At 61.6% G+C, this 115,343-nt stretch carries 99 protein-coding genes, 1 tRNA gene and 2 pseudogenes (1 of these 102 running past the window's edge); 44 read left to right on the forward strand and 58 right to left on the reverse strand.

The features are described 5' to 3' along the window. Positions 1-95 precede the first annotated feature (95 nt). The 7 genes from MLC70_RS03690 to MLC70_RS03720 all read right to left on the reverse strand — a co-directional run bounded on the left by MLC70_RS03690 (position 96) and on the right by MLC70_RS03720 (position 7,765). Positions 96-893: a slipin family protein gene (locus tag MLC70_RS03690; protein ID WP_248181729.1), complete on the reverse strand. Its 798-nt coding sequence runs from the start codon at positions 891-893 to the stop codon at positions 96-98. A 44-nt stretch (positions 894-937) separates the two neighbouring features. Next, positions 938-2,419: an NfeD family protein gene (locus MLC70_RS03695; protein ID WP_248181730.1), complete on the reverse strand. Its 1,482-nt coding sequence runs from the start codon at positions 2,417-2,419 to the stop codon at positions 938-940. A gap of 161 nt (positions 2,420-2,580) precedes the next feature. Beyond that, positions 2,581-3,636 carry a L,D-transpeptidase family protein gene (locus MLC70_RS03700; RefSeq protein WP_248181731.1) on the reverse strand — a complete coding sequence of 352 codons (1,056 nt, stop codon included), beginning with the start codon at positions 3,634-3,636 and terminating at the stop codon, positions 2,581-2,583. 44 nt (positions 3,637-3,680) lie between these two features. After that, positions 3,681-4,244 (reverse strand): TMEM165/GDT1 family protein, encoded by a 564-nt coding sequence (locus MLC70_RS03705; RefSeq protein WP_248181732.1) that lies wholly within the window; start codon positions 4,242-4,244, stop codon positions 3,681-3,683. Positions 4,245-4,475: 231 nt separating this feature from the next. Continuing rightward, positions 4,476-5,867, reverse strand: coding sequence for an MDR family MFS transporter (locus tag MLC70_RS03710; RefSeq protein WP_248181979.1), 1,392 nt, complete (start codon positions 5,865-5,867; stop codon positions 4,476-4,478). Between the two features lie 24 nt (positions 5,868-5,891). After that, entirely contained in the window at positions 5,892-6,317 is a 426-nt protein-coding gene (locus MLC70_RS03715) for a MarR family transcriptional regulator (protein ID WP_248181733.1), read from the reverse strand. A gap of 161 nt (positions 6,318-6,478) precedes the next feature. Further along, positions 6,479-7,765 (reverse strand): MFS transporter, encoded by a 1,287-nt coding sequence (locus MLC70_RS03720; protein ID WP_248181734.1) that lies wholly within the window; start codon positions 7,763-7,765, stop codon positions 6,479-6,481. A gap of 299 nt (positions 7,766-8,064) precedes the next feature. Here MLC70_RS03720 and MLC70_RS03725 point away from each other — a divergent pair, with 299 nt between their 5' ends. The 4 genes from MLC70_RS03725 to MLC70_RS03740 all read left to right on the forward strand — a co-directional run bounded on the left by MLC70_RS03725 (position 8,065) and on the right by MLC70_RS03740 (position 12,941). Next, a complete protein-coding gene (locus MLC70_RS03725) occupies positions 8,065-8,970 on the forward strand; it encodes a helix-turn-helix transcriptional regulator (protein ID WP_248181735.1) in 906 nt (301 codons plus the stop codon). Between the two features lie 9 nt (positions 8,971-8,979). After that, positions 8,980-10,752, forward strand: a complete 1,773-nt coding sequence (locus MLC70_RS03730; protein WP_248181736.1) for an ExeM/NucH family extracellular endonuclease — start codon at positions 8,980-8,982, stop codon at positions 10,750-10,752. Positions 10,753-10,860: 108 nt separating this feature from the next. Beyond that, entirely contained in the window at positions 10,861-11,748 is an 888-nt protein-coding gene (locus MLC70_RS03735) for an alpha/beta fold hydrolase (protein ID WP_248181737.1), read from the forward strand. Positions 11,749-11,870: 122 nt separating this feature from the next. Then, complete coding sequence (locus tag MLC70_RS03740; protein ID WP_248181738.1) at positions 11,871-12,941, forward strand: AraC family transcriptional regulator; 1,071 nt, start codon at positions 11,871-11,873, stop codon at positions 12,939-12,941. Between the two features lie 25 nt (positions 12,942-12,966). On the opposite strand, the gene queE is transcribed toward MLC70_RS03740, so the two are convergent. Together queE and queC are read right to left on the reverse strand one after the other, a co-directional pair. Then, positions 12,967-13,623 carry a 7-carboxy-7-deazaguanine synthase gene (gene queE, locus MLC70_RS03745; RefSeq protein WP_248181739.1) on the reverse strand — a complete coding sequence of 219 codons (657 nt, stop codon included), beginning with the start codon at positions 13,621-13,623 and terminating at the stop codon, positions 12,967-12,969. Beyond that, positions 13,623-14,288: a 7-cyano-7-deazaguanine synthase QueC gene (gene queC / locus MLC70_RS03750; RefSeq protein ID WP_248181740.1), complete on the reverse strand. Its 666-nt coding sequence runs from the start codon at positions 14,286-14,288 to the stop codon at positions 13,623-13,625. The genes queE and queC overlap by 1 nt, the downstream gene beginning before the upstream one ends. Before the next feature lie 173 nt (positions 14,289-14,461). Here queC and MLC70_RS03755 point away from each other — a divergent pair, with 173 nt between their 5' ends. Together MLC70_RS03755 and MLC70_RS03760 are read left to right on the forward strand one after the other, a co-directional pair. Then, positions 14,462-14,998, forward strand: coding sequence for a 3'-5' exonuclease (locus tag MLC70_RS03755; protein WP_248181741.1), 537 nt, complete (start codon positions 14,462-14,464; stop codon positions 14,996-14,998). A 522-nt stretch (positions 14,999-15,520) separates the two neighbouring features. Next, positions 15,521-15,793: a hypothetical protein gene (locus tag MLC70_RS03760; RefSeq protein ID WP_248181742.1), complete on the forward strand. Its 273-nt coding sequence runs from the start codon at positions 15,521-15,523 to the stop codon at positions 15,791-15,793. Between the two features lie 32 nt (positions 15,794-15,825). Here MLC70_RS03760 and MLC70_RS03765 read toward each other — a convergent pair whose 3' ends face one another. From MLC70_RS03765 to MLC70_RS03775, 3 genes are read right to left on the reverse strand one after another with little or no spacing between them, the layout of a single operon-like run. Further along, the gene (locus tag MLC70_RS03765; RefSeq protein ID WP_248181743.1) at positions 15,826-16,236 is read right to left on the reverse strand and encodes a response regulator; all 411 of its coding nucleotides are present in this window, start codon (positions 16,234-16,236) and stop codon (positions 15,826-15,828) included. A gap of 29 nt (positions 16,237-16,265) precedes the next feature. After that, positions 16,266-16,808, reverse strand: a complete 543-nt coding sequence (locus tag MLC70_RS03770; protein ID WP_248181744.1) for a hypothetical protein — start codon at positions 16,806-16,808, stop codon at positions 16,266-16,268. Positions 16,809-16,847: 39 nt separating this feature from the next. Further along, the gene (locus MLC70_RS03775) at positions 16,848-20,375 is read right to left on the reverse strand and encodes a response regulator (protein ID WP_248181745.1); all 3,528 of its coding nucleotides are present in this window, start codon (positions 20,373-20,375) and stop codon (positions 16,848-16,850) included. 134 nt (positions 20,376-20,509) lie between these two features. On the opposite strand from MLC70_RS03775, the gene MLC70_RS03780 reads away from it, so the two are divergent. Next, positions 20,510-21,511 carry a hypothetical protein gene (locus MLC70_RS03780; protein ID WP_248181746.1) on the forward strand — a complete coding sequence of 334 codons (1,002 nt, stop codon included), beginning with the start codon at positions 20,510-20,512 and terminating at the stop codon, positions 21,509-21,511. Here MLC70_RS03780 and MLC70_RS03785 read toward each other — a convergent pair. After that, positions 21,505-21,756, reverse strand: a complete 252-nt coding sequence (locus MLC70_RS03785) for a hypothetical protein (RefSeq protein ID WP_248181747.1) — start codon at positions 21,754-21,756, stop codon at positions 21,505-21,507. The two genes, MLC70_RS03780 and MLC70_RS03785, sit on opposite strands and share 7 nt — an antisense overlap. Before the next feature lie 198 nt (positions 21,757-21,954). Here MLC70_RS03785 and MLC70_RS03790 point away from each other — a divergent pair, with 198 nt between their 5' ends. Then, complete coding sequence (locus tag MLC70_RS03790) at positions 21,955-22,299, forward strand: hypothetical protein (RefSeq protein ID WP_248181748.1); 345 nt, start codon at positions 21,955-21,957, stop codon at positions 22,297-22,299. A 7-nt stretch (positions 22,300-22,306) separates the two neighbouring features. Here the strand turns inward: MLC70_RS03790 and MLC70_RS03795 are convergent, their stop codons facing one another. Beyond that, complete coding sequence (locus MLC70_RS03795) at positions 22,307-23,593, reverse strand: serine hydrolase domain-containing protein (protein WP_248181749.1); 1,287 nt, start codon at positions 23,591-23,593, stop codon at positions 22,307-22,309. Positions 23,594-23,704: 111 nt separating this feature from the next. Continuing rightward, positions 23,705-24,895 (reverse strand): GGDEF domain-containing protein, encoded by a 1,191-nt coding sequence (locus MLC70_RS03800; RefSeq protein ID WP_248181750.1) that lies wholly within the window; start codon positions 24,893-24,895, stop codon positions 23,705-23,707. 174 nt (positions 24,896-25,069) lie between these two features. On the opposite strand from MLC70_RS03800, the gene ybaK reads away from it, so the two are divergent. After that, positions 25,070-25,537 (forward strand): Cys-tRNA(Pro) deacylase, encoded by a 468-nt coding sequence (ybaK, locus tag MLC70_RS03805; protein ID WP_248181751.1) that lies wholly within the window; start codon positions 25,070-25,072, stop codon positions 25,535-25,537. A gap of 62 nt (positions 25,538-25,599) precedes the next feature. Here the strand turns inward: ybaK and MLC70_RS03810 are convergent, their stop codons facing one another. The 7 genes and pseudogenes from MLC70_RS03810 to MLC70_RS03840 form a co-directional block, all read right to left on the reverse strand. After that, positions 25,600-27,843: an NADP-dependent isocitrate dehydrogenase gene (locus MLC70_RS03810; RefSeq protein ID WP_248181752.1), complete on the reverse strand. Its 2,244-nt coding sequence runs from the start codon at positions 27,841-27,843 to the stop codon at positions 25,600-25,602. Positions 27,844-28,287: 444 nt separating this feature from the next. Then, positions 28,288-30,279: an acetoacetate--CoA ligase gene (locus MLC70_RS03815; RefSeq protein ID WP_248181753.1), complete on the reverse strand. Its 1,992-nt coding sequence runs from the start codon at positions 30,277-30,279 to the stop codon at positions 28,288-28,290. A gap of 16 nt (positions 30,280-30,295) precedes the next feature. Beyond that, positions 30,296-31,075: pseudogene (locus MLC70_RS03820) on the reverse strand (3-hydroxybutyrate dehydrogenase). Between the two features lie 13 nt (positions 31,076-31,088). Further along, positions 31,089-32,453: a TRAP transporter large permease gene (locus tag MLC70_RS03825; RefSeq protein ID WP_248181755.1), complete on the reverse strand. Its 1,365-nt coding sequence runs from the start codon at positions 32,451-32,453 to the stop codon at positions 31,089-31,091. Beyond that, a complete protein-coding gene (locus MLC70_RS03830) occupies positions 32,453-33,091 on the reverse strand; it encodes a TRAP transporter small permease subunit (RefSeq protein ID WP_248181756.1) in 639 nt (212 codons plus the stop codon). Before MLC70_RS03830 ends, MLC70_RS03825 begins: the two co-directional genes overlap by 1 nt. Before the next feature lie 115 nt (positions 33,092-33,206). After that, positions 33,207-34,259, reverse strand: a pseudogene (locus MLC70_RS03835) (TRAP transporter substrate-binding protein). A gap of 338 nt (positions 34,260-34,597) precedes the next feature. Then, complete coding sequence (locus tag MLC70_RS03840) at positions 34,598-36,043, reverse strand: sigma-54 interaction domain-containing protein (RefSeq protein ID WP_427902087.1); 1,446 nt, start codon at positions 36,041-36,043, stop codon at positions 34,598-34,600. Between the two features lie 137 nt (positions 36,044-36,180). On the opposite strand from MLC70_RS03840, the gene MLC70_RS03845 reads away from it, so the two are divergent. After that, positions 36,181-37,119 (forward strand): alpha/beta hydrolase, encoded by a 939-nt coding sequence (locus tag MLC70_RS03845; protein WP_248181981.1) that lies wholly within the window; start codon positions 36,181-36,183, stop codon positions 37,117-37,119. Here MLC70_RS03845 and MLC70_RS03850 read toward each other — a convergent pair. After that, a complete protein-coding gene (locus MLC70_RS03850; RefSeq protein ID WP_248181757.1) occupies positions 37,076-37,438 on the reverse strand; it encodes a DUF6164 family protein in 363 nt (120 codons plus the stop codon). The genes MLC70_RS03845 and MLC70_RS03850 overlap by 44 nt on opposite strands. Before the next feature lie 83 nt (positions 37,439-37,521). On the opposite strand from MLC70_RS03850, the gene MLC70_RS03855 reads away from it, so the two are divergent. Genes MLC70_RS03855 through MLC70_RS03875 form a run of 5 tightly spaced genes read left to right on the forward strand, consistent with a single transcriptional unit; the run spans position 37,522 to position 44,168 of the window. Then, positions 37,522-38,943: a DUF2868 domain-containing protein gene (locus MLC70_RS03855; protein ID WP_248181758.1), complete on the forward strand. Its 1,422-nt coding sequence runs from the start codon at positions 37,522-37,524 to the stop codon at positions 38,941-38,943. Then, complete coding sequence (locus MLC70_RS03860; RefSeq protein ID WP_248181759.1) at positions 38,936-40,366, forward strand: GTPase/DUF3482 domain-containing protein; 1,431 nt, start codon at positions 38,936-38,938, stop codon at positions 40,364-40,366. Before MLC70_RS03855 ends, MLC70_RS03860 begins: the two co-directional genes overlap by 8 nt. 50 nt (positions 40,367-40,416) lie before the next feature. Next, positions 40,417-40,812, forward strand: coding sequence for an ectoine synthase (locus tag MLC70_RS03865; RefSeq protein WP_248181760.1), 396 nt, complete (start codon positions 40,417-40,419; stop codon positions 40,810-40,812). A gap of 11 nt (positions 40,813-40,823) precedes the next feature. After that, a complete protein-coding gene (locus MLC70_RS03870; protein ID WP_248181761.1) occupies positions 40,824-42,047 on the forward strand; it encodes an MFS transporter in 1,224 nt (407 codons plus the stop codon). Positions 42,048-42,089: 42 nt separating this feature from the next. Beyond that, positions 42,090-44,168 (forward strand): site-specific recombinase, encoded by a 2,079-nt coding sequence (locus tag MLC70_RS03875; protein WP_248181762.1) that lies wholly within the window; start codon positions 42,090-42,092, stop codon positions 44,166-44,168. Here MLC70_RS03875 and MLC70_RS03880 read toward each other — a convergent pair. Continuing rightward, positions 44,131-45,306, reverse strand: coding sequence for a type III PLP-dependent enzyme (locus tag MLC70_RS03880; RefSeq protein WP_248181763.1), 1,176 nt, complete (start codon positions 45,304-45,306; stop codon positions 44,131-44,133). The two genes, MLC70_RS03875 and MLC70_RS03880, sit on opposite strands and share 38 nt — an antisense overlap. A gap of 283 nt (positions 45,307-45,589) precedes the next feature. On the opposite strand from MLC70_RS03880, the gene MLC70_RS03885 reads away from it, so the two are divergent. Continuing rightward, positions 45,590-47,389 carry a PAS domain S-box protein gene (locus MLC70_RS03885; RefSeq protein ID WP_248181764.1) on the forward strand — a complete coding sequence of 600 codons (1,800 nt, stop codon included), beginning with the start codon at positions 45,590-45,592 and terminating at the stop codon, positions 47,387-47,389. Between the two features lie 8 nt (positions 47,390-47,397). Here the strand turns inward: MLC70_RS03885 and MLC70_RS03890 are convergent, their stop codons facing one another. From MLC70_RS03890 to MLC70_RS03930, 9 genes are all read right to left on the reverse strand, one after another. After that, a complete protein-coding gene (locus MLC70_RS03890) occupies positions 47,398-47,601 on the reverse strand; it encodes a DUF3185 family protein (RefSeq protein WP_248181765.1) in 204 nt (67 codons plus the stop codon). Positions 47,602-47,675: 74 nt separating this feature from the next. Continuing rightward, complete coding sequence (locus MLC70_RS03895; RefSeq protein WP_248181766.1) at positions 47,676-48,494, reverse strand: ATP-grasp domain-containing protein; 819 nt, start codon at positions 48,492-48,494, stop codon at positions 47,676-47,678. Positions 48,495-48,668: 174 nt separating this feature from the next. Further along, positions 48,669-51,149 (reverse strand): ATP-dependent helicase HrpB, encoded by a 2,481-nt coding sequence (hrpB, locus tag MLC70_RS03900; protein WP_248181767.1) that lies wholly within the window; start codon positions 51,147-51,149, stop codon positions 48,669-48,671. Between the two features lie 146 nt (positions 51,150-51,295). Then, on the reverse strand, positions 51,296-52,489 hold the full coding sequence (locus MLC70_RS03905; RefSeq protein ID WP_248181768.1) for a YbfB/YjiJ family MFS transporter: 1,194 nt from the start codon (positions 52,487-52,489) through the stop codon (positions 51,296-51,298). A gap of 81 nt (positions 52,490-52,570) precedes the next feature. Beyond that, on the reverse strand, positions 52,571-53,233 hold the full coding sequence (locus MLC70_RS03910; protein ID WP_248181769.1) for an SCO family protein: 663 nt from the start codon (positions 53,231-53,233) through the stop codon (positions 52,571-52,573). A 22-nt stretch (positions 53,234-53,255) separates the two neighbouring features. After that, positions 53,256-54,176 (reverse strand): heme o synthase, encoded by a 921-nt coding sequence (gene cyoE / locus MLC70_RS03915; protein ID WP_248181770.1) that lies wholly within the window; start codon positions 54,174-54,176, stop codon positions 53,256-53,258. Continuing rightward, positions 54,173-55,273, reverse strand: a complete 1,101-nt coding sequence (locus tag MLC70_RS03920) for a COX15/CtaA family protein (protein ID WP_282448293.1) — start codon at positions 55,271-55,273, stop codon at positions 54,173-54,175. The genes cyoE and MLC70_RS03920 overlap by 4 nt, the downstream gene beginning before the upstream one ends. A gap of 24 nt (positions 55,274-55,297) precedes the next feature. Then, positions 55,298-55,945, reverse strand: a complete 648-nt coding sequence (locus MLC70_RS03925) for a hypothetical protein (RefSeq protein WP_248181771.1) — start codon at positions 55,943-55,945, stop codon at positions 55,298-55,300. Continuing rightward, positions 55,926-56,651 (reverse strand): SURF1 family protein, encoded by a 726-nt coding sequence (locus MLC70_RS03930; protein ID WP_248181772.1) that lies wholly within the window; start codon positions 56,649-56,651, stop codon positions 55,926-55,928. The genes MLC70_RS03925 and MLC70_RS03930 overlap by 20 nt, the downstream gene beginning before the upstream one ends. 65 nt (positions 56,652-56,716) lie before the next feature. On the opposite strand from MLC70_RS03930, the gene MLC70_RS03935 reads away from it, so the two are divergent. Continuing rightward, the gene (locus MLC70_RS03935; RefSeq protein ID WP_248181773.1) at positions 56,717-56,920 is read left to right on the forward strand and encodes a twin transmembrane helix small protein; all 204 of its coding nucleotides are present in this window, start codon (positions 56,717-56,719) and stop codon (positions 56,918-56,920) included. A 7-nt stretch (positions 56,921-56,927) separates the two neighbouring features. On the opposite strand, the gene MLC70_RS03940 is transcribed toward MLC70_RS03935, so the two are convergent. From MLC70_RS03940 to coxB, 4 genes are read right to left on the reverse strand one after another with little or no spacing between them, the layout of a single operon-like run. Beyond that, complete coding sequence (locus MLC70_RS03940; RefSeq protein ID WP_248181774.1) at positions 56,928-57,815, reverse strand: cytochrome c oxidase subunit 3; 888 nt, start codon at positions 57,813-57,815, stop codon at positions 56,928-56,930. Between the two features lie 16 nt (positions 57,816-57,831). Beyond that, positions 57,832-58,434, reverse strand: a complete 603-nt coding sequence (locus MLC70_RS03945; protein ID WP_248181775.1) for a cytochrome c oxidase assembly protein — start codon at positions 58,432-58,434, stop codon at positions 57,832-57,834. A 15-nt stretch (positions 58,435-58,449) separates the two neighbouring features. Further along, the gene (ctaD, locus tag MLC70_RS03950) at positions 58,450-60,036 is read right to left on the reverse strand and encodes a cytochrome c oxidase subunit I (RefSeq protein ID WP_248181776.1); all 1,587 of its coding nucleotides are present in this window, start codon (positions 60,034-60,036) and stop codon (positions 58,450-58,452) included. A gap of 52 nt (positions 60,037-60,088) precedes the next feature. Further along, on the reverse strand, positions 60,089-61,213 hold the full coding sequence (gene coxB / locus MLC70_RS03955; RefSeq protein ID WP_248181777.1) for a cytochrome c oxidase subunit II: 1,125 nt from the start codon (positions 61,211-61,213) through the stop codon (positions 60,089-60,091). Positions 61,214-61,473: 260 nt separating this feature from the next. Here coxB and MLC70_RS03960 point away from each other — a divergent pair, with 260 nt between their 5' ends. From MLC70_RS03960 to MLC70_RS03980, 5 genes are all read left to right on the forward strand, one after another. After that, positions 61,474-62,745: an MATE family efflux transporter gene (locus tag MLC70_RS03960; RefSeq protein WP_248181983.1), complete on the forward strand. Its 1,272-nt coding sequence runs from the start codon at positions 61,474-61,476 to the stop codon at positions 62,743-62,745. Between the two features lie 161 nt (positions 62,746-62,906). Further along, complete coding sequence (locus tag MLC70_RS03965) at positions 62,907-63,554, forward strand: hypothetical protein (protein ID WP_248181778.1); 648 nt, start codon at positions 62,907-62,909, stop codon at positions 63,552-63,554. Positions 63,555-63,614: 60 nt separating this feature from the next. After that, positions 63,615-64,001, forward strand: a complete 387-nt coding sequence (locus tag MLC70_RS03970) for a DoxX family protein (protein ID WP_248181779.1) — start codon at positions 63,615-63,617, stop codon at positions 63,999-64,001. Between the two features lie 232 nt (positions 64,002-64,233). Then, positions 64,234-64,464, forward strand: a complete 231-nt coding sequence (locus MLC70_RS03975; RefSeq protein WP_248181780.1) for a DUF1653 domain-containing protein — start codon at positions 64,234-64,236, stop codon at positions 64,462-64,464. A gap of 112 nt (positions 64,465-64,576) precedes the next feature. Further along, positions 64,577-65,899, forward strand: coding sequence for a Na+/H+ antiporter family protein (locus tag MLC70_RS03980; RefSeq protein ID WP_248181781.1), 1,323 nt, complete (start codon positions 64,577-64,579; stop codon positions 65,897-65,899). Between the two features lie 225 nt (positions 65,900-66,124). Here MLC70_RS03980 and MLC70_RS03985 read toward each other — a convergent pair whose 3' ends face one another. Together MLC70_RS03985 and prlC are read right to left on the reverse strand one after the other, a co-directional pair. Then, positions 66,125-66,376, reverse strand: coding sequence for a YheV family putative zinc ribbon protein (locus MLC70_RS03985; protein ID WP_248181782.1), 252 nt, complete (start codon positions 66,374-66,376; stop codon positions 66,125-66,127). Between the two features lies 1 nt (position 66,377). Then, a complete protein-coding gene (prlC, locus tag MLC70_RS03990) occupies positions 66,378-68,423 on the reverse strand; it encodes an oligopeptidase A (protein ID WP_248181783.1) in 2,046 nt (681 codons plus the stop codon). A gap of 115 nt (positions 68,424-68,538) precedes the next feature. Between prlC and MLC70_RS03995 the strand changes: the two genes are divergently transcribed. The 5 genes from MLC70_RS03995 (at position 68,539) to MLC70_RS04015 (ending at position 74,720) form a co-directional block, all read left to right on the forward strand. Continuing rightward, complete coding sequence (locus tag MLC70_RS03995) at positions 68,539-69,075, forward strand: gamma carbonic anhydrase family protein (protein WP_248181784.1); 537 nt, start codon at positions 68,539-68,541, stop codon at positions 69,073-69,075. Between the two features lie 118 nt (positions 69,076-69,193). Next, complete coding sequence (locus MLC70_RS04000) at positions 69,194-69,448, forward strand: hypothetical protein (protein ID WP_248181785.1); 255 nt, start codon at positions 69,194-69,196, stop codon at positions 69,446-69,448. Continuing rightward, positions 69,438-71,585, forward strand: a complete 2,148-nt coding sequence (mdoH, locus tag MLC70_RS04005) for a glucans biosynthesis glucosyltransferase MdoH (protein ID WP_248181786.1) — start codon at positions 69,438-69,440, stop codon at positions 71,583-71,585. The genes MLC70_RS04000 and mdoH overlap by 11 nt, the downstream gene beginning before the upstream one ends. After that, positions 71,564-73,144, forward strand: a complete 1,581-nt coding sequence (locus MLC70_RS04010; RefSeq protein ID WP_427902088.1) for an OpgD/OpgG family glucan biosynthesis protein — start codon at positions 71,564-71,566, stop codon at positions 73,142-73,144. Before mdoH ends, MLC70_RS04010 begins: the two co-directional genes overlap by 22 nt. Positions 73,145-73,157: 13 nt before the next feature. Continuing rightward, positions 73,158-74,720, forward strand: a complete 1,563-nt coding sequence (locus tag MLC70_RS04015) for a sulfatase-like hydrolase/transferase (protein WP_248181787.1) — start codon at positions 73,158-73,160, stop codon at positions 74,718-74,720. A 24-nt stretch (positions 74,721-74,744) separates the two neighbouring features. Here the strand turns inward: MLC70_RS04015 and MLC70_RS04020 are convergent, their stop codons facing one another. The 8 genes from MLC70_RS04020 to MLC70_RS04055 form a co-directional block, all read right to left on the reverse strand. Further along, positions 74,745-75,062: a PA4642 family protein gene (locus tag MLC70_RS04020; RefSeq protein WP_248181788.1), complete on the reverse strand. Its 318-nt coding sequence runs from the start codon at positions 75,060-75,062 to the stop codon at positions 74,745-74,747. A 117-nt stretch (positions 75,063-75,179) separates the two neighbouring features. Next, a complete protein-coding gene (locus MLC70_RS04025) occupies positions 75,180-76,019 on the reverse strand; it encodes a flagellar motor protein MotB (RefSeq protein ID WP_248181789.1) in 840 nt (279 codons plus the stop codon). A gap of 4 nt (positions 76,020-76,023) precedes the next feature. Further along, positions 76,024-76,797 (reverse strand): motility protein A, encoded by a 774-nt coding sequence (locus tag MLC70_RS04030; RefSeq protein WP_345799533.1) that lies wholly within the window; start codon positions 76,795-76,797, stop codon positions 76,024-76,026. Between the two features lie 55 nt (positions 76,798-76,852). Beyond that, positions 76,853-77,680, reverse strand: coding sequence for a shikimate dehydrogenase (gene aroE / locus MLC70_RS04035; RefSeq protein ID WP_248181791.1), 828 nt, complete (start codon positions 77,678-77,680; stop codon positions 76,853-76,855). Next, entirely contained in the window at positions 77,670-78,599 is a 930-nt protein-coding gene (gene hemF / locus MLC70_RS04040; protein WP_248181792.1) for an oxygen-dependent coproporphyrinogen oxidase, read from the reverse strand. Before hemF ends, aroE begins: the two co-directional genes overlap by 11 nt. A 10-nt stretch (positions 78,600-78,609) precedes the next feature. After that, positions 78,610-79,149: an L-threonylcarbamoyladenylate synthase type 1 TsaC gene (tsaC, locus tag MLC70_RS04045; protein ID WP_248181985.1), complete on the reverse strand. Its 540-nt coding sequence runs from the start codon at positions 79,147-79,149 to the stop codon at positions 78,610-78,612. 111 nt (positions 79,150-79,260) lie between these two features. Then, on the reverse strand, positions 79,261-80,433 hold the full coding sequence (gene dprA, locus MLC70_RS04050) for a DNA-processing protein DprA (RefSeq protein WP_427902089.1): 1,173 nt from the start codon (positions 80,431-80,433) through the stop codon (positions 79,261-79,263). 150 nt (positions 80,434-80,583) lie between these two features. Next, complete coding sequence (locus tag MLC70_RS04055; protein ID WP_248181793.1) at positions 80,584-81,600, reverse strand: LysM peptidoglycan-binding domain-containing protein; 1,017 nt, start codon at positions 81,598-81,600, stop codon at positions 80,584-80,586. A 351-nt stretch (positions 81,601-81,951) separates the two neighbouring features. Here MLC70_RS04055 and def point away from each other — a divergent pair, with 351 nt between their 5' ends. From def to MLC70_RS04110, 11 genes are all read left to right on the forward strand, one after another. Continuing rightward, the gene (gene def / locus MLC70_RS04060; protein ID WP_248181794.1) at positions 81,952-82,455 is read left to right on the forward strand and encodes a peptide deformylase; all 504 of its coding nucleotides are present in this window, start codon (positions 81,952-81,954) and stop codon (positions 82,453-82,455) included. 115 nt (positions 82,456-82,570) lie between these two features. Then, the gene (gene fmt, locus MLC70_RS04065) at positions 82,571-83,506 is read left to right on the forward strand and encodes a methionyl-tRNA formyltransferase (RefSeq protein WP_248181987.1); all 936 of its coding nucleotides are present in this window, start codon (positions 82,571-82,573) and stop codon (positions 83,504-83,506) included. Then, positions 83,507-84,808 (forward strand): 16S rRNA (cytosine(967)-C(5))-methyltransferase RsmB, encoded by a 1,302-nt coding sequence (gene rsmB / locus MLC70_RS04070; RefSeq protein WP_248181795.1) that lies wholly within the window; start codon positions 83,507-83,509, stop codon positions 84,806-84,808. Beyond that, positions 84,805-86,208 (forward strand): Trk system potassium transporter TrkA, encoded by a 1,404-nt coding sequence (gene trkA, locus MLC70_RS04075; RefSeq protein ID WP_248181796.1) that lies wholly within the window; start codon positions 84,805-84,807, stop codon positions 86,206-86,208. The genes rsmB and trkA overlap by 4 nt, the downstream gene beginning before the upstream one ends. Positions 86,209-86,350: 142 nt before the next feature. Continuing rightward, positions 86,351-87,358 (forward strand): glycine--tRNA ligase subunit alpha, encoded by a 1,008-nt coding sequence (gene glyQ, locus MLC70_RS04080; protein ID WP_248181988.1) that lies wholly within the window; start codon positions 86,351-86,353, stop codon positions 87,356-87,358. 2 nt (positions 87,359-87,360) lie between these two features. Next, positions 87,361-89,442: a glycine--tRNA ligase subunit beta gene (gene glyS / locus MLC70_RS04085; protein WP_248181797.1), complete on the forward strand. Its 2,082-nt coding sequence runs from the start codon at positions 87,361-87,363 to the stop codon at positions 89,440-89,442. A gap of 24 nt (positions 89,443-89,466) precedes the next feature. Further along, positions 89,467-90,024, forward strand: a complete 558-nt coding sequence (gene gmhB / locus MLC70_RS04090; RefSeq protein ID WP_248181798.1) for a D-glycero-beta-D-manno-heptose 1,7-bisphosphate 7-phosphatase — start codon at positions 89,467-89,469, stop codon at positions 90,022-90,024. A gap of 35 nt (positions 90,025-90,059) precedes the next feature. Further along, positions 90,060-90,136 (forward strand) — tRNA-Pro (locus MLC70_RS04095). 224 nt (positions 90,137-90,360) lie between these two features. Next, entirely contained in the window at positions 90,361-92,727 is a 2,367-nt protein-coding gene (locus MLC70_RS04100) for a sensor domain-containing phosphodiesterase (protein WP_248181799.1), read from the forward strand. Between the two features lie 54 nt (positions 92,728-92,781). Next, positions 92,782-93,153: a VOC family protein gene (locus MLC70_RS04105; protein ID WP_248181800.1), complete on the forward strand. Its 372-nt coding sequence runs from the start codon at positions 92,782-92,784 to the stop codon at positions 93,151-93,153. A gap of 128 nt (positions 93,154-93,281) precedes the next feature. Beyond that, positions 93,282-94,004 (forward strand): Crp/Fnr family transcriptional regulator, encoded by a 723-nt coding sequence (locus tag MLC70_RS04110; protein ID WP_248181801.1) that lies wholly within the window; start codon positions 93,282-93,284, stop codon positions 94,002-94,004. On the opposite strand, the gene MLC70_RS04115 is transcribed toward MLC70_RS04110, so the two are convergent. From MLC70_RS04115 to MLC70_RS04145, 7 genes are all read right to left on the reverse strand, one after another. Next, positions 94,001-95,368 (reverse strand): diguanylate cyclase domain-containing protein, encoded by a 1,368-nt coding sequence (locus MLC70_RS04115; RefSeq protein WP_248181802.1) that lies wholly within the window; start codon positions 95,366-95,368, stop codon positions 94,001-94,003. The two genes, MLC70_RS04110 and MLC70_RS04115, sit on opposite strands and share 4 nt — an antisense overlap. 3 nt (positions 95,369-95,371) lie before the next feature. After that, positions 95,372-96,238, reverse strand: a complete 867-nt coding sequence (locus MLC70_RS04120; RefSeq protein WP_248181803.1) for an OmpA family protein — start codon at positions 96,236-96,238, stop codon at positions 95,372-95,374. Further along, positions 96,235-96,636 (reverse strand): DUF4398 domain-containing protein, encoded by a 402-nt coding sequence (locus MLC70_RS04125; protein WP_248181804.1) that lies wholly within the window; start codon positions 96,634-96,636, stop codon positions 96,235-96,237. Before MLC70_RS04125 ends, MLC70_RS04120 begins: the two co-directional genes overlap by 4 nt. A 63-nt stretch (positions 96,637-96,699) precedes the next feature. Further along, entirely contained in the window at positions 96,700-97,143 is a 444-nt protein-coding gene (locus MLC70_RS04130; protein ID WP_248181805.1) for a helix-turn-helix domain-containing protein, read from the reverse strand. Continuing rightward, complete coding sequence (locus tag MLC70_RS04135; RefSeq protein ID WP_248181806.1) at positions 97,130-98,986, reverse strand: site-specific integrase; 1,857 nt, start codon at positions 98,984-98,986, stop codon at positions 97,130-97,132. Before MLC70_RS04135 ends, MLC70_RS04130 begins: the two co-directional genes overlap by 14 nt. Further along, entirely contained in the window at positions 98,983-100,599 is a 1,617-nt protein-coding gene (locus tag MLC70_RS04140; RefSeq protein ID WP_248181807.1) for a hypothetical protein, read from the reverse strand. Before MLC70_RS04140 ends, MLC70_RS04135 begins: the two co-directional genes overlap by 4 nt. After that, entirely contained in the window at positions 100,592-101,749 is a 1,158-nt protein-coding gene (locus MLC70_RS04145) for a tyrosine-type recombinase/integrase (protein ID WP_248181808.1), read from the reverse strand. The genes MLC70_RS04140 and MLC70_RS04145 overlap by 8 nt, the downstream gene beginning before the upstream one ends. Positions 101,750-102,077: 328 nt before the next feature. Between MLC70_RS04145 and MLC70_RS04150 the strand changes: the two genes are divergently transcribed. Further along, a complete protein-coding gene (locus MLC70_RS04150) occupies positions 102,078-102,695 on the forward strand; it encodes a PAS domain S-box protein (protein WP_248181809.1) in 618 nt (205 codons plus the stop codon). Next, a complete protein-coding gene (locus MLC70_RS04155) occupies positions 102,695-105,217 on the forward strand; it encodes a chemotaxis protein CheB (RefSeq protein ID WP_248181810.1) in 2,523 nt (840 codons plus the stop codon). The genes MLC70_RS04150 and MLC70_RS04155 overlap by 1 nt, the downstream gene beginning before the upstream one ends. Here MLC70_RS04155 and MLC70_RS04160 read toward each other — a convergent pair. Together MLC70_RS04160 and MLC70_RS04165 are read right to left on the reverse strand one after the other, a co-directional pair. Beyond that, positions 105,191-107,512 (reverse strand): ATP-dependent DNA helicase, encoded by a 2,322-nt coding sequence (locus MLC70_RS04160; protein WP_248181811.1) that lies wholly within the window; start codon positions 107,510-107,512, stop codon positions 105,191-105,193. The two genes, MLC70_RS04155 and MLC70_RS04160, sit on opposite strands and share 27 nt — an antisense overlap. Beyond that, on the reverse strand, positions 107,509-109,182 hold the full coding sequence (locus MLC70_RS04165; protein ID WP_345799532.1) for a VRR-NUC domain-containing protein: 1,674 nt from the start codon (positions 109,180-109,182) through the stop codon (positions 107,509-107,511). Before MLC70_RS04165 ends, MLC70_RS04160 begins: the two co-directional genes overlap by 4 nt. Before the next feature lie 218 nt (positions 109,183-109,400). Between MLC70_RS04165 and folM the strand changes: the two genes are divergently transcribed. Continuing rightward, positions 109,401-110,108 carry a dihydromonapterin reductase gene (folM, locus tag MLC70_RS04170; protein ID WP_248181813.1) on the forward strand — a complete coding sequence of 236 codons (708 nt, stop codon included), beginning with the start codon at positions 109,401-109,403 and terminating at the stop codon, positions 110,106-110,108. Positions 110,109-110,122: 14 nt separating this feature from the next. Here folM and MLC70_RS04175 read toward each other — a convergent pair whose 3' ends face one another. Further along, complete coding sequence (locus MLC70_RS04175) at positions 110,123-110,563, reverse strand: DUF4864 domain-containing protein (protein WP_248181814.1); 441 nt, start codon at positions 110,561-110,563, stop codon at positions 110,123-110,125. Between the two features lie 85 nt (positions 110,564-110,648). Continuing rightward, the gene (locus tag MLC70_RS04180) at positions 110,649-111,080 is read right to left on the reverse strand and encodes a hypothetical protein (RefSeq protein ID WP_248181815.1); all 432 of its coding nucleotides are present in this window, start codon (positions 111,078-111,080) and stop codon (positions 110,649-110,651) included. 77 nt (positions 111,081-111,157) lie between these two features. On the opposite strand from MLC70_RS04180, the gene MLC70_RS04185 reads away from it, so the two are divergent. The 3 genes from MLC70_RS04185 to recB all read left to right on the forward strand — a co-directional run. After that, on the forward strand, positions 111,158-111,448 hold the full coding sequence (locus tag MLC70_RS04185) for a DUF6482 family protein (protein ID WP_248181816.1): 291 nt from the start codon (positions 111,158-111,160) through the stop codon (positions 111,446-111,448). A gap of 185 nt (positions 111,449-111,633) precedes the next feature. Further along, positions 111,634-115,242 carry an exodeoxyribonuclease V subunit gamma gene (gene recC / locus MLC70_RS04190; RefSeq protein ID WP_248181817.1) on the forward strand — a complete coding sequence of 1,203 codons (3,609 nt, stop codon included), beginning with the start codon at positions 111,634-111,636 and terminating at the stop codon, positions 115,240-115,242. Continuing rightward, positions 115,239-115,343: the beginning of an exodeoxyribonuclease V subunit beta gene (gene recB / locus MLC70_RS04195; RefSeq protein WP_248181818.1), read on the forward strand. The gene runs 3,621 nt beyond the window's last position; 105 of the gene's 3,726 nt are visible here — the first part of the coding sequence; its start codon is at positions 115,239-115,241; its stop codon lies off the right edge, out of view. The genes recC and recB overlap by 4 nt, the downstream gene beginning before the upstream one ends.

Raw genomic sequence — 115,343 nt, forward strand, 5'->3', positions numbered from 1 at the left:
GTTTTGGCGAACTCAAAACTAACCGGTTTTACCGCCGTCTCCTACTTTTTCACGCTAACCCGCGATGAACCTTTTTTATGCCTGCAATGCTTCCGTCAGTCCGGCGCATCCTTACGTTCGGATGAGTCCAGGCCCTGCCGCTGTTTTTCCATGAACGATTTCAACATTTCCATGGGCAACGGGAACACAATGGTCGACGAATTGTTATTGCTCATATCGGCCAGCGTTTGCAGATAGCGCAGTTGCATGGCGCCGGAGTTCGTTGACATCACATCCGCGGCTTCCACCAGCTTCTTCGATGCCTGCAGTTCACCCTCCGCATGAATGACTTTCGCCCGACGCTCGCGCTCGGCCTCAGCCTGACGGGCAATGGCCCTTATCATCGACTCGTTCAGGTCCACGTGCTTGATCTCGACATTGGCGACCTTGATACCCCACTCTTCGGTCTGGGCATCGATGATTTCCTGGATATCGATATTGAGCTTGTCTCGCTCTGACAACATTTCATCAAGATCGTGCTTACCCAGTACCGATCTCAGGGTGGTCTGCGCCAGTTGACTGGTGGCGGCACCGAAATCCTCCACCCGGATGATCGCCCGCTCCGGATCCACCACGCGGAAATACAACACGGCGTTGACCCGCACCGTCACGTTGTCTTTGGAGATGACGTCCTGACTCGGCACATCCAGGGTGATCACCCGCAGGTCCACTCTGACGATCTGCTGGATGCCGGGAATCACGATGATCAGGCCGGGGCCCTTTACGCCCTGGAAACGACCCAGAAAAAACACCACGCCGCGCTCGTATTCCGGCAGAATCTTGATGGCTGACCCGAGGATCAGCAGCAGCACCACAATGGGTGCGAGATAGGGAATCAGATCTCCTGTGAACATACTGTCTCCTTCGCTGGTTGCTCTTTCTGTGTGAATGTCTCCGGTCAGCCGACGGGCTCTGTCAGGGTCACTCGTACCGTCAACCCGTTAATTTCAACGACGCGCACATGCTGACCCTGCCTCACCGGCTCGGTACTGACCGAGTTCCAGCGTTCTCCGCTCATGCGCACATGGCCACGGTAGCCGTCCTCGAACGGGGCGAAGTCGTCCACCGCCACCACCTGCTCATGAGGCATCTGCTCCGTGCCACTGACCGGATCCCGTTTGCGCAGGCCGATGAAGCGGGTCACCGTCCACAGGATGAACCCGCCGGCAACGGCGGCGGTGCCACCGACCATCGGCAGGGAAATATCGCGATGGCTGCCATCCATCAGGATCACCGACCCGGTGATGAAAGCGATAATCCCCCCGATGCCCAATATCCCGAAACTGGGCATGAAGGCCTCCCCGACAATGAAGGCCAGGCCGAGCAATATGAGCGCCAGCCCGGCATAGTTCACCGACAGCACCTGGAACGCGAACAGGGCAAGAATGAGACTGATGGCGCCGATCACTCCGGGGAAGATGGCGCCGGGGTTGGACAGCTCAAAGATGATGCCGTAAAAGCCGATGATCATCAGGAAATAGGCCACATTAGGATCGGTGATCACCGACAGCAGGCGGGTACGCCAGTCCGGGTCGGCCCGCACCAGCTTCAGGCCGGCGGTCTGCAAGGTGCGCTCGCCGTCGGCCATCCGCACGGTGCGGCCATCAATCTGGGCCAACAGGTCAGAGAGGTTAGCCGCCACTACATCAACCACCTGTTTATCCTGTGCTTCCTCAGCACCCAGATTGACCGCTTCACGCACCGCCTCTTCGGCCCAATCGGCGTTGCGGCCGTGGCGCTGTGCCAGACCGCGGATGTAACTGACCGCGTCTTCCAGCACCTTGCGCTCCATGGCAGTCTCGCCGCGCCGTTTGCGGTCGGTGGCCTCGCCTTCTGGCTGTTTCCGGGATCCTTCAGTTGTCGTGTCTTCGGGGACGGATTGCGGCGGATCCTCCGGCGCCTCGTCCATGCCGGGCATGCCACCCATCTGCACCGGCGTAGCGGACCCGAGATTGGTCGCCGGGGCCATGGCGGCAATGTGGCTGGCGTAAAGAATATAAGTACCGGCGCTGGCGGCGCGCGCGCCTTCCGGCGACACGTAGGTCACCACTGGCACCGTTGAGGCCAGAATTTCCTTGATTATGCCGCGCATGGAGTCCATCAGCCCGCCGGGGGTATCCATCTCAATGATGACCAGAGCGGCGTCTTCCGATTCGGCCCGCTGGAAGCCACGCACCAGGTAGTCCATGGTTGCCGGCCCGATGGCACCTTCCACCGACAGAACCAGTGCCGTGCCGCCCTCTTTTTGCTGGGCATAAACGGAATGGGCGAGGGAGGCCAGCGCCAGCACAGCACCCACAAGAAACACCGTCAGTGAACGGGCGAAGGGTTTGGAGAAGTGTTTGGAGACGGTCGTTTTTCCCGGATGATTCGCGCCCATCGTGACTCCCCGCACAGGGTAATGAATAGCGAATGGGCCACCCGACGGGTGACCCCCACTGTCAGTATAGTGGGCAATCCGGATCCGGGTTACAAATCGCCACACTCACGCAGAAGAGCGTACGTTCGGTCCCGGGGCAGAGCGTGCGCTGCCGGGTGGGTTCAGAACCAGAGTTGTTGCTTGTCCTCGTCCTCGTCGGTGGCGGCCGGTGCCGGCTTGTCACGCCCGGGCTCTTCCGCGGCCACCTGGCGCACCCGCTCGCCGACCATTGTGGGCAGGCCGTCGGCCTGGTCGACGGCCAGCTCGATCGCGCTGCGCTGGATTTCCACGTCGGGACGGCGCTGAACGAAAGCATCAACGGTTTTATTGACCTCCTGCCACAACCACTCGCGATCCTTGTCGCTGTAGTCCTCGTGAGGGCGATGCACTTCCAGCCAGACCTCGCCACCGGATGTGCCGATTTTGACCGGCTCCTTGATCACCCGCACCGGTGTGCCTTTGCTGACCTGATAGACAAACCGCGAGATGTCTTCGTTGTACATGCGGAAACAGCCGTGGCTGACCTGCATGCCCACCCCGAACAGCTTGTTGGTGCCGTGAATCAGATAGCCCTTTTCACTCAGCATCAGCGCGTGCGTGCCTAACGGGTTGTCCGGACCGGGCGGGATCATGCGCGGCAGGTAGTCACCGGAGGCTTCGTACTCGGCACGGATGCTGGCGGGAGGATACCAGGCCGGCGACTCCAGCGGCATGGTGACTTCGGCGTCCGTGAGCGGCGACGGGTTGTCGTCGGTACCCACACCCACGGGGTAGACCTGCACACCCTCGTCAGTGAAGTAATACAGGCGGTATTCCGCCAGATTGATCACGATGCCCTTACGTTCCACATCCGGCAAAACGTATTGGCGGGGCAGGGTAATGCGGGTGCCGTCGCCTGGCAGCCATGGATCAATGCCGGGGTTGGCCTTGACCAGCTCCAGATACCCCAGGCTGATGTCGTTTCCGATGGCCGCAAAGGTGTCTTCATAGCGGGTGGTCATCACACCGAGTCGCCCCGCCAGATCTTCGTTGATGGCGAAGGTGGGTACCCGCGGCTCGCGGTCGGGCTCGGCGTCCGCGTCGATGATGCGGGTCTTATCCTGCTCGGCCCCATAGGCCGCACCCCCGGAAAGCACCAGCCCGACGGTTACCAGCACCAGGAGTCGTTTAAACCACATAGCGTGTCTTCCACCCAACAAATTCGATTGATCGGCACCCTGCTTCACCGCAGTGCCGCCCATACGGTCACAATCGCCAGAACCACGAACAACATACTGGCGCCAACGCGCGCTGTTGCCAGCGGCAGGCGATCCATCAGCCATCTGCCGGCCATGATAACCGGTATGTTGGCCAGGAGCATCCCGACGGTTGTGCCCATGATAACCCAGAACGTTTCGGTATACCTTGCAGCCAGCACCACAGTAGCCACCTGGGTCTTGTCACCGATTTCCGCCACAAAGAACATCACGGTGGTGGCCATGAACGCGCCCATACCCAGAAAACGGGAGTTTTCGCTGTCGTCCTTATCGGGAATCAGCAGCCACAACGCAATGGCCACGAAACTGACAGCCAGAATCCAGGGCAACCACGCCGCAGGTATCCACTCAGCGACCCAGGCGCCCAGCAGTGCCGACAGCGCATGGTTGAGAAGGGTGGCGACAAAAATACCCAGAATGATGGGGAGCCGCTGCGCGTAACGGGCAACCAGAAAGAGAGACAGCAGCTGGGTCTTGTCACCGATTTCGGCAATCGCGACGGCAACCGTTGAAGCGAGAAATGCGTCCATGAAAAGCTCCGGGGCGGATGTTCAGACATGAGACAGCCCACCTTCCGCCCTCTGGAGGTGACACTGCCTCAGGTCTTGCCAATTTCACCCTTGTTGCGGTGAAACATGGTAGCCATGGAGATTGAGCTCCAAGTATGTTGACTACCATCTGCCCGGAACACAGCTGTCCGGAACAGAGGCTACTCCCCTGAAGAGAGCGGCCATAATAATGGATTGCAGGATCACGGGCAACTAGGCCCGCATTTTCCAGACCGGTATCGCCGCCATGGCCACAAACACCGCCACCAGCCACCAGGCAGCGTGAAATGCCGTGATGGTGGGCTCACCGCCACTGTGTTCGCCGAACTCGATGGTCAGGGCCACCAGGTTGACGCCGAAAGCCCCCCCCAGTTGCCGGGTAAAATTGATGGTACTGGAGCCGGCCCCCAGCTCCTCGGGCTTCAGCGGATTCAGCGCGCCGGTGGAGAGCGCTGGTAACATAAAGCCGATACCCACCCGGCCGATCACCGTCCACAGGGCCAGCCAACCGAACGCCAGCTCCAGGTCCGACAGGGCAAACAACACCGCCGACAGGGCAAACACCGCGATACCGAACACCACCAGGGAACGCGCGCTTTTGCGGTCCGCCAGACGACCGGCGAGGGGAAAGGTGATGCCCAACACGATTCCCGCCGGCAACATCAGCAGCCCCGCCTCGGTGGCAGAGAAACCCAGCGCGGTCTGCACGAACAGCGGCACCAGGTAGGTCGACCCGAACAGCGCCAGCCCGAGCGCCATGGCCCCGAGATTGGCAAACAGAAACGCCGGCTTGCGCAGCAGCCCGACGTTGACCAGGGGGTGCCGGGCCTTGCGCTCACGGACCACGAACAGCCCCAGCGCCAGAGCGGCCGCCGCTGCCTCGAGGGCAATCAGTGCGCCCTGGCCGGCGACCATCTGCAGACGATTAAGGGCGTCCAGTGCCAGCCCGATGGTGGTCCCCAGCAGGATGAGCCCGGGCAGATCAAAACGGTAGGGAGCCGGGCGAGACACCGGCAGTGGCAGAAACCGCCAGGCCATCAGTACCCCGATCAGGGTCACCGGGGCCGGCGCAAACATCACGTAACGCCAGTCCAGCTGGTCCACCAGAAAACCACCCAGTACCGGGCCCAGAGCAGGGGCCAGAATGACCCCCATGCCATAGATCCCCATGGCGTGGCCGCGTCGCTCCCGCGGGAATACGCGGAACAGCAGATACATACCCATGGGCTGCATCAGACCGGCCATGGCGCCCTGACCGATGCGGGCGACGATCAGTTGTTCCGGCGAGGTGGCAAAGCCACCGGCAATGGAAATGGCGCTGAACAGCGCCATGGCCACACCGAGGGTCTTGCGCACGCCAAAATGGTCCAGCAGCCAGCTGGAGGCGAGCATGGTGGTGGTCATGGCGGCGATGAATCCGGTGGCCAGCCAGTGCACCTGGCCCTGACGGATGCCGAATTCCAGCATGATGTCATGCAGGGCGACGTTCACCACCGTGGCGCTCAGTACCGTGGCCATGGTGCCCAGCATCACGGTGAACACCGCCAGCCAGCGCCAGCGTTCGCCATACCGGGCACGCAACCCTTCAACCGTGTTGTCGCTCAGGGCAAAGGCTCCTTCGGGGACGGATTACTTCTGCTTTTCGGCGTTTTCCATGATCTTGTGGAAAACCGTGATGGCACTTCCGATGTCTTCGTCACTGATGCCGTCGAGCATTTCTTCCCGCAGTTTCGCGGCGCGTTCGGTGAGGTCGTCCATGAATGCCCGGCCATTGTCGGTCAGGTGCAGCCGGCGCGCCCGGCGGTCATTGGGGCAGGGCCGTCGCTCAATCAGGTTCTGCTGCTCAAGACTGTCCAGCAAGCGCACCAGGGTGGGGTTCTCGATGGCCATCAGGCTGGCCAGCTCGCGCTGGGTCAGACCCTCTCCGCCCTGCTGCAGGTAGACCATGGTGGTCCAGCGGGCCTGGGTGACACCCAGATCCTTCAGGCGGTCGTCCAGCAGCTTGCGCCAGCGACGGGTCACCCGGGCAACGGCAAAGGGAAACTGATCTCTCATGATCGGGACTCCGGTAAACGACTAATCAACTGATAAAGTTACCAATAGTAAGCTAACCATTGAGATAAAAACAGATTTGGATACAGAAACAACATGGGGGAAAACCGAGAGGCGGACGCGCGACGGGCCAGCAAGGCCCGTCGGCACTGGGGTTGGCGGAATCAGCCGGCTTGACGCAATTCTTCCTCGTGCATCTCCACGACTTCCGGCGACTCGTGGAATGATTCGTTGCGGGGGTCCATTTCCGTCAGCACCGCAGACGATTCGGGCATGGTCGGCACGAAGTGCTCCTGATCTTCGACCGCGACATCGTCGGTGTGGCTGATGCGATAACTGGTGATCACCGCCAGCAATACCAGAAACCCGGCGTTGCCGAGGAACAGTCCACGGGGGCCCAACTGGCTGACCAGCTCGGCCATTACGATCGGACCAATCACACTGCCGATGCCGTAACTCAGTAACAGCGTGGCACTGGCAGCAACGATGCGATTGCTCTCCATGCGATCGTTGGTAATGGCCACCGCCACCGGATAAAGCGCAGCCGAGAGTCCGGTGAACAACCCCACCAGAATGGTCAACAGCCACAGCGTCTCGGCCCCGAGCACACCCACCAGGCCAGCAGACGTAGCCGCGGCGAGGGCAATCCAGAACATCACCCGCCTTCGGTCAAAGCGGTCGCACAGGCGGCCAAGGGGCCAGGCCACGATCATGGCCGCGACAATGGCGCTGGCCATAAACGTGGACGTGCGGGCCACGTCGAGGCCGACCATAGTGGCGTAGACCGGGCCGAGGGCGTAGAAGGAGCCGATCAGAACACCACAGATCAACGCGCCGGATACGCCGGTGAACGACTCCCGCGCCAGCGTGAAAAACGACAGGCGTTCCGCCTGCTCTATCAGCGGTGCCTCCATCCGGGTGAGCGACAGGGGGATCAGTGCCAGCACCAGCAGCATGGCGGCAATGGAAAACGGCATGAAATTGGACGGATCACCGATATTGACCACCAGCTGTCCGCCGGCGGCCGACAGGTAGAATACGATCTGGTACACCGCAAACAGCGCCCCCCGGTTGGCATTGGTGGCGCGACTGCTGAACCAGCTTTCGATCACCACCAGCACGCCGGCGATACTGAAACCGGACACTGCCCGTAAAAACGCCCAGAAGACCATCGACACCGCCATCGGATACATCAGCGACGCGACCGCAGCAACCGCAGCAAAGACCGCAAAGGCGCGAATATGCCCGACCCGGGTAATAATTTTCTGCACGTACAGGGTACCCAGCACGAAACCGATGGAGTAGCACACCAGCACCCAACCGATGACATCCGGTGGCACAGACTCAATGCTCAGGCGGATCCCCAGCAGGGTCATCAGGAACGCGTTGCCACTGACCAGCAAAACAATACTAAGAATTAACGCAGAAAGGGATGTGACCATGCGGGTCATTGCTGGGCTCCGGACTTGAACTGAAAGGGTTCAATAATTGGGACAAAATGGGTTTTGACAAAACATAGCAGCAGGAGCCGGAGTTTGCCGACCGCGCATTAAATCAGCCCTTTGCGGAGCACACCACTACGCACTTCCCGCAGTCGTTCGCGGGACTGAAAATCGCGTCGTGTCATCGCGCTGGCGCGCCCGGCATGACCGGATTTAACAGTTTTTCACATTAAGGTGACGTAACAGACGGGTCCGGAAGGAGCGGTTAACATTATTGAAGTTATTCATTAAACCCGTGAGCGCCTGTTATGAAAAAGACGGACTGGCCCATCCGGTGGGATCTGTTGCTTCGCTACCGCCTGATCGAAATTATTGCCCTGTGGGAAGGCCGGCTGACAACCAACCACATTTGCCACAGTTTTGGCATCGGTCGGCAGCAAGCCTCCAAGGACATCAACACCTATCTGCGGGAGCTTGCGCCCGACAACCTGGTGTACAACCGGCACCTGAAAGGCTATGTGCCGGCAACCAACTTCCGCCCCGTGGTGACCCGCGGTCAGGCAAGCGAGTATCTGGATCTGCTTGCCCGCCAGAAACACCTGAGCGATACGTTCGAGTCACTGAACATCAGCCTGCCCGACAGCACCGTTGTGCAGGGGCCACACCGCGTGGTGGAACCGGATGTGATGCGGGCGGTGGTCACCGCCACACGCCACGGCCGACAATTGCGTACCGGTTACGCATCGCTGGCACAACCGGCCACCACCCAACGGGTGCTGGAACCGCATACACTGGTGTGCGTGGGCCGCAACTGGCACCTGCGTGCCTGGTGTGACACCACCGGCACCTTCAGCGATTTTGCCCTGAGCCGATTCCGCGGCAAACCGGAGGCGGTGCGTCAGCGCGCCCGCCACAGCGTTCACCTGGACGACGACTGGAATCAGGAAGTGACGCTGGTGCTGACCCCGGACAGCCGGCTGAGCCGTGAATGCCGGGACATCATCGCCACCGATTACGGCATGACAGACCACCGGCTTGAAATCCGGACCCGGGCTGCGTTGGCGCCATACCTGCTGTCCCGACTCGGTATCGCCGTCGACACCCCCCACCCGGACCCGCTGGTTCAGCAGCTGGAACTGGCCAACCCGGAACAGGTGCAGCTCAGCAATCCCCACCTCCAGAAATCGGTAAAAGCCGTTGCGGGATTTTGCTAGACTCAGCGAGTGATCAATAACACCCCACCACTGACCCCTGTAATCGTCGCCATCGTGCTGGCCGGGATGACAATCCCGGCCAGCACGATGGCTGACGACTGCGGCGCGCCGGCCACCGCTATCCACCAGGTCCAGGGCAGTGGCGACCGCTCCCATCTGGCGGGTGAGCAGGTGACTGTCGAGGGCATACTCACGCTCGATTCACGCCACAAGGGCGGGTTTCGCGGGTTTTATCTGCAACAGGCCGACGGCGATACCGACAACAACCCATTAACTTCCGAGGCCCTGTTCATCCATACCGGTCACCGTGCCGGCCAACCCGGACATCGGATCCGGGTACGCGGACGGGTCAAGGAGTTCCACAGCCTCACCGAGCTAACCGATGTCGACTACCTGCAGGACTGCGGTCCATCCCGGCTGCCCGAACCGGTATCGGTGGAGCTGCCGTGGCCGGACGGACCGTCATCTCCCGAAGCGCTCGAAAACATGCGTGTACGGATCCTTCAGCCCCTGACCGTCATCGACAGCTATCACCTGGCCCGCTATGGCGAGCTGACGCTCGCGGCGGCGCCCCAGCCCGTGCCTACCGAGGTTCTGCCACCCGGCCCTGAGGCTTATCGGCTGGAGCAGCAGCAACAGCAACAGCGCCTGGTACTGGATGACAACCACGGTGTACGTCATCCCGTTCCAGTGCCCTGGCCCGCCCCGGCCCTGTCGATGGCCAACACCGTCAGAACCGGCGACACCGTGAGCGGACTGGAGGGTGTTCTTGATTTCCGTTTCGGTGCCTGGCGACTGCAACCCGCGGTCACCCCGGAATTCCACAGCACGCACCCTCGCCCGACGGTGCCTTCCCGTGATCCTGACGTCACCTTGCGGGTGATCACCCTCAACCTTGAAAACTATTTCAATGGCGATGGCCGTGGCGGCGACTTCCCGACCGCCAGAGGCGCCGCCACGGTCGCCCAGTTCCAGCGCCAGACCCGCCGGCTGGTTGCCGCCCTGAGCGCGCCGGACCCTGACGTCATTGCTGTGGCCGAAGTGGAGAATGATGGCGACGGCGAGCACAGCGCCGTCGCCAGCCTGGCACGCGCCCTGGGGCCGGAGTGGCGCCATGTGCGCGGAGGCGAATCCGCCGGCAACGATGCCATCCGCACGGCACTGCTCTATCGGCGTGACCGGGTGGCAACGGTCGGCGCCCCATCACGGCTGACCTCCAGCGTCTTCGCACGGCAGGGACGACCACCTCTGGCCCAGATTCTGCGACCACTGGATCGCCCTCAGGGCGTGAGAATCATCGTGCCGCATCTGAAGTCCAAAGCCTGCCGTGGCGCCATCGGACCGGATCGCGACCAACAGGATGGGCAAGGCTGCTTCAGCCACAGCCGCGAGCGCGCGGCGCGCGCACTCGTCGACTGGGCCCGCTCGTTTTCCGACACCAGCACGGTAGCCGGCACGTTGATTACCGGCGACCTCAACAGCTACGCCCGGGAAGCCCCGGTCGACGTGCTGCGGGAGGCTGGCTTCCGCAGCCTGATTCACCGGTTTTATCCCTGCTCGGCTGACCACTGCCCCCAGACCACCTTCCGCTATAAAGGACGAAAGGGCAGCCTGGATTATGCGCTGGCATCAGACACCCTTGTGCCGCGGGTCGTTCATGCCCAGGCATGGGCGATCAACGCAGAGGAACCCGCCGCGCTGGACTACCGCCAACGAACCACCGCTTCCGAGCCCTGGCGTGCCTCTGACCACAACCCGCTGATCATCGATTTCGCACTCTGACCGCCCTCGATCTGTTGCTCGGATGCCGCCATTCGCTGGCGGCAAAGCCATCGCCCACGTTCGGCATAACGGTACACTGGTACCACTCTATGACTGCGGACACATCCCATGAAGGTACCCACCCCGAATTTATGGCCCCTGGCACGAACTGGACAGCGCTGGTTAGTGCAGGCGAAAAGAAAGGAAGTACAGATCGACGGCCATCGCATGGTGTACCTGGAGCGGGGCAAACCGTCGTCGTCGACTCCCACCGTGGTGCTGATTCATGGCTTTGCCGCCATGAAAGAGAACTGGGCTTTCTGGTTGCAGAAGCTGCCCCGCCACTGGCACCTCCTGGTGCCTGACGTTCCCGGCCTCGGTGAGAGCGAGTATCATCCCGGCGCCAGCTATCGTTACGAGGCGCAGGCCCTGCGGCTGCGGGATTGGCTCGACACCTTCCCCACAGACAACATCCACCTGGCCGGCAGTTCCATGGGCGGTGCCATCGCGGCGGTACTCGCCCATCGCATGGAGCCGGCACCGCGCTCGGTCACCCTGCTGAACAGTGCCGGGATTCCAGAGCATGATGGTGTGGATATCGATGCACCGTTCGAGTCCGACCGCGACGACATTCTGATTCCCCGTGACTGGTCTGGCGTGTACCGGATGTTCAACAGCGTCGGCAATGGCAAGCCCACGGTCATGGGGCTGGCGATGACCGGCCTGCTGGGTCCGGATCTGCTGCAGCGTAGTCAGGCCCTGCGCCACATATTCGATGACATGGTGGCGGATGCGCTGGCGCCCGCCCGTTATCTCGGTGACAGCACACCACCGCTGCAGGTGCAGTGGGGCGACCGCGACGTGATCACGCCCACCCGTTGTGTTGACTGGTTCCGCACCGCCACGCCAGACGCCGACATTCACGTATTCCGCGGCGTTGGCCACCTGCCGATGCTGGAAAACCCCGGCCGTTCGGCGGCCACTCTCGCCGGTTTTATTCAACGTCATCAGCAGTGATTGGCCCCCATGGCCTCTTGACCCGTCAGCGAAGTCATGGGGCCAGACCGCGGGAGCGGTCATAATCTGGTCAAGAAGTGACTCCCTTACATAACAAGAACAGAATATAACGAGGAAAAACCATGCGCGCCTCAGTATCGACCGTTCAAGATCTGGGCATGCCGGCCATATACCTGCATTTGCTGGCGGAACTGCTGAACACCATTGGGGTGGACGAGCGGGCACTGCTGCTGCGGGTGGGTCTTGATCCGGCTCGCCTGAAATCCACCGACCTGCGCGTCAGCCAGGCCCAGGCCAGCGAATTTGTGACCCGCGCCATCATTGAAAGTGGCGAACCGGGGCTCGGCGTCATGCTGGCCAGGGAATTGAAACTGCCTCTGCACGGCGCCCTCGGCACCGCGGTGATGAGCAGCCGTTCGCTGGACGAAGCGCTGGAACTGATGACCCGCTACCTCACCCTTCGTGCCCCGCACCTGAAAGTCAGCCGGCGGCAAGAGGGCGACAACTTACTGTTCAATGTCGCCTGCGGCGTGGATCTCGGGCCCCTGCAGGGCTTCATCATGGATGCCATGCTGTTCGGCTGCGTGTCCATGGGGGCGCAGCTGACCGGCACACCGGTGCCCGGCTCCGCCATACTTCGGCGCGGCGCTGAACCGGCCTACTTTCAGCGTTTCCGCCAGCACATTCCAATTCCGGTGCGCTATGACTCCGCGGAAGATGCACTGGTCATTCCGCGGACCCAACTGTCACTTCCCGTTCGCTTCAGCGATGCCCAACTGGCCGCCTCGTCACGGGCAAAATGCGAAGAAGCGCTGAAACAGCTGACCGAAGACGCCGGCTTTGCCTGCCGGGTGCGCCGGGTGATCGAGACCAGCCACCCGTTCCCGCCCAAACTGGCACGGGTGGCCGCTACCCTGTTTGTTTCTGAACGCACGCTGAAACGGCGTCTGCAGGAAGAGAGCGCCAGTTTCCAGAATCTGGTGGACCACGTGAGACTGCAACGGGCAGGGGAATTGCTGAAAAATACCGGCATGAACCTGAGCCAGATTGCCGACGCGCTGGGTTACGCCGACGCCGCCAACTTCACCCGGGCGTTCAAACGTTGGACCGGTACCAGCCCGAGCCATTATCGCAGCCAGTCGCTGCAACCCGCGCTGAAATCCCGGCTGCATTCCGTGCGCGCGAGCGCCTGAGGCGAAGGCAGAGACTCGAGACAGCTCAGTCGATGCCGATGATTTTGTGCATTTGCAGGGTCAGCCGCCAGCGCGGATTGGCCAGGCAGTAGTTCGTCGCCTTACGGGTATTGCTCTGCTTCACCGCGTCCGAACCGCTCTCAGGAGCCGACGGCGAGGCCATTGGCGACAGGAAATAATGGCTGGCGCAGAGATTCTGAAAACGCTCCGGCATCGCCTTGGGCTGGGGATAGACCAGCTTCAGCTCATCACAGCGCTCGATCACCACCGGTGCATCGGCCTTCGGGCTGACGCACAGCCAGTCGATGCCCCGGGGGGCCGGCAAGGTTCCGTTGGTCTCCACCCCCACTTCAAAACCGCGGCTATGAAACGCATCGATCAGCGGCTCGTCCAGCTGTAACAGCGGCTCACCCCCAGTGCACACCACGTAAGGGCGCCCGGGCGCATCCGGCCAGAGACTCCGGATATGGTCCGCCAGCGCATCGGCAGTCTCAAAGCGCCCACCATTCTGGCCATCGGTACCAACAAAGTCGGTGTCGCAGAAATCACACACCGCCTGCGCCCGGTCCTTTTCCCGCCCGGTCCACAGATTGCACTTGCTGAAGCGGCAGAACACGGCGGCCCGGCCAGCCTGTGCACCTTCGCCCTGCAGGGTGTAGAACGCCTCCTTGACCCGGTACATCAACCGCACTCCTCGTAGGGCAGTGGATCGGTCAGGCCATGGGCCGCGAAAGCCTCTTGCCGTTCCACGCAGGAGCCGCAAAGGCCACAGGCCCGTTCACGGCCGTTGTAGCAGGTCCAGGTCTGGCTGTAATCCAGGTTCAGCTTGAGGCCCTCGGCGAGGATGGCCGACTTGTCCATGGCCATGAACGGTGCCTCGATCGCCACCGGCTGATAATTGGCGACACGGCAGACCGCATCCATTTTCTCAACAAATTCCGGCCGGCAATCGGGATAGATGGCGTGGTCGCCGCCGTGGGCGCCGTACCAGACCGCATTGGCACCGGTGGTGACCGCGTAACCGGTGGCCAGCGACAACAGAATCATATTACGGTTGGGCACCACCGTCGCCTTCATGGAATCCTCGGCGTAGTGGCCTTCCGGTACGTCCACCTCCGAGGTCAGGGCCGACCCGGCCATCACCGTGTTTAACGTCCGGATGTCCAGCACCTGATGGGGGATGTTCGCCTGCGCACAGACGTCGCGGGCGCACTCAAGCTCACGGACGTGACGCTGGCCGTAGTCAAATGACAGGGCGTGAACCTGATAGCCACGGGCACGGGCAAGGTGCAACAGCGTGAACGAGTCCATTCCCCCGGAATAGATAACAACTACGGTTTCAGACATCGGCTTTTCCATATTTCCCATTTTTTCAGAAAGGCACCCGGCAAGCGTCTCGTTGTCATCGGGTTTTTATATTCGATGAGCATATTGTAACAGTGGAATCACACGATGGGTTCGCGTCGGGACAGCGGGGCGGGTAAACTTGGCGTTCGATACATCAATAAAAACCGGGACGAATGAATTCTGACCTCAATCCAGCCTTCATTGATTTCGAGGCCTCCAGCCTTGATCTCATTGCCAGTTACCCGATCGAGGTAGGTATCTGCCTGCCTGACGGACAGCTGCACAGCTGGTTGATCCGCCCCCACGTGCTCTGGCAGGACTGGTCAGACAGCGCCGAGCAGATTCACGGCATCGACCGCAGCACGCTCGAAACCGAAGGCACCCACATTTCCGACGTGGCCCGGCAATTGAATGAACTGCTACCGGATCAGGTGTTCTGTGACGCCTGGACTTTTGACAGCTTCTGGCTGCACCGATTGTTCCGGGTGTCCGGTATTGTGCCAACGTTCCAGCTTGAGTCCATTTCCATGCTGCTGAACCCGGTTCAGGTCCGTCACTGGTCCGCCCTGCGTCAGGAGGTGATTCGCGAACTGGGGTTACCCGTGCATCGCGCCGCCAATGACGCACTGATCCTGCACCACACCTGGCAGCAGATCAATCTGAACGCGGACCGTCTGGACTCACCCCCCGGCCACAGTCGCCAGGCCTGACCGGCAATCAGAACCATCTCAACCAAAACATGTGAACGGAATTTCCTGCGGGCCAAAAAAAACGCAGGCTGCGTCGAAAGGAGAGATCCATGGGATGTCCGGAAAAAGAGGTCACAGACACCCTGGATTGCACAACGTAAAAACACGTGACAAATACTATTATCTCGGCTTTTCACAACCCGGTCTGTACGGGTTTGCCGAAGCGCTTTCGCCCTTGCAAACCGCCCTGCACCCGATACACTGTTAACCGTACCGAAACCCATAACCCGGCCTGAACGTGCCATCGGCACCGCCGGCAAAGAGCCAGACACCATGCAACAGATTATCCGACATGCTTTTGTTCACACCGGCGCGGGCCCTCTCGCACGCCAGTGTGTTCTCGTCATGGTGAAAGACAGCTAACGGCTTTCGGTCAGTCCCGGGAGCCATTCGAGCGACCGGGCCAGCCTCTCCGTCAGACCCCGGTTGCTCCAGCACCGGGGTTTTTTGTTTTTGCAGCCGCAAAACGACAAGGAGAACATCATGAGAAGACATCCACCGACACGTGCAGCACACAAGCCAGCCGGCACTCAGCATGGCCCCATCAGGCGCCCCGAGAAGCTGCCGCTGCTGGATGCCATCTGCAAAAAACTGAATCAGCGGGTCAATCTCGATGACGAACAGCGGGTGCTCGGTCTGTATGAGCGGGGCTGGATATTCAATGGCGTGCTGTCCCGGCTGGAAGGTGCGGAAGCACGCTATGTACGGGCGCTGGCCGCCCGCTATGACTCTTGGATTGCCCGTCAGGTCGCCTGATCGGATCGGCCGCTATACCGGGCCTGTACCGTTCAATGGGGACGGTTCAGGCCCTGCATCGCCAGATCGCCACTGTGGACCATGGCGTAGTTGTTCACCACATCGTGGATCTTTTCCTGGGAATAGGGTTTCACCACATAACCGTTGGCACCGGCACTGATGGCCTTCTGAATGCTGTCAATGGAGTCGTCGGCCGTCACCAGCACAATGTGCTGACTTTCCTTGAGGCGCTTGAATTCCAGCATCAGGTCATGGCCGTTTCCATCCGGCAGGCCGATATCCAGCAGCACAATCTGGAACTCGTTGGCATCATAGGCCGCCCGCGCACCCGCCGCATCCTTTGCCGATTCCACACCCGTGGCACCGGCCATGAATAACATCTGCACCAGGTTCTCACGCATCACCGGCTCGTCTTCAACCACCAACACCCTGAGATCGTTCATCGATTCTCTCCTGTTCTTTGCGTATTCAGTCAGACCGTGTCACCGCCAGAGCGGCGCGGAATCGCCAGGGGCTCGTTCCGTACCGGTGCATGATCGCCGTCACCACCATGAAGGCCGCGCGCAGCTTCTCCGCTCATGCCCTGGCGCGTCAAAATGTTGCTGATGCTGACTGCTGTGGTGTAAAGCGAGATGGCAATGATCAGCAGAACCGGCTGCACAAACGCCACGAACCCCGGCACGTCGTCGCTACCAACAATACTGAGCATCAGGATGATGGCAGGGCCCAGTACCACGAACAGGGTCAGCGCAATGAAAAACACAATGCGTTCCTTGTAGCGCCCCAGGTCCCGGTTGGTCACCAGCCCCAGTACAAACTTACCAATGGCCAGCCCGGCCAGAATGGCGGCGGCGATGCTGAGATCCGGGCGCATCAGTATGTCCGCCAGATTCCCGTCCCAGAGCCGTTGCATGGTCATCACCAGAAACGGAAAAAGAACGAACAGAATGTCGGCGTAGGTCCCGTACATCATGCTCAGTGAGTATTGTTCGCCGTGCTGCTGATTGTCACTCATCGTACGTTATCCCGTGGTTCTGTCGTGTCCGCTGTCGGATCATCTGCGCTCTTCCGGGCTTGCCAGGGCGCGGCCAATCATCGCATCGAGCCCGGCCAGGTCGCTGCGAATCCGTTCCCAGTCCGGATCACCGGTTTTAAGATTGGCCTCAAGTACCCCGGCCTGCCGGGTCATCGCCGGGTAACCCATGGCCCCGGCCGTGCCTTTGATCTGGTGGGCCTCACCCCGAAGGCTGGCCACATCGTGCGCCCTCAGTGCCTGGTGCATGGCGTGCTGTCGCCCCGGCAGGCCCGACAGGAACTGATTTACCAGCTTCCGCAGGCCGTCATCCGGATTCGAATCGGTTGTCCCGGAGGCACCATCATGGCGGCCCAGCGTCCGCTCCAGCAAGGCCAGCAGATGGTCGGTGTCCATCGGCTTGTTGAGCACGGCGTCGCACCCGGCCGCCTGCAATGCCTCGATCTCCCGCTGATCGCCCGCGGTAAACGCCACGATGGGGCGTCTGAACCCGGTCTGCCGCAGCAGTCGGGTCGCCTCGACTCCGTCCAGCCCGGGCATATGGCGATCCATCAGTACCAGATCCACCGACTCCGACAGCGCCGCCCGCACGGCCTCATCACCGCTGGTCACGGCGACCACCTCCAGCCCGCGACGGCGCAACATCCGCTCCACCAGTTGCCGGTTGTCGTCGTTATCTTCTGCCACCAGGGCTGTGCCATGGTACCGGCGGTTAGCCCCGACGCCCTGATCCGGCTGGACTCTCAGGTACCGGGCCAGCACTTCATAGAATCGCTGCTTGTCAATGGGCTTGGCCAGGTGCTCATTGCAGCCGGCCAGGCGATAGTCGGCAATGTCCTCGGTCATCACGTTCGCGGTCAGCGCGATCACCGGGGTGTTGATGCCCGCTTCCCGCAGCGCGGCGGTGGCATCGCGGCCGTTCATGACCGGCATCTGGATATCCATCAGAATCAGATCGAAGGGCTCGCGAATGGCTGCTTCCAGAGCCTCCGCCCCGTTACCCACATGGACGATATCAGCGCCCGTTCGACTCACCAGCAGCGATACCAGCCGCCGGTTCACTTCGTTGTCTTCGGCGCACAGGATCCGACCGGCCAGTTGCGGCGCCACCACCATGGGCAGTGTGCGTCGACGCTGGCTCAGTTCCGACGCATCCCGCAGGAAATGCACGCCATCGAGGGCACCGGTGTTGATCCTCAGTTCGAATTCACTGCCCTCACCGTAAGTGCTGCTAACGGCAATGTCGCCGCCCAGCAGTTCCGCCAGCCGTCGGGAAATGCTCAGCCCCAGGCCGGTGCCACCGTACTGGCGGGCTATCGCCGCACTGCCCTGGGCAAAAGGATCGAACAGCCGGCCCAGTTGCTCCGGCTTCATGCCAATACCGGTATCCACCACCCGGGCCACCAGTTGCTCGCGCGTCTGATCACACCTGACCTCCAGGGAAATCGAGCCTTTTTCGGTGAATTTCAGCGCATTTCCACACAGGTTGATGATGATCTGTCTGAAGCGGGTCGGATCGGTGCGCAGCGTCTCCGGTAGCGGGTAATCGCAGCGAATGGCGAATTCGAGGCCTTTCTCCCTCGCCCGGGGGGCGAAGAAGGCGCGAATTTCGTCCAGCAGTTCCGGCAGATTGACGGTCACGATGTCCACATCCAGCTTGTTGGCGTCGATCTTGGAGTGATCCAGGATGTCGTTCACCAGATCCAGCAGGTGACGCCCGCTGCGTACCACGGTTTCCGCACTGCTGCGCTTCTCCTGTTCGCTCAGATCGGGCTCCAGCAGGGTCTCGCCGTAACCGATGACGGCGGCCAGCGGAGTGCGGATTTCGTGGCTCATGTTGGCCAGGAACTGGCTTTTGGCTTCTGCCGAATTGCGGGCCAACTCTTTCTCCAGGCGCTCCTGCTCCCGTTCACGCTCGATGTGCTGGCGCTGATGGCGCTCGGTGGCATCAATGCAGGTGCCTTCCAGGTGGGTGGGCACACCATCATTGTCATACACTGTGTGCAGCGAGATGGTGGCCCAACGCTCGTCACCGGCATGTGTCCGGTAGCGGGCCTCGATACCTTTTACCGTGCCCCGGGTTTCCAGCTGTTCCACCACACGCCGGCGTACACGCTCATCCGCAAAGCAGGTATCCAGCACATCGGGATTCTCATCCAGCAGTTCGCGGCTGCTGTGATAGCCCATCAACTGGGCCATGGCCGGGTTTGCGGTGACAAACCGCCGGTCCAGAGACATCTGGAAAACCCCCTCGATGGCGTTGTCGAACAACGACTGGTAGCGGCGCAGGTTAGCCAGCGCACGCTGGCTCCAGCCCAGGGCTTCACCCTGCACCTGCTTGATACGATCAGCGAGCGCGAAGGAAAACAGGATAATCTGCGCAGTCAGGCCGAATTGCGGCGAATAGGAGGTGAACATGTTCACCGGCAAATACCCCATTACCGTCAGGGCGTAGATGCCAAAACCCACCAACGCCAGGGTCCAGGCAAAGAAATAGGAACGTGCCGCCGGGTTGTAATAACGCCACGACAGGTAGCTGACCAGAATCATCAGTGCACTGAGCACAATGGAGCCCAGCACGATCCACTCCATGGCCACATGGTAAGGCAGGAAAAGTGACAGCACGAAGGTCAGTACCACGGAGTACAGACACAGGCGGATGACCTGGTCCAGATCCGGCGCACGCTGACGGGTTTCCAGCAACGAGCGCGCCATCAGCAGGCCCCAGAACCAGGTCGTCATGATCTGGAAATGGAGATATTCCTTGTTCAGGAACGCGGGCCGCTCGTCAAACAGCTGAGTGCCGTGGACCTGCTCGGTGGCAATAAAGACAACGGCGGAGATCAGATACAGCACATAGTAGATGTTGCTGCGTTCCCGTACCGACACCGCGACGAACAGATTGTAGGCGAAGATCGCCAGAATGCTGCCGAGAAGAATGCCCCGCATGACCTCGTCAACGGACACCTTCTCGATGTAACTGTCCGGGTGCCAGAGCGTGATCGGCAGGCGGAACGTATTGGTGTTGGTGATGCGCAGATAGATACGAACCGGCGCGCCGGTTTCCAGCGACAGGCGGAAGGTCGGATTAGGCACGGCAAGGTCGCGGGAAGACCAGTCGCCCTCGTAGCCGGCCCGGCGCTGTTCCAGCAATTCGCCATCCTGCACCACGTACAGCACCACCTCATCCACCAGCGGCAGGGCCAGTTCGAGGATCCAGTCCGACAAGGCCGCACCGGCACCCACACGCAGATCGAATCGCGCCCAGTAGGCGGATTGAGTGTAACCGAAGTTGAGAACCCCGCCGTTGTGACGGGTAAAGCCGTGGTCGGCTTCCCCCACGACATCGTTGAAGCCCAGGCTGTGATCAGGGTCCTCGAGGTACCAGATGCAACTGCCCAGATCGCGGACACTGGTGGTGGCGCTGTTCAACACGATATGCCCGTCGTGGCACTGTTTGCTGGCTGATGCCAGCCCCGGCAGGGTCAATGCCAGCAGCACCAGGATGGCCAGAGCGCTCCGGCGACTCAGGGATTGCCATTGCTGCAAAATGTGATCTCCGCGAGGGTAGACGCCTGCCTTATGCTTTATTGTCAGCAGTCAGTCCGGCGCGGAATGTTTCCGCACCGCAGTCCGTCACTTTAGCCGTTACACACGATTTTCGCATCCCGGGGCCTTCCTTAATGAGACATTCCTGCCTATTCGCCGCCATCTCCATGACCGGTTTCATTCTCGCAGGGTGTGGCCCGGACAGCTCCAGCGACAGTGGCTACCTGAACCCGGCTACCGACGTCGACCTGCCACTGGAAACCTTCCGACTGCAGGACACCGAAGGGCTGGCGTCCACCCTGCAACGCACCGCCTTTCGGGATTTCTACCGTGGCATCGAACCGGTCGATGAAGGCGCGGATAACGGCAGCGCCATGGCGTTACGCGCACACCTGGATGCCTTTCTGGGCACCATCCCGAACGAGGACAGCAGCGACTACACCGCCGTACGCAACCCGCTGGATCTGATCAACGAGGTGATTGCCGCCGGCGCGGTGGATAACTTCAACGAGGGTCGGCGGCTGATGCGGGACAGCATCGAAGACGATGAAGCCGCCAGCTACAACACGCCTGCCAATGAGGCCCTGGTCCGCTTTACCGAAACCGGCCCGGACACCACAGCCTCCGCGGCCGATAGCACCTGGATCTACGTCATGCTGGACTGGACCTACAACCCCACATTGAAAAAAGTGTTTCGCGCCACCCAGTTTGTGGCCCGCCCACCGGCTGACGGCGAAACCGACCCCGCGGAAGTGGCCAGCGCCTCCTGGAGTGGTCGCTACGACACCCGCACGTTCGGCACCAGCGGTTTCAATCAGCCGGAGTTCTCGGCCACCAGTTACACCGGTCGCACTCTGGGCAATGCGGAGTTTCTTCAGGAATTTATCGGCACGCAGCGGGATACATTGACGTTGACCGCTGCAGAAGAACTGGTGATCAATGGTGAAGAGCCGGATTGTGTCAAAGCGGTGCTGACCTACGGCGAGGCGACGGTCAGGATATTCACCTCAACCGACGAACCACCCACGATCGAGGAGGACGGTGGGCGCACGGCGAATCCGCAGCATTGTGGTAACCAGCAAAATGGTGAGGAGGCCGTCCGCTACAACACGGTGGCCATTGCAGGGCGTCAGTAACCGCTGTCGCGTAAATCCCAGTTCTGCAGGAAACCTCGCTTGCGGTCCAGCACCCGTTGATAGGCGGAGATCATAATCGCAGCGTGGGGGGCCCGGGTCAGGCGGAGGGTTTCGATACGACGCTCCAGGCGCTCAACTTCCGAGCTCACCTGCTCCCGCACGTGGGAGCGCACGCTGTCATGGTGGTCAAGGTTGACCGCGCGCTGACGATCCGGATCGGTCGCCGTGTGTGAGTGCTTGTCCATCACGCTTCTCTTCCGTTGAGTGTGGTATGTCCGTGATACGCTCCGGAATTCTGCATGACTGTCTGACAGAACTCAATAAAAATGAATAGAGTTTCATATTTTTGTAAGCACACCGTGGCCCCGGCAGAAACAGCGCAAACATCTCCTGCTATAGTTGCTCTCACTACGCACCGACATTTCAAATGGACGAGCAACCCCATGAGCCAGACTTCTGTTGCCGACACACTGCGGGAATACCTTTCACTACTTGAACTGCTTGATGACGCTTACTGGGAAGCCAGCAGTATTGAGCACAAGGACATGCTGTATGACATCATCAGCATCTTCAGCCAGGAAGTGGCGGAAATGAACAAGCTCAGCGTGATGGACCACCACTATCCCTACGAGGTGATCACCGAGGGAATCCGCCGTGTCGTGCCCAAGCTGGAACGGCTTGATGAGAGCCGGGAAGATGTCATCCAGCGTACCCAGACCCTGACGGATTTCCGCGACATCCTGTCTTCGGTGCTGGGCATACTGGAAGACCAGCTGCGCACGCTCTGAAGGCGCTTCAGGCGGCGATCAGCGGCCGCTGGCTTTCCGGGATCAGCGGCAAACGGTCGCACACGGTGTAGACAAACTTCGCCAGCGCCGGCAGATGGTGGCCCACAATCGGGATACCAGTGTTCAACAGACTGACGGAAATGTCCCGCGCGGGATCGGCCCAGCACAGCTTGTTGATCAGACCGATGTGACCAAAGGCGTAGCGGCTCTGTTGACCCCACAAGCCGAAGGGGTTGCCCCCCAGCATCATCCCGGCACTGAAACGCATGGGCACCATCATGGTGCGGTCAATCTGCAAGGAGCCGAATTGCTGGATGGACCGGCGCACCGTCAGCTCACTGCAGATGCGCTTGCCGTTCCAGACCCCGCCGTTGAGCATCATCTGGAAAAAGCGGCCGATTTCCTCGGCGGTACCGCACAGATTGCCCGCAGGAATGACCGCTTCCTGGAACCGCGAATCGTTCACCACCTGCTCCACGGTACGAATGTCGCCGCCCAGCGCGCGGTTTACAATCCAGGATACCGGGAATCGTGGGGTAGGCCCCGAGGCGTAGTTACTGGCCAGTTCGTTGAGCTGATCCGTCGCAATACCGTAGGTGAACCAGCGCATGCCCATGGGCTGGCGCAGGTGGATATCGAGGAAGTTCTCAATGGTATCGCCGGTGACTTTTTCCAGCACCCGCTGCAATACAAAACCACCGGTGATGGCGTGATACGCCACCTTGGCGCCATCCACTTCGACCGGTTTGGCGGCACACAACACCCGCCAGATTTCGTCACGGTCCCAGAGCACATCAATGGGGGTTTCCCGGGGAATCCCCGGAATGCCGCCGCGATGGGACAGAATCTGATGAATGGTGATGGTGCGCTTGCCGGCTGCGGCGAATTCCGGGCAATAGTAGGACACCGGATCACTCAGATTGATCAGCCCCTGCTCCGCCAGTATGTGCATCAGCAGTGCGGTGACCGCCTTGGATGCCGAGAAGTAGCAGATCGGGGTGTCTGTGGTCATTGGCACCTTGACCGCGTTGGGCGGATCGTGGGGGCCGTTGCCACTGGCATGTCCGATGGCACGGTGCAGAATCTGCTCGCCCCGGTGTCGCACCGACAGCTGGATACCCGGGTGCACACCGGTGCGGTACAGCCTCTCCACGCCCTGCCAGATCGCGTCCGTGGCCTGGGTGGAAACCCCTGCCGCCTCGGGGTTTTCACCGGCGGCATCGCGATAGGTAATGGCAGACAGGTCTTTCGGTACCGGGCAGGTATGCAGTGCACGACGGGCAATTCGATTCATCGGTAACCTTTGGTTCGGGTTGCGGTTTTTATTTTATGATCGCCGTAGGCCAGGGCCGGATCATTGGCCGGAGGGCGGTGGCGACGCTGTCAGTCTTTCCAACGGCTGCGATCAGGCATTATGAGCCCGTTCCGGCGACGGTGCCATGATCACGCAGTTGCGACCGGCTTCCTTGGCCCGATACATGGCCTTGTCCGCCACGGCGCACAAGGCGCCGGGGCTGTGGCCGTGGATTGGAAACACCGCCACGCCAACACTGATGGTCAGCATCGCGGAGGCCCCGCTATCCAGCGGCACCGGCCGGTCACTGACCAGCTGGCGCAGACGCTCAGCGGTTTCCAGCGCTTCCTGCTCCCCCATTTCGGGCAGCAGGATAACAAATTCCTCGCCCCCAAAACGACCGATTGCATCCACACTGCGTATGCCGCTGCGCATCCGATCGCTGACGTTCTTGAGTACCGCGTCACCGGCGGCGTGGCCAAACGAATCGTTGATGGCCTTGAAGTGATCAAAATCGATCCAGAGTAATGCCATTGTGTGGTCGTAACGGGCAGCCCGGGTCATTTCCTCATCCAGCAGCCGGGTCATTTCCCGCCGGTTATACAGCCCGGTGAGCGGGTCACGGGTGGCCAGCTCCGCCAGCTCGTTTTCCAGTGCTTTGCGGCCGGAGATGTCCAGCACAATACCCTCCAGCAACATCCCACCGTCGCTCTCATCCTCCACACCGCGGCCCCGCTCCCACACCCAGATCTGGCTGCCATCCTTGCGGGCAAGGGTGTACTCCACTGCAAACGGCTCGCCCCGATCCACCGCCTGCCGAACCGCCTCGGTTAAACCGTCGCTGCACTCCTCGTCAATCAGGCTGGCGTAGCTGGTGAGACGGTTTTCAATCAGTTCCTCAGGCTCATAACCGGTCAGGTCGCGGCACCCGCTGGACACGAACAGCATGGTCCAGTGCTCGTCAAAACGGCAGCAATATGCCATCCCCGGCAGGTTGTCCATCAGGACGGTGAGCTGCCGCTCTCGCCGTCGCAACGCCTCCCGCTGGCGATGCTGGAGCTGCAGCAGCCGTCGGTCCTTCTGCAGCTGACGCAGCAGCACCACGAAAAGCACGGCCGTTGTAAACAACACAAACAGCGGACCTTTCCAGGTCTCCACCTGAGTCAGGGTTGTCGGATCAGTAAACCAGGCGCGGGCCGCGGCGTCCGAGAAGGTGATCCACAACCACCCTGCACAGAGATAGAGGAGCACCACCCACAGGGCTCGCAGCAAGGGAGTGTGCTGGTTTTTGAGGGTGTTCATTCAGCCACAGTCCGGATACTGGTCATGGGGAGTAGAGAAGACTCATAATGGGGAAAGGGACATCACTGTATGAAAAGTAGTCACTCCCCACGGGTTCGTCGAGGGCAGGTTGCAATTGATAACAAATGCGGCAAATCTTCAGGCATGCACGGATCACACTAACGGGAACTCACCATGACACCGGCTATCAACGCAGCCCGGAATGCCAGCATCGACTACACCCTGCACGAATACCCGCACGATCCCGGCAGCGCATCGTATGGTCATGAAGCGGCGGACAAGTTAGGCGTTGCCCCAGACCGGGTATTCAAAACGCTGGTCGTGGCGATCGACGGTCGGGAACTGGCGGTTGGCGTGGTGCCGGTCAGCGCCATGCTCAATCTGAAACAGATCGCACGGGCGGCGCATGGCAAAAAAGCCGCCATGGCCGACAAGCAGCATGTGCAGCGCAGCACCGGCTATGTTCTGGGCGGTGTCAGCCCCTTGGGCCAGAAAAAACCGCTGAAGACGTTTATTGACCACTCGGCGGAGCAATTCGACACCGTTTTCGTCAGTGCCGGGCGCCGCGGCCTGGAGATCGAGCTATCGCCGCGGGACCTGGCAAGGCTGACCGGCGCCGGCTTTGCCCCACTGCAGGCCTGAAACCGGGCACAAAAAAACCGGACAGCCTCGCGGCTGCCCGGCTCTCGATAGCCGTCTGACGATTACTTCACTGACGCACGGGCGTCCGCCAGGATCCGGTTCAGGGTTTCGCTCGACTGCATGATGGCGCACACCTTGTCCGCGGGCGGGTGGTAATAACCGCCAATGTCCGCCGGATGGCCCTGGATCACACTCATTTCTTCAAGGATCTGGTCCTTGTTCTCCTCCAGCTGCTTGGACAGCTTGCCGAAGAATGCCTTCAGCTCCTGGTCACTGTCCTGCTTCGACAGCTCTTCCGCCCAATAGCGGGACAGATGGAAATGGGAACCGCGGTTATCCAGCTCGCCGGTCACCCGTGACGGCGACTGGTTGTTCTCGAGCAGGCGTTCGGTGGCCTTGTCCAGGGTCTGGCCCAGCAGACGGGCGCGGTCGTTACCGTGTTTTTCGCCCAGCTCGTCCAGCGACACCGCAATGGCGAGAAACTCACCGAGGGAATCCCAGCGCAGGTGGTTTTCTTCCAGCAGCTGCTGCACATGCTTGGGCGCAGAGCCACCGGCGCCGGTCTCGTACAGGCCACCGCCATTCAGCAGCGGCACGATGGACAGCATCTTGGCGCTGGTGCCCAGCTCCAGAATCGGGAACAGGTCGGTGAGGTAGTCACGCAGTACGTTACCGGTCACGGAGATGGTATCGAGGCCGCGAATCAGGCGCTCCATGGTCCAACGGATGGCGCGCACCGGCGACTTGATCATGATCTCGAGACCGTCGGTGTCGTGCTCTTTCAGGTAGGTGTTGACCTTCTTGATCAGCTCGGCATCGTGGGGACGCTCGTCGTCCAGCCAGAACAGCGCCGGCATGCCGGTAGCACGTGCCCGGTTGACCGCCAGCTTGACCCAGTCACGGATCGGCAGGTCCTTGGTCTGGCAGGCGCGCCAGATGTCACCCTGCTCGACCTTGTGCTCGGTCAGCACGGTGCCGTCTTCAGCGATCACGCGTACCAGGCCGTCTTCCTTGATTTCAAAGGTCTTGTCGTGGGAGCCGTACTCCTCCGCTTTCTGTGCCATCAGACCGACGTTCGGCACCGTGCCCATGGTGGTGGGATCAAAGGCGCCGTGGGTCTTACAGAAGTTGATCACTTCCTGGTAAATGGTGGCGTAAGTGGACTCCGGCATCACCGCCTTGGTGTCCTTGAGCTTGCCGTCGCGGGCCCACATCTTGCCGGAGTTACGGATCATCGCCGGCATGGAGGCGTCCACAATCACGTCGCTGGGGACGTGCAGGTTGGTGATGCCCTTGACCGAATCCACCATGGCGATTTCCGGACGGTGCTCGTAGCACGCGTGCAGGTCTTCCTGGATCTGTTCCTGCTTGGATTCCGGCAGCTGCTTGATCTTCTCGATCACCGACGACAGGCCGTTGTTGGGGTTCACACCGATTTCGTTGAACAGGTCACCATACTTGTCGAACAGCTCCCGGTAGAAAACCTTCACCGCGTGGCCGAAAACAATCGGGTGGGAGATTTTCATCATGGTGGCTTTGACGTGCAGGGAGAACATGACACCGGTCTTCTCGCAGTCAGCGAGAGCGTCCTCGAAGAACTTGATCAGCGCCTTCTTGCTCATGAACATGCCGTCGACTACTTCGCCTTCCAGCAGCGGCAGTTCCGCTTTCAGCACCGTCTGTTTGCCCTTGGCGTTTTCGAACACGATACGGGCGTTGGTGGCCTTGTCGAGGGTGACGGACTGCTCGTTGGAGTAGAAATCGCCGCCGCGCATGTGCGCCACGTGGGTGCGGGAAGCCGGGCTCCACTCACCCATGGAATGGGGGTATTTGCGGGCAAACGCCTTGACCGCGGCCGGGGCACGACGATCAGAATTGCCTTCACGCAGCACCGGATTGACGGCGCTGCCGAGAACTTTGGAGTAGCGGGCCTGGGCTTCTTTTTCTTCGTCGGTCTCAGGGTGTTCCTTGTACTCGGGAAGCTTGTAACCCTGGCTGTTCAGCTCCTTGATGGCCGCCCGCAGCTGCGGGATGGAGGCTGAGATGTTCGGCAGCTTGATGATGTTGGCGTCCGGGTCTTTGGTGTATTCGCCCAGCTCTGCCAGAGCGTCCGGCACCCGTTGGTCTTCTTCCAGATAGTCGGGAAACCCGGCCAGAATACGTGCCGCCAGTGAGATATCACTGGTTTCAAATTCGATGCCGGCCGGCTTGGCGTAGGTTTCAAGGATGGGAAGAAGGGACCGTGTCGCGAGGGCGGGAGCCTCGTCGGTCAGGGTGTAGATAATCTTGACTTTGGATGTTGTCATTTTCGTCCTCAGGCTAATGTGTGAGTTCAGGACGGCCATGGCAGGGTCAGGGGTCTTGTGAACGCCCGACCTGAGCAATGACTGATACGGGAACTTTTGATAGGCCTAGTAAGATACCATTTTTTCGCGGATTCTGGGTACGATCTTAGTATAAGAACGGACTAAAAATGCGCTAAAACCTGTTACAGGATGGTGAACTGCCGGGAATTTACGAAACTTTCGGACTTTTGCGACGGGGGCCTCTCCGGCGGGCTCGGAGTGGGTGGCTCGGAACGGGTGGCTCGGAGTGTGGGCGGAGGGAACACCCAAAACGGAAAGCGGGGCTTTCCTGACTGTTTTGGGAATTCCCCCCGCCCGCACTCCTTGAGAGACCCGGGAGGGGGCGCCGTCCTGACATCGTGGGTCGGATTAGCCATAGGCGTAATCCGACGAAGCGCCCTCCGATTATGTCTTCGGCAACAAACCTGCCTCCGCCAGGCTCTGGCGAATCTGATCCAGCGCTTCCGGGTTGGCCATGGCATCGCGGTTGTCGCTGCGGGCGGAGCCGTTGATCAACCGCGCGACCGCCAGTTCCACCTTCTTGCCACTGCGGGTGTAGGGGACGTCTGGCACGGTAATCACATGCCGGGGCACGTGTCTCGGGCTGGCGCCCTCGCGGATGCGGGTTTTCAGTCGCTTGACCAGGTCCTCACCGAGGGTCTCGCCGTCAGCCGGAACCACCAGCAGCACGACTTCCACGTCGCCGTCGATCTGGCGGCCAACAACCAGGCTGTCTTTCACTGCGGCTTCGGTTTCCACCTGACGGTAGATTTCTGCGGTGCCAATTCTGACGCCACCCGGGTTGAGGGTGGCGTCAGAGCGTCCATAGATAATGGCACCGCCATGTTCGGTGAATTCAATGTAGTCGCCGTGGGCCCAGACACCGGGGAAGGTGTTGAAGTAGGCGTCGCGGTAGCGCTCGTCGTCCGGGTCCTGCCAGAAGCTCACCGGCATGGACGGTAGCGGCTGGCGACAGACCAGTTCACCCCGGCCTTTGCTGACTGGTTGACCACTCTCATCATAGGCTACGGCGTCAACGCCGAGGAAGCGGCACTGGATTTCACCGCGGCGCACCGGTAGTAGCGGGGTGGCGCCCACGAAGCAGCCGCAGATGTCGGTACCGCCAGCGATTGACCCCAGCAGTGCGTTGGGGGCACCGTCGCGGTAGACCCAGTCGTAGTCTTCCGGCAACAGCGGTGAGCCGGTGGAGAACACCACGCGCAGGGCGCTGAGGTCGAGGGTGCGCGCCGGTGCCAGTTCCGCCTTGCGACAACCGGCAATAAAGCGGGCGCTGGTGCCGTAATGGGTGACCTTCTCGTCGGCCACCAGCTGCCATAAATAGTTCAGGTCCGGGTAGCCGGGGGAGCCGTCCACGGTGATCACCGCCGCGCCGGTCAGCAACGCAGAAGCCTGCCAGTTCCACATCATCCAGCCGCAGGTGGTGAAATAGAGGAAGCGGTCCTCGGGGCCCACATCGCCATGAAGCATCAGTTCCTTGGCGTGGTTGACCAGCAGGCCGGCAGCACCGTGCACGATGCACTTGGGTTTACCGGTGGTGCCGGAGGAATACAGGATGTAGACCGGGTGATCAGGCGGCAACGGCGTGAACGATGGCGCCGAACCGGCACCGAAGGTGAGGGCCTCTTCCCAGGGTGTCACCAGCGCATCCGGGATGGGCGCTTGCTCCGGCAGCTGCTGGACACTGACCACGCACTTCAATGTTGGCAGCCCGGCGATCAGCTCGGCGAACTCGGTCTGGCGGGCAAACACCTTGCCGCCGTAGCCGTAACCGTTGACCACAATCAGTGCCGATGGCTCGATCTGACCGAAGCGGTCGAGAATCGCGCCGACGCCGAAATCCGGAGAGGCGGAGCTCCAAATGGCACCGAGGCTGGTCGCCGCCAGCATGCCGACCAGGGCTTCGTAGCCGTTGGTGACCACACCGGCCACGCGATCGCCCTGTTCAATGCCTTTGGCCCGCAGGAAGGCTTCCAGCGCGCCGGCGTCCGCTTTCAGCTCGGCGTAGCTGCGGCGCAGCACAGGGCGGGTTTCGCAATAGGCAACCACCGCTTCACGGTCGGCGTGTTCGCCGTCCGCCAGGCGCAACAGATTGGCGGCAAAGTTCACTTTCATGCCCGGGAACCACTGGGCACCGGGCAGCCCACGGCTGCCCAACACCTGATCCGCCGGGGTATCGCTGACCAGGCCGCAATACTGCCAGACTTTCGCCCAGAAGGTCTCCAACTCGTCGATGGACCACTGATGCAGGGCATGGTAATCGGCAAAAGGCCCGAAGCCCTGGCCTTCCAGCCAGCTGCGGAATCGCGCCATCCGGCAGTGGCTCAGGGTGTCTTGCGAGGGGGACCAGACCACCGGGGACTGTTCTGTGTTGCTCATCCGTCTCTCCTGATGATTACTGCATGTGCCAGCCGTGGCTGACCACGATGGATTGGCCGGTCAGCGCCGCAGACGGGAAGGCAGCCAGGTGCACCGCCAGTTCCGCTACATCTTCCAGAGTCGTGAATTCCCCGTCCACTGTATTTTTAAGCATCACCTTGCTGATGACCTCGTCCTCGGAAATGCCCAGTTCCCGTGCCTGCTCGGGGATCTGCTTGTCCACCAGCGGGGTACGCACAAAGCCGGGGCAGATGATATTGCTGCGCACGCCATGCTCGGCGCCTTCCTTCGCCACGGCCCGACAAAGGCCCAGCATGCCGTGCTTGGCCGCCACGTAGGGCGCCTTCAATGGCGAGGCTTCCAGGGAGTGAACCGACCCCATATACAGCATGGTGCCACCACCACCGGCGTACATCTGCTTGAGCGCAGCCCTTGTCACCAGAAACGCACCGTCCAGGTGGACACTCATCACCTTGCTCCAGTCGGCAAACGCCAGTTTGTGCAGCGGATCGATGTGCTGGACGCCGGCGTTGGCCAGGGCAATGTCGAGGCCGCCCCAGCGGTCCACAATGGCGGCAACGCCCGCCTCCACCGCGTGCTCATCGGTAACGTCCATGGCCAGCGCCATGGCGGTGCCACCCGCCTGCTCGATGGTATCGACGGCTTGCCGGGCACTCTCCAGGGTGAGGTCGGCCACCGCCACCCGCGCGCCTTCGCGACCTTACCGCTCGGCAATGGCGCGGCCGATCCCGCGACCTGCCCCGGTGATCAGGGCTATCCGGTTGTGTAAACGCATGATTGTACTCTCCTTAGTCGTAAGCCACGCTGGGCAGCCAGGTCGCAATCTCGGGCACCAGGAAAACAATGGCCAGGGCAACCAACTGGATGATGATGAAAGGAACGACCCCCCTGTAGATGTCCATCACGTCGATTTCCGGCGGCGCCACACCCTTGATGTAAAACAGGGCAAAGCCCACCGGAGGGGTCAGGAATGAAGTCTGCAGGCACATGGCAAACAGGATGGTGAACCACACCAGGTCGAATCCGAGGGCCTGCACCACCGGAGCCACCAGCGGCAGTATGATCAGCGTGATTTCCACCCAGTCCAGGAAGAAGCCCAGCAGGAACACCGCAAACAGAATGGTCAGTACCACACCGTAAGGTCCGAACGGCAACCCCAGCAAAGCATTCTCGATCACCTGGTCACCACCCAGACCCCGCAGCACCACCGAGAACGCCGTAGCGCCCAGAAAGATGGCAAAAATGAACGCAGCGGTGCGAGTGGTCTGCTGCATCGAGGAGTTGAGCACTTTCAGGCTCAGGCGACCGGACATAAGCGCCAGCAGCAGGGCACCCAGCGCGCCCACGCCGGAGGCCTCCGTGGGTGTCGCCACACCGGCAAAAATCGACCCTAACACCCCCAGAATCAGCGCCGCGGTGGGCACTACGGCCTTGGCCACTTCCCAGACAATGCGCCAGGACACTTTCTGAGTGCCCTCAGGCACCGGCGCAATGTGGGGCTGAAACAGCGGGCGGATCATCACATAGGCTACATACATGGCACCCAGCAGCAGGCCGGGCAGAAACGCCCCCATAAACAGATCACCTACGGACGCTTCGGGCACCGCCAGCCGGTCGGCCATCAGCACCAGCATGATGGACGGCGGGATCAGGATGCCCAGAGTGCCGGTGGCGCACGCCGTGCCCACGGCAAAGCCCTTGTCGTACTTGTGCTCCATCATTACCGGCAGCGACAGCATGCCCAGCAGCACCACGGAGGCGCCGATGATGCCGGTGGTGGCCGCCAGCAAGACACCGATCACCACCACCGTGACGGCGTAACCACCGCGTACCGCCCCGAACAGCTTGACCATGCTGTTCATCAGTCGCTCGGCCACGCCGGACTGATCGAGCATGATGCCCATGAAAATGAACATCGGCAGGGCAACCAGGGTTTCACTATTTACCACGTCCCAAATGCGCTCGGGTACGAGCCCCATGGAGGACGGGTAATCAAACCAGAGATTGGCACCGAAGTTTTCAACCGCGACCACACCAACCAGGGTCCAGATAACGGCCGTTCCACCCAACACCCAGGCCACCGGATAACCGGTCATCAGCAGTGCCCCGAAAGTCAGGAACATGCCGATCACAAACAGGGTTTCTAACTCCATCAGGACACATCCTCGTTCTTATTATGCCCGGACCCGGTCCGGATCGGCTTCGGAAAGCCAAAAAGCAGGGCAGTCACTTTCAGCAGGCGAGACAGCGCTCCCAGCGCAAGAAGCATGAACGCCACAGCCAGCACGGCCTTGAGGATCCAGCGGTAGGGCAGCCCCGCCGGTGCCTGGCTGGTTTCGCCCTGCTGCCAGGAGCTGTAGGCGTAAGGCACCATCTCGTAGATCGCCAGCCCCAGAAACGGCAACAGCAGGAACAACAGCCCCAACAGTTCCACCCAGCCCTGGCCTCTGAGAGACAGACGCTCATGAATCACATCCACCCTGACGTGGTCGTCCACCACCAGCGTGTAGGCCAGTCCCAGCAGCCAGCCGGCACCCGCCAGATGCCACTGCACTTCCTCCAGCGTCACCGAGCCCAGACCAAAGGCATAGCGGCCAACCACGGCATAGATAATCACACCGGTCACCACCAGCCAGAGCCAGGAAGCACTCTTGCCGATGGCCGCAATCATCCGGTCCATGCCCTGGCTGAGCCGGGTGGTTGGCAGCTCCGTGTGATGGTGAAGGAATTCGTCGGTGGCGGACATGGATGGCCGCGCCGGCTGCGGTGAGTCGTTACCAGACACCGTCATAAACCCGTTCCTCGCTCAGAAAGCCGATGATGAAACAAGGATGGCCCCGAAGGGCCATCCAGACTTGATCAGAGAGCACCGGACCCGATCCGGTGTCTCGGGCGCGGCCCCGACCTTACAGGTCCGAAGGCACGTAGGCGCGGGTATCCCAGACCTCGTAGGTTTCCAGGAACTCGTTCTGACTTTCGTAGACACGCTTGAAATCGGCATCCCTGGACGCTTCTTCTTTCAGCACTTCCTCGGTAACCGCTTGCAGCTCTTTGAGAACGTCACGGGGGATCTGATCCGCCTGAACGCCTTTTTCCTGGAACTCGGCCAGGACCTTGCCGTTCTTGTATTCGCCCTCGGCCAGACCAAGCGTTGTTGCCGCCGTACAGGAGGCCTCAACCAGCGCTTTCTGTGCGTCGGTGGTCTTGTCCCACTGATCCTTGTTGATCAGCATGTACTGGGCGGTGAACTGCTGGTGCCAACCCGGGAACAGGTTGTACTTGACCACCTGGTTGAAGCCAAGGATCTGGTCGATGGCGGGCATGGAGAATTCGGTGGCATCGATGGTGCCTTTTTCCAGTGCCTAGTAAAGCTCACCGCCGGGCATCATGGTGACCGAGGCGCCCAGCTTTTCCAGCACCTTGCCACCCAGGCCCGCAAAGCGAATTTTCAGGCCTTTATAGTCTTCCAGTGTCTTGATGGGCTCGGCATACCAGCCCGCGGTCTCCGGTCCGATAATACCGCACAGCTGCGCATGCACATCAAAACCCTTGTTGGCGTAGACTTCCTGCAGCATGTCGTGGCCGCCACCGTAGTAATACCAGGCAGTGTAGGCCCAGGGCTTCATACCGAAAGGGACGGCGGCGAACAGGGGAATGGCCGGCACCTTGCCCTGGTCGTAACCGATCCAGGTGTAGCCTGCCTCTACCTTGCCGTCCGATACGGCCTGAAGAATGTCGAACGGTGGCACCAGCTTGCCGGGCTCATACACACGAACCTGAATGCTGCCATCAGAGGCGGTGGTGAGATTGTCTGCAACCCAGGCGGCAGGCGAACCCAGGCCGGGAAGATTGGTGGCAAAGGCAACGGGCATTTTCCAGCGAAGGTCATCCGCGAATGCCGATCCGGTGGACAGGGCAATCGCACCGGTGATTCCGGCGAGCGCCTTGAAGAGTGTCATTGGCATGTCTCCTAACATTGTTGTTTTTTCCGGCCGCCAGTTCGGGACTGAAGGTCCTGGTCTGAGTGTAGTCAGACATCGCAGAAAACGAGACAGACAGACAGACAGACAGACAAATTGTGGGTCCAACGTTGAGCGCCAGTCTTGTTAACTGCGTTGTTCTGACGTCCTGCACAGGGGAATTAGCAGGCGTCATGCCAGCCGGAGAAAAATACGTAAAATCAGCATATTAGGAGAGTCATGCAAGTCCGGATGATGACCGAACCGTTCGGAATTCCGGACACAGTAAGACCTAGGTCGTAGGTGATTGTCCTGATCCCGGAACAGGTGTCCGGAATTCAGGACATTCTGGAGAGCTTTTCGTACAACACCGAACGGGAAATGCCCAGCAGCTTCGCGGCGCGGGTACGATTGCCCCGGGACGCCACCAGCGCGGATTCGATCGCCTGGCCCTCGGCCTCGGCCATGACCCGGGCCAGTGGCCGCACTGGCCGTGACGACAGGCCGGGTTGGGGGCGGGATCCGGTGCGTGGCAGCACCTTGAAGATGGCGTCCGCGTCCAGCAGGCCGCTTTCCTCGCCCATGGTCAGCGCACGCTCCAGCACATTCCTGAGCTCGCGGATATTACCCGGCCAGTCATAGCTGCCCAGCGCAGAAACCGCGGCGTCGGTGATCTCGCCGCGGATGTCCACGCCATTGCAGATATCCTCCAACAGCGCCTCACACAGCACACCCAGATCCGCCAGCCGCTCCCGCAGGGGCGGAATCGGGATCTCCAGCACGTTGAGCCGGTAATACAGATCGGAACGAAAGCTGCCCTCGGCCATCATCGCTTCCAGATTGCGACTGGTCGCAGCAATGACCCGGACATCCACGGCTATCACCTTGTTGGAGCCGAGTGGCTCGATCTCACCTTCCTGCAAAGCCCGTAGCAGTTTGGCCTGCAACGGCAACGGCATATCACCCACTTCATCCAGGAACAGCGTGCCGCCATTGGCGAGCTGGAACTTGCCCTCACGGCTGCGGCGGTCTGCGCCGGTGTAGGCACCGGGGGCCACGCCAAAGAATTCGGCTTCCAGCAGATTGTCGGGAATGGCCGCCACATTCACCCCCACAAAGGGCCTGTCGGCCCGCGCCGACACGGTGTGAATGGCCTGTGCCAATACCTCCTTGCCGGTGCCGGTTTCACCCAACAGCAGCACCGGCATGTCACGACCGGCGGCCAGGCGGGCACGGCGCTTGACCTCCAGCGCCGCCGCACTGGCGCCGACGAAGTCTCCCAGGCTGTAGCGGGTACCCCGGACTTTTTTGGCCAGTGCCTTGCGCGCGGCAGCGAGATCCTGGTGCAGGCGTCGGTATTTGCTGACCAGGGGCGTCAGCGGTTGCAGATCGTCATACAGCACAAACGCCACCGCACCGAGAATTTCACCGGCATCGTCAAAAAACGGCAGGCGGGTCACCACCAGCTGCTGTTGCTGGTGCTCCATGATATCCAGCAGCAGCGGCTTGCCGGTCTCCACCACCTCGGGCATGCGGGTGTGCGGAATCACATCCCGCACGTAGCGGCCGATGACCGCCGGCGGCTCATCGAGGCCCAGCAGGCCGGCATAACTGGCGTTGATCCAGGTAATCCGGCAGTCACGATCCACCGCAATGGCGCCGGCGCTGGCCTCCTCGAACATCGGGAACAGGGCCTCGATCAGATCCAGGGTCAAACTATTCTTGTTGTTGTGACTGAAGAGCTGCTTCATGGTCCGGTTACCGCAATCGAGAGTATCCTGCATGGTACAAAACCCTGCAGCGATTGTCCTGAATCCGGGACACTTCCACCGTTTCCGCAGCAAACAGGCATCCGCCGCACCCGTTTTCACGTACAGATACACGTTAACCACTGCTGCCGAGGATCGATGCCTTGATAAGGATGTTCCCGAAAACCCCGTTGATGATCCTGATGGCTCTCGTTGGACTGTCCGGGTGTGCCTCTCACCATGGCGCGCCGGATAAAGCCGCACCGGCCTGGCCGGACACCGGTTATGATGTGACCAGAAACCTGACCTACACACCAGACCACTGGCCGGAAAAGCTGAACGCGGATCTTTATCGACCCTCGCAAACCCGGGCCGGTGGCAACCCGACGGTGCTTCTGGTGCACGGCGGTGGCTGGGAGCGACGCTCCCGGGAAGACATGAGCGGCATCGCCGAAGATCTCGCCAGCCGCGGCTTTGCCGTACTGAACATTGATTACCGCTTCGCACCGGAACACACCTTCCCAGCGCAACTTCATGATCTGCAGCTGGCCATGCACTGGCTCCACGACCAGGCTGGCCAGTACAACCTGGACACTGGCCGCATCAGCGCCTTTGGCTTTTCATCCGGCGCGCATCTGGTGGCGCTGATGGCTTTGGTGGCCAGTTCCGACAGCGAACTCAACGCGCCTCACGGCGGGCCGGACACGCGACCGATCGCGGTCGTGGCAGGCGGCATTCCCGCCGATCTGCGGGCTTTTGGCTCCGGCAAACTGATCCGCCAGTTCCTGGGCGGCGAGCAACCGGACATGCCGGAGGTCTACAACCAGGCGTCACCCATTACCCATGTGACCGACAACGCGCCCCCTTTCTTCCTGTTTCACGGCGCCATGGACATGCTGGTGCCCGCCAAACAGGCGCGCTGGCTGAGAGACGAGCTGGACAACCACGGTATTGAAAACGAGTTTTATGAGATGCACCTGCGGGGCCACCTCACCAGCTTTCTGACCTCCGGGAACGCCGTGGACCGCGCCACCGATTTCCTGTTACGACATTCCGCCAGGGCAATGACTAGCCAATCCGCACAAACGGCAGCAGGCTCAACGCCGCAATAACCACAATGGCCAGGCAGGCCGCCAGCGTTGTGACCGGCTTTTCCCGCAGCCGGAACCAGAAGCCGCCGGTTCTGCCCTCGGCCAGACGCTGCTCGTACTCCTGCCGCTGCCGTGCCAGCCGGCGTTGCTGATACTCCGTCAGCAACGCCCGGGCGCGGCTGGCCTCGTCGTTATCGTGCACCCAGAACCCGCCCATGCTGATACCCCAGCGACTGGGCGGCGTCTCGTAATAGCGCACACCGTGGGTTTCGAACAACTCGCGGATTTCATCGGCTTCGTCATCGGGTACATGGCGAAGATTCATCAGGTGATGGGGCATGGTATGTCTGGTATCGGCAGCGGGAATCCCTATATCCTAGCATTCACAGGGACAATCGACCGAACTTGCCACCGGGATGTTGAATGACCGAAAGCCCCATCCGCCTGTTAATGGACTTTGACGCCAGGGTACGCCGGGATCAGGACCAGCCGCCGGCGTTCCTGCACCGTCGTGATCGCAAATTTGCCCTGACCTGCCACCAGGACGGCCTCGAACCCGGTCCCCGCCAATGGCTGGCTTATCTGGATCGGTTCAATGACGCGGGCGGCCCGACGGTGGGCAACCAGCTTGTACGGCGCTGGCGGCGCATCACCCTGGGTTTCATGGGTGTCGGCGCGGTGATGGGGCTTCTTGCCATGCTCGGCCTGCTGTTCTACGACGGTGGTCAGCGCATCAATATCACCGTCATTCTGGGATTCGTGCTGCTGCAGGGCCTGCTGGCCGTGCTCACCAGCGTCCAGTCCCTGGCCGGCTGGCAACCCTGGCGCCCGCTGCTGAGGCGATTGTCAGATTCACGCCACGCCCAACCGTCTGGTGCCCTGCGTAAACTTCAACCCCAGTTGATGGCCCGTGCTGCCCATTGCGGCGGCCTCGCTTTCGGCGTCAGCGGACTGTTCACGCTGCTGGTAATGGTCGTTCTGCAAGATCTGGCGTTTGGCTGGAGTACCACACTGAACACTGAAAACGCGGGTTTTCTTGCGCTGGTGCAGACCATCGCCGCGCCATGGCAGGGGCTTTGGCCAGCGGCATTCCCGGATGCGGCCCTGGTTGAGGCCACCCGCTTTTTTCGCGCCAGCGGCGGAGCGGGAGAGGTCAATCCCGCAACGCTCGGCGCCTGGTGGCCTTTCGTTGCGATGGTCTGGCTGTATTATGCGATTCTGCTGCGCCTGGCCCTGGTCGCCATCACCCAGCTCCAACTCCTTCAGCGCGCGCGCCGGCTGTTGCGCCAGCACCCGGGGCAGACTGCCCTGCGGTACCGCATGGAAACACCGACACTGGAAACCGGCAACGCCCACAACGATGCCGAACACCAGCCGGATACTGCCACCGACAATCAACTCCGGCCGTTGCCAGAAAGTGACACCGTGATTTGCTGGGCCGGTGCCGGCGAGCCGGAGTTGCCAGACGCCCTCCGGGGCCCGGATACGCTGGTGCTCAGGGCCGGCGGTCGCGCCTCGCTCAGTGACGACGCCCACGCGTTGGCAACGGTGGCGACGCATCTGCAGCAAATTTCACGACCCGCGGTGATTCTGGTCACCCGCAGCTGGGAGCCACCCACCGGTGAACTCCAGGATTTTCTTCAGCAGGCGCAGGAGCACTGGCCGGCCGCCAGCCACGTGGCCATTGTGCCCCTGGCCGCCTCCGGTGTGGGCGAGCCACCCGCGCATCAGATACAGCAATGGCTGCGGTTTGCCGAACGGCTGGGTCACGGGTTTGTCGGTATCAGCCAGCCGCAACTGACACAACGCAACCCCTACGGCCGGGAAGACCAGAACCATGGATAACGCCCCGGTCTTTGCGGTGGTTGGCCACCCCAACAAGGGCAAATCCAGCGTGGTGGCCACCCTGTCACAGAACGACGCCATTGCCATTGCGCTCGAGCCCGGCACCACGCGACAGCGCCAGAACTACCCGCTGACGGTGGATGGACAAACGCTCTACACCCTGGTGGACACACCCGGTTTCCAGCGGCCGCGCCGGGTGCTGGCCTGGCTGGAGGCCCACAGCGTGTCGGCCTCGGACCGGGCGGAAACCGTGGCCGCCTTTGTCACCCAGCACCGGGACAATCCCCGCTTCAACGACGAGTGCGAATTGCTGGCACCGCTGATCAAGGGTGCCGGTATTATCTATGTGGTGGACGGCTCGGTACCCTACAGCGCCGAGCATGAAGCGGAAATGACCATCCTGCGCTGGACCGGTCGTCCGAGCCTGGCGCTGATCAACAGCATCGGGCCTGACGACTACAGTGACACCTGGCAGGCAGCGCTGGGCCAGTTCTTCCAGGTTGTGCGCAAGTTCAATGCCGTTCGTGCACCGTTCGACCAACATCTCGGCCTGTTACGGGCCTTTGGCCAGCTGGAACCGGCCTGGGAGCGGCCGCTGGAGCAGGCCACCCGGTTTCTGGCCCAGCAGCGCGATCAGCGCAAACGCCAGGCTGCAGCGCTGATCGCGCGGGCACTGGAAGACCTGATGAGCTTCCAGGAGAAACGCACCCTGACCCTCAACCAGGTGGCCGGCACCAGCGACGAGAACCTGGCAGACGGGTTACGGCGGCGCTGGTACCAGCGGCAGCGGCAGCGGGAACAAACCCTGCGGGTGTCCGTCGAGCATCTCTATCAGCACAACCGGATCCAGCGCCAGGAAGCGGAGCTGGAATGGCACAACGAGCATGACCTGTTCAGCGAAGACAGCCGCAAGGTGTGGGCCGTCAACAAACGCTACCTGGCCACCGCCGGCTTCGGTGCCGGTGCCGCTGGCGGCGCCGGCATTGATGCGCTGACCCTGGGCCACTCGTTGGGCGCGGGCGCGCTGGTAGGCGGCCTGATTGGCGCGGCGGGCAGTTATTTCTACGGCGACCGCCTGGCACTGCCGGCGCTGAACATCGGCGCGCTGCAAAACGGCCTGAAGACCGCCAGCTTCGGCCCGGTGCAGGACAGCCAGTTCGGCTACGTGGTGCTCGGGCGCGCGGTGGACCACTGGTGGCATATCAGCCACCGCAATCACGCCGGCCGCGATCCGCTGGACCTGGAACCGTCCGACAGCCACTGGCTGGAAACCCTGGACCGCAAGAGCCGGCAGGACATACAACGAGTCTTCGAACGGCGCCGCAAACAGCGTGCGCCGGACGACCGGCTGCGGGCGGATTTCATCGCGGCGATCGAGCAGGCGATGACCATCTACGACGATTGGCGGTTGAATCGGATGTAACGGAGATGTTTATACTGTAAAGCTATTCCATCACCCAATGAGGAATGCGGATGAAAATCGTACGAGTGCAAGACATCATCGGTACCGAACGCGAAGTCACCGGCCCCGGCTGGACCAGCCGCCGCATGCTGCTGAAAAAAGATGGCATGGGTTTCTCTTTCCACGAAACCATTATCCCTGCCGGCGCTGAACTCAATCTCTGGTACAAGCATCACCTGGAAGCGGTGTATTGCGTTGCCGGCAACGGTAGTATCACGGACAAAGCCACCGGCGAAACCCACGAGATTTCCGACGGCACGCTGTACGCGCTCGACAAGCATGACCAGCACACCCTGCGCGGCGGCACCGAGGACATGCGCCTGATCTGCTCCTTCAACCCGCCGGTGACGGGTCGCGAAGTGCATGACGAAGATGGCGCCTATCTGCCCGACACCAGCGAAGACTGATTCGCGGCCCTGTGGCTGAACGCCAGGCCGCAACCCTACCGCCACCGCCAGCCAGCCTGCTGCCGGTGGCGGTACTGCTTTGGCTTGCCGGAGTCTACCTACGCATACCCGTGCTGGTCGCGCCCCCGCTGGCCCCGTTCATCGGTAACGAACTGGCACTGTCACAGGCGCTGACGGGCGCCCTCACGACTCTGCCGATCCTGATGCTGGCTGTCGGCGCCATGCCCGGTTCCCTGGCCATTTCCCGCCTGGGTCCCCGCAATACCCTCGCGCTGGCCATGGTGATCATGGTGATCGGTTCCGCCGGCCGTGGCCTGGTTCCCGACGCCACCACCCTGATGCTCGCCAGTGCCGTGATGGGGCTCGGCGTTGCGATGATGCAGCCCGCCTTGCCAGCCTTGTTACCGCGCTGGCTCGAACCCCATCACCTGGCCGTGGGCTCCGCCATTTACATGAACGGCATGCTGATGGGCGAGTTTATTGGCGCCGGCATTACCCTGCCCGTTCTGATGCCATTACTGGACAACAGCTGGCGCGCCACCCTGATCGCCTGGTCGTTGCCCGCGCTGGTGGTGGCCGCGTTGCTGTTCCTGCCCAGACGGGATCGCGCCCGACCGGTACGCAAGGTGGCCTGGCTACCGGACTGGAAGAACCCGTTGACCCTGAAAGTGGGGCTGTTACTGGGGCTGTCCGGCTCCATGTTCTTCGGTCTCAATGCCTACATGGGCGCCCTGCTGGAGCAGCGGGGGCAGGGTGACCGGCTGGCGGAATCGCTGTTCTGGTTCAACCTGGCCCAGGTGGCCGCTTCGCTGGTGATGCTGAAGATGGCGCGCGCCTGGGTTGGCCGCCGAAGCCTGATTCTGATCATGGCGGTGATCAGCATCGCCGGCACCACCGGCACGCTGCTGCTGCCCGGCTGGTGGGCCATTGCCAGCGCCACCCTGATGAGTTTCGTAGCGGGTATCCTGCTGATTCTGCTGGTGGCATTGCCACCCCTGCTGGTCAGCTCGGAGCAAACCGGTCAGCTGTCTGCCGGCAATTTCCTGGTGGGTTATACCCTGGCGTTCGCGGTGCCGATGGCCGGTGGCCTGATTGCCGACTGGACCGGAAACGTCAGCCACGCCGTTGTGACCATGGTGGTGTACAGTATTCTGGTGCTGCCGCTGATTTTTACCCTGGATCTGACCCGAAAAGCCTCACCACCGACAACCGGAACACCAGACCCCGGCGTATGATTGAACCGATTCCCTCACCCATCCAACCGCAAGGACGTCGCCGTGTCACTGGCAGCCCTGATCAACCAACTGGCCGATGAAGACACCAGCGCACTGAAAACCCTGTCGCTGGTGATTGACTGGGTGCGCCCCCGCCCACGGGAAACCATCAACAGCACCCTGACCCGCATGGAACAGCTGGAAGCCGCGTTGACGGAGAGCCTCGACGTCCACCTGGCGGTCTCGTCACGACTGCAGAACTGGCTCGACAATGCCCAGTTCTTCCAGTTGCTGTCTGGCCTCGGGCTTTACTCCCGCCGCGGTTTTTTCAAGGAGATCAGTGAGCGCCTGTACGAGCGGGTGAATCCGGCCCCGGCCGACCGAAATAACGTCAAGGATGTGCTGTTTCTGGTGTTCAATCGCAAAGGTGACGAAGCCTGGATCCACGAAGTGCCCGATGAGGCGTTGCTGAAGCTGCTGGGTACCCTGTGGCACTTCTCACCGCCGGCACTGGAGCGCACCCGCATACGGGTGTGCACGCAGATTCTCAATGCCATCGAGATGCTGTCGATCTGGGTCGCCGCGGAAGAGCTGGAGCCCAACATCGTGCGACTCAACCCCCGGGTGGTGGATCGCGAGTCCGCTTTTGTGGCCCTGCAACGGGAACTCGCGGCGTTTGTTCAGTCCTACGTTCGCGGTTTGCAGGACGACACAGAGATCCATCTTGATCACGACCACGCGCTGGTGCTGATTGAGCAATGCCGGGACGAGATCGCGCGCCTGCAGCGACGCTCGGTGACCGCCGGTTCCACCATGGGGCTCACCCACCTGCTGGAACGACTGAGCCAGACCCTGACCCGCATAGAACACCTGCTGGACATACTCGACCCCGCCGACAAAGACAAGCGCACCCGCCGATCCATCGAGTTGTTCAAGACCCTGGTGCAGGCCAGCGCAGAGCGCCACGGGGTCCGTACCCTGTGGCGGGACAACCTCAGGCTGATGTCCCGCAGTGTCGCAGAAAACGCCAGCGATCACGGTGAACACTACATTGCCGGCAGCCGTCGTGAATATCAGGCGATGCTGGCGTCCGGCGCCGGGGGCGGTCTGATCATTGCGTTCATGGCCCTGATCAAGATCCAGATTCTTCAGCTTGGGCTGGGCAAGGGTATCGAGACCCTCTGGGTCAGCCTCAACTACGGACTGGGCTTCATGCTGATTCACATGCTCCACTGCACCGTCGCCACCAAGCAGCCTGCCATGACCGCCGCCAGCATTGCCGAGAAGGTGGAACAGGGCGAGCACGGCCGCGCCAATGCCCGTAAACTCGCCGAGCTGCTGGTGCGGGTGGGGCGCACCCAGTTTGTGGCCATCCTCGGTAATGTCGCCGTCGCGCTGACGGTGGCCTTCGCTATCGGCTGGTGCTACACCCGCCTGGAGGGTGTGCCGCTGATCAGTACCAATCGCTACGATTATATGCTTGCCGGCATTCACCCGTGGCAGAGCCTGGCACTGGTGTATGCCGCCATTGCCGGGGTATGGCTGTTCGTTTCCGGGCTGGTGGCGGGGTATTTCGACAACCGCGCCGCCTATCTGAATCTGGCCGGCCGCTTGCGGCAGCATCCGCTGTTGCGGCGATTAATGCCGCTGTCCCTGCGGGAAAAATTCGCCAGCTACGTGGACGAGCACTACGGCGCGCTGATCAGCAATTTTGTCTTCGGGGTGTTGCTGGGGGTGACCGGTTACATCGGCTATCTGTCAGGCCTGCCCATCGATATTCGCCATGTCGCATTTTCGTCGGCCGACGTAGGCTATGCCATGTCGGTGTTCATACCGAGCGTAGAAGTGTTTGCGATGTTCACCGGGTTTGCGTTGCTCATCGGGGGCGTGAATCTGGTGGTGAGCTTCACCCTGGCACTCAACGTCGCGCTGCGGGCGAGGGGGACGCGGATATCCAGTTTCCCGAAACTGATCCGGGCCTGGTTTCAGGTGGTGAGGGAGAATCCGCTGGCCTTGCTCTATCCGCCAGCAGACCCACGTCCGGAGCCGATCCCGGACAACAGTCCGGAACCTGAAGCGGAGGCCGGGCAGCCTCCGTCAGACGTTACAGATAGTAGTCCTTCAACGGAGGGAAGCCGTTGAACTCCACCGCGCTGTAGGTGGTGGTGTAGGCACCGGTAGACAACCAGTACATGCGGTCACCGATGGCCAGGTTCAGCGGCAACGGGTACTTGTGGTGCTCGTACATGATGTCGGCACTGTCACAGGTCGGCCCGGCTATCACGCAGTCCTCGCCCTCACCGACTTTCTCGGTCCAGATCGGAAACTTGATGGCTTCGTCGAGGGTTTCGATCAGCCCGCCGAACTTGCCCACATCAGTAAACACCCAGCGGTGCAGCGCGGTGCGGGACTTGCGGGAAATCAGCACCACCTCACTCACCAGTATGCCAGCGTTGGAAATCAGCGAACGGCCCGGCTCAATGATGATCTCCGGCAGGTCATCGCCGAAGTCCTCGTGGAGGAAGCGTCGGATCTCTTCCGCATACACCTTCAACTCGTTGGTACGGGTAATGTAGTTGGCCGGAAAGCCACCGCCCATGTTGATCATCTTCAGTTCGATGCCGTCCTCTTCCTTCAGGCGCTCGAAGATGACCTTGACCTTGCTCAACGCGGCATCCCAGGCGCCGATTTCACGCTGCTGGGAACCCACGTGGAAAGACACACCGTAAGGCACCAGACCCAGATCACGGGCCAGAATCAGCAGATCCATGGCCATGTCGGTCTGACAACCAAACTTGCGAGACAGTGGCCAGTCCGCGGTCAACGTGCCCTCGGTGAGAATACGCACGTAGATCTTCGACCCCGGGGCCGCCTTGGAAATGTTACGCAGGTCTGCTTCGGAGTCGGTGGCGAACATGCGCACACCCTTCTCGTAAAAGGTGCGAACGTCCCGCGCCTTCTTGATGGTGTTGCCATAGCTGATGCGGTCAGCGGAAACACCCAGACCCATGACCTTGTCCAGCTCATACACGGATGCGATGTCGAAACTGGCGCCCTTGTCACGCAGCATGGTCAACACCTGCGGCGCAGGGTTGGCTTTCACCGCGTAGTACACATTGGCGTACGGGAAACCTTCCACCAGCTGGTCGTATTGGCGATCAATGGTGGCCGTATCGATCACCACGAACGGCGTTTCCTTGGTGTCCGCAAAGGCCTTGATACGGGCAAAGGTATCGGCATCGTAATAATCAGCGAGATGAACGTTGGCAGACTCGATCATGGATGGCGTTTCCCTCCAGAGGGCAAACCAGCATAAAAAAAGGGGCGCCTCAGCCTGACTGAAGTACCCCGGATTGGCGCGATCATCGGGCTTTTTTATAGGCCCCGATATGCGCATATCTACCCATAAATCGGCACCGGCACGATTGAGTTTTTGGTGTCGACCGTAACGAAGCCGCCGGCTTTCGACACATCCTGTCGCAGAAAGCTACAAAAGAAGTTGTGAAATACCTGCAAACCTCCTTTAATTTAAAACTTACACCCCATCATGACGGCGGCAATCTATGTTTTTTGCGAAAAATGATCGTAAACAAGTCCTGGAACAAGCGCTTGACGCAGTCGTCAGTATCGATGAAAAAAACTGCATCACCTTCTTCAACGCCGCCGCCGAAAAGCTCTGGGGCTACCAGCGCAGCGAGGTGCTCGGCCAAAATGTGAAAATGCTGGTACCCCGCGATATTCAGGGCGAACACGACAGCTATATCGGGAAGAACCGGGAAACCGGCAAAGACATTATCGTCGGCACCAGTCGCGATGTGCTGATGACCCGCAAGGATGGCACAACGTTGTGGGCGAACCTGGCGCTGAGCAAGGTTGTTCAGGGCCGCTCGATTACCTACACCGCGTTCGTGCGCGACATTTCAGCCGAGCGTTCAAACCGCGAGATCATCAATCAGACACTGGAACAGGCACTTGACGCCGTGGTGACCATTGATGAAGACAACAACATCACCTTTGCCAACGCGGCGGCTGAAGAACTCTGGGGCTACGATCGCACGGAAATGATCGGCCAGAACGTGAAAATGCTGGTACCCCATGACATTCAGGCCCGGCACGACGATCTGGTGAACGCCAATCGCCGCACGGGCGTGGACAAGATCGTCGGCACCACCCGGGAGGTACCCGTATTCCGCAGAAATGGCGAGAAACGCTGGGCCTCGCTGTCACTTTCCAAGATCCGTCTGGACGACCGCATTCTCTACACCGCGTTCCTGAAAGACGTGACCGAGGAGGTGACGCGCCGAGCCGAGTTTCAGATGCTGTCAATGGTGGCCAATGAGACCGACAACGCCGTCATCATCACCGATCCGAACCGGCACATTGTGTACGTCAACCACGGCTTCACACAGCTGACCGGCTACCATCTGGACGAAGTGCAGGGCAAAAGTCCCGGCGACCTGCTGCAGGGTCCTCATACCGATGAAGCAACCGTCGAGAAAATCCGCACCAAAATCCGCAATAACGAGCCCTTCTACGACGAAATTCTGAACTACGACCGCGATCAGAAACCCTACTGGGTGTCACTGGCGATCAACCCGGTGTTCAACGAGAGCGGCAAGCTGACCCACTATATTTCGATACAGGCCAACGTCACCCAGACCAAAGAGCAATCCCTGGAGTTCACCCGCCGCTTCGAAGCGATCAGTGAGAGCAACGGGGTGGGTGAGTGGGACCTCGAGGGCAGACTGGTGCGGGCCAACCACTATCTGGTGTCGCACCTGGGGGATGCCAGCGAAAATGATCTGGTCAAACGCGTCGGCAACCTGCGGGAAATCCTCGGGAAAGAGGTTTTCGACCGGGTTCTGAACGGTGAGCAGGTCCAGCAGAGCTTCAGTATCCGCAATGCCGGAGGCGCGGAGCACTGGTTTGATTCCACCGTCTGCCCGATTGCGGATTTCACTGGCAACGTGCGCTACATCGTCACCTACGGCATCGACATCAACTCGAAGATGGAAGCGGTCAAGGTGACCGATCGTGAAATGTCACTGGTGCTGAGCTCTTCCAACGAGATCTCGAAAATTGTCAGCGTGATCAACGAGATTTCCGGGCAAACCAATCTTCTCGCGCTGAATGCCGCGATTGAGGCAGCCCGAGCGGGGGAGGCGGGCAGGGGCTTCGCTGTGGTGGCCGACGAGGTGCGGCAACTGGCGAAGAGAACCAGCCAGTCGGCGGATGAGATCAACCGTCTGGTGGCCGAAACCACCCAGCGGGTTGGCGACCTGGCAACCTCCATCCGCACACTGAACGCCGTCGCCGACGACGACGTCAAGGGTGCCAGTTCTGCGACGGCCAAAAGAGCCTGACGCGATCCTCAGCGCTTTACCAGCGCCAGAAAGGCACCCGCCACCACCGCCGCAGCGCCACCGATGAGGTACCACATGGTTTCATCGGTGAAGCGGCCGGTGAGCGTCTCGGAGATCTGATCGCCGACCGACTCAGACGACTGCCATCCGAAAAACAGCAGCAGTACGCCGACCACTAACAACACCACGCCCATGATTTTTGCTGTGCCCATTCTCTTTCCTCCGTTTGGAATGCGGTAAACACCTGAAACCATAGACCGGTTTCGCTGTGGAAGAAAGGGCAAGCCTAGACCGCAACGGGCCAGAGTGGCTCCGGCTCGGTGGGGCCGTCCGGATCTTCCGGTTCCCACTGCCGGCCCAGATACCCCAGTATCGCCTCCTTGAGCTCACTGCCCTGGCCCAGCCCCTGATTGCCGAACAGGCGGTTGAATTCCAGTACGTAGGGGTAGCCGCCAACGAGCGCAATATCAAAGCCGGCGTGATCCACGCCCAGCTCCCGTGCCAACCTTAACGCCAGCTCCGTCGCTACCAGCGGCACCGGACTGGTATCAATACGCCCGCCCCGGGCCACGTTGTTGTAAAAACCCTGATCCGCCTGGGTGCGCCAATAGGCGGTGACCACCTGATCACCGACGACCACAACCCGCACATCCCGATCGATGGGCAGATACTCCTGGGCATACAGCACCGGCGTATCCTCGCAGTAACGACGCCAGTCATCCCGGGTTTCGATCAGCCAGACTCCCTCGCCCATACTGGCCTTCGGCAACTTGGCCACGAACGGGTGGGTCATGGTGTTCCAGATCAGTTCACGCTCCTGCGGACCGTTCGCCTCGATCACCGTCCAGGGGGTGTGCTCCGGTGCGACCGTCTGGAACGCCCGTGTCATCTCTACCTTGTCGTGGCCAATGCGGTAGCTGGCAACACTCGGAAATACCCGACACTTCAGGCCATGAACCAGGGCATTCAGCTGCCAGTATTCCGGAAACAGAACCCAGTCTGCGTCACGCAGCAGTTCTTTGTGGCGAAGGAATTGATCGGGTTTGAGGACGGTGGTGTTTGGGAAGCCCAGCGTCCGGAAGATATCGAAGGAAACAAGGTGCATGATGCAGCGGCACTCAGGGTGGAATTGAGCGCATTTTATACAGCGGCTGGTGGTTGGCAAGTTGTTTTTTGGGTCTGGCTTTGGGTAGGACTGGGTGAGTTGGGAGAGCGGGGTAGGCCCCCTCTACCCCCATCACCCCCCAACCCGCAGTCCCAAAACAGAAACCCCGAAAAATCACCGAGCCGGACGCTTCTTGGTGCCCTGCTGCGCCACGGCAGTCAGAGGGTCCTCCGGCCAGGGATGTTTGGGGTAGCGGCCGCGGGTATCTTTGCGAACCTCCGGATAGATGTTACGCCAGAAGCTGGCCAGATCGGCGGTGACGGCCAGTGGTCGCTGTGCTGGTGACAGCAGGTGGATCACCACCGGTACCCGTCCGCCGGCCACTCTCGGGGTCTCGGTCCAGCCGAACAGGGCCTGGAGCTTGGCGGCCAGTACCGGGCCGTTGTCGGCGGTGTAATCCAGGCGTACCGACTGTCCGGTCGGGATAGCAAGTGCGACCGGTGCCAGGGTCTGAAGCTGTTGCTGTTGCGGGTAATCCAGCAGACTGTTGAGGGCAGACATCAGCTCCATCCGGCGCAGGTCCGACCAGCGCCCCATTCCCGCCATGAACGGTCCGAGCCATTGCTCCAGGCTGGCCAGTAACGCTGGTTCAGAGGTGTCGGGCCAGCCGTCTTCCGGGCAGGTGTGCGCCAGCAGTTGCACGCGGGCGCACCACTGGCGGCTGCTCTCGGTCCAGGGCAGACTCTCCAGTCCTTTCTTGCGGATGGCGTTCAACAGGCCCCGCTGGACCAGTTCGGGAGCCACCTGGGCCAGCGCTCTTTCCTGCAGCACCAGCTCGCCCAGTTTTCGGACCTTGCGGGCTACCACGGTGCCGCGGGCGTCATCCCAGTGAGCCTCTTCCGTGTCGCGGATGTGGCTGGCCAGATCCTGTTCCAGATCCGCCAGATCCACCGGGTCCGCCAGGTAGATGGTCGCCTCCCGCGCCTTGCCATCCAGCTCGGCCGCGACCAGCCAGTCGTGCCGTGCCAGTGGATCCCCGTCACGCAAGGCCGCGCCTTTCCCGTTGCTGAGCTGATAGCGCGGCGCATCGCCGGAGCGCCTGCGGGCGATGCGATCAGGGTAAGCCAGCGCCAGTAGCCGGCCGATTTCGGTTTCTGTTGGCGTTTGCGGGCCGCCGCTCGATTGACCAGCCAGACGCCGCGCCGCCTGGCCCACCGCCTGCAGACGGGCCGGATCGATTGAACGGTGGCCGCGCTCGCCGTGGAGCACGCGAATGCGCTCGTGCATATCGGCGCCGGAACCGGGGCCCAGCAGGTCGCGCTCACCCAGCAAGGCGGCGAGTTCGGCGGCCAGCACCCCGCACCCGAGGGATCGCCCGCGCAACACCATGTGGGCGAGGCGGGGGTGAATGCCCAGTTCGCGGGCGGCTTTGCCATGATCGGTGATGGCCCCGTCCGCATCCAGCATGTCCAGCCACTGCAACAGGGCCACCGCCTGCTGCCAGTGAGCCCGCGGGGGTTCATCGATCCAGGCCACGCCGGTGGCGTCACGGGCTCCCCACTGGGCCAGCTCAAGCACCAGCGGTGCGAGATCCGCCTCGAGAATCTCCGGAGCGGTGTAATCCGCCAGCCCGAACTGCTCCGATTCCCGCCACAACCGGTAACACACGCCGGGCTCGATCCGGCCTGCCCGACCTTTGCGCTGCTCCGCTGAGGCTTTCGACACCCGGCCGGTCACCAACCGGGTCATGCCGCTGTTGGCATCAAACACGGCACGGCGCTGCTGGCCGCTGTCGATCACCACCCGCACACCTTCAATGGTCAGACTGGTTTCGGCAATGGCGGTGGCCAGCACCACTTTGCGTTGGCCACCGGTCGCCGGTGTAATGGCGCGGTCCTGCTCCGCAGACTTCAGGTTGCCGTACAACGGGGCGATCACTACCTCAGGCGGCAACCGATTCCGCAGCTGTTGCTCCACCCGGCGGATCTCCCCGGCACCCGGCAGGAACACCAGCAAAGAACCGGACTGCTCCTGCAGCGCCTCGTGAACCACCGCAACCACCTGATCCACCACCCGGCCCTGGCGGGGCAGCGGCCGGTACAGCACCTCGACCGGGAACGCCCGTCCCGCACTGCTGAGCACCGGCACATCACCAAGAATGTTTGCAATGGGGGCGGTATCCAGCGTCGCGGACATCACCAGCACCCGCAGATCCTCCCGCAACGCCTGCTGGGATTCCCGCACCAGGGCAAGGCCGAGATCCGCCTGCAGGGAGCGCTCGTGGAACTCGTCAAAGATCACCGCGGCGTAGTCTTCAAGCATCGGATCGCTCTGGATCAGCCGCGTCAGAATGCCCTCGGTCACCACTTCAATGCGGGTCTGCGCCGATACCCTGGTGTCCAACCGGGTGCGATAGCCCACGGTCTGCCCGGGTTTTTCTCGCAGCTGACCGGCCATGAAGCGGGCTGCCGACCGCGCCGCCAGGCGCCTCGGCTCCAGCATCAGGATCTTGCGATCACCGCGCCAGGGGGCATCCAGCAGGGCCAGTGGCACACGGGTGGTTTTACCGGCCCCGGGGGGAGCCTGGAGCAGCACCGTGGTGGTTTCGGCCAGAGTGGCGGTGAGCTTTGGAAGGATGTTGTTGATGGGGAGCATGTTTTTTGTTTGGTCAGGACTGCGTTGGTTGGGGAGGGTATTCCGGTTGTCGCGTCAACTTACCATGGTTGAACTTGGGTTTGTCTGAGAGAAACGGTTTTTGGAGTTTGAGCTGTTTGTCGGATTACGGTTTTGCCTGATCCGACCTATTCCGAAGCAGGCACAAAAAACACGAACACCAGCCCGAACGCCAACGCCGCCACTCCGATCCCGAATGCGCTGACCAGCGTACCCCCCGCATCCAGCCACTGCTTGGTCAGCCATGGGCCCACCATCTGGGTGAAGCCATACAGCGCCACCATGGCTGCCGACAAACGGGGCCCCTGATGGGGATGCAGGGCGCGACCAATGCGCTGGGTCAGCAGCACAGTGCCGAGGAAAGTGCTCCCCACCAGGGCGGCGCACAGAATCAGGCCGATCTCGCTGGGCAGCACCACCGCCGCCAGCACACCGGCCAGTTGGATGATGAAGTTCAGCTTCAGCGCCGGCAGGTCGCCCAGTCTGGCGCCCAGCCGGTTCCAGAGCCAGGGCGCGGGAATGGTCACCAGAGCAACAATGAGCCAGGTGCCGTTCAGTAGCCAGTGCCCGGGTGGCAGCTGTAATTTCGCCAGCAGCGGCAAAAAGGTCATGGGCAGGATGTATCCGAGGCCGGCGCCAGCGTAGGACAGAAACAGCGGGATACTGGCGCGATCCAGCAACGGCGTGGTGGTTTTGACCGGCTTGCCGCTGGCGGCGCCCTGGCGCACCGGCAGCTCCAGTGCCATCAGGCGCGCAGCGCCCCACCACGCCAAAGGCACGGACAGGAGGGCCACCGGCCACCACCGCCCGGCTCCTTGAAGCCAGTCATTGCTGCCGGTCACCACACCGCTGGAGAGCAACAGCCCCAGACCTACGCCGATGTACACCAGCCCGCTCATGGCTGCCCGGTTACGCAGAACCAGCCACTCCAGAATCAGGGCCGGCGCCTGCACAAACACGATGCCGTTGGCGACGCCGTTCAGCCAACGGGTGGCGGATATGACGGTGAGGTGATCGGTCTGGGTCAGGATCAGGGTGGTGGCAACGTGCACCGCCAGCGACACCGGCAACAGGGTGCGTATCTGGTCGACACGATGCCAGCGGATGGCCAGCAGTGCCCCCATCAGGTAACCCAGGTAGTTCCAGGTGGCGACCGCTGCGCCCTCACCGGCGCCAAACTGACCATCATCCACCAAATGGGGTAACAGCGGGGTATAAACGAACCGGCCGAGGCCGTGCACCACCAGCAACACCATCGCCCCGGCAGCAAGCACGGAGAAGAGTTCGCGGGGAGGTGGGGCAGTCTGCGGCAACGTGGTCATAACGGGCAACCCTGAAGAAAACAGGGGCGCAGTTTAAGCCAATGGCAGGATGATGTCAGCGCGACCTTGGGCGGGGGCGGTTCAGCCCGCCCGCGGGTGACTGGCTTTCGACCACTCGTAGATGCGCTCGAACGCTTCCGCCAGGGCTTCTGGATCATGGGGCGGCTGGAGCACCGCGATCATGTCACCGTCCGGATTCAGCAACGCGAAATGGCCGCTGTGGTCCACCAGCAGCTCGCCGTCCACCTGGCGGTGAACGAACACCGCATTCAGGCTTTTGGCCACCTCGCGCAGGGTGTCGATATCACCGGTCAGGCCGTGGAAGTTCTCGCCGAAAAAATCCGTGTAATTGCGGAGCTGTTCGGGCGTGTCGTAGTCCGGATCGGCGGTGATCAGCAGATAGTCCGGCTGGGGCAGTTCCTCCGACAGCAGGTTATCCGTTTGCCGCAGGTTGGCCATGGCCGCCGGGCAGATGTCCGGGCAATTGGTGTAGCCGATAAAGGCGAAGGTCCAGCGCCCTTTGAGGTTTTCGCGGGTGACGGTATCGCCCTGTTCGTTCAGCAGCTCGAACTCCGGCAGCGGGCGCCCGATATCGTACACGTAAGTGTTCAATTCGGTCAGTTCCGGCGCCGGCACAGGTTCCTGTTCGCCAACACTGAATACCTGCCGCCCGACCACCAGCCCGAATACCAGCATCACGACCAGCAGCAGAATAATCAGGGTCAGGCGAATCGAGCCGTTCATGCAATCTCTCTCGGTCGTTGGGTCAGAAGAACACGAAGTGGTCTACCAGCAGCACCACAAACAGGGCCATCAGGTAAGTAATCGAGTACTTGAAAGTATTGAGCGCCACCCGGCGGTCATCGCCTCTCAGCAGGCGGATGGAGTACTGCAGGAAACGCAGCCCCAGAGCCAGTGCACCCACCAGGTAAATGCCCCCGGACATGCCGGTGACGAACGGCAGCACGCTCACGGCCAGCAGCATGAAGGTGTACAGAACAATGTGCAGCTCGGTGTACTTGTTGCCGTGGGTCACCGGCAGCATGGGAATGCCGGCCTTGGCGTATTCCTCTTTGCGATGAATTGCCAGCGCCCAGAAATGGGGCGGCGTCCAGGCGAAGATGATGAGTACCAGCAACAGGGCATGGCCATCCACCTGACCGGTTACCGCGGTCCAGCCCAGCAGGGGCGGCATGGCACCGGCGAGGCCGCCGATAACAATGTTCTGCGGTGTCGCACGCTTGAGAAAGAGGGTATAGACGCCGGCGTATCCAACCAGCGATGCCAGCGTAAGCCAGGCCGTCAGCGCATTGACCTGCCACACCAGCACGGCCATGCCGGACGCCGCCAGCAAGGTGGCGAACACCATAGCGTCCAGCGGGCTGATCTTGCCGGTGGCCACCGGTCGTTTGCGGGTGCGGGCCATCACTGTGTCAATTTTCTGGTCAACCACGTGGTTCACCACCGCCGCCGCCCCGGCGAGCAAGGCGATGCCCAGGTTACCGTACAGCAGCACCTGCCAACCGGGGACGCCGGGCGCCGCCAGCAGCATGCCAATCACCGAGGTCAGGATCATCAGGGCCACAACGCGTGGCTTGGTCAGTTCCAGGAAGTCCCGCCATGAAATGGTGGTATCTGTATTACTGGCAGCGCTCTGGGCCGGCAGTGTTTCCGCATGCTCGCTCATGCCGTCACCTCTCGGTTGATTGTTGTTGTGTTCTGGCGGTTTACCGCATGGGTTTGCGGTTGTTCTCTCAGTCGCCACAGCAGGTTGATCACTGTCAGCAGCAAACCGGCGCCCATGGCGTTGTGAGCCACCGCAATAGAGAGTGGTATATGGAAGGCCACGTTAGCAAGCCCCAAAGCAATCTGTGCGACCAGAACGATGGCCACCAACTGCACGTGCCACCCCAGGGGACTGCCGCGGAAGCGACGCCACATCAGCGCCAGCAGCACAGTGAAATAGCCAAGGACCAGCACCGCACCGACCCGGTGAGTAACGTGAATGGCAACCCGGCCATCGGCGGTCAGCTGGCCACCCAGATAGTTGGGGCCCACATGCTGGGCAACATCGAAACCGTGTTGGAAATCCATGTCCGCGGGCCACCACTCACCTTGGCAGGTGGGCAACTCCGGGCACGCGACCGCAGCGTAGTTGGCGGCGGTCCATGCACCGAGCGCAATTTGCATCACCACCAGCGCCAGGCCGCCGAACAGCCACGGCCGGAAGCGGCCGGCGGGGCGGCGGCCCCGGTCCGGTTCAGGGGTGTCCTTCTGCCGGCCACGCAGGCGCAGAGTCAACAGGGTGAGCATGCTGATGGTGGTGAAGCCACCCAACAGATGGAGCGCAACCACCTGTGGCCAGAGCTTCAGGGTGACCGTCCACATGCCAAACGCGCCCTGAAGCACGATGAACCCGGCAATGAACACGGGCAGTTTGACCGGCAGATCCTCGCGGCGATGACGAACGGCGTAAGCCGCCAGCCCGAACACCACCAGGCCAAGAATACCGGCGGCATAACGGTGAATCATTTCCGGCCAGCCCTTTTCCACTTCCACCGGTGTGTCCGGGAAGCGGGCGTTGGCAATGGCAATGCTTTCCGCACTCTGGGGCACGGACAGGAAGCCGTAACAGCCGGGCCAGTCCGGACAGCCGAGACCGGCATCCACCAGTCGTGTCCACGCGCCCAACATGATCACCACAGATGCCAGCAGGGTGGCAAACAGCGACCAGCGCCCGAGAACACGGGCACGGTGGGAAAGAGAAGCCTGAGGCTGGTTCAAAGTCCACTTCCTCCACACATCAGATTAGCCAATCTGGGACAGTTTCATCAGATGCTTCAGATCCTTGAGCAGCGCCTTGCCGGAGTGCTCATTGCCATAATGCATCATCACGTTGCCGAAAGGATCGATCAGCAGGATCCGCGGCTCCTGCTGCGGCCGAATGCCCGCTGGCCAGGCCGGGGCTTTTCCGCCGCGCAGCTGCAGACGTTCCATGGCGCTGTACTCATCGCCCCACCGGGTTTCAAGTGACGACGGCACCGAGCCAAGCCAGGCTGCGCGGGTTATGCGATCGGCATGCTTACCGAGGGCAATATTGACCTGACGGGCGAGATACAACAGATTTTCGCATGGCTCGGTGCAATCTCCGGCGACCACCAGCATCATCCACTCGGCGTCGGCATGTTCAGGACCGAAACGATCGGCCAGGAGCTCGCCTTCAGAGGTCTGCAGGTGGAATTCGGTCACCGGGACCGGCGGCAGAACCAGCTCGCCGTTGTTGGTGTGGCCGGCCGGGTTGAGCCAGCCGGTGTAATACATGATGGTGGCAAACACCATCGGGCCGAAACCGATCAGAAACAGCAGCAAGGCTGTTCTGCGGCCACGGCGGACCTGTTCGGGAGTGGGGCCTTCACTGTGGTGCCCGGAAGTCCCTTTAGCCATTGTCGTTGTCATTATTGGCTCCTGTTTTTCGGTAACTCGCTACCACGGTCAATATAACCAGTGCGGCGGCCAGTGAAAACCACTGAAATGCATATCCGTAGTGGGTCTGCGGTCCCATCAGGTCCGGCGCCCAGTCTGCCCGGTAGGCCCCGGGCTGGTCGCGGTCCGACAGCCGGACCACCGCATTGGCCAGTTCCGTCTCCTGTTGCGCTGCCAGTGCCGGCGGCAGAGTCTGTACCCGGCGCGGCCAGCCCTCTGTCCGGGCCTCGTTGCTGGCCAGCACCGGCGGCTCGGGAAAGGCGGCGACACGACCGGCGATGCTCACCGTGCCCGCCGGCGAGCTGATCGCAGGCAGTTCGCTGCGGGTGCGCGGCGCCTGTATCCAGCCACGGTTCACCACCACCGGGCGACCCTCCGTCGGGTAAAACACGGTCAGTACCTCATAGCCGGGGATGCCATCACGGGTGCGATTATCCAACAGCCAGGTCCTGTCGCTGTAGCGACCCTGAAGGCTCACCGGGCGCCCGTCACTCAGACCCCGGGATTCCTGCTGGAGCCAGCTCAGGTTGTTGGCCTGTTGCTGCCACTGCTGCAATTGCTGCTGTTTGTCTTCCGCCCGCCCCAGTTGCCAGACACCGAGACTGATCAGCAACGGCAGAAACAACCCGGCAAACAGGAGCAGGCGCCAGTCGAACTGCCAGTGCCGGCGCTCAGACAAACCCTGAACCTGATTGCTCTGCTATAGTGACCTGACAATAAACACCATCAGACACGGAAACTCCCATGCTGAAAGCCGTTGTAATCCTACTCATGCTGGCTGTCGTCTTCAGTCTGTTCAGCGGGCTGTTCTTCTTGATCAAGGACGGCGGCAAAACCAACCGGGTGGTGAACTCACTGACGGTGCGGGTAGCGCTGAGTGTGGTGCTGTTGCTGGTAATCCTGATCTCCCTCTGGCAAGGGGGCCTGGTGCTGAACCCGACCCCCTGACGCCCGGTCAGATGACGTAAACGAACACGAACAGACCCAGCCAGACCACGTCCACAAAATGCCAGTACCAGGCCGCGGCTTCGAATCCGAAATGCTTTTCGGCCGTGAAATGACCCTTGTTGATGCGGATCAGCATGATCGCCAGCATCAGTGTGCCCAGCATGACATGGGCACCGTGGAAACCGGTCAGCATGAAGAAGGTGCTGCCATAGATGCCCGATTGCAGGGTCAGGTCCAGATCGCGGTAGGCGTGCAGGTACTCGTAGCCTTGTACGAACATGAACACCACCGCGAGGCCGATGGTCATCGCCAGCCAGAGCTTCAGTTTCTGGCGATTATCCTCTTTGATCGCATGGTGAGCCACGGTCACGGTGAAGGACGAGGTCACCAGCAAAATGGTGTTGATCAGCGGCAGACCCCAGGGCCCGATCACTTCTTTCGGGCCCGGATAGGCGCCCGGATCCGGGTTGCTGATCAGTGGCCAGGTGGCCTGGAAACCTTCCCACAGCATGTTGCTGCTGCCTCTGTCGCCTTCGCCACCGAGCCACGGCACTGCAAACACCCGGGCATAGAAGAGGGCGCCGAAGAAGGCGGCAAAGAACATCACTTCCGAGAAAATGAACCAGCTCATGCCCCAACGAAAAGAGCGATCCATCTGCGGGCTGTAGAGGCCCGCGCGACTTTCCTTGATCACGTGTCCGAACCAGCCGAACAGCATATAGGCCATGATCACCGAACCGACCAGGAACATGATCCAGGATCCGGTGGTCGACTCGCCCTGTTTGCCATTCACCATGATGGCGGCAACCCCGTACAGGGTCACACCCAGGCCAACCGTTGCAATGATCGGCCATTTGCTTTGTTCGGGAACGTAATAGGTCTGGTTATCCGCCATGTCAGTCTCCGATGGCTTATCCGTTATCGTTTGTTGTTTTCCTGACCCGGGAATTGTCGGATACGGCCGGCGCGACGTCCTGGTCATACAGCGTGTATGACAGGGTCAGCTTGGTGATGTGCTCCGGCAGGTCCTTATCCACGATAAAGATCAGTGGCATCTCGACGCTTTCACCAGCCTCCAGTGGCTGCTGGTTGAAGCAGAAGCATTCGGTCTTGTGAAAGTACAGGGTGCCCTCTGACGGTGACAGGCTGGGTACCGCCTGACCGACCATGGCCCGGTCCGTCGGGTTCTGGGCAAAATAATTGATGGTCACCGGCTCGCCCGGGTGCACTTCGATGCTGCGAGTCACCGGCCGGAACGTCCAGGGCATGTCGGGACCGTTCTGGGCCAGGAACTGCACCCTGACCGTGCGGTTTTCATCCCGCTCGACGGCTACGGTGGATTCGTAACGCCCACCGGTTTTGCCGTTGATCCCGGTAATTTCACAAAACACGTCGTACAGCGGCACCATGGCGAAACCGAAGGCAAACATGCCCAGCACGCCGGCCATACACCAACCAACCACCCGCACATTGGTGCGGCGTGGCTGTTGCGGGGTCTGATTTGCGTCGGTCATGGCCTGGTGCTCCGGTTATTTGACCACGGGCGGCGTCGAGAAGGTGTGGTAAGGCGCCGGTGAAGGCACCGTCCACTCCAGCCCTTCGGCGCCGTCCCAGGGCTTGGCAGAGGCTTTCTCGCCACCTTTCACGCACTTCACCACGATCAGCAGGAACAACAGCTGCGACGCGCCGAACATGAACGCACCCACGCTGGACACCATGTTGAAGTCAGCGAATTGCAGTGCGTAGTCCGGAATCCGTCGCGGCATGCCGGCCAATCCGAGGAAGTGCATAGGGAAGAACGCCAGGTTCATGCCCACGAACGACAGCCAGAAATGGGTCTTGGCCAGGGTTTCGTCGTACATGTGCCCGGTCCACTTCGGCAGCCAGTAATAGGCCGAGGCGAAGATGCCAAAGATCGCACCCGGCACCAGCACATAGTGGAAGTGGGCCACCACAAAGTAGGTGTCGTGGTACTGGAAGTCCGCCGGTGCAATGGCCAGCATCAGGCCTGAGAAGCCACCGATGGTAAACAGGATCACGAAGGCCACCGAGAACAGCATCGGCGCTTCAAAGGTCAGCGAACCACGGAACATGGTGGCCACCCAGTTGAACACCTTCACCCCGGTGGGCACCGCGATCAACATAGTCGCATACATGAAGAACAGCTGGCCGGCGATCGGTATACCCACGGTGAACATGTGGTGCGCCCAGACCACGAACGACAGCAGGGCAATTGCACCGACGGCGTACACCATGGAGGCATAACCGAACAACGGTTTGCGGGAGAACGCCGGGATGATATGGGACACCGCGCCGAACGCCGGCAGGATCATGATGTAGACCTCCGGGTGGCCGAAGAACCAGAACACGTGCTGGAACAGCACCGGATCACCGCCGCCCGAGGCATCGAAGAAGCTGGTGCCGAAGTTGATATCCATCAGCATCATGGTGACCACGCCCGCCAGTACCGGCATGACGGCAATCAGCAGGAACGCGGTGATCAGCCAGGTCCAGACGAACAGCGGCATCTTCATCAGGGTCATGCCCGGTGCCCGCATGTTGAGGATGGTAGCAATCACGTTGATCGCACCCATGATCGACGACACACCCATGATGTGTACCGCGAAAATGAAGAAGGTGGTACTTGGCGGCCCGTAGGTCGTCGACAGGGGCGCGTAGAAGGTCCAGCCGAAGTTCGGTGCACCGCCGGACATGAACAGCGTGGACACCAGGATCAGGAACGCACACGGCAGCAACCAGAAACTCCAGTTGTTCATCCGTGGCAGCGCCATGTCGGGTGCGCCGATCATCAGTGGCAGCATCCAGTTAGCCAGCCCCACAAAGGCCGGCATCACGGCACCGAACACCATGATCAGACCGTGCATGGTGGTCATCTGGTTGAAGAATTCCGGCTCGACAATCTGCAACCCGGGCTGGAACAGCTCCGCCCGGATGACCATGGCCATGGAGCCCCCGAGCAGGAACATGGCAAAGCTGAAGATCAGGTACATGGACCCGATGTCTTTATGGTTGGTCGTCAGCAACCACCGGCTGAAGCCTTTGGCCGGGCCGTGGTGATGATGATCCTGGGCGTGGGTATCTGCAACCGCACTCATGAAAAACCCCCGTTACCGCCTGTTATTCCGGCTGGTGATGTCGTTTGAGGAATCATTCCTGATTCTTGTACTCGAATACTTCTTTCGGTGTGATCATCTCGCCGGTGTTGTTACCCCATGCGTTACGCTCGTAGGTGATCACCGCGGCCAGATCCACTTCACTGAGCTGGTCGCCGAAAGCCTGCATCGAGGTTCCGGGAACCCCGTTCACCACGACGTTCAGGTGAGCCTGCATGTCTTCGGTTGCTATCTGACTTCCCTTCAGCGCCGGGAATGCCGGTGGCGCGCCGCTGCCGTCAGCCTGGTGACAGGCTGCACAGGCACTGGCATAGGCTTTCTCGCCACGCTCCATCAGCTCGGCCATGCTCCAGTCTTTGCTGGTCAGCTCGCGCTCGCGCTCGGCCGCCGCCCGTTGGTCCGCGACCCACTGATCGTATTCTTCCTGGGGCACCGCCTTGACCACTACTGGCATGAAGCCATGGTCTTTGCCGCACAGCTCGGTGCACTGGCCGCGGTAGATACCGGGCTCGTCCACGCGAGTCCAGGTTTCGTTGATAAAGCCGGGAATGGCGTCTTTCTTGACACCGAAAGCGGGCACCCACCAGGAGTGGATCACGTCGTTGGCGGTCAGCAGCAGCCGCACCTTCTTGCCCACCGGAATCACCAGCGGGTTGTCGACATCCAGCAGGTAATTCTCGGTCTTGGCGACGCGGTTGTAGATCTCGTCCTTGCTGGTCGACATGTTCGAGAAGAAACCGAAATCCTCCTCGATGTAGTCGTACTTCCATCGCCACTGGTAGCCGGTGACCTTGATGTCAACATCCGATTCGGTGGTGTCGTACATATCAACCAGTGTGGCCGTGGCGGGAATGGCCATGACCACAAGAATGACGAACGGAATGATGGTCCAGAGTATTTCCACCAGGGTGTTCTCGTGGAAATTCGCCGGTTTGGCGCCCTTGGACTTTCGGTGAGCGAAGATTGACCAGAACATCACCCCGAATACCACGACGCCGATGGCGACACAGATCCAGAGAATGGTCATATGAAGGCTGAAAATTTCATTACTGGTACCGGTGACCCCGGGTGCCATGTTCAACGTCCAGTCCGCCATGGACCAGGCGGGGAACATCAGGCCGCCCAAAAGGACACCTGCCCGCTTAGCGTGCACGCGCATACTGTGTCTCCACAGAGTGTTATTCTTGTCGGATTTTGGCGTTCGATCCCTCCGTTCCGGCGGCGCTCGCACACGCAATCGGTTCAGAGTGGAAGTCTGCTTATGGATAACTCAGTGTGGAGTATAGACACAGATCAAAGAAAAGCTAAAAAACGACTAAACCCAAAAGTACTAAGAAGGTATCTTTAAGAATCAAATTGAATAAGCGTTTCTCGCTCTCCGTCACAGACCGCCGGCTGTGGGCCCTCGCCTGGCCACTGATGCTGACCAATCTGACCGTCCCTCTGTTGGGTCTGGTGGATACCGCTGTGCTCGGCCACCTGGACAGCCCGGAATATCTGGGGGCCGTGGCGGTGGGCGCCAATCTGTTCAGCATTCTGTACTGGACCTTCGGCTTCATGCGTATGGGCACCACTGGCCTCGCAGCTCAGGCCTGGGGCAAGCGCGACGAATTCGGTCAGGTGGCCCTGTTGGTGCGCTCGCTGGTTCTGGCTGTCGGCATCGGGCTATTGCTGATTCTGTTCCACCAACCGCTGATTCAGCTGGGCCTGACCCTGATGAACCCCAGTGAACGGGTTACCGAACTGGCCGCCAGCTACGCGGCCATCCGGATCTGGAGCGCGCCGGCGGTGTTGTGCCAGTACACCCTGGTGGGCTGGCTGATCGGCACCCAGTTTGCCCGTGCACCCATGATCATGCTGATTGTCGCCAACAGCCTGAACATCGTTCTGGACGTGCTGTTCGTCACGGTGTTCGGCTGGAACAGCCAGGGCGTGGCGATTGCCACCGTCATTGCGGAATATTCAGCGGCGGCGATCGGGTTTCGCCTGGTCCTGCTGCGCCTGCCGGCGGACCAGGGCTTCAGCCGCGCGCTGATGGGCCAGCTGTCAGACTATGCGCGGATTCTTCAGGTCAATCACTACATCATGGTGCGAACCATTGCGTTGCTGCTGGTGCTGGCGTTTTTTACCGCCCAGGGTGCACGGCAAGGGGATACCATCCTCGCCGCCAACGCGGTGCTGATCACCTTTCTGCTGGTGATTTCTAACGGCCTGGACGGTTTCGCCAATGCCGCCGAAGCGCTGATCGGGGAAGCCGTCGGCAAGGGTAGCCGCCGACGCTTCCGGCTGGTGTTCCGCACCGCATTGCGCTGGTCACTGTATGGCTCGCTCATCTTCACCGTGGCCTTTGTACTGGGCGGGCGCCATCTCATCAGCCTGCTCACCGGCATTGACGAGGTTCGTACCACGGCCTGGCAGTACCTGCCGTGGCTGTGGGCGCTCCCGCTCACTGCGGTCTGGGGCTTCCTGCTGGACGGCGTATTCATTGGCGCCACCCGAACCCGCGACATGCAGAACACCATGCTGTTCTCAGCCCTGGTGGTATTCCTGCCGGTCTGGTGGCTGACCACAGGCTGGGGCAATCACGGCCTGTGGTTCTCGCTGATCTGCCTGATGGTGGCCCGTGCCCTCACCATGGGCGGCCTGTTTCTGGCCCACAGCCGCCGTGATCGCTGGTTTACTCCCCAGTGACGATTATCGAAAAGCAGGCTGGAAAATCTCGACTACAATAATTCTAAACGGCAGGCTTGTCGCGGTAGCCAGCCCCTGCTCACCTGCCCCCAGCGACCCTTTTGTGAACCATGGGAGGCGCCTTGCGACCTCATCTCGTTCAGACACCGGCAATCCCTGAAATGACACCACAGGCAGTCCTCAACATTATTGACCAGGCACGACGGCAGGAAGCCCGCTCCGGCACTTTTCTTCGCCAGCTGAGGGAGAAAGCTGCGTCCTTGCCGGGCACCATCACCATAGAGGGATACCAACCGGCTACCTGCCTGTTCCAGTTTGCGGTGGAATACATCGAAATGGCACCGCGGCTGATCGAGTGCGTGGAAGCCTGCGCCCGGGAAGCCGACAAGGCCGATCTGTTCGCTCCGTTCATCGATGCCGCCACCCGCTATTTCACTCAGCCGTCGGTGCTGCTGGTGCGCTATGACGGTCTCGACGGCCTGCTGATCCGTGCCTACCTGTGCCATCGTCTGATGGAGGAGATGTATGAGAACAACCGCTCCATCCGCGCCAGTGACCTGGTGGACATCGAGACCACCCAGGCCAACCTCCTGGTACACCAGCTGATCGGTGAGCCCTTCGCCAACGAACTCGACGACGCCATCACGCTGACCGTTCTCCAGATCGCCGGCACACCGGACTATTACGAACTCAATCTCGACCCGTTTGTGGAGCACGCCAGGAACGCCGCCTGGGACTGGATGCGGCACTACTGGGAAAACCTGCTGGTGCGCAACCACATTCGTTTCTCGCTGGGCAACAGCCTCTGATTGCAGGTAATCTAGCGCCTTTCTGAATGCCTACCGATGATGACCTGAAAGGAGACTCCCATGCTGGATAACGCAGACCTTGGAAAACTGATCATTCGCCTGACGCTCGGCGGCATCATGCTGTTTCATGGCGTGGCCAAATTGTTCCACGGTGTCGGCTTTATTGAAGGTCAGCTGGCCAGTCACGGGATCCCTGCGTTCTTTGCCTACGGCGTTTTCATCGGCGAGCTGCTGGCGCCGCTGATGGTGGTGCTGGGTTACCAGACCCGCATTGGCGCGCTGCTGATTGCCTTCAACATGCTGGTGGCCATTGCGCTGGTGCACGGCCACGAGTTGATGGCGCTGGGCAGCAACGGAGGCTGGGCGCTGGAGCTGCAGGGCTTCTTCCTGTTTACTGCGATTGCCCTGATGTTCCTCGGGCCGGGTCGCTATAAACTGAAGAACTGACCCACCGGCTGACCCGGTTTCGACCGGCTTTCTTGGCGGCGTAGAGCGCCTCGTCCGCACGCTGGATGAGCTCGGCGGGCTCGCCGCCCGGCCACTGAGCTCCCACAGCACCGACACCTGATCCGCCGACAGCCCTCATGCATCCCTGTCAGATTGGTGTTAACTTTAGACGCTTACCGGCGGAACGTCTTCCGCCGGGGTCAATAACGTCAATCCGCTCCGGAGACCGCCGATGACGGACAAAAAACCAGAATTGCGCCCGGGCAGGTATCGCCATTACAAGGGAAAGGACTATCAGGTACTCGAGGTTGCCCGCCACAGTGAAACCGAGGAGAAACTGGTGGTGTATCGCTGCCTGTATGGTGACCACAGCCTCTGGGTTCGCCCGCTTGCCATGTTCCAGGAGACCGTGGATGTTGCCGGTGAGCAGATTCCCCGCTTTGCCTGGGTCAGTGAAGACTGACTTCATCCGGTTTTGACTGCTGCAACGATTTCCTGCACATTAGCGCGCTTTTCATGATGCCGGCCCCCACAAGGGGCCGGGTAAACCTGTAATTCCTATCCGGAGTTTTGCCATGAATGCCGTTGTTGCTGCGGTTGCCATCATGCTCGTGCTGAGTTTGTGCCGCATTCACGTTGTTGTTGCCCTGATCATCGGTGCCGTATCCGGCGGCCTGATCGCTGGGCTGTCCCTGGAAGCCACCATCGAGGCCTTCAATAACGGTCTTGGCGGCGGTGCCACCGTGGCACTGTCCTACGCCACCCTGGGCGCGTTTGCCGTGGCCATCGGCAAGTCCGGTCTTGCCCACGCCCTGGCCGACAAGGCGCTGGCACTGGTCGGCCGCCAGAACCCGGGCATGGCCGTTGGCGGGCTGCGCTTCCTCATCATCGGCCTGCTGCTGGCCATTGCCATCTCATCCCAGAACATCCTGCCGATCCACATCGCGTTCATACCCCTGGTGGTGCCACCGTTGCTGTACGTGATGGCGAAACTGAACATGGACCGCCGTCTGGTCGCCTGTGTACTGACCTTTGGTCTGATCACCCCGTACATGTTCCTGCCGGTGGGGTTCGGCGGCATCTACCTGAACGAAATCCTGCTGGCCAATGTGGGCGACAACGGCGTCGATGCCAGCGATCTGAACGTCATGTTTGCCATGGCCCTGCCGGCCCTCGGCATGCTCTGTGGCCTGCTGGTGGCGGTCTTCTTCAGCTACCGCGGTGATCGCCACTACAATATGGAAACGCTGGCAAAAACCGAGCGGGTCGATGTGCACTACAACAGCCGCACCTTGTTCATGGCGCTGGTCGCTATTGTCACGGCCTTCGTGGTCCAGCTCTGGCTGGGCTCGATGATTCTCGGCGCCCTGGCCGGTTTCGTGCTGTTCAATGTGTCCGGAGTGGTCAAATGGAAAGAGGCCGACGACCTGTTTACCGAGGGCATGAAGATGCTGGCAATGATTGGCTTCATCATGATCGCAGCCTCCGGGTTTGCCGAGGTAATGCGGGAAACCGGCGAGATCAAGACGCTGGTGGAAAGCTCGGCGGCCACCATCGGTGACAACAAGGCCATGGCCGCCTTGCTGATGCTGGTGGTGGGCCTGCTGATCACCATGGGCATCGGCTCGTCATTCTCCACCATCCCCATCATCGCCGCCCTGTATGTGCCCCTGGCCCTGCAGATGGGCTTCAGCCCGCTGGCCATCGTCGCCCTGGTCGGCACCGCCGGTGCCCTGGGCGATGCTGGCTCCCCGGCGTCCGATTCCACCCTTGGGCCCACGGCCGGCCTGAACGTGGACGGCCAGCACAACCACATCTGGGACACGGTAGTGCCGACGTTCCTGCACTATAACCTGCCGTTACTCGGGTTCGGGTGGTTGGCGGCTATGGTGCTTTGAGTTTGATGGTTTGAATTTGGTGCGTGCCTGCTTTTGTAGCCTGCTGGTTGGCAGGGGTAAGGGTTTCCCGGTTAACGCACCAAAGCAATCTCTGATTGGTCAAAAAAAAGAGGGTCTGGCGGCACATTCCAAAACATTAAAAGAAACCGTGTTTCTCCGTTTTGGAATGTTCCCCCAGACCCTCTCACTCTCCCAACAAGCAGGCTACAAGGCCAATCCCAGACCTCAGTCCTCAGACCCGGACTTGAAAAACACCACCTGCTTCACCGTATGGTCGTCTTCATTCTTGCGCTTGTTCACCCGCGTCTCCAGCTCGGGCGCAGCGGGCTGCTCCACGTCCGACACCGCATCGGTGAAACCGCAGGCCACGCACTCGCGCACCTGATCGTCATCGTCGGTGGTGAACATCATGATCTTGTCCATCTCCGCGCAGCGGGGGCAGACGGCACCGGCGATAAAGCGTTTCGGGCTCGCCATATCAAGCAGCCTCCCCGGTGATGCCGTTCTGCCGCAACAACGCATCCACCTGCGGTTCGCGGCCGCGGAAGGCCTTGAACAGTTCCATCGGCTCCTGGGACCCGCCTTTCTCAAGGATGTTGTGCAGGAAGGCCTTGCCGGTTTCCGGATCGAAGATGCCGCGCTCCTCAAACAACGAGAAGGCATCCGCTGCCAGTACTTCTGCCCACTTGTAGCTGTAGTAACCCGCGGCGTAACCGCCCGCGAAGATATGAGAGAAGCTGTTGGGGAAGCGGTTGAACGCCGGAGCCTGGACCACTGCGATTTCTTCCCGCACGGTACGGTGCATATCCAGCGGGTTGGTGGGGGCGTCACTGGTGAATTCCGCGTGCAGGCGGAAATCGAACAGGGAGAATTCCAGCTGGCGCACCATGGCCATGCCGGACTGGAAGTTCTTGGCCGCCAGCAGTTTCTGCAACAGATCGTCCGGCAGCGGTTCCCCGGTGTCGTGGTGCGAGGCGATCAGCGCCAGGGACTCCGGGTTCCAGCACCAGTTCTCCAGGAACTGGCTGGGCAGTTCCACCGCGTCCCACGCCACGCCATTGATACCGGACACATCAATCACATCCACCTGGGTCAGCATGTGGTGCAGGCCGTGGCCGAATTCGTGGAACAGGGTGGTCACTTCGTCGTGGGTCAGCAGGGACGGCTTGCCGTTCACCGGCGGGGTGAAGTTACAGGTCAGGAACGCCACGGGCAGTTGCAGCTGCCCGCGCAGGTTCTGCCAGCGTACCCGGCAATCCGCCATCCAGGCGCCGCCACGCTTGCCCTGGCGGGCAAAGAGGTCAAGATAGAACCAGGCCAGCGGCTCGCCATTGCGGCTGATGCAGTAGGCGGTGGCGTCCTCGTGCCAGGTTTCCACCTCGGGCTTTGCCTCGATCTGGACATCGAACAGCTTTTCCGCCACGCGGAACAGACCCGGCACCACCTTGTCCACCGGGAACCAGGGACGCAGGGTTTCCGGGGAGATGTCGTAGCGCTGCTGGCGCAGTTTTTCGCTGTAATAGCCCAAATCCCACGCCTGCAGATCGTTGACCCCGTACTCGTCTCTGGCGAACGCCTGCAGTTCGGAAAACTCCTTCTCCGCCTGCGGCTTGGCTTTGGTCGCCAGCTGGTTGAGGAAGTCCAGCACTTCGTCGGTGCTGCGGGCCATTTTGGTGGCCAGCGAGCGCTCGGCGTAGTTGTCAAAGCCCAGCAACTGGGCGAGGGCATGGCGACGCTTGAGGATTTCCGCCATCACCGGCGTGTTGTCCCAGGTACCGGCGTCCGGGCCCATGTCGGAGGCACGGGTCACAAAGGCTTCGTAGACTTCGCGCCGCAGGTCGCGGTTGTCACCGTAGGTCATCACCGGGAAGAAGCTGGGGAAATCCAGGGTGATCACATAGCCATCAAGGTCTTTCTGTTTGGCCGCCTGTCTGGCGCCGTCAATGGCGCTCTCCGGCAGACCCACCAGCTGATCAACGTCGGTTATGTGTTTGTACCAGTGCTGGGTGGCATCCAGCACGTTATCGCTGAACCGGTTGGACAACTCCGCCAGCTCCCGGGACAATTCCGCATACTGTTTTTTCTGCTCCGCGGGCAGATCCACGCCACCCAGGTGGAAGTCCCGCAGGGTATTCTCTACCGACTTGCGCTGGGCCTCGCTCAGCTGACCGAAATCCTCACGCGCTGCCAGTTTCTTGTAGGCGTTACACAGGGCTTCGTTCTGGCTCAACTCGGTACTGTACTCGGTGAGTTTTTCGAGGCAGCGCTTGTAGACCTTGCGCAGCTCGTCGTTGTTCATCACGCCGTTCAAGTGCGAAATCACCGACCAGGCGTTGCTGAGCTTGTCTTCCAGCTCCTGCATCGGCTGCGCCAGGGTGGTCCAGTCCGGGTCTTCATTCTGGGCGAGACTGGCGATTTTCATGCGGTTTTCACTGAGAATCTGGTCAATCGCCGTGTCCATGTGCTCGGTGCGGACATGGTCGAACTTCGGCAGCAGGTCGTCGGTCAGTAGCGGGTTATTCATAGGTCCCCTTCTCAACTATCAATTTGTGAGGTAGCGTCGGCTTATCAGACCTCGGGGAAAGGCCCCTCCCACAGGCACCCCGAGCCTCCGGGTAAACGCTCTACAGGTATATGTAATGACGAATGTACGTTCTCACAAGGGTATCACGCCACAATTTGGCGAGCGCGCCTGGATTGACCCCAGCGCGGTGGTTATCGGCGACGTCAGAACCGGGGATGACTGTTCCATCTGGCCGATGACGGTAGTGCGGGGTGACATGCACAACATCCGCATCGGCCACCGCTGCAGCGTGCAGGACGGTTCGGTGCTGCACATCACCCACGCCAGCGATTTCAACCCCGGGGGCTACCCGCTGACGCTCGGCGATGACGTCACCGTGGGCCACAAGGCTTTGCTGCACGGCTGCACCATCGGCAGCCGGGTGCTGGTGGGTATGGGCTGCATCATCATGGACGGTGCCGTGGTGGAAGACGATGTAATCGTGGCCGCAGGCTGCCTGGTACCGCCGGGGAAAACCCTGAAGTCCGGCTATCTGTATGTGGGCTCGCCCTGCAAACAGGCGCGGCCGCTGAGCGAAAAGGAGCTGACTTTCTTCCGCTACACCGCTGCCAATTACGTCAAGCTGAAAGACCAATACCTTAATGATCAGTAACCGGGTGGTCTGACTTCCCCGCCTTCGCCGTATGTTTCCCTGCGATGACAGTTCGCAGGAGCTGCTGTGTCACCGCTTTCCGGTCCGCGATCACGGACCGTTTTCTACGGAGGCAATGGTGAAGGAACTGGATTTTCCCCTGTCAGACCGAACGCGGTTGTATCTGGACGCCATCGCTGCGCCGTTGTCTCAGCCTCAGCGTCAGGATCTTGCCCGGGTCATCGCGCAAGCGCTCGCCGCTGGCCAGGTGTCGACCGACGGCCAGGTGAGATCGCTGGCGCTTGACTGGAGCGACCGCCAGCAGGCTGCGACGCGGCCGCAACAGCCGCCACTGCGGCGGACCAGCATGGGCTACTTCCACCATGGCGGATAATGCCTCCAACTGGAAAGCGGTTGCGATACGCCGCCGTGCGGTGCTCGCCCTGGTGGTGTTTACACAGACCACGCTGGCCGTAGGGTTACTGGCGCAGATTCTGCCGGACGCCACCACGCTGACGGGCCTGACCATCATCGGTCTGTTCGCCCTGTTGCAACTGTGGATTGCGGTGGGCTTCTGGACAGCCCTGACCGGCGTGCTGATGCGCCTGCGCGGCGGCGACCCTCTCAACCCAGGCCATCGTCTGGCCGCCAGCGGGCTTGACGACACCCCGCTCGCCGCCACCGCCGTGGTCATGCCTATTTATCATGAACCGGTACAACGCACCCTGGACGGCCTCAAGGCGATCTACCGGGATCTGGAACGCAGCGGCCAGCTGCAACACTTCGAATTCTACATTCTCTCGGACAGCCGGGACCCCGAGGTCTGGCTGGCGGAACGGGCTCATTGGCAGGCGCTGTGCCGGGAGCTGGGCAGCGACCGTATTTTCTATCGCCGGCGTACCGTCAACCTCAACTACAAAAGCGGCAATGTGGCCGATTTCCTGCGCCGCTGGGGCAGGGCGTATCGCTACCTGGTGGTACTGGACGCCGACAGCCTGCTCAGCGGCGAGTGTCTGACCCGGCTGGTGCAGGTGATGGAACACGCACCCCGCACCGGCATACTGCAGACCGCTCCCCGGCTGGCGCGGGCAAGTACCTGGTTTGCCCGCCTGCAGCAGTTTGCCAGTCACGCCTACGGCCCGCTGTATACCCGCGGGCTGGCGGCGATTCAGATGGGCGAGGCGGCCTATTGGGGCCACAACGCCATTCTCCGGGTTGAGGCATTCATGAGCCATTGCGGATTGCGCAAGCTCCGGGGCCCGGGACTGTTTGGTGGCCCGGTGATCAGCCACGATTTCGTCGAAGCCGCCTACCTCGGGCGGGCCGGCTACGACACCTGGCTGGTGCCGGAACTGGCCGGCAGTTTCGAGGAATCCCCGCCGAGTCTTGAAGACGATCTGGTGCGGGACCGCCGCTGGTGCCGCGGTAATCTGCAACATCTCTGGATCCTGTTGTTCGAACCCGGGCTGACCTTTGCCCACCGCATGGCGCTGTTTACCGGTGTCATGTCTTATGTGGCCTCCCCCTTATGGCTGACGTTCCTGGCGCTTTCTGCGGTGGTGGCCCTGCAGCCGGCGATGGTCTCCACCCTGAGCGATGCTCACCACAGCGGCGCCGGTGTCGCGGCGTGGGTACTGACCATCAGCACGGTGTCGATGCTGTTCGGACCGCGCGTGCTGGCCATCGCCGACGTGTTACTGGCCGGGCAGGGCAAGGCCTTTGGTGGTCGCCGCCGTTTGCTGGCCAGCGCCATCGGGGAAACCCTGGTGTCGCTGCTGCTGGCCCCGGTCCGCATGGTGGCCCACAGCCGCTTTGTGCTGACCGCACTGGCCAATCTTCCGGTGTTATGGGCCGGGCAGAACCGCACGGACCGGACCTCCTGGCGCAGGGCACTGGCCGCCCACGGCCCGGGTCTGCTGGCAGGCAGCGCACTGCTGGCGGTCGGCGCTGCCTCAGGGAACATGCTCTGGCTGTGGACCCTGCCCATCACCCTGCCGCTGGTACTGGCACCGGTCATGGCCGTGCTGCTCAGTCGATACGCATCCCCCCGGTCACTGCCCACGGTGGTGAACACCCGCGCGCCAGCAGTGGTGCGGCTGGCCGACACCGCCCCGGCAACCCCTGAGACGTCCGCCGGCCTGAGCCGTTTCCAGCAGGCCGTGGTGTTCCCCGCCGCCAACCTGCACGCAGCGGCGCGGCAAAGACCCGGCACATCCGGACGCAAACGGCGGATTCTGGACGCATTGGTGCACCGCTGCCTGCAGGAGGGACCGGACGCCCTGACCTGGCGCGAACAAAGCCTGATCTGCGATCACGGCGATGCCCTGCGCCAGTTGCACGATCGGGTCTGGCAGGCGCCGTCAGACAACTACTGGGGTCAACTACTTGGCAAGCTTGAACACGGCAACCGGCACGCCCACTCTGCAGCGACGCCCGGCCGTACCGATTCCGGACCCGACCGGGGCGCAGAAGACACCCCGTCAACCGTTGTATTTCACAGGGAATTTCCGTGGATAGACGCACGCTACTGAAACTCGGCCTGCTGCTGGGCTGCGCCCTGCCTCTGGCCCGCATGCCGCTGACTCAGGCGGCCACGGGCACAGCGCCGGACAACGCCGGCCAGCCGTTCAGTCACGACTGGCTTCGTCAGCATGCCCGCGCGCTTGCCGCAAAGCCGTATCAGTCCAGACAGGCCGGCCTCCCTGCGGCGTTGAACAACCTCAGCTGGGACGACTATCAGAGCATTCGCTTCAGGCCCGATCATGCGTTGTGGCGGGGGAACGGCAGCCCATTCCGGGCGCAGTTTTTTCACCTTGGCCTGTATTTTCGCAAGCCGGTGCAGTTTTTCGAAGTTCGCGACGGGGTCGCCCAACCGATTCCCTATCGCGCGGATCATTTCGAGCACGGCGATGGGATCCGTACCGACGACCTGCCGGAAGATCTGGGCTACGCGGGCTTCCGCATCCATGGCCATCAGGATTTCCGCCGTGACCTGGTTGCCTTCCTGGGGGCCAGCTATTTTCGCGCCGTGGGCGAATCGCGGCAGTACGGACTGTCCGCCCGCGGCCTGGCCATCGATACCGGCCTGCCCCGGGAGGAGGAGTTCCCGGATTTCACCGCATTCTGGCTGGAAACCCCGGCGGCAGGCGCCACCGACGTGGTGGTCCATGCCCTGCTGGATTCCCCCAGCATCACCGGGGCCTACCGTTTACGGCTGCGGCCCGGAAAGAACATGGTAATGGACATCAGTGCCTCCCTGTACCCACGTCAGGCCATCGAGCGCATCGGCATTGCACCGTTGACCAGCATGTACCAGACCGGGGAGAACGACCGCCGTAAAGCCAACGACTGGCGGCCGGAAATCCACGACTCCGACGGCCTCGCGCTCTGGACCGGTGCCGGTGAACGGCTGTGGCGACCACTGGTCAACCCGCGCACCCTGCGGGTCAGCCATTTCCGCGATGACAACCCCCGGGGCTTCGGGCTGATGCAGCGGGACCGGGAGTTCAGCCACTATCAGGACGACGGTGTGTTTTATGAGCGCCGGCCGAGCCTGTGGGTAGAGCCCCGACAGGGGTGGGGCAGCGGTGACGTGGTGCTGGTGGAGATACCCACCGACGACGAAACCTTCGACAACATCGTCGCCTTCTGGCACCCGCACCAACCTCTGAAACCGGGCAACGAACACCGTCTGGATTACCGGCTGACCTGGGGCGAGCATCACCCGCACCCGGCGCCAGAGCTGGCCACCACCCGCGCCACCCGCACCGGTATTGGTGGCGTCGTCGGCCAGCCCCGGCGTTATTTCTCACGCCGCTTTGCGGTGGATTTTTCCGGTGGCCAGTTAGCCATGCTGGCCAACAACACCAATGTAGAGGCCATTGTGAGCGCCAGTCGCGGCCGGGTTGAGCTGGTATCCGCCCGCCCGCTTCATGCTCTCAATGGATATCGCGCCATGTTCGACCTGGTGCCGGATGACACCGCCGAGCCTGTGGAGCTGCGGCTGTTTCTGCGCCTCGGCGCGCAGGCGCTGACGGAAACCTGGCTGTACCAGTATTCCCCGCCGCCACTTACAGAACGAACGTTCTGACGGAACAACACTGATGACGAAAACCTCGCTGTTTCTGGCGCTGATCCTGAACCTGATGCTGGTGGCCCTTACCGTATCCGGCTTTGCTTACACACCCTGGCTGGCGCTGGAAACTCTGTTTCTGTGGGGGTTGTTCGCGGCTTTACCCCCCGGCAGCCTGCAACGCCGGCTGGCCATGGTGGCGGGTATAACCTACGCCTTCGTGGCCGCCCTGGTGGTGGTGGACCTGCTGGTGCAGCAAACCCTCGGGCGCCCCCTGAATCTGTATCTGGAACTCGGCGTCGCCGGCGCAGCCTACCACCTGCTGCATACCAATCTGGGCGCCGCGCTGGCGGTCATGGTGTTGGTGTTATTGCTGGTGATTCTGATCGCGCTGGGCACGCTGTTTGCCTCCCTGCTGCAACGACTGGCCCACCACACCCCCCGGCAGGCTCCCAGAATGCTGATCGCCGCGGCGGTCGGGCTCACCGGCCTGACATTCGCGCTGCCGGCGCCCATCGCAGCAACCGGCACAGCGTTATTGGGCAGGCAGGTGGCGCTGGCGACCGACACCCACGAGGCCACGCAATCATTCCAGTTGGGTATCGCGCAGGGTGAGAGCCTGGGCAGCCGGACCCTGGCCGATCTGGCTGGCAAGGATGTGATCCTCGGCTTCGTGGAATCCTATGGTATCTCGGCCCTCACCGACCCCCGTTATGGACCGAGAATAGTGCCGCGCCTCGAGCGCATGGAAGCCACGCTGCGGGAACGGGGCCTGCATCTGGTAAGCGGGCGCCTGACCTCGCCGGTGCAAGGGGGCCAGTCCTGGCTTGCCCATATGACCCTGCTCAGCGGGCAATGGGTCGACAGCCAGCTCGACTACGACATTCTTCTCAGCAGCCGGCACACCACACTGATCGACGACATGAAGCAGACCGGGCACAACACCGTGGCGGTGATGCCGGCGATTACCCGCCCATGGCCGGAAGGCCGGCGCTTCGGCTACGACCGCATTTACGACGCCGGCTCCATGGGCTACCAGGGACCGCCCTTCAACTGGGTAACCATGCCGGACCAGTACACCTGGTCCTGGTTCGAGCAGGAGCTGCGCCGACCATCACCGCAGCCGCTGTTCGCCGAAATGGCGCTGATCAGCAGCCACGCCCCGTGGGTGCCCATTCTGCCGGTACTGGAGGACTGGAGCGAGATCGGCAACGGTCAGGTCTTTGACACCTGGCGCGACAGCGGCGAGGCGCCCGCCAGCCTGTGGCGGGACCCGGACCGGGTACGTGCCCATTACAGCCAGGCCCTCGACTATGCCCTGGAAGTCATCACCGGCTACGCCGATCAGTTCATGGATGACGACACCCTGCTGATCATCGTCGGTGACCACCAGCCGGCGCCGCTGATCACCGGCGACAACGCCAGCCGCGACGCGGTCATCCACATCATCAGTGCCGACCCCGCGCTGGTGGAACCTTTTCTGCACGCGGGACTGCCGGGGTTTCAGGCCGGTGCACTGCCGGATCTGGACACCACCGGCCTGCCAATGGATCGCTTCCGCCTCGTGTTCCAGGATATCTTTTCCGGGAACTGAGGAATTGCACCTGGCGGCGAGCACTCAGCTCCCGGCTTCGGCCCGGGTTTTGGCGCCCGCTGCTTTCAAAGCGGCGGCGTATTCCGTGCTCCGACGATGGGCCTGGATGTGGTCCAGAATGGTTTCCCCGGATTCGCCCACCGCATTGAGATTGCGGCCGGCGGCCACAAAAAATCCGATCAAACGCTCGAAATCCCCCGCACGCATGGCCTGGTAGGCTTTGTGCAATACCAGGAAATCGGCATCGATGCCCGGCGCGGCCGGTTCGATGGCGAGGAAACTCCTGACGCGCTCGTCGCTCCACTCTTCGCCAATGACTTTAGGTTTGTCTGGTCCGCTCATGGTCTCTCCCGGTGATTGTCCGGTTGTTGGTTCAAACAGGGGGCACAGTATAAGGATCTGAATGCAAAGAAGTTAGTTGAATTGACTATGAGAAGCTTTCACCCGGGCATAAGCGCCTCAGGGCATGATGTCCACCGGCGCTTCCGGTTCAGCGGCCGGCAGGCCGTTCCCACAGTCGGGGTTACGGATGGCAATCTCCACCCGCCGGTTTTTGGCGCGGTTCTCGTCACTGTCGTTGGGCGCCAACGGGTTGGTTTCGGCACGGCCCGCAGCAACCACCCGTTCCGCCGGTACCTGGCGGTTCATCACCAGCTCGTGAACCACCGACACCGCCCGCGCGGCCGACAGGTCCCAGTTGGAACGGTAGCGACTGCTGGCAATCGGGCGGTCATCGGTATACCCGGACACCAGCACATCGCCACGGCACTCCGCCAGCACCCCCACAACCCGATCAATGATCGGCAGCATTTCGGGCTTGATGGCGGCATCCCCTGAACGGAAAGTGGCCTCTTCCGAGAAACGGATCACCACCTGGTTTTCATCGTAGTTGACACTCAGGGCTTCCGACGCCACCTCGCGCTCCAGCTCACGGATCATGCGCGAGGCCAGATCCACAATGCCGGCAGGCACACCGGTGGTCTCGACGCCGGCCGTCCGCTCATCAATGAATTCCGGCTCGCTGGTCATCGAGTCACTGGGCTCCGGCAAAGACACCGTGTCCGTTTCAATCAACGTCAACGGCGAGCCACCAACACCCTCGGCCAATACATTGCCACTGCCGAAGGCCACCGCCATCGAGTTCGCCATAGCGCGGTATTTTTCCACGTCCATCTCGGCAAACGACAGCAACAGGATGAAAAACGTCAGCAGCAGGGTCGCCAGATCGGCAAAGGTCACGATCCATGCCGGGGTCTGATTCCGCAGCCGCAGCTTGTCCTTTTTCCACACGTGTTCCAAGGCGTCAGGCCTCCCGCTCCGAGGCCAGGCCGGTGCGCTGATCCGGAGTAACAAACGACGACAGCAGTTCGGTCATGACCCGCGGATTCTCACCGCGCATGATGTTGCGGATGGAGGTAATGATCAGCAGATGATTGCGCCCTTCATCTTCGGCCTTGAGCTGTAGCTTGTCCGCCAGCGGCAGGGCAATCAGCTGGGCCAGAAAGGCACCGTAGAGCGTAGTCAGCAGGGCAATGGCCATGGCGGGACCGATGGAGGAGGGATCGTCCAGGGTGTTGAGCATCTGCACCAGGCCGACCAAGGTGCCCAGCATGCCGATGGCGGGGGCGGATTCGCCGATGCCGCGGAACACCCGCTCGGCGACCTCGTAACGCTCGGCGGTCTGCCGCGTTTCCTGGGCCAGGGCTTCTTCCACCAGCTCCGGCGGGTGACCGTCAACACACAAATTGATGGCCTTACGCAGGAATACATTGTCGGTCTGGTGATTCTCCAGACCAAGGATACCCTCCTTGCGCACCACCATGGCCAGAGCCCCCACCTCACGAACCAGCGCTGCCGGGCTCGGCACCCGGTCGGTAAACGCGGCGGCAAACGCCAGCCGGAACGCTCCCATCACAGACGACAGCCGGAACTTGATCAGGGTAACGGCAAAGGTTCCGCCCAGCACAATGGCCAGACCCGGCAGATTGAGAAAGGTCAGCAGCGAGGCGTTGGCCAGCATCGCCAGCACCACGATCACCACGCCCGCTACCAGACCCACAAGGGTAAGAATGTCCATCGGGAACCTATCGAGTGTTTTGACCCTGAGCATAGCCCATCCCGGGCGGCCCGGCTCAGTCGTTACGCAATTCGTCCATGACCGCCGAGGTCTGCGGGCGAATACCCCGCCAGATGCGGAAGGCTTCCGCCGCCTGCTCCACCAACATGCCGAGGCCGTCGTACACCCGGTGTGCGCCCTGATCCAGCGCCCACTGGTTAAAGGTGGTGGTGGTCAGAGAATACATCATGTCGTAAACCACAGTGTCGGCACCGATCACATTCGGCGACAACGGGGGCAGATCTCCCTGCAGACTGGCACTGGTGCCATTGATAATGACATCGAAGGGCTCTGCGGGCACCGCGAAACCACAGGCCTCAAACGCCACTCCGGCAGCCTCATCGCGGAACAGTTCCACCAGAACCTGAGCCTTGGACACCGTACGGTTGGCTACCGTGATGGCGGCCGGGCCGGAGGCCATCAGCGGCCCCAGCACGCCGCGCACCGCACCGCCGGCACCCAGCAGCAGCAGCCGCTTGCCCAGCAGATTGACGTTGTGATTGCGGGTCAGGTCGGTAACCAGGCCTTTGCCGTCGGTGTTGTCGGCGATGAGCAAGCCTTCACCATCGCGATAGAGGGTGTTGGCCGCGCCGGCTTTTTCCGCCTCCGGCGTGCGCCGTTCAGCCAGCGACCAGGCCTGCTCCTTGAACGGCACCGTCACGTTCAGACCCTGACCACCACGGGCGAAGAAGTTGCGGACGGTGCCGGCAAAATCGTCCAGTGGCGCCTGAATGGCGGTGTACTCCACCAGCTCGCCGGTTTGCCGGGCGAACAGGCTGTGGATACGCGGCGACTTGCTGTGGCTGATGGGATTGCCCACCACCGCGTACAGGTCATTGTTCATGGTTCAGCTCCAGCCAGTCACGATCGGTGAGGAAATAATCCGTCAGCCTCGCCTCCTCGGAACCGGACGCGGCGATGCGGTTGTAGTCCCAGCGCACCAGCGGCGGCAGTGACATCAGGATCGATTCGGTGCGGCCACCGGACTGCAGGCCAAAGAGCGTGCCGCGATCGTAAACCAGATTGAATTCCACGTAGCGACCGCGACGGTAGAGCTGGAAATCCCGCTGCTGGTCGGTGTAGGGCAAATGCTTGCGACGCTGCACGATGGGCTCGTAAGCCTCGATATAACTGCTGCCCACCGCCTGCATCAGACCGAAATCGCGGCCGAAATCGCCGGTGTTGTGGTCGTCGAAGAACAGGCCGCCAATACCCCGGGGCTCGTTCCGGTGTTTGAGATAGAAATACTCGTCACACCAGTGTTTGAAGCGCGGATACATCTCATCACCAAACGGCTGGCAGGCGTTACGGGCGGTCTGGTGCCAATGCACGCAATCTTCGTCAAAGCCGTAATACGGCGTGAGATCATACCCGCCACCAAACCAGTACACCGGCTCCGCGTCCTTCGGGGTGGCGATGAAAAACCGCACGTTGGCGTGGGAGGTCGGCACCATCGGGTTGTGGGGATGGATCACCAGTGACACCCCCATCGCCTGCCAGGGCGCACCGGCCAGATGAGGGCGATGCGCGGTGGCCGACGGGGGCATGGTGTCACCCATCACGTGGGAAAAGTTCACGCCGCCTTTCTCGAACACCGCGCCGTCAGTAATCACGCGGCTGATGCCACCACCGCCCTCGGGCCGGTCCCAGGCATCGGTGATGAAGGCAGCCTCGCCGTCCACCGCAGCCAGGCGCTGGGCAATGGTGTCCTGCAGTGTCAGCAGGTACTGTTTGACGGCGTTGCTGTCGGGTTGCTGCGACATCTGAGTTCTCCTACCGCAATTGGCGGCCGTTGACGATATCCAGAATCCGGCTGGGCTGGCGGTTGCCACCCAGATCCCCGGGTACGATCCAGTCCAGAGTGTCGCGGAAATAGCGGCGCACCTGCCAGATGGAGCGGGCCGGCTGGCGCCCCGCCGGATTGCAGGAGGTGGACACCAGCGGCATGCCGGCGGCGTCACACAGGGCGCGAACCACCGGGTGGCTGCTGACCCGCACCGCAATGGAGCTGTGGCGCCCGCGCACCCACTCAGGGATCTGCTGCTGCACATCCGGCAACAGGCAGGTCACCGGGCCGGGCCAGTGGCTCTCGGCTTCCCGCTGCAGATCCAGCGGTAACGGATCCAGCAGAAACCGCACCTGGTCCACCGACGACGCCACCAGAATCATGCCTTTTTCCATCGGGCGATGTTTCAGATCCAGAATGCGGTCCACCGCCTCGGCATCCCAGGGGTCACAGCCCAGGCCCCACACCGCCTCGGTCGGGTAGGCAATGATACCGCCACCGAACAGGGTGCGGCGGGCACAGTGCAGTTGCCAGTCAGTGAGGGGGTTATATGAGTTATGTGAGTTATGTGAGTTATGTGAGTTATGTGAGTTATGTGAGTTATGTGAGTTATGTGAGTCGGGCGACTTCGGCATGGCTCAGGCTATCCTCTGGAAACCTCCCGGAACCGAGCTGACCAGCCCCTGCAGTTCCAGTAACAGCAGCGACTGCATCAACTGATCGGCGGGTAATCCGGTTTCTGAACACAGTTGATCGGTTGACTGCGGATCATACCCTAAAGCCTCCAGCACCGCGATTTCCCTGGGCTCCAGATTAGCGCCCGGGGCCGCCTGTTGCGGCAGGCCGGCCGGGACGTCTGCAGCGCACCACCAGGCCCCCAGTTCTTCCAGCACATCGTCCACCGTCTCCACCAGCCGCGCGCCCTGCTTGATCAGATGATGGCAGCCCCGCGCCACCGGGCTGTGCACCGATCCGGGGATGGCGAACACCTCACGCCCCTGTTCCAGCGCCAGCCGGGCGGTGATCAGCGATCCGCTGCGCAGGCTGGCCTCCACCACCAGTACGCCGCGGCTCATGCCACTGATAATGCGATTACGTTGCGGGAAATGGGCGGCGCGGGCGCGCTCGCCAGGCGGATACTCCGACATCAGCAGTCCCTGCCCGACAATGCGCTGAGCCAGCTTGCGGTGCTGACTCGGGTAGAGCCGGTCAAGCCCGCTGCCGATGACCGCGAGGGTTTCGTGCCCGGCATCCAGGGCGCCGGCGTGGGCGGCCCCGTCAATGCCCAGGGCCAGACCGCTGGTCACCAGGAAACCCTGATCGCTCAGGGCAGACGCGAACCGACGGGCATGGTCGAGGCCCGCGCGGGTGGCATTGCGGCTGCCAACAATGCCGATCTGATTGCGCTGTAACAGCTGGCGGCGGCCCTGGCAGTACAGCACCAGGGGGGCGTCGTGAATGTGGCGCAGCGGTTCGGGATAATCGGCGTCACCCCGGTTCAACAGCCAGATCCCCCGGGCATGACAGGCGGTATGGATCGCGCGGGCCCGGGCCACCACCGGATGGGCGCAGTCCTGTTGTTGCCACGCCTGTATCGGCTCAATGATCTCACGGGGCAGCCCCATGGCTTTCAGAGTCGCGGCGTTGGCAGCCAGCAGCCCGCTCAGATCCGGCATCACCGATGCGACCGCGTGGCGGCGGCGCAAACCGAATCCGGGCAGACAGGTCAGCATCAGCCAGAGGCTGTCAGCACACTGGAAAAACGCCGCGGCAGGCTCTTCAATCGTCACAACGGAGGAAACATCAGACATGGACCATCCTTCCCTGGCTGGTTGATTTGGCAGCTTCAGGCTGCATGCCGGTAGCTGCCATCCTGGCGCCGGCGATGGGGATTATGTCATAAAAAACGGGAGCCGGTGCTGGCTCCCGTTGTTGGGTCTGCTTGTCGAAGATGACCTACCTCAGGGGTTGGTCACCTTGTCACCCACTGAAAGAACCCGGGAGGCTCGCAGGATCAGACCGTAGCTCATTTTTTCGTAGGTCTGGAAGACCATCAGCAGGCCGGCACGCTCGGAGGGCAGCTCGATGGTTTCATTGGTGACCGGATCGCGCACCTGGTTGCCGCTCTTCAGCACCGCCATCACGTTGCCCGGCTTGAGGCCTTCACGCTCACCACGGTTGATGGCCACTACATCGTATTGGCCAATCTGGTTGACACCGCCTTCCACGGATATCATGACGCCCTCAATCTCGTCTTCCGGCGAGCTGGGCACAAAGTTGGTGGTCAGGCGGCGGTCCTCACTGACCAGCAGACGATCGCCGATGCGAACTTCCTCATTGGAGCTGGTCAGGCTCAGTGTCAGCACGTCGCCGTTTTCAGCGCTCACCTCACCCTTGGCAATGCTGCGCGCCTCAAGGCCCAGGAACTCACCGCTGTCGGGATCCCGGAACTCCTTGCTGCGACGGAAAATGCCCACGCGGTCGGCAGGCTTCTCGCCACGGGCGTAGACCCGATCGCCGGCGCCGGTGATGATGCGGCCGTCTTCGCCCTCAAGCACATAGGGCGCGCCGTTGAGTTCTTCCGGCGACACGATGCGGGTCTCCGACAGGAAGCTGCTGATGGCATCCAGCGGGATCGCCGGAATCGGCGTATCAATGGCTTCGGAGCGAATCTGCGGGGACAGCTTGATCACGTCGCTGCTGCTGACCTTGGTAACCCGGGGCTTGCCATCAATGTACACCAGCGCCAGACGGTCGCCCGGGTAGATCAGATGAGGATTCTGCACCTGCGGGTTAACGTGCCAGATTTCCGGCCAGTACCAGGGGTTGTTCAGAAAACGGGCGGAGATGTCCCACAGGGTGTCACCCTTCACGACAGTGTAACGCTCGGGATGATCGGACCTGAGCTCCGGTTGCGCATGAGCCCAGGAGGTTAGCAGCAGCATGCTTGCTGCCAGAGCGTACAGCAGTTTCCTCATTGTCTAAGTCCTTGATCGCGTGCCTTGAATCAATTGATTCTGTTCTTGAAATGCAGCCTGTCGGGTGCAGCTTATTGTGTTGCTGTTTCCGATACTATAGAAGAAGTCACGCAAATTGTGATGTTATCTTTTGTTCTTCCAGTAAATTCTACCGCATCGTCAAGAGTTTTTGACTATTGACTGATCAGTTTGTACTCAATCATCAAGATGGGGGATAATACAAACTGTCCGGACATCATAGTCCCGGAGTGATAATTTGCGCAGTACGCTGTCGCATTTCGGAGAGCGCAGTCACACTGTTACAAAACATAACGGTGTCATTCAGGTTCACAGGCCAAAAGTACGAGCAGCATGATTCTAGAGATACTCGAATACCCGGATCCCCGTTTGCGCACCATCGCCAAACCGGTGGAAGAGGTGACAGAGACCGACCGCAAGCTCATCGACGACATGTTTGAGACCATGTACGATGCGCCCGGCATTGGTCTGGCGGCGACCCAGGTAAACGTGCACAAGCAGATCATTGTGATGGATCTGTCCGAGGACAAGAGCGAGCCGCGGGTGTTCATCAACCCCCGCGTGGAAGTGCTCGACGGTGATCTTGAGGACATGCAGGAAGGTTGCCTCTCGGTGCCGGGCTTTTACGAAGACGTGTCTCGCATCGAGCATTGCATGATCCGCGCCCTGGATCGCGACGGCCAGCCCTTCGAAATCGAGGCCAGGGGTCTGCTGGCCGTGTGTATCCAGCACGAAATGGATCACCTCAACGGTAAGCTGTTCGTGGACTACCTGAGTTCGCTGAAGCGCAACCGGATTCGCAAGAAGCTGGAAAAGCAGCATAAGAAGAGCGCCTGATCGCGGTCGCTCGGTCTGGCCGATCACCTGATCGCTGGCCAGAGCCTTACCAGACAGCACAGACCGGGTGAAAGCCCGGTTTTTTCGTATTCAACGGAACAGAGACGACATCACCGTGCGCATCGTGTTTGCCGGCACCCCGGATTTTGCAGCCATCGCCCTGAAAGCGCTGGTGGACCATCGCCATGATGTGGTGGGCGTCTACTCACAGCCCGATAGACCGGCTGGCCGCGGCCGCAAGCTGACCCCCACGCCGGTCAAGCAGGTGGCCCTGGACGCCAACATCCCGGTATTCCAGCCACCCTCCCTGAAAACCCCGGAAGCCCAGCAGCAACTGCGGGACCTGCGCCCCGATGTCATGATTGTGGCCGCCTATGGCCTGATTCTGCCGCAAGCGGTTCTGGCGATTCCCAGCCACGGCTGTCTCAATATCCACGCCTCGCTGCTGCCCCGCTGGCGCGGCGCCGCCCCCATTCACCGGGCCATCGAAGCCGGCGACCCGGAGACCGGTATCACCATCATGCAGATGGACGAGGGCCTCGACACGGGCGCCATGCTGTTGAAGGTGATCACCGCTATTGAAGACGGCGACACCGGCGGCAGCCTGCACGACCGCCTGGCGGAACAGGGTGGCAAAGCCATCGTCAAGGCGTTGGCGCTGCTGAAAAAAGGTGAGCTGCAAGGGGAAGCGCAGAACAATGATCTGGCCTGTTACGCCCACAAACTGTCCAAGGACGAGGGCCACATCGACTGGAATCTGGAAGCCAGCGCCATCGAGCGCCTGGTACGCGCCTTCAACCCCTGGCCCGGCACCTACACCGACTTCAACGGGCAGCGGGTGCGCATCCATCAGGCCATTGCCCTCGACGAATCCCCGGGGCAGGTACCCGGCACGGTGCTGAAACGGCAGCGGGACGGCATCGACGTGGCCTGCGGCACCGGTGTGCTCAGGATCACCAGCCTGCAGCTGCCCGGCGCCCGGGCCCAGACCCCCAACGACCTGATCAACGGCGGCAAAGAGTTGTTGCTGCCAGGCCAGGAGCTGAACTGAATGAACGACCGCAGCCAGCCCATGCGCGCCCTGGCCGCTCAGGTCCTGCTATCGGTGGAGAACGGCCAGTCGCTGACCCAGTGCCTGCCACTGGCGCTGAACCGGCTGGCCCCGAACGAACGCCCCGAACTGCAGGCCATCTGTTACGGAACCTGCCGCTGGTTCCACCGCCTTGACGACGAACTGAACCAGCGTCTCAACAAGCCGCTGCGCAAACCCGACCGGGTCGTTCATCATCTGATGCTGGTGGCGCTGTTCCAGCTCCGCCACAGCCAGCAGGCCACCTACGCGGTGCTGAATGAGACCGTGGAAGCCTGCCGCGCCCTGGGCATGCCCAACCTGACCGGCCTGGTCAACGGTGTGTTGCGCAGTGCCGAGCGGGAGGGCGCGCCGGAAGCCTCGACCGACGCCGCCCGCTTCAGCCACCCCCTGTGGATGGTGGAAAAGCTGCGCCACAACTGGCCCGATGACTGGCCGGCCATCCTCGACGCCAATAACGCCCAGGCCCCCATGACCCTGCGGGTCAATGCCCTGCGCTTCAGCCGTCACGACTACCTGGCACAGCTGGCCGAGGCCGGCATAGCGGCGCAAGCCACGGCGTTCGCCCCCTACGGCATCCAGCTTGAGACACCGGTGCCGGTGGACCGCCTGCCATGGTTTGCCGACGGCGCCGTCAGCGTGCAGGACGAAGCCGCCCAGCTGTGTACCACGCTGCTGGATCTGGCACCGGGCCAGCGGGTACTCGATGCCTGCGCCGCGCCCGGCGGCAAGACCTGCGCCATTCTGGAAGCCTGCGGTGACCTCGGCGAGGTGGTGGCCATTGACGAATCCGCCGAGCGTCTGCCCCGGGTGCAGGAAAACCTCGACCGGCTCGATCTGCAAGCCACCCTGAAACAGGCGGATGCTGCAGCAGTGGCGGACTGGTGGGACGGCGAGGCCTTCGATCGCATCCTGCTGGACGTGCCCTGCAGCGCCAGCGGCGTCATCCGGCGCCACCCGGACATCAAGCTGTTGCGGCGGGAATCCGACATTGTGCCGCTGGCCTCAATCCAGCTTGGCCTGCTGGAGGCCATGTGGTCTGTCCTCAAGCCGGGAGGCCGGCTGGTGTACGCCACCTGCTCGGTGTTCCCCCAGGAAAATCACCGTATAATCCAGCGCTATCTGAAACAGCAGCCCGCCGCAACGCTGCTGGCACCAGAATTCACCTGGGGTCGCGACATGACCGCAGGAAGACAACTGTTACCCGATTCCGCAAGCCACGACGGCTTCTTCTACGCCGTGTTGGAGAAACCAGAGCTATGAAAATCCTGATTCTCGGTGCCGGCCAGGTGGGTGGCACACTGGCGGAAAACCTCGCCAACGAAGCCAACGACATCACCGTGATTGACAGCGACAGCACCCGCCTGCGGGAACTACAGGATCGGCTGGACATCCGCACCGTGCAGGGCAAGGCCTCGTTTCCGACGGTACTGAGGCAGGCCGGCGCAGAAGACGCCGACATGATGATCGCCGTCACCAACAGCGACGAGACCAACATGGTGGCCTGCCAGGTGGGCAAACTGCTGTACAAGACACCGACCACCATCTGTCGGGTACGGGCCAACGCCTATCTGGCCAAAGCCGAACTGTTCTACCAGCGGGATCAGCAGAAGGACCTGGACAGCCTGCGGGGCTTCCCCATCGACGTGCTGATCAGCCCGGAACATCTGGTGACCAAACACATTACCCGGCTGATCGAATACCCGGGCGCGCTGCAGGTACTGGAATTCTCCAAGGGCCTGACCCGGCTCGTGGCCATCCGCGCCACCGAAGGCGGGCCACTGGTGGGCCACGAACTGTCTTACCTGCGCACCCACATGCCCAAGATCGATACCCGCGTGGCGGCTATCTTCCGCAAGGGCCGGGCCATCATGCCCCAGGGCGACACGGTGATCGAAGACGGCGACGAGGTGTTTTTTATTGCCGCCTCGGACCACATCCGCTCGGTGATGAGCGAGCTGCAACCGCTGGAAAAACCTTACAAGCGTATTTTCATCTGCGGCGGCGGCAACATCGGCCAGCGCCTGGCCCACACCCTGGAGAACCGCTATCAGGTCAAGCTGCTGGAGCGTGACCGCGAACGTTGCGTGATGCTGTCGGAAAACCTGCGCAAGACCGTGGTGCTGGAAGGCAACGCCGCCAACAAGGACATCCTGCTGGAAGAAAACATCGAAAGCACCGATGTGTTCTGCGCCGTTACCAACGACGACGAAGCCAACATCATGGCCTCGCTGCTGGCCAAGCGCCTCGGCGCCCGCAAGGTGCTGACCCTGATCAACAACCCGGACTACGTGGACCTGATCCAGGGCGGCGACATCGACGTGGCCATCTCGCCCCAGCAAACCACCATTGGCAGCCTGCTGACCCACGTCCGCCGCGGCGATGTGGTCAACGTACACTCCCTGCGTCGGGGCGCGGCGGAAGCCATTGAGGCCATCGCCCACGGTGATCACCGCTCGTCCAAGGTGGTGGGTAAGCGGCTGGACGAAATCACCCTGCCAGAAGGCACCACCATCGGCGCTATCGTTCGCCGCAACGAAGTACTGATCGCCCACGATCACTTGCGAGTGCAGCCGGATGACCACGTGATCCTGTTCCTGGTGGACAAGACCCGCATCCGTGACGTGGAAAAACTGTTCCAGGTGGGGCTCACGTTCTTCTAGCAAAAACAAGGCGGTGAACGCCGTTTAGAAATACACGTCTGGCCAGCGTATAATGCGCCTTTTTTCAGCGTGCCCCGGCTCAAGAACGGGGCGCCACACACAGACTGATCAGCAGGCAATCGTCGTGACAGACAAGGTAACTATCAACAATACCCCGGACGTCAAAACTTTCCAGGGTCTGATTCTGGCCCTGCAGAATTTCTGGGCGCAGCACGGCTGCGTGGTGCTCCAGCCGCTGGACATGGAAGTGGGCGCCGGCACCTTTCATCCGGCCACCTTCCTGCGTTCCATCGGTCCGGAAACCTGGAACGCGGCCTACGTTCAGCCCAGCCGCCGTCCCACGGACGGCCGCTACGGCGAAAACCCCAACCGCCTGCAGCATTATTACCAGTTCCAGGTGGTGCTGAAGCCGTCACCGGACAACATTCAGGAGCTGTACCTGGATTCCCTGAAAGCGCTGGGGCTCGACCCGCTGGTGCACGACATTCGCTTCGTGGAAGACAACTGGGAATCTCCCACCCTGGGGGCCTGGGGTCTGGGCTGGGAAATCTGGCTCAACGGCATGGAAGTCACCCAGTTCACCTACTTCCAGCAAGTGGGCGGCCTGGAATGCTACCCGGTCACCGGTGAGCTGACCTACGGCCTCGAGCGCATTGCCATGTACCTGCAGGGCGTCGACAGCGTGTACGACCTGGTGTGGACACAGGGGCCCGACGGCGTGGTCACCTACGGCGACGTGTTCCATCAGCAGGAGGTGGAGATGTCCACCTATAACTTCGAGCACGCCGACACCGACTTCCTGTTCCACAGCTTCGATGTCCATGAGCGCGAGAGCGCCCGGCTGATTGAGGCCGGCCTGGCCCTGCCGGCCTACGAACAGGTACTGAAAGCCTCCCACACCTTCAACCTGCTGGATGCCCGTCACGCCATTTCCGTGACCGAGCGCCAGCGGTTCATCCTGCGCGTTCGCACCCTTGCCCGCGCCGTAGCCCAGGCCTACTTCAACAGCCGCCGCAAACTCGGCTTCCCGCTGGCCCCCGAGGCCCTGCGCAAGGAAGTCCTGGCCGCAGCCGATGCCGCCGATGACAAGGCCAACGGCAAAAAGGGTAAGAAAGCGAAGAAAGCCAAGCAGGAACAGGGGAACGCATAATCATGGCAACACAGGATTTTCTGGTCGAACTGGGCACCGAAGAACTGCCCCCCAAGGCCCTCAAACCGCTTTCTGACGCATTGACCGCCGGCATTACCCAGGGCCTGACCGACGCCGGCATTGGCTTTGGCGAGGTGGAAAGCTTTGCTGCACCGCGGCGCCTGGCGGTACGTGTGCGCAACCTGGCCGACGCCCAGCCCGACAAGTCGGTGGAAAAGCGCGGCCCTGCCGTGAAAGCGGCCTTTGACGACGCCGGCAACCCGACCCGCGCGCTGACCGGCTTTGCCACCTCACTGGGCGTCACCCCGGACCAGCTGGACACTCTGGAAACCGATAAAGGTGCCTGGGTGGTGTTCCGTACCGTGGAAAACGGTCGTCCAACCGTGGAACTGATGCCGGAACTGGTGGAACAAGCGCTCGCCGGTCTGCCGATTCCCAAGCGCATGCGCTGGGGTTCCTACCGCACCGAATTCGTGCGCCCGGTGCACTGGGCCATCATGCTGTTCGGCAACAAGATCATCGACACCCCGATCATGGGGCTGAACCCGGGCAACAAGACCCGTGGCCACCGCTTCCACTGCCCGAAATCGCTGATCGTGCCGACACCGGGCGACTACGAAGTGGTGCTCAAGCAGGAAGGCTATGTGATTGCCGATTTCGCCGAACGCCGCGAGCAGATTCGTGCCGGCGTCATCGCCCTGGCGGAAAAAGAAGCCGGCGGCAAGGCGGTGATTGACGAGGACCTGCTGGACGAAGTCACCGCGCTGAACGAATGGCCGGTGCCGCTGATGGGCCGGTTCGAGGAGCGTTTCCTGGAGGTACCGGCGGAAGCGCTGATTTCCTCCATGAAAGAACACCAGAAATACTTCCACGTGGTCACCGCCGCCGGCGACATGCTGCCGCTGTTCATCACCGTGGCCAACCTGCAGAGCAAAGACCCGGCTCAGGTCATCTCCGGCAATGAGAAGGTGATCCGCCCGCGCCTGTCAGACGCCGCCTTCTTCTACGAAACCGACCGCAAGACCCGGCTGGAAGACCGCATTGATCAGCTCAAGCTGATCGTGTTCCAGGAAAAGCTGGGCAGCCTCTACGACAAATCGGTGCGTGTGGCCGCGCTGGCGAAGAAAATTGCCGCCGCCATCGGCAGTGACCCGGCGCTGGCCGAGCGCGCTGCCATGCTGGCCAAGACCGACCTGGTCACCGAGATGGTGCTGGAGTTCACCGATCTGCAGGGCATCATGGGGCAATACTACGCCGAGCACGACGGCGAAGCCGGTGACGTTGCCAAGGCGCTGAATGAGCAGTACATGCCGCGCTTTGCCGGTGACGACCTGCCCACCACCCTGACCGGATGTGCCGTCGCCATTGCCGATCGCCTCGACTCGCTGGTCGGCCTGTTCGGCATCAATCAGCCGCCGTCCGGCACCCGCGACCCATTCGCGCTGCGCCGGGCATCCCTGGGTGTGCTGCGCATCATCATCGAACGGGAACTGCCGCTGGATCTGCAAACCTGCTGTCAGTGGGCAGAAGACAACTTTACCGTGCTGACCGAGCAGAACACCGCTGCCACCGTGGTGGACTACATGCTCGAGCGCTTCCGCGCCCACTACGACGAGCAGGGCATCGGCGCCGAAGTGTTCCTGGCGGTGCACGCCCGCCGGCCCACCAAGCCGCTGGACTTTGACCGTCGGGTGAAAGCGGTGGAGGCCTTCCGCCAGTTGCCCGAAGCCCTGGCGCTGGCCGGCGCCAACAAGCGGGTGTCCAACATTCTCACCAAACAGGGTGGCGACACCGTGGGCGAGACTGTGGACAAGAACCTGCTGCAGGATCAGGCCGAGCAGGCCCTGGCCGAGCACATCAGCCAGCAGGCAGACAAGGTGCTGCCGCTGTTCGAGCAGGGCAACTACGCGGCGGCACTGACCTCGCTGGCCAGCCTGCGGGAGCCGGTAGACAAATTCTTTGACGACGTCATGGTGATGGCGGAGGATGAGGCCATCCGTCACAACCGTCTGGCGATGCTCAACCAGCTCCGAAACCTGTTCCTGCGGGTAGCCGATATTTCTCTGCTGCCGACAGCGAGCTGAGACAGAGGCAACCGTAGAAACACCATGCTGATCATTCTGGACCGGGATGGCGTCATCAACCACTACGATGGCAACTACATCTGCTCAGCGGATGAGTGGGTGCCCATCCCCGGCAGCATTGACGCGATTGCCCGGCTCTGCAACGCCGGGCACCGCATTGCCATTGCCACCAACCAGTCCGGCATCGCCCGTGGTTTCTACGACACCGACGGCCTCGACGCCATGCACGACAAGCTCGAGCGGCTGGTGGAGGCCGCCGGTGGCTGCATCGACTTCATCGCCTATTGCCCCCACCATCCGGACGATCATTGCCAGTGCCGCAAGCCGTTGACCGGGCTGCTGGAGCAGATCCGCGGGCACTTTCACCTCGACAGCCTGCACGGCGCCATCATGACCGGCGACAGCCGCAAGGATCTGGAAGCCGGCCACGCCGCCGGCTGTCGTCCGGTGCTGGTCAGAACCGGCAACGGCCGGGACACCGAACGCCATCTGGAGGCCCGACCAATCCCGGGTGCCGAGGTCAGCGTGTACGACAATCTCAGCGCATTCACCGACGCGCTTTTATCGGCGGAGGGCTGGTAAAAGCAGAGCGAATCCGTATAATACCGGCCGTTGATCGGCGTGTGGCGCAGCTTGGTAGCGCACTTCGTTCGGGACGAAGGGGTCGCAGGTTCGAATCCTGCCACGCCGACCACTTTCCCGCTTTGTATCCATCTCCGTTTGCCTTTCCGTTCTCCGGATCTTTCCCTGCAAATCCCACCCGCTGATGTCTGACTCACTGGCCTGTTGCAGCATGGGACGAGCTGATCTGTCTGACCCACGGCAGAGTATTCATCCACGGCTGCAATCAAGCGTTGAAATGTCGAGCTTACGCGACTCAATCGCGGTAACGTTTCTATCGGTACCTTTTTTCGGAGCATGACAATGGTTAGTCCGGGCATCGAACAGCGCAGACTCGCGGCGCTCGAGCGTTTGGGCATTCTCGATACCCCGCCGGAGGAGCGCTTCGAGCGGCTGACGCGCATCGCGCGCCAGTACTACCGGGTGAAAACCGCGCTGTTCTCGGTGATCGATTCCGAGCGCCAGTGGTTCAAGTCGCGGCAGGGCATGGAGCTGACGCAGAGCCCCCGTTCGGTGGCTTTTTGCGATTACGCCATCCAGCAGGACAAGCTGTTTCTGGTGGAAGACGCCACCAAGGACCCGCGCTTCTGCAAGAATCCCCTGGTTACCGGCAAGCCCCACATCCGCTTCTACGCCGGCATGCCGGTGCGTGAACCCAGTGGTTACAAAATCGGCACCCTGTGCATTATTGACGACAAACCCCGCCACTTCAGCGAGATCGATCTTGACGTGCTGCGGAGCCTGGCCAGCCTGGTGGAAGACGAGCTGGAGCGCGCCTTCCTCGCCTCGGACAAGAATGAGTATGTGCCGGTCGCCCACCTGAGCCGGGCCATTCACCGCGCCCAGAACGTGTTCCTCACCAGTGAAAACGAACGAGCCGCCTTCGAGTTGATGCTCAGCGACCTGCTGGGCCTGACCGGCAGCCAGTTCGGCTTTATCGGCGAAGTGCTGTATCGCGCCGATCGGCAGCCCTATTTGAAAATCGGTGCCATCACCAACATCGCCTGGAGCCCGGAGACCCAGGCGTTGTACCAGGAGGTTGAGCGACGGGGCCTGATTTTCGACCGCCTCGACAATGTCCTTGGCTTACCGATGGTGACCGGTGAGGTGATTGTCGCCAATGACCTGGCCACGGATCCACGGCGCGGCGGGCTGCCCCCTGGGCATCCGCCGATCAGCGCGTACATCGGGATCCCGGTATTTTCCGGCGATCAACAGATCGGCCTGATCGGTCTTGCCAACCGCTTTGACGGCTACAAGACCCGGCTGGCGGAAGAGCTGGAGCCGCTGATGCAGACCGTGGGCAACCTGATCGAGCGCAAGCGCCTGTATCAGGAGAAGCGGGACCACCAGAAGAGCCTGGAACAGGCGGCCAACTACGATGCCCTCACCGGACTGCCCAACCGGCGCCGGCTGACGGAGCTGTTCGAGCAGGAGCTGTATGAGGCCAACCAACGCGATGGCCTGGTGTCGGTGTGTTTTATCGATCTGGACGGTTTCAAGGAAATCAACGACAAGCACGGCCATGCCGTCGGCGACGCTGTACTGAAATCTGTGGCCGAGCGGCTGCTGGGTAGCGTACGTTCCCACGATGTGGTGGCGCGCCTGGGGGGCGACGAATTCGTAGCCATCCTGCGGGATGTGGACAACGAGAAGGTCTACGTCCGTCTGCTGGAGGCGATCCGCCAACCCATCAGCTACAAGCACCATGTGCTTCAGCTTTCCGGCAGCATGGGCGTCACCGTGTATCCCCATGACAACGCCGATGCCGACCTGCTGATCCGCCACGCCGATCAGGCCATGTACGCCGCCAAGGAAGCGGGCAAGAACAACTACACGCTGTTCGACCTGGACACCCATTTCTCCCGCAAGGAGCGGGTCAAGGTCCTGGAACAGATTGATGGCGCCCTGAATCTAGGCCAGCTCGAGCTCTACTATCAGCCCAAGATTAATTTCCGGGACCACTGTATTGCCGGCTTTGAGGCATTGATCCGCTGGAACCACCCCGAGGAAGGGCTGATGGGCCCGGGGCAGTTTCTCGAGCACATCGAATACACCGAGTACGCCCGCAGTGTCGGCAACTTTGTGCTGCGGGAAGCGGTCGCCCGGCTGCAGGCGTTTGACCAACAGGGATTACCCTACACCCTGAGCGTCAACCTCAGCCCGTCCCACTTCCTGACGCCCGGTTTCGGCGACGATCTGGCCGGCGCGCTGGCAGACTGCCCACCGAACATCCGTCGCCGGCTTATTCTCGAAATTCTGGAAACCACCGCGCTGGATGACACCGACCGGGCAATGGAAAATCTGAGTGCCTGTCGTGAGCTCGGGGTGGAACTGTCGCTGGACGATTTCGGCACCGGCTATTCCTCGCTGGACCTGTTCCGCCGTCTGCCTGCAGAAGAGATCAAGATCGACCGCTCGTTCGTCCTGGACATGCTGGAGAATGCCGACAGCGGGATGATTGTCAGCGCCATTATCAGCCTCTCGAAAAGCTTCAAGCGCCGCCTGGTGGCGGAGGGGATCGAGTCGCCCGAGGTCGAGGCGCGGCTGATTGAGCTGGGCTGCGGGTTGGGCCAGGGCTTTCTCTACAGCCGGCCGCTGCCGCTGCAACAGGCTATGGATTGGGCCGCCAACTTCAGCTGGGATGACAGGACGATCCGATAGACTAAGCTTCGACGTATTCCCTAACCCCACAACAACCAACCATGGAGAACACCAATGATCGGATACGTCACCCTCGGCGTCAGCGATATGGCGAAGGCGAAGCAGTTCTACAGCGACCTGCTTGGCGATCTGGGCGCGAAAATACTGCTGGACATGGAGCGCATCGCGTTTATCGGCAAGAACATGGGATCGCCCATGCTGGCGGTGTGCAAGCCGTTCAATGGCGAGCCGAATCACCCGGGCAATGGCAATATGCTGGCGATCCAGCCGGGCTCCAAGGAAGCGGTAGATGCTCACTATCACAAGGCCATCGAGCTGGGCGCGACCTGCGACGGCGAACCGGGGCAGCGCATTCCCAACCAGTTCTACGGGGCCTATGTGAAGGATCCGGACGGCAACAAGCTGGCGTTCTTCCACTTCGGCTGATACCGGTGGCCCTCTCCGAGGGCCAGTTTTCGGGGTTACTGGAAATATTGTTGCCGTCCAGATACATTTTCTATGGTAGCGTCAACAGGATCAGGGTGAACAATCACCCTCCAGCCACGGAAAAGGCTATGCCAGATACACCGATTCACCCCGACCAGAACCATGTGCTGGCAGCTCTGCCAGACAGTGCCAAAACGCGGATCTTTCCAAAGCTCAAACGCGTGGAACTGGACCTGGGTGACGTCATTTACGAGTCCGGCCAGTCCATCGAATTTGTTTATTTCCCGACGAATTGCATCATTTCACTGCTGTATGTGATGCTTAATGGCGCCTCTGCGGAAATTTCGGTGGTTGGCAACGAGGGTCTGGCGGGTATTGCGGTGTTCATGGGCGGGGAAAGTACGCCGACCCGAACGATCGTACAGAGCAAAGGCGTTGCCTACCGCATGCCCTCCACCGAACTCAAACTGGAGTTCAACAACCACGCCGAAGTGCGCATGCTGATGCTGCGTTACACCCAGGCGCTGATTACCCAGATGTCCCAGACGGCGGTGTGCAACCGCCACCACTCAATCGATCAGCAGCTGTGTCGTTGGCTGCTGTTGTCCCTCGACCGCCTTCCGGGCAACCAGCTGACCATGACCCAGGAGCTGATCGCCAATATGCTGGGCGTGCGCCGCGAGGGTGTCACCGAGGCCGCGGGCAAACTGCAAAAACTGGGGGTCATCGATTACCATCGCGGCCACATCGATGTGCTTGACCGCGCCAAACTCGAAACCCTGTGTTGCGAGTGCTATGGCGTGGTCAAGCGGGAAACCGAGCGCCTGACCACCGACAAAATCCACTACTAGATCGGACGGTCAAGGCCCGTTGGCACCACCAGACCTCCCACCTCGGGCTGGCGGTTCAGGATCTTGACCCGGTACATGGCGTTGTCGGCTTTTGCCAGCAGGTCCACCGCCGTTTCTCCGTTATCCGGGTACACACTCACCCCGATACTGAGCCGCAGCACTACTTCCTGCCCGGCGATCATCATCGGTGTGGCAACCACCTCGCGGATCTTGTCCGCCACCGCAAATGCATGGTCGGGCTCGTTAATCTCGCTCAGCAGAACCACGAACTCGTCGCCGCCATAGCGGCAGATCGTGTCAGTGGTGCGCACACAGTCTCTCAGTTTACCCGCCAACGCCGTCAGAATAAGGTCGCCGCTGTTGTGACCGAGGGCATCGTTGATGCCCTTGAAATTATCAAGATCGATAAACAGCAGCCCCATCTGCTTGTCGTGCCGCCGCGCCAAGGCCAGCGCCTGCTCGAAACGCTCATCAAACGCCGTACGGTTGTGTAGACCGGTCAGCGCGTCATGGCTGGCCAGGTGCGCCATGCGCGCGGTGGTTTCCCGGGAAAAACGGGCATCGTGAAACACGATCACCGCACCCACCACCACTCCATGGCGGTTATGAATCGGGGCCGCGGAATCCTCGATCGCCAGTTCTATACCGTCCTTGGCCACCAGCAGGGCGTTCGATTCCAACGCCACAATGCTGTCGGACTGAATGGCTCGCCGCGCAGGATCCGGTTTCGATTGGTGGGTACTGGCATCCACCACGCGGAAAATCTCGCTCAGCGGCCGACCGACAGCCTCATGACGGCTGAACCCGGTCAGGGTCTCGGCCACCACGTTCATATAGGACACCCGTCCGTCCATGTCAGTGCTCAACACCGCATCACCTATCGAGTCCAGGGTTACCTGAGCCCGCTCTTTTTCCTCGTACAACTGCTCCTCAGCGTTTTTGCCCGCCCGCTCGTAGGCCTTGTAGGTGGTGATGTCCTCAACGGTGTGAACGTAGCCGTCTGCGGGGGTGTTGTCGGTGAGCAGTGCGGCGTTGTGGCGGGTCCAGATCACCTCGCCGTTGGCCCGTTTCAGCCGTGCCTCGGTCAGGAACGGGGTTTGCCCCCGTACGGCGGCCTGCCAGTGCCGCAGCGCTTTTTCGTGATCCAGCGGGTGAATCACCGCGGTCCAGTGCGATCCGATCAGCTCTTCGCCAGACCAGCCGCAGAGGCGCTGATAGGCGACATTGCTGTACAGGCATTTGCCGTCCTGATCGGTCATCAGGATGGCCATGGGCAAAGCATCACTGAGGGGGACGCCCCTGCCCGGACCGCTACTGACTTGCTTGTCAGCCGCCGCGGGGAAAAAGTCGCGATATCGCAACATGCATTACTCCCTGTTTTCGATGATGACTTCAACGCGTCGGTTCTGCTGGCGACCGGTTGCGTTGTCGTTGTTGGCAATGGGTCGCTCATAACCGAATCCCGACACCGTCAGCCGCTGGCTGTCGATACCACGACCGGTCAGAAAACGCCGCACCGATTCAGCCCTCTGCCGCGACAGATTCTGATTGAACTGGGCGCTGCCGACGTTATCGGTGTGGCCCTCAATTAACACCTGGCGATCCGGGTACTGGTCGAGGAAATGCACCAGGTTTTCCAGGTTCCGATTCGAGCCCCCCTGGATCTCGGCGCTGCCGGTGGCAAACAGCACATCCCCCAGTGTCAGCACCAGTCCGCGTTCGGTGGCCTCGGCTTCGAGGGTATCGATCTGCCGTTGCAACTCCTCCGCCTCGAGAGCGGATTGGGCAGCCGCACCCGCCTCTGAACGACGGGCTTGCTGTGCGTCGGCGTGGGCGCGGTCTGCTTCCAGGGTTCGTGCCGCCAGCCTGGCTGCATCACGTTCCTCGCCGAGGCGCGTCCGGTCTGCTTCCATCAACCGGGTTTTGCCTTTGGCGCGGGCAATTTCCACCATCCGGTCGGCCATGTAGACCCGGTAGGCGGCCAGTGCCTCCTCGTCGCTGTCCAGTGGCTGCTCGGCAAGCTCTACCGCCGCTTGCGCGTCACGCAATTCGATGCGGGCATGGGTCATCATGTCCGGGTTCTGCTGCAGCTCGGTTAACTTGGCCCGCACATCCTCGGCACCTTCAGGACTGGTGGGCCCGGTGGCACAGGCGGTTAACAGAACCGATGCCAGCACCACCGCGGTGGCGGCTTTCCGGCCCGAAGCCGGCTTAAAGATCGCTAAGGTCATCATTGCTGCTCTCCCTGGCGCTGCATTTCTTCATCCAACGCCTCGGCGCCACGCCCCATTTCACGATTGATCGCGGCCGCTTTTGCCGCTTCGGTTCTTGCGATCGCAAGTTCCGCCGCCAACCGGGCCTGCTTTGCCAAGCGGTCGGCTTCCACCATGCGCTCTGCCTCGACAGCGCTATCCGCTGCCGTCAGATGACGGTTTGCCTCTTCCAGCTCTGCCCCGGCGTAACGCCGTGCTTCGGCCTGTTCGGCGGTGGCAATGGTCTCCTTGGCCATATTCAGCGACTCGGTCGGCGGCAATGGGGCAGACGCACAGGCGACGAGGGTGAGGGTGGCCAGCAACACCGTGGCAGAGAGACCGATACGTTCAACGGCTCGCCGGATCATGTGTGTGTTCATAACATTACGTCCGGTAGTAACATGATATAAGTAGGTAAGTTACTGTATTTGTGCGATATTCCATCATGTATCACTTTTCGGTTTTTTAGTAGGAAAAACGACCACTTTTTTGCTCTCCGCGATGGCGCGCAAACGCTGATTCTCGGCCTCCAACGTCGCCAGTTCAGATGCCATGTCCTGGTTGAGTTCGCGGGAGCGGATGTGCTCTTGTCGCAGCGCCGTGTACTTGGCCCGCAGCTCCTTCAGGGCGGCGTTCTTCTCGTCGCGCTGGGCCCTGGCAGCCTTGTTGCCCGCCTCCCGGATACGCTCCGCCAGGCCGGGGTGATTGTTATGAATGGTCGCCCGGCTCACGCCGGCCTCCTCCGCCACGGACTTGATGCTGAGCTTGCGGCCAGGCTTCACCACCTTTGGGCGACCCTTTTCGATCCGCAAGATGGCCTGGCGAATGGCTTTTGCCGTCAGCTCACCTCGCGTCGGAGTGGGAGTGCTCGTTTCAGGTTGCGACATCGTCCAACTCCTCTTCTGATGCCCCGAGATCGGTCAAAACCTTTCGACACCGCTGAAGGTCACGCTCGACCCGCTCCTGCCCACCGGGGCCAATGTCGGGCAACTGGCGGAGTTCGATCTGCTGGGCGTAGATGCCCTGCCAGACGGGCTTTCTCGACTCGCCAATGATGGCGTTGCCACAGTCGCCGCAACGAGTCTTCTCTGCGCCCTGACCACCGTTGCACCCGCCGGTATCGGCGGTACACCAGGCCACGCCGGTGGCCCGAATGTGCACCAAGGGGCTGAGCGTTTTTGCCATGTCGGCGCGGTCATGCTTGGTCGCCACCGCTTTGCTCTTGGCGCGAAAGGCGCGGACGGGCTCGGCAGCGCCGCCCGCAAGAATCGCATCCGGCTCCAGCCAGTGTTCCAGCAAGTCCGTCTTGATGCCCAGCGCGGCCAGGCCGATCTCGTCGTAGAGTTCGGCGTCCTGCTGACGGTTCATCGCGTACAGGCCAGTCATGTCCAGCGACCAGTGCTTGAAGTGATCGCGCAGGTAGCGCAAGTCACCGAAGGCGCTGTGGGCCGCATAGACCGCGAAGGTGCGGCGAAACTGATGCGGGGCGAAGTGCCAATCCAAGCCGCATTGGGCAGCAAACGCATTGAGGCGATCGATGACAGAAATGGTGGATAGCGTGCCAATCCGATTGTTCTTTTTTTGTTGTACGGCCAAAAACAGCCGGGAAGCATGCTCGCTCAATCGCGTGATGGCCGGGTCGCGCGGATTGGCAGCGCGCAGTTCGGCAATGGTCTGTGTCAGCCGCGCTTGCAGCGGACTCGCCAGCCGTTCGGCGACGGCAATCGCGCGATGGGTGAGTTCAGCCACCAGCCAGTCACACGGGCCAGCGCCCGTCTTGTAGGACACGCCCCGCATCCAGTGGTATCGGTCCCCGTAATCGCCCTCTTTCGTAGCGGTGCACCCGGTTTCGAGCGAGCACAGCTCCGAGACGCGGATGCCGCTGGTGACCAAAATGATAACCATGCAAGCAGATTGGAGGTCGCGGGCCGCCGAGTTGGCTTCACCAAGGCTCCAGCCCTGCTTGTTGGCTCGATTCAGCCGCTCCGTTCTGTCTAGCCCATGTGCCGCCCAGGCCTGAATCTGCTCCCAACGATCGATGATGTCATCGGCCCGATCCAGCCAGTCCACGGCGGATTGGAACAGCGGACCCAGCACATCATCCGGAATGATCGTCGTCTTGGCTTCCTGACGATAAGGGTTGCCTTGCCCCGTCAGTCCCGCCAGGTGCTTGGCCGAGGACTCCGGCCAGGGGGGCGGCATCGGATCAGCCGTGTGTTGGCTGAGAATCTGGAGGTTTTCAACGGCCACCAATCGGGAGACCAGGGCATTCGCCGACAACGGCTCACCCTTGCGGCTTTTCAAGCTCCGGCAGAAGTCCACATATTGCTGCGCGACCAGCGGCGTGACCTCGCTAAGCCGTCCAATGCCGCGATCATCCAGCCAGGTGAGGTAGGAAGCGGCGCGCTGCATCAAGTTGTGGATTGTGCTCCCCTTGGGTCGGCCGCGCCCCTCAATGCCAGCCAGCATGTAGTGCGCCACGCAGGTCCGTAGCACGCCCCGAAAGACCGGCGGCACCCGGTCGAAGTTCAGCTTCTTTTGGTTGTCTTTCTTGCCGGCGGCGAAGAGGGCATCGGGCAGCGTCCAGACGGGGTCGCCATAGCGGCTCAGGACGTGGTAGCTGCCATCATCCAGACGCATGCCGGTGATGATGACGCCGGGATCGGGTTCGCCCGTCTCGGCGCCCTGGAGCGCCTTGAGCTGCTCTGCGCGGAAGGCGGCTTCATTCATGCGGCACCCTCCAGCAAGTCGGGATCACGCCAAAAGGGGTGTGGATCGACCTTGGCGCGCTGACGCTGGATCGCTACGAGTTCAGCGTCAAACTGCGGGGTGATTTCCCGGTCGATGATCCGGATGATGTGCCCGTACACGCGCTTCCAGGCACTGGCACCCATCGTCTCGCGCATGCGGACCAGCATCCAGTAGAGGCTGTACACGCGATACAAGTCGTCGCCCGTCACCACGAACGACCGGCATCGAAAGCAGGCCAGAAACTTCTGGCAGTGCTCGCCATTCTTGGGCGCGAGATCACCATGGCGTGTGTCCCGACACTGCGCCACTGGCGTATTCTGGGTCGGCAGCGGCGCGACCTTGCCGTGAGACAGCAACGCCTCGGCGCGGACTTCCCCCATCAGGTGCCAGTCGCGTTCGGCGGTCTCCGGTGCCTTCAGATAATGATCGTTGGACACCTTCGGCGTGTGCCCGCCGAGCTTGGCCGTCAGGAACGGGTCCTGGCCCGACAGGGAAAACAGCCGATTCTCGAAGGTCTTGCGCAGGCGCATGACGTTGAGCGTCAGCGGTTGGCCGTCGGCATCGCGCAGATCATGGCGGGCGACGAAGTTGGCGATGCCTGTCCGGAGCATTTCTGATGACAAGCGAGATGGCTTGCCGAGACCAGGCCCGCTCCTCGCCTGATACACAAACAACGAGGTGGGGTAGCGACTACCCGCCCGAAGTTCAGCATTGCGCTCACGCACCAGATCGATGATGCGGGCGACATCCGGCAGCGCCGTCACCATGGCTTCAATGTCAGCGGCGCGGCGCAGGCTCTGAATGTGGGTGGCATTGCCGCGCCGCTTGACGCTCACCAGGACATAGCGATCGGCCTTGATGGGATGCGGCTGGAGACAATCCGTTGCCAGCTCAATTGCTGGGACCGGATTGATGCCCGTTCGGGCCGCAATCGCCAGCAGACAAACGGTAAGCTCCGCACGGGTCAGTGGGCCGCTTTTATCAATGATCGCCCGCATATCGGCTTTCAGAGCCTTCAGCACCACCTTTCGCTCACGCTCGCTCAGGGCGGTCTGACCCTTCACGGATCGGATCGAGTGCGGGAAGGGATTGCGCGGGAAGATGTCTTTGGCAATCCAGCCCGACTGCCCCATGGCGACCAGCACTGATTTCGAGCAGGAATACCGATTCTTCTGAGACCCGAGCTTGCCTCCCGATTGCCGCAGGTGCGCAATGAAGTGGTCAATCAGCGGGCGGTCAATATCATCCAGGCGCAGGTCGCGGGCCAGCGCGCCAGCCATCGTGGCGCAAAGCGGCAGAAAGACTGATAACCCGCTCTGGTAGTACCCGGCGATGGTGGTCGCGCTGAGCGTCTTGCCGCCGCTTCTTCGACTTGCATCAGCCATGCGCTCCAGCGTGCGCTGGGCGGCATACACGATGGCATCACAGCCTGCTCCGTAATACTTGCCAAAGTCGAGGTTGCGATAGTTCGAGGCGCTCTCTGGCAGGCGGACAACCGTTTGCGCAGGCGGCAGAGCGGTGAGATCCAGCGTGTCATCGTTTTGTGCCCTGGCCGGTCTTGAAGCCTGTGATCGCAGTTGCTTTTTAGCCACAGGCCACCTCCCGGCTGATGACGTCAATCTCGCTCTGATAGTCGTTCATCAGCGCATCTTCCAGCTCCGAGAAGCAGTGCAGGTACTTCTCGGTGGTCGTGACAGAGGCGTGTCCGAGACGGTCGCGAACGTACAGCAGGGCGTGCGTCTGAGCCTTCGCCTGCATCATTGCGTACAGGGTGTGGGTGGCGTAGGTGTGGCGAAGCACATGGACGTTCACGTAGGGAATTCCAGCGGCCTTGCCAGCCTTCTTCACGACGTCGAGGAATGCAGCACCATCGTTGGCATACGGCACGCCGTCCGCCGTCAGAAACAGCGTGTGCTGAGACTGGCCTGAGATGCTCTCAAGGCGATGACGCTCGTTAATCACGTATTGCCAGAGGTCCTCCATGACGGTGCGTGGCACATCGATCCCCCGTGCCTGTTTACGTTTGATCGCCATGTCTTTCGGATCGAGATTGACCCGAATGAATGAGCGGTGCTTGGAGTACGTGGCGGGATCGATCACGTACTTCAGCGGGAACGTCGCTAGCTCTTCCCGCCGCAGGCCCGTCGTCAGTGCCAATCGCACAATCAGCTTGTGCGTCGGGTTGTCGATGGCGTTCAGCAGATCCAGGGATTGATGCTTGCTCAACACCCGAATCACCGTCCTCGGGGTCTTCAGCATGACATCTGCCGACACCCGCTCCCCGCCACTGGCATCAACGTGCGCAAGGAATCCTTTGGGCTGGCTGACCGTGATCGTCTCCATGTCGTAGGGGATGCTTTCAACCCAGCCCCTGTTGCACGCATAGCGGTAAAACGCACAGAGCAATCGCAGTCGCGCATTCACCGTCCGGGCCGCCAGGCTTCCTCCCTCTTCACTCAGGTTCCAGTCTCGGAACTCGGCCAGAATGGTGGCTTCCCGATCATTGCCCACATCGCGCCAGTCAATCGCATTGGCTTCGCACCAGCCGAAGAACTGATACAGCGCCTTGCCATAGGTCTCCCAGGACTTCTTGGACTCTACCCGTCCACGCTTGATGAGATGGGTGATACAGAAGTCCAGAGCCTCCTCTGCCACCTGGCCCTCGGCGGCGATGAGGATCGGAAAGCCTGTGTAGCTCTGGCCGTTGACCTTGAACTTATCGGTGCTGAAAAAGAGGTCCATGCGCCCAGTCCATCACCATGTATCACTTACGCAAGCGGGAATCATAACGTGGCTCCTTATGCCACGGAGCGGCCGGAACCCAGAAACGGAAGCCCGGGCACCACCGGACCTGAGCGGTCAGGCATTGCTCCTTGTCTCTCACACTAGGGCCCGGATAACGAATCGTCCGTACGCTAACGCACACAACAGAATCCTGTTGACGAAAACAGCCACCGCCTGCTATTCGGGCGCTTCAAGGTGGAGTAAACTCGATTGACGTAAGCAGAACGCAGGTTTTGGAAGGCACGGGTTGTTAGGTGTGTTTCAGGCAGCCTCACAAGGAGATACGATGGCCACCACACATGGATACCGGAATGCCGAAAGCCACGACCGCCTGCGGCGCAGCGCCAGGGACTTGATCGAGCATGGTGTGCCACCGCGCAATCACGGTGGCACTCTTAGTGTGGATGCCTTGCAGTTGCTGTATGAACGGGCCAGCCAGCCCGACTCCGCAGCAGACGCCCTCAAGCTGCTCCACGAGCTTCAGACCTATCAGGTGGAACTGGATCTTCTGTATGAGCAGCTTCAGGCCAACGAACTGGAAATCGTTGAGGAACTCACTCATTACAAATCGCTGTATGAACAGGCACCAGTCAGTTATCTCATTGTTGCCAACGACGGTGAAATTATTGAAGGCAACCAGGCCGCTGAGACCCTGTTCGGCGAGGGCGCCCTGCCACTGACCGGCAAGGCCCTGTCTGCACTTCTGGCACCCGGTCAGGAACTTGCCATCCTGACACTGCTCGGAAGGGCCGCGGAAGACGCGCCCGGCACGCCGATGACTGCGAGCCTGCCGGTTGAGCTTGCGGACCACCGGCCGCTGATCATCTGTGCACGGCCTGCCATCGCCGGCGACAGCATTCTGATGGTTCTGAGCGAATTCCCTCCCCAAACTGCGTCCTTCTGATGCGGATTGTCGGTATTGGCGCGTCTGCTGGCGGCCTGATCGCCCTCGAGGAGTTTTTTCGCCATACACCGGGTGATACCGGCATGGCGTTCCTGGTGGTCCAGCATCTGGACCCGACCCAGAAGGCCCTACTGCCGGAACTGCTGCAGCGCTGCACCGACATGCGGGTTTACGAGGCGGAGCAGAACATGCCGATTCGTGCGGATTCGGTCTATGTGATTCCGCCGAATCGAGAGCTGCGGGTACAGGACGATACCCTCAAACTGGAAGAACCCGCGCAACCGCGGGGACTACGCCTGCCGATCAACGTGCTGTTTTCCTCCCTGGCCAGTGCCCAGAACGAACTCGCCATTGCCGTGGTGCTGTCGGGGATGGGCTCCGATGGCACCCTGGGCCTGCAGGCCATCAAGGCCACCGGTGGGCTGTCGGTGGTGCAAACACCCGAGTCGGCACAGTTTGATGCCATGCCCAGAAGCGCCATCGCCGCCGGCTGCGCCGATATTATAGCCCCCGCGGATGAGCTGCCGGCGCGCATTCTGGCCTACACCCGCCGAGTGCCTGAACCGGGCGACGGCGCCACCGCGGCGCCAGCGGCCACGCTCAGCCACCTGGATCCGATCCTCAGCCTGTTGCTGCAACACACCCGGCACGATTTTTCCCTGTACAAGCCCACCACCCTGAATCGTCGGATCGAACGCCGCATGGCAATTCACGGTATTGCCGCGCCGAAGGCTTACATCCGCTTTCTGGAAGGCAACAAGCAGGAACTGGAGCTGTTGTTCCGGGAGTTACTGATCGGGGTTACCCAGTTTTTCCGCGATCCGGACACCTGGGCGTACCTGATCGAAACCGGCCTGCCGGACTTGCTCGCCAGCGTGCCCCGCGAGCACACTCTGCGCGCCTGGGTGGCGGGGTGCTCAACCGGGGAGGAAGCCTACTCCCTGGCAATGGCCTTCACCGAGGCGCTGGACCAGACCGAACCCGGGCGGGAACTGCATCTGCAGATCTTTGCCTCCGACATCAGCCCGGATGCCATCACCGTGGCGCGGCGCGGACAGTACCCCCTCAGCATTCAGGACACGGTGTCTGAGGAGCGGCTGGCGCGCTTTTTCACCCGGCACGACAGCTACTACCAGATCAATGCGAGCATACGGGACAAGGTGCTGTTTGCCCGCCACGATGTCATCCTCGACCCACCATTCACCAAACTGGATCTGATCAGCTGCCGCAACCTGCTGATTTATTTCGATCTCAAACTGCAACGGCGGATTCTGCCGCTGTTTCACTACAGCCTGCGACCCAACGGTTTGCTGATGCTGGGCAGTTCCGAGACCGTGGGTCGGTTGCATCACCTGTTCGCGCCGCTGAAGCCGAAAATGCGGCTGTATCGCAGCAAACCCTATGAGTCCGTGCGGCACTCCGAGTTCTTGCTAAAATCGTTTCCTCCGCTTTCCACTCTGTTCAAGGAGCAGCCCGTGCCAGCCAACCCGGTTCCGCCCCAAGAAGCCACCAACAACCTGCAATCCGCTGCAGATCAGGTATTGCTGCAGGTCTATGCGCCGGCGGCGGTGGTGCTCAACGCCGATGCCGACATCGTGTACATCAGCGGGCGCACAGGCAAGTACCTTGAGCCCGCCGCTGGCAAAGCCAACTGGAACATCCACGCCATGGCCCGCGAAGGGCTGCGTGGCCCGCTCTACACCGCCCTGAAGCAGGCAGTGGCGCAACCGGAACCGGTGGAGCTCAGCGGCGTGCTGGTAAAGACCGGCTCTGGCCTGCAGGCGGTGGATGTCACCATTCAGTCGTTTCGTGAGCCGGAGGCCATGAGCGGCATGACCATGGTGGTGTTCCGCGATGCACCGGGTCAGGTCAGCCGCCGCCATCGCAAGGCCGTCGCAGGCGAAGAGACCGATCACGCCGCGCAGCTGCAGCAATACGAGCGGGAAATCGACACCCTGCGGCAGCAGGCGAAAGAGTCCCGGGAGGAGTTGCAGGCTTCCAACGAAGAGCTTCAGTCCACCAATGAGGAGTTGCAGTCTGCCAACGAGGAGCTGACCACCTCGAAAGAGGAAATGCAGTCGATGAACGAAGAACTGCAAACCATCAATACCGAGCTGCAGACCAAACTGGATGATCTGGCCCTGGCCCAGAGCGATATGCAGAATGTGCTCAACAGTATCGAGATTGCGGTGCTGTTCCTCGATCTCGATCTCAACGTGCGGCGCTACACCGAGCGGGCGTCAGCCATTGTCAGCCTGCGCAAAAGCGATATCGGCCGTCCGCTCAATGAGCTGGCCACCAGCCTGCACTATCCCGAGCTTCAGCAAGACGCACAGCACGCCCTGGACACCCTGGCGGTGAGCGAGAGACAGGTCTCCACCAACGACGACCGCTGGTTCGCAGTCCGCATCATACCGTACCGTCGGCTCGACAACGTGATCGACGGCGTGGTGGTCACGCTGGTGGATATTACCGACACCAAAAACCTGGAATCATCACTGCGGCAGCATTCCCCGTCCTAGTCCCTGCGGCGCAGGGGAACCCTGCCGCGCGGACGAATCCGGGGGTTGAAACCACCAGCGCGGCAACAGGGCCCGGGTGGCGGGGCGCAGGAAGCGATCATCGATCAGCCAGATCACGCCCCGGTCCTCCGGAGTACGGATCACCCTTCCGGCGGCCTGAGCAATTTTCTGCAGGCCGGGAATCTGATAGGTATAGTCGTAACCGGCACCGAAACGCTGCTCCAGCCGCGCCTTCAGGATCTCATGCCAGGCATCAAAGGGCGGCAGACCAAGCGACGCCACAAAAGCCCCGATCAGTTGCTCACCGGGCAGATCGATGCCCTCACTGAACACCCCGCCCAACACCGCAAACGCCACACTGCCCTCGGGCTGCCGGAACCCCGCCAGGAATTCACGGCGTTGCTGGGCCGACATGCCCGGTTGCTGCGCCCGCTGGGGCACGTCCGGGGCGGCGGTGGCGAGTGCATTACTGACCTGACGGGCGTACTGGAAGCTGCTGAAAAACGCCAGATAATGCCCCGGCCGCTCGCGGAACTGGTGGGCGATCAGCGCAGCAATCGGCGCCAGCGAGGCCTCGCGGTGAGCCTGGCGGGTACTGATGCCCGGTGTGAACTGCACATGCAACTGGTCAGCAGTGAACGGGCTGGGCAGGGAGGTGAAGCGCGCATCCGGGGGCAGGCCGAGCAAATCGCGGTAATAGACACCGGGACTCAGGGTCGCCGAAAACAGCAGCACCGAGTGCGCCGCCGCAAACCGATCCCGCAGAAAATCCGCCGGGATCAGGTTCTGGATGGTGAGGCTGGCCCGACCCCGCCCGCGGCGGGTAAATTCGCACAGGGAATGATCTCCGAACACTTCCGCCAGCTTCATGAAGCCGACACTCTCGAACAGTATGTCCTGCAGCGCCAGATCCGGTGGATGCTCCGCCAGGTAATCGGACAGGCCAGAAACCATCGCCTGCAGCGCACCCAGCAGCGACGCCGGCAAGGTATCCAGAAATACCGGGGCGTTATCATCGCACGGGTGGTCACGGATCAGGCTCTGCCAGGCCCGGGCGGTACGGTCGATGGCCGGCTTCAGCGCTTTGGGGGCGGTCTTTTTCACGCGCAACAGCCGTTGCTGGTCGAGTCGCACCGAGTACATGCCGCGGCCGCGGTCGACCAGATTGTGGGCCTCGTCCACCAGCACGCTGGCTTTCCAGTTGTTCTGCCTGATCAGTCCGTGGAGCAGGGCAGACTGATCGAGCAACCGGTTGACGTCGCCTACCACCATATCGCTCCAGCGCGCCATTTCCTGAGCCAGAAAATAAGGGCAGATGTCGTGACCGGTGGCGATCTTCGCCAACGCCCCCTGATCGAGAGTGCCTTCGGTCTGTGCCGCCTCGGCGCGGGCATCGGGCAGCCGGTCAAAAAAGCCTTTCGCCAACGGGCAGGAGTCACCATGGCAGGCTTTGTCCGGGTGCTCGCAGGCGTCGTCTTTCGACACCAGTTCCAGGGTACGCAACGGCCACCGGGACACCGCCTGCGCCGCCTGCAAACGGGCGACGCCCTCCATCGCGAGGCTGCGTGCGGTATTGCGGCAGGTGAGGTAAAACAGCCGGTCCTGCCCGGCCGCCGGCATCGCCTTCAACGCCGGGAACAGGGTACCCAGGGTTTTGCCCAGACCCGTGGGCGCCTCCAGCAACAGCGTGGCGGACTTTACCGAGTTCTTGTACACCGTCTCCGCCAGCTGGCGTTGGCGGGGGCGAAACGCCGGAAACGGAAACCTCAGCTGCAAGAGCAGGGCATCCCGCTGTTCCCGATGGTGCGCTTCCTGCTCGGCCCAGGCCCGATACTGACCGCACAGCCCCTCCAGTTCCTGCCACAGTTCGTCGGCGCCGGCGGTTTCCACCACCGGGGTTTCTTTGTCCTTGCCGGTGTCGTAGTAGATCAGCGCCAGTTCCACGGTGTTGCGATCTTCCTGCCGGCACAGCAGGGCCCCATAGGCCCGCAACTGGGCGCGATGGAGCGCCCGCTGATGTTGCCGAATGCGTGACAGGTCACCGCGGTGGGTCTTGATTTCCTCCAGCCGGCCACGATGGGGGTTGTAGACATCGGCACGCCCTATCAGTCTCAACCCCAGACATTCTCCGGTCAGTGAGTACTCACTTTTGCAGCCATAACCGCGCCGGGACTGAATGGCCTGGTGGCCGGCAATGCCCTCCTCGGCGCTGGGCGCCGGGGTATAGCGAAAATCCAGATCGCCCGTGCGGGCGGCGAACTCGCAGAGGGTGCGAACGGCAACCGTCAGCGTCATGCCAGGGCCTCACCGTCGTGCCAGCGCACGTAACAGACCCGGGCCGGAATGCCCTCCTTGGCAAAGAACTCAAGCCAGCGAACCTGATGGTCCTGGAGCCGGTCTCCCGGACCCTTCACCTCGATCATCTCGTAGCGGGCCTCACCCTCCGGCCGGTTCGGAAAGAACCGGATCAGATCCGGCAATCCACTGCGATGCTCACGAAGATTGGCCATTAACCTGCGGAACATCCTGTCCAGATCGGTGGCCGGCAAGCAGCACAATGCGCTGTCCAGCAACTCCTGATGAATCACCGGCCACACCACAAACGGATTGGTGATACCCTGCTTGGCCGCGAAATTGCGGCGAATGACGGGCCCGTGATCGCCACGCCTCAGCAGATCCAGACAGGCGTCAAACGCCGCGGCGCGTCGGGCGATGAAATCCTCTCCATTCAGGTCTGCCGGGCCCACGTGAAACGGGTGAAAGAACGCTCCCGGCAACGGCTGATAGATCGCCTCCCAGCACAGTAGGCCAAACAGAGCGTTGATCAGCGTATTCTCGACGTAATACACCGGAGCGTCATCCTGCCAGAGCTGCTGTTTGACCGCGTGTTCGACAGAACCTGTCTGCGGTTTTGGCAGAATCAGTGTGTGGGTGGCAATCTCAGCGGCTGCGGGTGCCTGCGGCGCAGGGTGACCCACTTTGGGTCCCAATCGTTTGAGCAGGCGGGTCAGACCCTGAATCTCGGCATCGCTCAGGGCCTGCTGCTGCCAGCGTTGCGCAATGATCCAGGCCTCGTCAAACCGTTTCAGTCGCTCCAACAGGCGCAGGTGTTTGAGGCTCGCCTCCCGGTGCCCGCTGGCCGCAAACGCCCGCAAGGCCAGATCTCGATCCCCGCTCCGCTCCGCCGCGCGTCCCAGCTCGAGCAACAACCGGTCGCGGCGGCGGGTCAGCCAGCGGTTATCCGACGGCGGCGGCACCGCTGCCCAGACGTCACCGAGGGCCACGCCCTCATCGAGGCTCTGGCGACACTGGTCCATGGCCAAATACAGGTCGACCTCCTCCCGGGTCGCAAAGGCCCTCGAATCGGGCGTGAAGCGCACGGTTTCATAGCGCTGATGGCCCAATTCCACCAAGACAAAATCGGACCAGCTCTGGCGCAGGTTACCGAAAAACATCAGCCTTATTCTGTCGAACAGTGCCATGCAATCAAGACGAGCAACCGCGGCGGGGCCACCCAGCCACTCGATCACGGGTCGGGGCGATTGGTAAACCGCGCGCAGCCGGTCAAGCATCTGGCCTTTCGGCAAGGACCTGGGCAAACCCAGGGCGGCCAGTGTGTCGGCGAATACAGGCCGCAGTTCGGCCAGCGTGAACAGCCGGAATAGTTCAGGCAGTGAAACCGTTGGCGCTGGGTCCAGCCATTCGCTCAGAACAAGATGGTGAATCACCCGGTCCTCGCACCCCTCAACCTCCGGGTAACGCAGCTTGTCGACCCGGAACAGGTCGCCGGAGCGCATGATCATGCGCGTCAGAAGCGCGCGAGCAGGGGTGGGTAGGGCCCGGAAGCCGGCCAATCGCCGGAGCTCCACCGCGGTCAGCAAATCGCCGTGGTAATCCGTCACCCACCCGACCACGGTTTCGAGGTTTTCGAGATAGTACAGCGGGTTTTCGAGACCGGCACTCACAGGCCGTGCATCCGTCGGGGTACTTGCGGGCATAGTGGGGGTTATCGCATCGCCTGATGACTCATGGGTCACGAAATGGTCGCACATAATCCGTGATCTGTCCCCCGGTACTCAGACCGCGTATGCGGGCCAGAAAAGTCGAGGCGCCGATGACTCCGCCCGGCCGGTTCGGTCGTATCTCACTCTGACATCCAACAGACCAAGGCCTGAACCGTCCTATGACTGCACCCATCCTGATTACCGGCGCCGGCCAGCGCATCGGCCTCGCGTTGGCCCGAGCCTGCCTTGCGCAGGGCCAACCGGTGATTTTGACCTATCGCACCTATCGCCCCGCGGTGGATGCCCTGCAGAAAGCCGGGGCCCAGTGTTTACACGCTGATTTTGCGACCACAGAAGGGGTAAATGCGTTTATTAACACCTTGCGGCAGACAACCGACCGGTTGCGGGCGATCGTTCACAATGCCTCGGACTGGATTCCGGAACGGCCGGATACAGATCCGACCGATGTCATGCAGGCCATGCTGCAGGTGCATGTGATGGCGCCATACTGCATCAATCTGGCGTGCCGGGATCTGCTTGAGCAGGGCGACAGCACCACCGACATCATTCACATGACCGACTACGTAGTGGAAAAGGGCAGTGCAAAACACATTGCCTACTCCGCCAGCAAGGCCGCACTGGCGAACCTGACGCTTTCCTTCTCACGCCTGCTGGCACCCGGGATTAAAGTGAACAGTGTGGCGCCATCGCTGATCCTGTTTAACGACGGTGACAACGAAGAATATCGCAAGAAAACCCTGAAAAAGTCCCTGATGGCTATCGAGCCGGGGGTGGATGCCGCGGTGCAGACACTCAATTTTCTGTTGAACAATCCCTACATCACCGGCCGAACCATTCCGCTGGACGGAGGGCGTCATCTTGTCTGATGCTGCAGCCAGCGTCAGATTCCGGTTTCCGCCGGCTGCAACCGGACGCCGGCGATCTTCCACTCGCCCTCAATCAGCACCATGTTGTAATAAGCGTCCCAGCGTCCACCTTCCGGCCCCTGCAACCTGACCGCCTGAATCTCGAACGCGCCGTGGGGCACACGCTCGGCGAACTCGATGGCGGTGGCACTGTGCACGGCGGGGTAGGCCTCACGCACCATGTCCAGGAACACCTGTGAGGAACCAAAACGGCGCTTGATCCCCTCCGAGGCATGGGCCCAGGCCTGCTCGCTGTCTTCATTGGCGAACGCTTCGATCTGGCTGAGGATGGCTTCCCGGATGTCGGCTTCCTTATCGCCGGCGAGGGGCTGAGATGACCAGATCAGCGCGACCATCAGGCCACCGAGTAATATCGGTATCGCCCTGGTACGGAGACGGATGGCGTTGCGGTCCATAGTGTTACCCCTTCATTGTTTATATTTTAATCAATACGGATGCCGACGTACCACGGATTCTTTCCCCGCTCTTTCCCTGGTCGCTTCAGGACCGTCGCCCCTCGGGCCAGATCAGCTCCATCAGCGCCTGCCGGGTGGGGTCAGGAAAGGCAACCGCATTGTCCGCACGGGCAATGGCGAGCACTTCTCCCAATGTCCGGAACAGTCCGATGTGCTCATGGATGCAGCGGGGAATGGCCTGATCCCGCAGGTAAGCCAGGTACCGGTTCAGGTTGTCCGGGTCCGAGCGCCAGTGATCGTCGAAGGCGTGCCGGAACAGGGCTCGCGTGGCCAGCGCCCGCCACTCGTCCCGGTAACCGCTCTCCAGCCGTTCCGGATAGACATAGAGGTCCCTGATTTCCTGATCGATCTTTACGGCCTCCCGGTCCGGGGGGAACATCAGTCGTACCGCCAGCAGGTCGTAGGGATCAGCCAAATGCTCATCCACCGCCTGCCTGACCAATTCAATCCTGCTCATAGTTGCTCGTTTATTGACCTGTTTTCACCGTGGTTCCGTACCTCTTTTTACGACAACAAACGCGCGGGAGACTTCCGATGCACATGGACACTGGCCAACTGAAAACCCACAAACACGACACTATCTCGCTGTTGGAAATCGTCTCGATGGAAGGCCGCTACTACATGGCCCGTTTCTATCTGGACGGCGAAGGCTACGTTCTGACCGATCCCTACGACAAACCGGTGATGTTTACCGGTGCCTGCGCGGTGCGGGACTATTTTCACGGCTACCGCGTTGAGCACACCGAAGTGATCCCGCCCACCGGCACCGACGAAATGATCGGCATGCCGGACAGCAGTTTGGAAACCATGCGGGTGCCGCTCTAGCACCGACTGTACTGCCTTCCCCCCGGACTTGCACCGGATCCACCGTGGCGACACCCTGTGTCGCCACGGTACGCCACACTGGCCATAACTTTCCTGTAATCAGACATTGCCGGGTGTCTGCATCTGGGGTCACATGCGGTAACCTGTGACCTCAGGCACGAACCGAACACCCGACAAGGAAACCCATGGCCGCTTCGTCCACCCCTGCACCCGCCGCCATCGAGCCCGGCTTCCACGCCATTCACGCCAACCACCTGGAAGATCTGCGCCGGGCGGTGGTGTACATCTGCCGCCAGAACCCGATGCCACCGCTGCAGAGCGAAACCTTTCTGGTGCAGAGCAACGGCATCGCCCAGTGGCTGAAGCTGGCGCTGGCGGAGACGCGCACCGAGGATGGCGTGGAAGGCGGACTGGGCATTGCCGCCGGCATGGACTTCCTGTTTCCGGCACGGTTTATCTGGCAGGCCTACCGTGCGGTGCTGCCCGACGGCGAAGTACCGGAGCAGTCCCCCTTCGACAAACGCCGGCTGGTATGGCGACTGTATCGCTTGTTGCCGGCGCTGGTCGGGCAGCATGAGGCGTTCACGCCTTTGGCGCGGTTTCTGGATGGCAGCGATACCGATCTGCGCAACTTCCAGCTGGCGGAAAAAGTCGCCGATCTGTTTGACCAGTATCAGGTGTTCCGCGCCGACTGGTTAGCGGCCTGGGAACAGGGCAGGGACGTGACCATCACCGCCCGCGGCGAGAACAAAGCGCTGGATCCGGAAACCCGCTGGCAGCCCCTGCTCTGGCGTAAACTGGTGGCCGACGTGGGCGAGGCCGCCGATACCAGCCGGTCGCAAATTCACACCCGTTTCATGGCGCAGGGCCAGCGTATCAGCACGCCGGCCAATCCGGCGCGGCTGCCGCAACGCATCGTGGTGTTCGGGGTGTCGTCGTTGCCGCGGCAGGCCCTGGAAGCCCTATACGTGCTCAGCCGCTTCAGCCAGGTGGTGCTCTGTGTTCACAATCCCTGCCACTACTACTGGGCCGACATCATCAGCGACCGCGAACTGCTCAAGGCCGAGCGCAAGCGGGGCGCAGTCCATCCGGTGTTGTCGCGGATCGATGATCCGGACCAGCTGCACCAGCACGCCAACCCGCTGCTGGCGGCCTGGGGCAAACAGGGCCGCGACTACATCCGCCTGCTGGATGAGTTCGACAACCCGGATGACTACCGCGCCAGTTTCCAGACCCCGGGCCAGAAGATCGACATCTTTACGGATCACGGCGACCCGCAATCCCCCTGCCTTCTGCACCAGCTGCAGAACGACATTCACAACCTGACGCCGCTGCAGGAGATCCGCGCGCAGCAGCGCCAGCTGGATCCGCGCCACGACCACTCCCTGGTGTTCCACGACGCCCACGGCCCGCAGCGGGAAGTGGAGATCCTGCACGACCAGCTGCTGGCCGCGTTCAACGCCGACCCCGAGCTGCGGCCGCGGGACGTCATCGTTATGGTGCCGGACATCAATATCTATGCGCCCCATATCCAGGCGGTGTTCGGCCTTCATGCCGCCGGCAACAAACGCCACATTCCGTTCACCATTTCCGACCAGGGCCAGCGTCACCACGAGCCGGTGCTGATTGCTCTGGAAACCCTGATGTCGCTGCCCCGCAGCCGCTTCGCCGTGAGCGAGATCCTCAGCCTGCTGGAAGTGCCCGGCATCCGCGACCGCTTCGGCATTTGCGAGGATGAGATTCCGCAGGCCCGGCGCTGGGTGGAGGGAGCGAATATCCGCTGGGGCCTGCACGGCCAGCACCGGGCCAGCCTCGATTTACCGGTGGAGCTGGACCGCAACACCTGGCAATCCGGCCTGCGAGCCATGCTCCTCGGTTACGGCATGGGCACGGATGATCCCTGGGCAGGAGTGGAGCCCTACGGTGAAATCGGCGGCCTGCAAGCCGGCCTGGCCGGGCGCCTGAGTGAATTCGTGCACCAGCTGGAAGCCCTGTGGCAGGCACTGCAAAGCACCCGTACACCCGGTGACTGGGAAGCCCTGTTCTCCGCCATGCTCGGCCAGTTTTTCCACAAGGTTGAAGGCAGTGACCTGTTACTGCTCAATCGCTTCCGCCGCCAGCTGGAACAGTGGCTGGAAGACGCCCACGCCGCCGGGCTGCACGCGCAGCCGCTGCCACTGAACATCGTCAAGGATGTGCTGCTGGATGGCCTCGACGAAGGCGGCCTGAACCAGCGTTTCCTGGCCGGCAAGGTCAACTTCGCCACGCTGATGCCGATGCGCGCCATTCCGTTTCGCCGGGTGTGCCTGCTGGGTATGAACGACGGCGACTACCCCCGCTCGCGGCCGCCGGTGGACTTTGACCTGATGGCCCAGGATGTTCGCCCGGGGGATCGCTCGCGCCGGGAAGACGACCGCTACCTGTTCCTGGAAGCGCTGCTATCGGCGCGGGAGCAGCTGTACATCAGTTGGGTGGGCCGCAGCATCCGCGATGACTCCGAGCGCCCGCCTTCGGTGCTGGTAGGCCAGCTGCAGGACCATCTCGACAGCCTGTGGGCCGTAGCCGGCGCGCCCGGGGCATCCGCGACCCGGGCGCTGACCACCCGGCACCCGCTGCAACCGTTCAGCCGCGACTACTTTCCCCAGGCCAACGGCCTGGCGCCGGGCGAGCACAGCCCACCCCGGCCGCTGGCCGAGGTGTTGCAGGCCCGCAGCCTGTTCACCTACGAGCGAGAATGGCGCAGTGCCCATGGGGTGGACACTCTGGTGCAGGACCGGCAGACACTGCCATTCCAGAGCCCGGAGGAGCCCATCAGCCTGAACGATCTGGCCGGTTTCCTGAAAAAACCCATCGACACCTTCTACCAGCGTCGCCTGCAGGTACGCTTTGACGAGGTGGCGGACGACGACACCGACAACGAGAACTTCGACCTGAGCGGCCTTGACCGCTGGCGGCTGGACACCGAACTGGTTCAGCAAGCGCTGCTCAAGGCCGGCTCCGGGGAGGAGCTGGTCCAGCGCATGGAAAGCACCCTCGATCGCATGGCGCGGCGCGGCGACCTTGGCATGGGGGTGACCGAGCACCGGCTGCGCACCGAGCTTTCAGGGCGCTTGCCGGATCTGTTCGAACGCTATCAGAGCGCACTCGAAGACTGGCCGGAAGCCCTCGCCGAGCCTTTACCCTTTGACTACCGCTATGACAACACCATGGGCTCCATGGAGGTGGCGGATCTCATCGACGGCCTGCGCAGCAATCGGGAGGGCCAGCTGTGCCGGCTGGTGGTGGCCAGTTCGAGCCTGCTCACCGGCGCCGGTTACAGCAGGAAGGTACGCTACGCCAACCTGATGCGGGACTGGCTGATTCACCTCGCCGGCCAGCTCAGCGGGCAGCCGTTTGAGACCCTGATCCTGGGCAAGGAAGAAGGGCGCCGCTTCCATTTTGCCGCGATGCCAGCGGAGCAGGCGCGGCCCCGCTTCGAGGCGATCCTGAGTCGCTGGATGGACGCCACCACCCGGACCTTGCCAGTTCACTGTGAGGCCGGTTTCGCCTGGATCTACAGTTTTTATCAGAGCAAGAAGTTCGTTGGCGATCACGAGCGTGCCATCCGCGATGCGGAGCAGGCCTACAGCAACGCTCTGGAGCGGGACACCGGTTACCTGCTCGGTGCCTTCGAAACCCCGGAGTTGCTGCTGGCCAGCGGCGAATTCGAAGCCTTGCTGCACGAACTCTATGTGCCGCTGTGGGAAGCAGAGCAGGGCAAGTCCGCGGCCGAACAGATCGGGGGTGAGGCATGACTTACCGCAACCCCAACCTGGACCCGCTGGCACTGCCGCTGAACGGCAGTGCGCTAATTGAAGCCAGTGCCGGCACCGGCAAGACCTTCACCATCGCCATT

Origin of the sequence: Marinobacter goseongensis (assembly GCF_023156235.1) — a bacterium.
Lineage (GTDB): Bacteria > Pseudomonadota > Gammaproteobacteria > Pseudomonadales > Oleiphilaceae > Marinobacter > Marinobacter goseongensis.

What these genes read in the sequence shown, in the direction of transcription:
- MLC70_RS03810 (WP_248181752.1), bottom strand. Translation starts at nt 27,843, where the DNA reads ATGACAACATCCAAAGTCAAGATTATCTACACCCTGACCGACGAGGCT.
- MLC70_RS03695 (WP_248181730.1), bottom strand. Translation starts at nt 2,419, where the DNA reads ATGGGCGCGAATCATCCGGGAAAAACGACCGTCTCCAAACACTTCTCC.
- MLC70_RS04110 (WP_248181801.1), top strand. Translation starts at nt 93,282, where the DNA reads ATGCCAGATACACCGATTCACCCCGACCAGAACCATGTGCTGGCAGCT.
- MLC70_RS03980 (WP_248181781.1), top strand. Translation starts at nt 64,577, where the DNA reads ATGAATGCCGTTGTTGCTGCGGTTGCCATCATGCTCGTGCTGAGTTTG.
- MLC70_RS03855 (WP_248181758.1), top strand. Translation starts at nt 37,522, where the DNA reads ATGACCGAAAGCCCCATCCGCCTGTTAATGGACTTTGACGCCAGGGTA.
- ybaK (WP_248181751.1), top strand. Translation starts at nt 25,070, where the DNA reads ATGACACCGGCTATCAACGCAGCCCGGAATGCCAGCATCGACTACACC.
- prlC (WP_248181783.1), bottom strand. Translation starts at nt 68,423, where the DNA reads ATGAATAACCCGCTACTGACCGACGACCTGCTGCCGAAGTTCGACCAT.
- MLC70_RS03830 (WP_248181756.1), bottom strand. Translation starts at nt 33,091, where the DNA reads ATGACGGTGTCTGGTAACGACTCACCGCAGCCGGCGCGGCCATCCATG.
- MLC70_RS03740 (WP_248181738.1), top strand. Translation starts at nt 11,871, where the DNA reads ATGCGCGCCTCAGTATCGACCGTTCAAGATCTGGGCATGCCGGCCATA.
- MLC70_RS04015 (WP_248181787.1), top strand. Translation starts at nt 73,158, where the DNA reads ATGACGAAAACCTCGCTGTTTCTGGCGCTGATCCTGAACCTGATGCTG.
- MLC70_RS04155 (WP_248181810.1), top strand. Translation starts at nt 102,695, where the DNA reads ATGCGGATTGTCGGTATTGGCGCGTCTGCTGGCGGCCTGATCGCCCTC.
- MLC70_RS03845 (WP_248181981.1), top strand. Translation starts at nt 36,181, where the DNA reads ATGTTCCCGAAAACCCCGTTGATGATCCTGATGGCTCTCGTTGGACTG.
- dprA (WP_427902089.1), bottom strand. Translation starts at nt 80,433, where the DNA reads ATGTCTGATGTTTCCTCCGTTGTGACGATTGAAGAGCCTGCCGCGGCG.
- MLC70_RS03735 (WP_248181737.1), top strand. Translation starts at nt 10,861, where the DNA reads ATGAAGGTACCCACCCCGAATTTATGGCCCCTGGCACGAACTGGACAG.
- hrpB (WP_248181767.1), bottom strand. Translation starts at nt 51,149, where the DNA reads ATGCTCCCCATCAACAACATCCTTCCAAAGCTCACCGCCACTCTGGCC.
- MLC70_RS04185 (WP_248181816.1), top strand. Translation starts at nt 111,158, where the DNA reads ATGCACATGGACACTGGCCAACTGAAAACCCACAAACACGACACTATC.
- MLC70_RS03975 (WP_248181780.1), top strand. Translation starts at nt 64,234, where the DNA reads ATGACGGACAAAAAACCAGAATTGCGCCCGGGCAGGTATCGCCATTAC.
- MLC70_RS04160 (WP_248181811.1), bottom strand. Translation starts at nt 107,512, where the DNA reads ATGACGCTGACGGTTGCCGTTCGCACCCTCTGCGAGTTCGCCGCCCGC.
- MLC70_RS03850 (WP_248181757.1), bottom strand. Translation starts at nt 37,438, where the DNA reads ATGCCCCATCACCTGATGAATCTTCGCCATGTACCCGATGACGAAGCC.
- MLC70_RS03815 (WP_248181753.1), bottom strand. Translation starts at nt 30,279, where the DNA reads ATGAGCAACACAGAACAGTCCCCGGTGGTCTGGTCCCCCTCGCAAGAC.
- MLC70_RS03780 (WP_248181746.1), top strand. Translation starts at nt 20,510, where the DNA reads ATGAGACATTCCTGCCTATTCGCCGCCATCTCCATGACCGGTTTCATT.
- MLC70_RS03865 (WP_248181760.1), top strand. Translation starts at nt 40,417, where the DNA reads ATGAAAATCGTACGAGTGCAAGACATCATCGGTACCGAACGCGAAGTC.
- MLC70_RS03965 (WP_248181778.1), top strand. Translation starts at nt 62,907, where the DNA reads ATGACACCACAGGCAGTCCTCAACATTATTGACCAGGCACGACGGCAG.
- MLC70_RS03960 (WP_248181983.1), top strand. Translation starts at nt 61,474, where the DNA reads ATGCTGACCAATCTGACCGTCCCTCTGTTGGGTCTGGTGGATACCGCT.
- hemF (WP_248181792.1), bottom strand. Translation starts at nt 78,599, where the DNA reads ATGTCGCAGCAACCCGACAGCAACGCCGTCAAACAGTACCTGCTGACA.
- MLC70_RS03755 (WP_248181741.1), top strand. Translation starts at nt 14,462, where the DNA reads ATGAATTCTGACCTCAATCCAGCCTTCATTGATTTCGAGGCCTCCAGC.
- MLC70_RS03945 (WP_248181775.1), bottom strand. Translation starts at nt 58,434, where the DNA reads ATGACCGACGCAAATCAGACCCCGCAACAGCCACGCCGCACCAATGTG.
- folM (WP_248181813.1), top strand. Translation starts at nt 109,401, where the DNA reads ATGACTGCACCCATCCTGATTACCGGCGCCGGCCAGCGCATCGGCCTC.
- MLC70_RS04030 (WP_345799533.1), bottom strand. Translation starts at nt 76,797, where the DNA reads ATGGACATTCTTACCCTTGTGGGTCTGGTAGCGGGCGTGGTGATCGTG.
- MLC70_RS03940 (WP_248181774.1), bottom strand. Translation starts at nt 57,815, where the DNA reads ATGGCGGATAACCAGACCTATTACGTTCCCGAACAAAGCAAATGGCCG.
- MLC70_RS03995 (WP_248181784.1), top strand. Translation starts at nt 68,539, where the DNA reads ATGACGAATGTACGTTCTCACAAGGGTATCACGCCACAATTTGGCGAG.
- MLC70_RS03790 (WP_248181748.1), top strand. Translation starts at nt 21,955, where the DNA reads ATGAGCCAGACTTCTGTTGCCGACACACTGCGGGAATACCTTTCACTA.
- MLC70_RS04135 (WP_248181806.1), bottom strand. Translation starts at nt 98,986, where the DNA reads ATGAATGAAGCCGCCTTCCGCGCAGAGCAGCTCAAGGCGCTCCAGGGC.
- MLC70_RS03785 (WP_248181747.1), bottom strand. Translation starts at nt 21,756, where the DNA reads ATGGACAAGCACTCACACACGGCGACCGATCCGGATCGTCAGCGCGCG.
- MLC70_RS04175 (WP_248181814.1), bottom strand. Translation starts at nt 110,563, where the DNA reads ATGGACCGCAACGCCATCCGTCTCCGTACCAGGGCGATACCGATATTA.
- MLC70_RS03860 (WP_248181759.1), top strand. Translation starts at nt 38,936, where the DNA reads ATGGATAACGCCCCGGTCTTTGCGGTGGTTGGCCACCCCAACAAGGGC.
- queE (WP_248181739.1), bottom strand. Translation starts at nt 13,623, where the DNA reads ATGTACCGGGTCAAGGAGGCGTTCTACACCCTGCAGGGCGAAGGTGCA.
- MLC70_RS03935 (WP_248181773.1), top strand. Translation starts at nt 56,717, where the DNA reads ATGCTGAAAGCCGTTGTAATCCTACTCATGCTGGCTGTCGTCTTCAGT.
- glyS (WP_248181797.1), top strand. Translation starts at nt 87,361, where the DNA reads ATGGCAACACAGGATTTTCTGGTCGAACTGGGCACCGAAGAACTGCCC.
- def (WP_248181794.1), top strand. Translation starts at nt 81,952, where the DNA reads ATGATTCTAGAGATACTCGAATACCCGGATCCCCGTTTGCGCACCATC.
- MLC70_RS03800 (WP_248181750.1), bottom strand. Translation starts at nt 24,895, where the DNA reads ATGAACACCCTCAAAAACCAGCACACTCCCTTGCTGCGAGCCCTGTGG.
- MLC70_RS04125 (WP_248181804.1), bottom strand. Translation starts at nt 96,636, where the DNA reads ATGAACACACACATGATCCGGCGAGCCGTTGAACGTATCGGTCTCTCT.
- MLC70_RS03760 (WP_248181742.1), top strand. Translation starts at nt 15,521, where the DNA reads ATGAGAAGACATCCACCGACACGTGCAGCACACAAGCCAGCCGGCACT.
- MLC70_RS03840 (WP_427902087.1), bottom strand. Translation starts at nt 36,043, where the DNA reads ATGCAGGATACTCTCGATTGCGGTAACCGGACCATGAAGCAGCTCTTC.
- MLC70_RS03705 (WP_248181732.1), bottom strand. Translation starts at nt 4,244, where the DNA reads ATGGACGCATTTCTCGCTTCAACGGTTGCCGTCGCGATTGCCGAAATC.
- MLC70_RS03725 (WP_248181735.1), top strand. Translation starts at nt 8,065, where the DNA reads ATGAAAAAGACGGACTGGCCCATCCGGTGGGATCTGTTGCTTCGCTAC.
- MLC70_RS04130 (WP_248181805.1), bottom strand. Translation starts at nt 97,143, where the DNA reads ATGTCGCAACCTGAAACGAGCACTCCCACTCCGACGCGAGGTGAGCTG.
- MLC70_RS04150 (WP_248181809.1), top strand. Translation starts at nt 102,078, where the DNA reads ATGGCCACCACACATGGATACCGGAATGCCGAAAGCCACGACCGCCTG.
- coxB (WP_248181777.1), bottom strand. Translation starts at nt 61,213, where the DNA reads ATGCGCGTGCACGCTAAGCGGGCAGGTGTCCTTTTGGGCGGCCTGATG.
- aroE (WP_248181791.1), bottom strand. Translation starts at nt 77,680, where the DNA reads ATGAACAATGACCTGTACGCGGTGGTGGGCAATCCCATCAGCCACAGC.
- MLC70_RS03985 (WP_248181782.1), bottom strand. Translation starts at nt 66,376, where the DNA reads ATGGCGAGCCCGAAACGCTTTATCGCCGGTGCCGTCTGCCCCCGCTGC.
- MLC70_RS03770 (WP_248181744.1), bottom strand. Translation starts at nt 16,808, where the DNA reads ATGAGTGACAATCAGCAGCACGGCGAACAATACTCACTGAGCATGATG.
- MLC70_RS04020 (WP_248181788.1), bottom strand. Translation starts at nt 75,062, where the DNA reads ATGAGCGGACCAGACAAACCTAAAGTCATTGGCGAAGAGTGGAGCGAC.
- MLC70_RS03795 (WP_248181749.1), bottom strand. Translation starts at nt 23,593, where the DNA reads ATGAATCGAATTGCCCGTCGTGCACTGCATACCTGCCCGGTACCGAAA.
- MLC70_RS04120 (WP_248181803.1), bottom strand. Translation starts at nt 96,238, where the DNA reads ATGATGACCTTAGCGATCTTTAAGCCGGCTTCGGGCCGGAAAGCCGCC.
- MLC70_RS03885 (WP_248181764.1), top strand. Translation starts at nt 45,590, where the DNA reads ATGTTTTTTGCGAAAAATGATCGTAAACAAGTCCTGGAACAAGCGCTT.
- mdoH (WP_248181786.1), top strand. Translation starts at nt 69,438, where the DNA reads ATGGCGGATAATGCCTCCAACTGGAAAGCGGTTGCGATACGCCGCCGT.
- MLC70_RS03700 (WP_248181731.1), bottom strand. Translation starts at nt 3,636, where the DNA reads ATGTGGTTTAAACGACTCCTGGTGCTGGTAACCGTCGGGCTGGTGCTT.
- MLC70_RS03890 (WP_248181765.1), bottom strand. Translation starts at nt 47,601, where the DNA reads ATGGGCACAGCAAAAATCATGGGCGTGGTGTTGTTAGTGGTCGGCGTA.
- MLC70_RS03715 (WP_248181733.1), bottom strand. Translation starts at nt 6,317, where the DNA reads ATGAGAGATCAGTTTCCCTTTGCCGTTGCCCGGGTGACCCGTCGCTGG.
- cyoE (WP_248181770.1), bottom strand. Translation starts at nt 54,176, where the DNA reads ATGAGCGAGCATGCGGAAACACTGCCGGCCCAGAGCGCTGCCAGTAAT.
- MLC70_RS04055 (WP_248181793.1), bottom strand. Translation starts at nt 81,600, where the DNA reads ATGAGGAAACTGCTGTACGCTCTGGCAGCAAGCATGCTGCTGCTAACC.
- MLC70_RS04145 (WP_248181808.1), bottom strand. Translation starts at nt 101,749, where the DNA reads ATGGACCTCTTTTTCAGCACCGATAAGTTCAAGGTCAACGGCCAGAGC.
- MLC70_RS03895 (WP_248181766.1), bottom strand. Translation starts at nt 48,494, where the DNA reads ATGCACCTTGTTTCCTTCGATATCTTCCGGACGCTGGGCTTCCCAAAC.
- trkA (WP_248181796.1), top strand. Translation starts at nt 84,805, where the DNA reads ATGAAAATCCTGATTCTCGGTGCCGGCCAGGTGGGTGGCACACTGGCG.
- MLC70_RS03880 (WP_248181763.1), bottom strand. Translation starts at nt 45,306, where the DNA reads ATGATCGAGTCTGCCAACGTTCATCTCGCTGATTATTACGATGCCGAT.
- MLC70_RS03690 (WP_248181729.1), bottom strand. Translation starts at nt 893, where the DNA reads ATGTTCACAGGAGATCTGATTCCCTATCTCGCACCCATTGTGGTGCTG.
- MLC70_RS03925 (WP_248181771.1), bottom strand. Translation starts at nt 55,945, where the DNA reads ATGACAACGACAATGGCTAAAGGGACTTCCGGGCACCACAGTGAAGGC.
- MLC70_RS03970 (WP_248181779.1), top strand. Translation starts at nt 63,615, where the DNA reads ATGCTGGATAACGCAGACCTTGGAAAACTGATCATTCGCCTGACGCTC.
- MLC70_RS04115 (WP_248181802.1), bottom strand. Translation starts at nt 95,368, where the DNA reads ATGTTGCGATATCGCGACTTTTTCCCCGCGGCGGCTGACAAGCAAGTC.
- MLC70_RS03720 (WP_248181734.1), bottom strand. Translation starts at nt 7,765, where the DNA reads ATGACCCGCATGGTCACATCCCTTTCTGCGTTAATTCTTAGTATTGTT.
- MLC70_RS03905 (WP_248181768.1), bottom strand. Translation starts at nt 52,489, where the DNA reads ATGACCACGTTGCCGCAGACTGCCCCACCTCCCCGCGAACTCTTCTCC.
- recC (WP_248181817.1), top strand. Translation starts at nt 111,634, where the DNA reads ATGGCCGCTTCGTCCACCCCTGCACCCGCCGCCATCGAGCCCGGCTTC.
- MLC70_RS03765 (WP_248181743.1), bottom strand. Translation starts at nt 16,236, where the DNA reads ATGAACGATCTCAGGGTGTTGGTGGTTGAAGACGAGCCGGTGATGCGT.
- MLC70_RS04105 (WP_248181800.1), top strand. Translation starts at nt 92,782, where the DNA reads ATGATCGGATACGTCACCCTCGGCGTCAGCGATATGGCGAAGGCGAAG.
- MLC70_RS03910 (WP_248181769.1), bottom strand. Translation starts at nt 53,233, where the DNA reads ATGAACGGCTCGATTCGCCTGACCCTGATTATTCTGCTGCTGGTCGTG.
- gmhB (WP_248181798.1), top strand. Translation starts at nt 89,467, where the DNA reads ATGCTGATCATTCTGGACCGGGATGGCGTCATCAACCACTACGATGGC.
- MLC70_RS04100 (WP_248181799.1), top strand. Translation starts at nt 90,361, where the DNA reads ATGACAATGGTTAGTCCGGGCATCGAACAGCGCAGACTCGCGGCGCTC.
- ctaD (WP_248181776.1), bottom strand. Translation starts at nt 60,036, where the DNA reads ATGAGTGCGGTTGCAGATACCCACGCCCAGGATCATCATCACCACGGC.
- MLC70_RS03825 (WP_248181755.1), bottom strand. Translation starts at nt 32,453, where the DNA reads ATGGAGTTAGAAACCCTGTTTGTGATCGGCATGTTCCTGACTTTCGGG.
- queC (WP_248181740.1), bottom strand. Translation starts at nt 14,288, where the DNA reads ATGTCTGAAACCGTAGTTGTTATCTATTCCGGGGGAATGGACTCGTTC.
- MLC70_RS04180 (WP_248181815.1), bottom strand. Translation starts at nt 111,080, where the DNA reads ATGAGCAGGATTGAATTGGTCAGGCAGGCGGTGGATGAGCATTTGGCT.
- rsmB (WP_248181795.1), top strand. Translation starts at nt 83,507, where the DNA reads ATGAACGACCGCAGCCAGCCCATGCGCGCCCTGGCCGCTCAGGTCCTG.